Annotated in this window: 102 protein-coding genes and 1 tRNA gene (2 of these 103 running past the window's edge); 75 read left to right on the top strand and 28 right to left on the bottom strand. The window is 53.6% G+C overall.

From position 1 onward, the window contains the following. The 7 genes from ACRQU7_RS11775 to ACRQU7_RS11745 form a co-directional block, all read left to right on the top strand. Window positions 1-481, top strand: partial view of a zinc-dependent alcohol dehydrogenase gene (locus tag ACRQU7_RS11775; protein WP_444641045.1) — the 3' end only. 530 nt of this gene lie to the left of the window's left edge; 481 of the gene's 1011 nt are visible here — the last part of the coding sequence; the start codon falls outside the window, past its left edge; its stop codon occupies window positions 479-481. Between the two features lie 258 nt (window positions 482-739). Next, a complete protein-coding gene (locus ACRQU7_RS11770) occupies window positions 740-1108 on the top strand; it encodes an ArsR/SmtB family transcription factor (protein WP_444641043.1) in 369 nt (122 codons plus the stop codon). Between the two features lie 114 nt (window positions 1109-1222). After that, a complete protein-coding gene (locus tag ACRQU7_RS11765) occupies window positions 1223-2551 on the top strand; it encodes a DUF4491 family protein (RefSeq protein ID WP_444641041.1) in 1329 nt (442 codons plus the stop codon). Between the two features lie 129 nt (window positions 2552-2680). Further along, window positions 2681-3400: a sulfite exporter TauE/SafE family protein gene (locus ACRQU7_RS11760; protein WP_444641039.1), complete on the top strand. Its 720-nt coding sequence runs from the start codon at window positions 2681-2683 to the stop codon at window positions 3398-3400. Between the two features lie 286 nt (window positions 3401-3686). Next, a complete protein-coding gene (locus ACRQU7_RS11755) occupies window positions 3687-4256 on the top strand; it encodes a TetR/AcrR family transcriptional regulator (RefSeq protein ID WP_444641038.1) in 570 nt (189 codons plus the stop codon). Between the two features lie 75 nt (window positions 4257-4331). Continuing rightward, the gene (lon, locus tag ACRQU7_RS11750; protein WP_444641036.1) at window positions 4332-6695 is read left to right on the top strand and encodes an endopeptidase La; all 2364 of its coding nucleotides are present in this window, start codon (window positions 4332-4334) and stop codon (window positions 6693-6695) included. A gap of 175 nt (window positions 6696-6870) precedes the next feature. Then, window positions 6871-7683, top strand: a complete 813-nt coding sequence (locus ACRQU7_RS11745) for an alpha/beta fold hydrolase (RefSeq protein WP_038324726.1) — start codon at window positions 6871-6873, stop codon at window positions 7681-7683. A gap of 253 nt (window positions 7684-7936) precedes the next feature. Here ACRQU7_RS11745 and nifU read toward each other — a convergent pair whose 3' ends face one another. The 3 genes from nifU to rnhA form a co-directional block, all read right to left on the bottom strand. Then, window positions 7937-8371 (bottom strand): Fe-S cluster assembly scaffold protein NifU, encoded by a 435-nt coding sequence (gene nifU, locus ACRQU7_RS11740; RefSeq protein WP_038324724.1) that lies wholly within the window; start codon window positions 8369-8371, stop codon window positions 7937-7939. A 42-nt stretch (window positions 8372-8413) separates the two neighbouring features. After that, the gene (nifS, locus tag ACRQU7_RS11735; protein WP_141825436.1) at window positions 8414-9616 is read right to left on the bottom strand and encodes a cysteine desulfurase NifS; all 1203 of its coding nucleotides are present in this window, start codon (window positions 9614-9616) and stop codon (window positions 8414-8416) included. Window positions 9617-9713: 97 nt separating this feature from the next. Then, window positions 9714-10151, bottom strand: a complete 438-nt coding sequence (rnhA, locus tag ACRQU7_RS11730; RefSeq protein WP_444641033.1) for a ribonuclease HI — start codon at window positions 10149-10151, stop codon at window positions 9714-9716. Between the two features lie 386 nt (window positions 10152-10537). Between rnhA and ACRQU7_RS11725 the strand changes: the two genes are divergently transcribed. The 13 genes from ACRQU7_RS11725 to ACRQU7_RS11665 all read left to right on the top strand — a co-directional run bounded on the left by ACRQU7_RS11725 (window position 10538) and on the right by ACRQU7_RS11665 (window position 28107). After that, window positions 10538-12586, top strand: a complete 2049-nt coding sequence (locus tag ACRQU7_RS11725) for an RNase J family beta-CASP ribonuclease (RefSeq protein WP_444641031.1) — start codon at window positions 10538-10540, stop codon at window positions 12584-12586. Window positions 12587-12612: 26 nt separating this feature from the next. Beyond that, complete coding sequence (locus tag ACRQU7_RS11720) at window positions 12613-14580, top strand: DHH family phosphoesterase (protein WP_141825434.1); 1968 nt, start codon at window positions 12613-12615, stop codon at window positions 14578-14580. Window positions 14581-14610: 30 nt separating this feature from the next. Next, window positions 14611-15060, top strand: a complete 450-nt coding sequence (gene rplI / locus ACRQU7_RS11715; RefSeq protein WP_038324720.1) for a 50S ribosomal protein L9 — start codon at window positions 14611-14613, stop codon at window positions 15058-15060. A 43-nt stretch (window positions 15061-15103) separates the two neighbouring features. Next, window positions 15104-16471, top strand: a complete 1368-nt coding sequence (dnaB, locus tag ACRQU7_RS11710) for a replicative DNA helicase (protein ID WP_444641029.1) — start codon at window positions 15104-15106, stop codon at window positions 16469-16471. Beyond that, the gene (tilS, locus tag ACRQU7_RS11705) at window positions 16461-17843 is read left to right on the top strand and encodes a tRNA lysidine(34) synthetase TilS (protein WP_444641027.1); all 1383 of its coding nucleotides are present in this window, start codon (window positions 16461-16463) and stop codon (window positions 17841-17843) included. The genes dnaB and tilS overlap by 11 nt, the downstream gene beginning before the upstream one ends. Next, complete coding sequence (hpt, locus tag ACRQU7_RS11700; RefSeq protein WP_042081954.1) at window positions 17840-18415, top strand: hypoxanthine phosphoribosyltransferase; 576 nt, start codon at window positions 17840-17842, stop codon at window positions 18413-18415. Before tilS ends, hpt begins: the two co-directional genes overlap by 4 nt. Window positions 18416-18422: 7 nt before the next feature. Next, window positions 18423-20321: an ATP-dependent zinc metalloprotease FtsH gene (gene ftsH, locus ACRQU7_RS11695; protein WP_444641025.1), complete on the top strand. Its 1899-nt coding sequence runs from the start codon at window positions 18423-18425 to the stop codon at window positions 20319-20321. A 156-nt stretch (window positions 20322-20477) separates the two neighbouring features. Beyond that, window positions 20478-22457, top strand: coding sequence for a DNA gyrase/topoisomerase IV subunit B (locus tag ACRQU7_RS11690; RefSeq protein WP_444641023.1), 1980 nt, complete (start codon window positions 20478-20480; stop codon window positions 22455-22457). A 49-nt stretch (window positions 22458-22506) separates the two neighbouring features. Beyond that, on the top strand, window positions 22507-24735 hold the full coding sequence (locus tag ACRQU7_RS11685) for a DNA gyrase subunit A (protein ID WP_444641021.1): 2229 nt from the start codon (window positions 22507-22509) through the stop codon (window positions 24733-24735). A gap of 219 nt (window positions 24736-24954) precedes the next feature. Beyond that, a complete protein-coding gene (gene secG / locus ACRQU7_RS11680) occupies window positions 24955-25203 on the top strand; it encodes a preprotein translocase subunit SecG (RefSeq protein WP_038324716.1) in 249 nt (82 codons plus the stop codon). Window positions 25204-25322: 119 nt separating this feature from the next. After that, the gene (gene rnr, locus ACRQU7_RS11675; RefSeq protein ID WP_444641019.1) at window positions 25323-27446 is read left to right on the top strand and encodes a ribonuclease R; all 2124 of its coding nucleotides are present in this window, start codon (window positions 25323-25325) and stop codon (window positions 27444-27446) included. Window positions 27447-27568: 122 nt separating this feature from the next. Then, window positions 27569-27841 (top strand): DUF2508 family protein, encoded by a 273-nt coding sequence (locus ACRQU7_RS11670; protein WP_141825426.1) that lies wholly within the window; start codon window positions 27569-27571, stop codon window positions 27839-27841. A gap of 2 nt (window positions 27842-27843) precedes the next feature. Continuing rightward, the gene (locus tag ACRQU7_RS11665; protein ID WP_038324712.1) at window positions 27844-28107 is read left to right on the top strand and encodes a pro-sigmaK processing inhibitor BofA family protein; all 264 of its coding nucleotides are present in this window, start codon (window positions 27844-27846) and stop codon (window positions 28105-28107) included. Between the two features lie 76 nt (window positions 28108-28183). Here ACRQU7_RS11665 and ACRQU7_RS11660 read toward each other — a convergent pair whose 3' ends face one another. Further along, complete coding sequence (locus tag ACRQU7_RS11660; protein ID WP_038324710.1) at window positions 28184-28783, bottom strand: DUF4364 family protein; 600 nt, start codon at window positions 28781-28783, stop codon at window positions 28184-28186. A gap of 157 nt (window positions 28784-28940) precedes the next feature. Then, a complete protein-coding gene (locus ACRQU7_RS11655) occupies window positions 28941-29300 on the bottom strand; it encodes a helix-turn-helix domain-containing protein (RefSeq protein ID WP_279231011.1) in 360 nt (119 codons plus the stop codon). Between the two features lie 284 nt (window positions 29301-29584). Between ACRQU7_RS11655 and ACRQU7_RS11650 the strand changes: the two genes are divergently transcribed. The 17 genes from ACRQU7_RS11650 to ACRQU7_RS11570 all read left to right on the top strand — a co-directional run bounded on the left by ACRQU7_RS11650 (window position 29585) and on the right by ACRQU7_RS11570 (window position 44534). Beyond that, window positions 29585-29659 (top strand) — tRNA-Thr (locus ACRQU7_RS11650). 333 nt (window positions 29660-29992) lie between these two features. Beyond that, window positions 29993-31243 carry a [Fe-Fe] hydrogenase large subunit C-terminal domain-containing protein gene (locus ACRQU7_RS11645; protein WP_444641016.1) on the top strand — a complete coding sequence of 417 codons (1251 nt, stop codon included), beginning with the start codon at window positions 29993-29995 and terminating at the stop codon, window positions 31241-31243. A gap of 192 nt (window positions 31244-31435) precedes the next feature. Further along, window positions 31436-32023, top strand: a complete 588-nt coding sequence (locus tag ACRQU7_RS11640) for a hydrolase (protein ID WP_444641014.1) — start codon at window positions 31436-31438, stop codon at window positions 32021-32023. A gap of 164 nt (window positions 32024-32187) precedes the next feature. Next, a complete protein-coding gene (locus ACRQU7_RS11635) occupies window positions 32188-32556 on the top strand; it encodes a GntR family transcriptional regulator (protein WP_038324705.1) in 369 nt (122 codons plus the stop codon). Then, on the top strand, window positions 32556-33254 hold the full coding sequence (locus tag ACRQU7_RS11630; RefSeq protein WP_038324704.1) for an ABC transporter ATP-binding protein: 699 nt from the start codon (window positions 32556-32558) through the stop codon (window positions 33252-33254). The genes ACRQU7_RS11635 and ACRQU7_RS11630 overlap by 1 nt, the downstream gene beginning before the upstream one ends. Continuing rightward, entirely contained in the window at window positions 33248-34048 is an 801-nt protein-coding gene (locus ACRQU7_RS11625) for a hypothetical protein (RefSeq protein ID WP_444641012.1), read from the top strand. Before ACRQU7_RS11630 ends, ACRQU7_RS11625 begins: the two co-directional genes overlap by 7 nt. A 328-nt stretch (window positions 34049-34376) precedes the next feature. Beyond that, entirely contained in the window at window positions 34377-34631 is a 255-nt protein-coding gene (locus ACRQU7_RS11620; protein WP_347562401.1) for a (2Fe-2S) ferredoxin domain-containing protein, read from the top strand. A gap of 28 nt (window positions 34632-34659) precedes the next feature. Further along, window positions 34660-36372, top strand: a complete 1713-nt coding sequence (locus tag ACRQU7_RS11615) for a [Fe-Fe] hydrogenase large subunit C-terminal domain-containing protein (protein WP_038324702.1) — start codon at window positions 34660-34662, stop codon at window positions 36370-36372. Continuing rightward, window positions 36369-37547 carry a SpoIIE family protein phosphatase gene (locus tag ACRQU7_RS11610; protein ID WP_444641009.1) on the top strand — a complete coding sequence of 393 codons (1179 nt, stop codon included), beginning with the start codon at window positions 36369-36371 and terminating at the stop codon, window positions 37545-37547. Before ACRQU7_RS11615 ends, ACRQU7_RS11610 begins: the two co-directional genes overlap by 4 nt. A gap of 13 nt (window positions 37548-37560) precedes the next feature. Next, the gene (locus tag ACRQU7_RS11605) at window positions 37561-39012 is read left to right on the top strand and encodes a 4Fe-4S dicluster domain-containing protein (protein WP_444641007.1); all 1452 of its coding nucleotides are present in this window, start codon (window positions 37561-37563) and stop codon (window positions 39010-39012) included. Window positions 39013-39034: 22 nt separating this feature from the next. Then, window positions 39035-39943, top strand: coding sequence for an ABC transporter ATP-binding protein (locus ACRQU7_RS11600; protein WP_444641005.1), 909 nt, complete (start codon window positions 39035-39037; stop codon window positions 39941-39943). After that, window positions 39940-40737 (top strand): ABC transporter permease subunit, encoded by a 798-nt coding sequence (locus tag ACRQU7_RS11595; RefSeq protein ID WP_444641003.1) that lies wholly within the window; start codon window positions 39940-39942, stop codon window positions 40735-40737. The genes ACRQU7_RS11600 and ACRQU7_RS11595 overlap by 4 nt, the downstream gene beginning before the upstream one ends. Window positions 40738-40820: 83 nt before the next feature. After that, window positions 40821-41660, top strand: a complete 840-nt coding sequence (locus tag ACRQU7_RS11590; protein WP_038324695.1) for a PHP domain-containing protein — start codon at window positions 40821-40823, stop codon at window positions 41658-41660. Between the two features lie 21 nt (window positions 41661-41681). After that, window positions 41682-41939 (top strand): TIGR03905 family TSCPD domain-containing protein, encoded by a 258-nt coding sequence (locus ACRQU7_RS11585; protein ID WP_243122633.1) that lies wholly within the window; start codon window positions 41682-41684, stop codon window positions 41937-41939. Between the two features lie 352 nt (window positions 41940-42291). Then, complete coding sequence (locus tag ACRQU7_RS11580) at window positions 42292-42786, top strand: UvrB/UvrC motif-containing protein (RefSeq protein ID WP_444641000.1); 495 nt, start codon at window positions 42292-42294, stop codon at window positions 42784-42786. Beyond that, entirely contained in the window at window positions 42779-43801 is a 1023-nt protein-coding gene (locus tag ACRQU7_RS11575) for an ATP--guanido phosphotransferase (protein ID WP_444640998.1), read from the top strand. The genes ACRQU7_RS11580 and ACRQU7_RS11575 overlap by 8 nt, the downstream gene beginning before the upstream one ends. A 70-nt stretch (window positions 43802-43871) precedes the next feature. After that, complete coding sequence (locus ACRQU7_RS11570) at window positions 43872-44534, top strand: hypothetical protein (RefSeq protein ID WP_444640996.1); 663 nt, start codon at window positions 43872-43874, stop codon at window positions 44532-44534. Window positions 44535-44648: 114 nt separating this feature from the next. Here ACRQU7_RS11570 and ACRQU7_RS11565 read toward each other — a convergent pair whose 3' ends face one another. Next, window positions 44649-46412: a methyl-accepting chemotaxis protein gene (locus ACRQU7_RS11565; protein WP_444640994.1), complete on the bottom strand. Its 1764-nt coding sequence runs from the start codon at window positions 46410-46412 to the stop codon at window positions 44649-44651. A 439-nt stretch (window positions 46413-46851) separates the two neighbouring features. Between ACRQU7_RS11565 and ACRQU7_RS11560 the strand changes: the two genes are divergently transcribed. Further along, window positions 46852-47217, top strand: coding sequence for a helix-turn-helix domain-containing protein (locus ACRQU7_RS11560; RefSeq protein ID WP_141825412.1), 366 nt, complete (start codon window positions 46852-46854; stop codon window positions 47215-47217). Between the two features lie 42 nt (window positions 47218-47259). On the opposite strand, the gene ACRQU7_RS11555 is transcribed toward ACRQU7_RS11560, so the two are convergent. Then, window positions 47260-48189 carry a S1 RNA-binding domain-containing protein gene (locus tag ACRQU7_RS11555; RefSeq protein ID WP_141825411.1) on the bottom strand — a complete coding sequence of 310 codons (930 nt, stop codon included), beginning with the start codon at window positions 48187-48189 and terminating at the stop codon, window positions 47260-47262. Window positions 48190-48351: 162 nt separating this feature from the next. Here ACRQU7_RS11555 and ACRQU7_RS11550 point away from each other — a divergent pair, with 162 nt between their 5' ends. Further along, window positions 48352-49227, top strand: a complete 876-nt coding sequence (locus ACRQU7_RS11550; protein ID WP_444640991.1) for a peptidylprolyl isomerase — start codon at window positions 48352-48354, stop codon at window positions 49225-49227. 190 nt (window positions 49228-49417) lie between these two features. After that, on the top strand, window positions 49418-51031 hold the full coding sequence (locus tag ACRQU7_RS11545) for a CTP synthase (protein WP_141825410.1): 1614 nt from the start codon (window positions 49418-49420) through the stop codon (window positions 51029-51031). A gap of 288 nt (window positions 51032-51319) precedes the next feature. On the opposite strand, the gene ACRQU7_RS11540 is transcribed toward ACRQU7_RS11545, so the two are convergent. The 5 genes from ACRQU7_RS11540 to ACRQU7_RS11520 all read right to left on the bottom strand — a co-directional run bounded on the left by ACRQU7_RS11540 (window position 51320) and on the right by ACRQU7_RS11520 (window position 57926). Continuing rightward, window positions 51320-53281: a DUF2207 family protein gene (locus ACRQU7_RS11540; protein ID WP_444640988.1), complete on the bottom strand. Its 1962-nt coding sequence runs from the start codon at window positions 53279-53281 to the stop codon at window positions 51320-51322. 28 nt (window positions 53282-53309) lie between these two features. Beyond that, window positions 53310-53867 (bottom strand): LemA family protein, encoded by a 558-nt coding sequence (locus ACRQU7_RS11535; protein ID WP_038324681.1) that lies wholly within the window; start codon window positions 53865-53867, stop codon window positions 53310-53312. Between the two features lie 195 nt (window positions 53868-54062). Continuing rightward, on the bottom strand, window positions 54063-54704 hold the full coding sequence (locus ACRQU7_RS11530; protein WP_038324679.1) for a redox-sensing transcriptional repressor Rex: 642 nt from the start codon (window positions 54702-54704) through the stop codon (window positions 54063-54065). A 27-nt stretch (window positions 54705-54731) separates the two neighbouring features. Further along, window positions 54732-55940, bottom strand: coding sequence for an NADP-dependent isocitrate dehydrogenase (locus ACRQU7_RS11525; RefSeq protein ID WP_444640986.1), 1209 nt, complete (start codon window positions 55938-55940; stop codon window positions 54732-54734). A 51-nt stretch (window positions 55941-55991) separates the two neighbouring features. Further along, window positions 55992-57926 (bottom strand): aconitate hydratase, encoded by a 1935-nt coding sequence (locus ACRQU7_RS11520; protein ID WP_444640984.1) that lies wholly within the window; start codon window positions 57924-57926, stop codon window positions 55992-55994. Between the two features lie 244 nt (window positions 57927-58170). On the opposite strand from ACRQU7_RS11520, the gene ACRQU7_RS11515 reads away from it, so the two are divergent. From ACRQU7_RS11515 to ACRQU7_RS11495, 5 genes are all read left to right on the top strand, one after another. Next, entirely contained in the window at window positions 58171-59007 is an 837-nt protein-coding gene (locus ACRQU7_RS11515) for an ATP-dependent Clp protease proteolytic subunit (RefSeq protein ID WP_081928292.1), read from the top strand. 131 nt (window positions 59008-59138) lie between these two features. Then, window positions 59139-61637, top strand: coding sequence for a DNA translocase FtsK 4TM domain-containing protein (locus ACRQU7_RS11510; protein WP_444640981.1), 2499 nt, complete (start codon window positions 59139-59141; stop codon window positions 61635-61637). Between the two features lie 5 nt (window positions 61638-61642). Then, entirely contained in the window at window positions 61643-63517 is a 1875-nt protein-coding gene (locus ACRQU7_RS11505) for a YgiQ family radical SAM protein (RefSeq protein ID WP_444640979.1), read from the top strand. Then, window positions 63484-64407, top strand: coding sequence for a ComEC/Rec2 family competence protein (locus ACRQU7_RS11500; RefSeq protein WP_444640977.1), 924 nt, complete (start codon window positions 63484-63486; stop codon window positions 64405-64407). The genes ACRQU7_RS11505 and ACRQU7_RS11500 overlap by 34 nt, the downstream gene beginning before the upstream one ends. A 24-nt stretch (window positions 64408-64431) precedes the next feature. Continuing rightward, complete coding sequence (locus ACRQU7_RS11495) at window positions 64432-64653, top strand: DUF3006 domain-containing protein (protein ID WP_038324672.1); 222 nt, start codon at window positions 64432-64434, stop codon at window positions 64651-64653. Window positions 64654-64720: 67 nt separating this feature from the next. Here the strand turns inward: ACRQU7_RS11495 and ACRQU7_RS11490 are convergent, their stop codons facing one another. From ACRQU7_RS11490 to ACRQU7_RS11480, 3 genes are all read right to left on the bottom strand, one after another. Next, window positions 64721-65869 carry an FtsW/RodA/SpoVE family cell cycle protein gene (locus tag ACRQU7_RS11490; RefSeq protein ID WP_444640975.1) on the bottom strand — a complete coding sequence of 383 codons (1149 nt, stop codon included), beginning with the start codon at window positions 65867-65869 and terminating at the stop codon, window positions 64721-64723. 128 nt (window positions 65870-65997) lie between these two features. Next, entirely contained in the window at window positions 65998-68031 is a 2034-nt protein-coding gene (locus ACRQU7_RS11485; RefSeq protein ID WP_444640973.1) for a histidine kinase dimerization/phospho-acceptor domain-containing protein, read from the bottom strand. Continuing rightward, window positions 68006-68707: a response regulator transcription factor gene (locus ACRQU7_RS11480; RefSeq protein WP_444640971.1), complete on the bottom strand. Its 702-nt coding sequence runs from the start codon at window positions 68705-68707 to the stop codon at window positions 68006-68008. Before ACRQU7_RS11480 ends, ACRQU7_RS11485 begins: the two co-directional genes overlap by 26 nt. Window positions 68708-68972: 265 nt before the next feature. Between ACRQU7_RS11480 and ACRQU7_RS11475 the strand changes: the two genes are divergently transcribed. Genes ACRQU7_RS11475 through upp form a run of 5 tightly spaced genes read left to right on the top strand, consistent with a single transcriptional unit; the run spans window position 68973 to window position 72907 of the window. Then, complete coding sequence (locus ACRQU7_RS11475; protein WP_141825400.1) at window positions 68973-70640, top strand: formate--tetrahydrofolate ligase; 1668 nt, start codon at window positions 68973-68975, stop codon at window positions 70638-70640. Window positions 70641-70659: 19 nt separating this feature from the next. Then, the gene (gene tsaE, locus ACRQU7_RS11470) at window positions 70660-71085 is read left to right on the top strand and encodes a tRNA (adenosine(37)-N6)-threonylcarbamoyltransferase complex ATPase subunit type 1 TsaE (protein WP_038324666.1); all 426 of its coding nucleotides are present in this window, start codon (window positions 70660-70662) and stop codon (window positions 71083-71085) included. Continuing rightward, window positions 71082-71792 carry a tRNA (adenosine(37)-N6)-threonylcarbamoyltransferase complex dimerization subunit type 1 TsaB gene (gene tsaB, locus ACRQU7_RS11465; protein ID WP_444640968.1) on the top strand — a complete coding sequence of 237 codons (711 nt, stop codon included), beginning with the start codon at window positions 71082-71084 and terminating at the stop codon, window positions 71790-71792. The genes tsaE and tsaB overlap by 4 nt, the downstream gene beginning before the upstream one ends. Then, entirely contained in the window at window positions 71789-72232 is a 444-nt protein-coding gene (gene rpiB, locus ACRQU7_RS11460; RefSeq protein WP_038324662.1) for a ribose 5-phosphate isomerase B, read from the top strand. Before tsaB ends, rpiB begins: the two co-directional genes overlap by 4 nt. Before the next feature lie 42 nt (window positions 72233-72274). Continuing rightward, complete coding sequence (upp, locus tag ACRQU7_RS11455) at window positions 72275-72907, top strand: uracil phosphoribosyltransferase (protein WP_038324660.1); 633 nt, start codon at window positions 72275-72277, stop codon at window positions 72905-72907. A gap of 86 nt (window positions 72908-72993) precedes the next feature. On the opposite strand, the gene ACRQU7_RS11450 is transcribed toward upp, so the two are convergent. Together ACRQU7_RS11450 and ACRQU7_RS11445 are read right to left on the bottom strand one after the other, a co-directional pair. After that, a complete protein-coding gene (locus tag ACRQU7_RS11450; protein ID WP_444640965.1) occupies window positions 72994-73929 on the bottom strand; it encodes a hypothetical protein in 936 nt (311 codons plus the stop codon). Between the two features lie 16 nt (window positions 73930-73945). After that, the gene (locus tag ACRQU7_RS11445) at window positions 73946-75145 is read right to left on the bottom strand and encodes a tRNA(Met) cytidine acetate ligase (protein WP_444640963.1); all 1200 of its coding nucleotides are present in this window, start codon (window positions 75143-75145) and stop codon (window positions 73946-73948) included. A gap of 129 nt (window positions 75146-75274) precedes the next feature. Between ACRQU7_RS11445 and ACRQU7_RS11440 the strand changes: the two genes are divergently transcribed. Then, complete coding sequence (locus ACRQU7_RS11440) at window positions 75275-76528, top strand: acetate/propionate family kinase (RefSeq protein ID WP_444640961.1); 1254 nt, start codon at window positions 75275-75277, stop codon at window positions 76526-76528. A 52-nt stretch (window positions 76529-76580) separates the two neighbouring features. On the opposite strand, the gene ACRQU7_RS11435 is transcribed toward ACRQU7_RS11440, so the two are convergent. From ACRQU7_RS11435 to ACRQU7_RS11385, 11 genes are all read right to left on the bottom strand, one after another. Next, window positions 76581-77195, bottom strand: a complete 615-nt coding sequence (locus ACRQU7_RS11435; RefSeq protein ID WP_038324656.1) for a V-type ATP synthase subunit D — start codon at window positions 77193-77195, stop codon at window positions 76581-76583. A gap of 22 nt (window positions 77196-77217) precedes the next feature. After that, on the bottom strand, window positions 77218-78633 hold the full coding sequence (locus tag ACRQU7_RS11430; RefSeq protein WP_444640958.1) for a V-type ATP synthase subunit B: 1416 nt from the start codon (window positions 78631-78633) through the stop codon (window positions 77218-77220). 45 nt (window positions 78634-78678) lie between these two features. Then, on the bottom strand, window positions 78679-80439 hold the full coding sequence (locus ACRQU7_RS11425) for a V-type ATP synthase subunit A (RefSeq protein ID WP_444640956.1): 1761 nt from the start codon (window positions 80437-80439) through the stop codon (window positions 78679-78681). A gap of 35 nt (window positions 80440-80474) precedes the next feature. Continuing rightward, complete coding sequence (locus tag ACRQU7_RS11420; RefSeq protein WP_038324651.1) at window positions 80475-81071, bottom strand: V-type ATP synthase subunit E family protein; 597 nt, start codon at window positions 81069-81071, stop codon at window positions 80475-80477. Between the two features lie 33 nt (window positions 81072-81104). Beyond that, the gene (locus ACRQU7_RS11415) at window positions 81105-81413 is read right to left on the bottom strand and encodes a V-type ATP synthase subunit F (RefSeq protein WP_038324649.1); all 309 of its coding nucleotides are present in this window, start codon (window positions 81411-81413) and stop codon (window positions 81105-81107) included. Between the two features lie 27 nt (window positions 81414-81440). Beyond that, window positions 81441-81884, bottom strand: a complete 444-nt coding sequence (locus ACRQU7_RS11410; RefSeq protein ID WP_038324648.1) for an ATP synthase subunit C — start codon at window positions 81882-81884, stop codon at window positions 81441-81443. 50 nt (window positions 81885-81934) lie between these two features. Continuing rightward, complete coding sequence (locus ACRQU7_RS11405) at window positions 81935-83836, bottom strand: V-type ATP synthase subunit I (RefSeq protein WP_444645588.1); 1902 nt, start codon at window positions 83834-83836, stop codon at window positions 81935-81937. A gap of 45 nt (window positions 83837-83881) precedes the next feature. After that, window positions 83882-84943, bottom strand: coding sequence for a V0D/AC39 family V-type ATPase subunit (locus ACRQU7_RS11400; RefSeq protein ID WP_444640953.1), 1062 nt, complete (start codon window positions 84941-84943; stop codon window positions 83882-83884). A gap of 6 nt (window positions 84944-84949) precedes the next feature. Then, window positions 84950-85261, bottom strand: coding sequence for a hypothetical protein (locus ACRQU7_RS11395; protein ID WP_444640951.1), 312 nt, complete (start codon window positions 85259-85261; stop codon window positions 84950-84952). 208 nt (window positions 85262-85469) lie between these two features. Further along, window positions 85470-86828 carry a PFL family protein gene (locus tag ACRQU7_RS11390; protein ID WP_038324644.1) on the bottom strand — a complete coding sequence of 453 codons (1359 nt, stop codon included), beginning with the start codon at window positions 86826-86828 and terminating at the stop codon, window positions 85470-85472. A 39-nt stretch (window positions 86829-86867) separates the two neighbouring features. Then, complete coding sequence (locus ACRQU7_RS11385) at window positions 86868-87137, bottom strand: ACT domain-containing protein (RefSeq protein ID WP_444640949.1); 270 nt, start codon at window positions 87135-87137, stop codon at window positions 86868-86870. A gap of 338 nt (window positions 87138-87475) precedes the next feature. Here ACRQU7_RS11385 and ACRQU7_RS11380 point away from each other — a divergent pair, with 338 nt between their 5' ends. The 24 genes from ACRQU7_RS11380 to ACRQU7_RS11265 all read left to right on the top strand — a co-directional run. Then, entirely contained in the window at window positions 87476-88288 is an 813-nt protein-coding gene (locus ACRQU7_RS11380; RefSeq protein WP_444640947.1) for a histidinol-phosphatase HisJ family protein, read from the top strand. Window positions 88289-88317: 29 nt separating this feature from the next. Continuing rightward, window positions 88318-88803, top strand: coding sequence for an Lrp/AsnC family transcriptional regulator (locus ACRQU7_RS11375; protein WP_038324641.1), 486 nt, complete (start codon window positions 88318-88320; stop codon window positions 88801-88803). Next, window positions 88796-89965 carry a pyridoxal phosphate-dependent aminotransferase gene (locus ACRQU7_RS11370; protein WP_444640944.1) on the top strand — a complete coding sequence of 390 codons (1170 nt, stop codon included), beginning with the start codon at window positions 88796-88798 and terminating at the stop codon, window positions 89963-89965. Before ACRQU7_RS11375 ends, ACRQU7_RS11370 begins: the two co-directional genes overlap by 8 nt. Before the next feature lie 23 nt (window positions 89966-89988). After that, complete coding sequence (gene ispE, locus ACRQU7_RS11365; RefSeq protein WP_444640942.1) at window positions 89989-90855, top strand: 4-(cytidine 5'-diphospho)-2-C-methyl-D-erythritol kinase; 867 nt, start codon at window positions 89989-89991, stop codon at window positions 90853-90855. Window positions 90856-90911: 56 nt separating this feature from the next. Beyond that, window positions 90912-91793: a fumarylacetoacetate hydrolase family protein gene (locus tag ACRQU7_RS11360; protein ID WP_444640940.1), complete on the top strand. Its 882-nt coding sequence runs from the start codon at window positions 90912-90914 to the stop codon at window positions 91791-91793. A 128-nt stretch (window positions 91794-91921) separates the two neighbouring features. After that, the gene (locus ACRQU7_RS11355; protein WP_444640938.1) at window positions 91922-92431 is read left to right on the top strand and encodes a GAF domain-containing protein; all 510 of its coding nucleotides are present in this window, start codon (window positions 91922-91924) and stop codon (window positions 92429-92431) included. Between the two features lie 25 nt (window positions 92432-92456). Continuing rightward, entirely contained in the window at window positions 92457-92798 is a 342-nt protein-coding gene (locus tag ACRQU7_RS11350) for an ArsC/Spx/MgsR family protein (RefSeq protein WP_038324635.1), read from the top strand. A 103-nt stretch (window positions 92799-92901) separates the two neighbouring features. After that, window positions 92902-93504 carry a stage II sporulation protein R gene (spoIIR, locus tag ACRQU7_RS11345; RefSeq protein WP_444640936.1) on the top strand — a complete coding sequence of 201 codons (603 nt, stop codon included), beginning with the start codon at window positions 92902-92904 and terminating at the stop codon, window positions 93502-93504. 175 nt (window positions 93505-93679) lie between these two features. Continuing rightward, on the top strand, window positions 93680-97030 hold the full coding sequence (locus tag ACRQU7_RS11340; RefSeq protein ID WP_444640934.1) for a PD-(D/E)XK nuclease family protein: 3351 nt from the start codon (window positions 93680-93682) through the stop codon (window positions 97028-97030). After that, entirely contained in the window at window positions 97027-100560 is a 3534-nt protein-coding gene (addA, locus tag ACRQU7_RS11335; protein ID WP_444640932.1) for a helicase-exonuclease AddAB subunit AddA, read from the top strand. Before ACRQU7_RS11340 ends, addA begins: the two co-directional genes overlap by 4 nt. 185 nt (window positions 100561-100745) lie before the next feature. After that, window positions 100746-101285 (top strand): translation initiation factor IF-3, encoded by a 540-nt coding sequence (gene infC, locus ACRQU7_RS11330; protein WP_038324629.1) that lies wholly within the window; start codon window positions 100746-100748, stop codon window positions 101283-101285. 22 nt (window positions 101286-101307) lie between these two features. Continuing rightward, window positions 101308-101505, top strand: a complete 198-nt coding sequence (rpmI, locus tag ACRQU7_RS11325; RefSeq protein ID WP_038324618.1) for a 50S ribosomal protein L35 — start codon at window positions 101308-101310, stop codon at window positions 101503-101505. 47 nt (window positions 101506-101552) lie between these two features. Beyond that, on the top strand, window positions 101553-101906 hold the full coding sequence (gene rplT, locus ACRQU7_RS11320; RefSeq protein ID WP_038324616.1) for a 50S ribosomal protein L20: 354 nt from the start codon (window positions 101553-101555) through the stop codon (window positions 101904-101906). Between the two features lie 57 nt (window positions 101907-101963). Continuing rightward, window positions 101964-102773 carry a TrmH family RNA methyltransferase gene (locus tag ACRQU7_RS11315; RefSeq protein WP_038324614.1) on the top strand — a complete coding sequence of 270 codons (810 nt, stop codon included), beginning with the start codon at window positions 101964-101966 and terminating at the stop codon, window positions 102771-102773. Between the two features lie 2 nt (window positions 102774-102775). Next, window positions 102776-103930, top strand: coding sequence for a DNA-processing protein DprA (dprA, locus tag ACRQU7_RS11310; protein WP_444640929.1), 1155 nt, complete (start codon window positions 102776-102778; stop codon window positions 103928-103930). Between the two features lie 138 nt (window positions 103931-104068). Further along, window positions 104069-106150: a type I DNA topoisomerase gene (gene topA / locus ACRQU7_RS11305; protein ID WP_038324611.1), complete on the top strand. Its 2082-nt coding sequence runs from the start codon at window positions 104069-104071 to the stop codon at window positions 106148-106150. Further along, on the top strand, window positions 106147-107463 hold the full coding sequence (trmFO, locus tag ACRQU7_RS11300) for a methylenetetrahydrofolate--tRNA-(uracil(54)-C(5))-methyltransferase (FADH(2)-oxidizing) TrmFO (protein ID WP_444640927.1): 1317 nt from the start codon (window positions 106147-106149) through the stop codon (window positions 107461-107463). The genes topA and trmFO overlap by 4 nt, the downstream gene beginning before the upstream one ends. Before the next feature lie 24 nt (window positions 107464-107487). Beyond that, on the top strand, window positions 107488-108522 hold the full coding sequence (gene plsX / locus ACRQU7_RS11295; RefSeq protein ID WP_141825374.1) for a phosphate acyltransferase PlsX: 1035 nt from the start codon (window positions 107488-107490) through the stop codon (window positions 108520-108522). 31 nt (window positions 108523-108553) lie between these two features. Continuing rightward, a complete protein-coding gene (rnc, locus tag ACRQU7_RS11290; protein WP_038324627.1) occupies window positions 108554-109228 on the top strand; it encodes a ribonuclease III in 675 nt (224 codons plus the stop codon). Further along, on the top strand, window positions 109225-110223 hold the full coding sequence (locus ACRQU7_RS11285) for an elongator complex protein 3 (protein ID WP_444640924.1): 999 nt from the start codon (window positions 109225-109227) through the stop codon (window positions 110221-110223). Before rnc ends, ACRQU7_RS11285 begins: the two co-directional genes overlap by 4 nt. A gap of 13 nt (window positions 110224-110236) precedes the next feature. Further along, on the top strand, window positions 110237-113815 hold the full coding sequence (smc, locus tag ACRQU7_RS11280; protein WP_444640922.1) for a chromosome segregation protein SMC: 3579 nt from the start codon (window positions 110237-110239) through the stop codon (window positions 113813-113815). 16 nt (window positions 113816-113831) lie between these two features. Then, window positions 113832-114752, top strand: a complete 921-nt coding sequence (gene ftsY / locus ACRQU7_RS11275; RefSeq protein WP_444640920.1) for a signal recognition particle-docking protein FtsY — start codon at window positions 113832-113834, stop codon at window positions 114750-114752. Next, window positions 114749-115333 (top strand): RdgB/HAM1 family non-canonical purine NTP pyrophosphatase, encoded by a 585-nt coding sequence (rdgB, locus tag ACRQU7_RS11270; RefSeq protein WP_444640918.1) that lies wholly within the window; start codon window positions 114749-114751, stop codon window positions 115331-115333. The genes ftsY and rdgB overlap by 4 nt, the downstream gene beginning before the upstream one ends. Next, window positions 115330-115343 carry the beginning of a YhbY family RNA-binding protein gene (locus tag ACRQU7_RS11265; RefSeq protein ID WP_038324602.1) on the top strand. It continues 292 nt past the right edge of the window, so only the first 14 of its 306 coding nucleotides appear in the window; it begins with the start codon at window positions 115330-115332; its stop codon lies beyond the right edge, outside the window. The genes rdgB and ACRQU7_RS11265 overlap by 4 nt, the downstream gene beginning before the upstream one ends.

The following is a 115343-nucleotide window of genomic DNA, read 5'->3' as shown; positions in this document are numbered from 1 at the left end:
CCAGGTCATGATATGCGATCGCTCGGACTTTCGGTTGGAAAAGGCCAAGTCACTCGGTTTTGAAGTCTGCAATAACAGTAAGGAAGATTTGAAAGCCAAAGCGATCGAAATCTTTGGAAACGCACGTTCTCTCAATGGACCGACCGCCGACGTGGATATTTATATAGATGCTGCAGGGGCTCAGTCTGTTTTGGAGCTTTATCAGGGAATGGGCAAGATCGAGAGCCGCATGGTAACGGTAGCGGTCCTCGCGGGCAAAAGACCGGTGGATATTCTCTCTCTGACCTTTTCCCAGCACGCCCTCATCGGCAGCGGCGGATATATGCCCGAGGATGTGCGGGATGTGATGAAGATCATGGAAAGCGGGAAATGGGATATCGATTCCATCATCACGCACGAGTTTCCATGGGAAAAGCTCCCGGAAGCGATCAAAACAGCGATCGATGTCGATCACTCGCTCAATGTGGTTATCCACTATTAAGAAACGTCAGTATGAGCAGTTTGGGTTCGGTACGGCCGAGTCCAGAGTTGGAATCACGTGAATATCTGCTTTTCAATGCCGATATTCAACAAATGATTTAGAAAGGACCGGTCTTGCTGAAAATCGGGTGTAGTGGAGTCCTATTTTGCTGGTAGATAAATTTGGATAGAATAAGCTCTCTTTTGTTGACAGGGGATTGAAAGTCCCATATAATATAAACATATAAACAAACGATTAATTGTAAAAGGGGGGAGCAAAATGGTATCGGGACGGGACGAAGACGCACTGTGCAGTTGTACCGTCATTCATGAGGACATCGTGCGGAAGGTAAAGGGCGAGCTGGCGGAAGACACCCAGCTTGTCAAAATCGCAGAGCTCTTTAAGGCTATGAGCGACCCGACACGCCTCAAAATTATCAATGCCTTGATTCTTTCCGAGATGTGCGTGTGCGATCTCGCCTGTCTGCTGAAAATGACCCAGCCCGCCATCTCGCATCATCTGAAAACGCTCCGGCAGACTCAGCTGATCAAATACCGGAGGGACGGGAAGATTGTCTATTACTCGCTGGACGACGCTCACATTGCTCCCCTATTTCAACAGGGGTATGAACACATCTCCGAAAAGTAAAGAAAGATGCATTCCGGGTTGCTGCCCGACCATAAGGTCGCCATGCTCGACGCCATGTGTATGCTGCTGGTCAAAAGAGAGAATTGACAGAACCAACAAAAAGGAGGCGGTGATGTGAAAAAAAGGCTGCTCCTGATTTTTTTCACCATTTTGCTTCTGCTTGCCACGGGGGCGACACTGCGAAGCACATCCTCGGTGGACGCGGTGTCCGGTGCGACCAAGATCAAAAAGCTTCGGGACGCGACCATGACCAATACGGTGTTCCCCGGACTGGAATCCGGGCTGAAAGGGCAGGAACTAAAAATCGCGGACCCCTCCTTCCCGTCGGACCTGGACCCCGCCCACGGGAACGGACGATATACCCTTGCCTATGGCGTAGGGGAAACGCTTTTTTCTTTTGACGGCGAGTCTGTCCAGCCGTGGTTGGCACGGTCATGGAAAAACCTCGACACACTTACCTGGGAAATCGTTCTGGAACCCGGCGTGAAGTTCCAGAACGGCAAAAGCATGACTGCCCGGAGCGTCAAGGAATCGCTGGAACGCGCGGTCCGCCTGGACGCGGAGGCGGCGGAGTTGCTGCTCCTTGCTTCTATTCAGGCAGAGGAGCTGACATTAACGATCCATACCTCGGCGCCCAGTCCGAGTCTCATACATAATCTTGCGGACCCGGCCTTCACGATCGTCGATGCCGCGTCGGATCAGAAGAAAGATTTCTCTTACTTTCCCGTTTGCACCGGACCGTTCATCCCCACCACCTTCGTCGGACAGGTGGAGGTCATCCTGCGCCGGTTCGACGGCTACCACGGCGGACAGCCGAAGCTCGGCGGCGCGGACATCCGCTTTGTTCCCGACACGGATAAACTTGCGCAGAACCTGAAGAATCAAATCCTTTTCCTGCCAGAAGATATGCCCCCTCGGGCTCCCTTTGGAGGACCTGCTTGTCCGGTCGAACGCGGCGGCGGTCTGGCACAAATAGGAGGCCGGTTTGGAAAAAACAGCCGCCGTATTTTATCGCAGGTGAATCTGGGAAGCTTTGACTCGGATAATCAGGTCGTGTGTACGCCAAACCTGAAAAGGCGCTTTGAGTCGGGGGAAAGCCTGGGTTATCGCTGTCGGCAGAGACAGCTTCATATAGAAAAAACACGGAGTGAAAATATGTATTTTGATGGATTATGGATCGGCATCGGTGCATTGCTGATTATTGGATTATTGCATCCGGTTGTCATAAAGGTGGAATATTATTTTGGCACAAAGGCTTGGCCGGCTTTTTTTGTTTTTGGTCTGGCCTGTGTCGGATTTTCATTATTCTTGGGTTCGACGCTTTTATCCGCTCTTTTGTCAATATTGGGATTTGCGCTGTTTTGGAGTATTCATGAGCTGTTCCTACAGGAAAAGAGAGTAGAAAAAGGCTGGTTTCCGAAGAAGCCAAAAGGGAAAAGATAGGATTTCGAAGTTAATTTCAAAGGATATAAGAGCAGCGATATTGATTCGTACTATTTATAATCTTTGCTTAGATAAAGATGCAATACCAGCGAAAATTGACTTCACCAGATAACGAATGGGGGATATTTTATGTGGAGCTATTTGATTCTGATTCTCTCCAGTTTTATCGCTGCATTCGTTTCAGGCGCAGCCGGTTTCGGCGGTGCCCTTTTACTGCTGCCAGTGGTGACCGCCTGTGTTGGCGCGGAAGTCGCCGTACCGGTGCTGACGATTGCCCAGCTTATTGGAAATCTCGCACGCATGGTATTCGGAATAAAACAGATAGACTGGAAATCGGTTGGATTGTTTTGCGCTACGGCGCTTCCGCTGACCGCACTGGGTGCGTTTGGCTTTTCTGTATTGCCAAAAGATATCGTTACTCGCTGTATTGGCGGAGCTTTGATTATCCTTGTGCTGATTAAGATGATTAAAAAATTGGAGTTCAAAAATGGGAAAAGGGCCATGATCATCGGCGGTGCAGCCACTGGACTTCTATCCGGTCTTGCCGGAAGCGGCGGGCCTGTCGGAGCCGCGGCATTTCTGACTCTGGGATTACCGCCCGTCGCCTACATAGCCAGCGAGGCCACGACCGCCACAGCGATGCACATCCTAAAAACCGTCATATACAGCAAACTGGTTGGACTTGACTTGTTGGCATTGCTCACGGGGCTTGCGATGGGAGCGGCAATGATAGCCGGAACCTTTGCGGCAAACCGTATCATTAAGAAAATAGAAAAAGGAAAATTTCAAATATATGTTGCAGCTTTACTATGCGTAGTCGGCATATATATGCTGATTTTCGGAGAATAATGCTTCACTTGAAGAAATAAACCAAAGCTCAAAAAAGATGTCATAAATATCTCCCAAAGAGGAACAGTACTGACAGCGTTGCTCGGGTGCGGCCTAAATGGAATGCGGTCTTTTCTGATGCAATCTTATGCCTTTTTGGGGCCCGCTCAGGCCACCCGTTTTACGGATATTCATGACTCTTCACAAATATTTAACAGTTTAAAGACTGTCAGCACTTGACAATAAATGAATGATCGTTTATTATAATAGTAATCCTTCCGCTTTATCAAAAATTTTGGTGGTGCGTATGAGAAAAAAAGATGATGAAAAACAGAGATGTATTAAAACCGCAGTTGTTGAATTAATTTTAAAAGAAGGATTTCAGGGTGCGTCCATCTCTAAAATTGCCCATGCCGCGGGAGTCTCCCCGGCAACAGTGTATATTTATTATGAAAACAAGGACGCAATGCTGCGCGATATTTATCAGGAATATGCCGAAGATACCTTTCAATATCTGCTGGAATGCTTAAACCCGAATATGGAGGGCGAACAGATTATTGAAGAATTAATCCGCAGCTATTATTCCTATATTGTTGAGAATCAGGAGATTTTTCACTTCATCGAGCAGTTCAGCACCTGTCCCGCTCTTCAATCCGGATGTGGGTTTATAAAGGGACCGGGAAACCTGAACCAACTGCTGACGGATTTGAAGAGGAGACAAATTCTCAATAATTACAGCAACGATAACCTGTATGCTATCCTGTTCTCTCCGGTGAAAACCATCGCCGTGAAGCGCTGTGACTCCGAGGAGGCCGCAAAAGACCGCTTGAACGAGCTGATCGCGATTATTCAGAAAGCATTAATCAGAGAATATTAAAATTCAAAATCCACACTATTTTGTTTACAGAAATTATAAACGAACATTCATTTATAAAAAGAAAGGATACTGTATATGTTGATAATACCAATTGAAGATCTCGTTTTACTGCCCGGTATGGTTTATCCGCTGGCATTCAGCCGGTTAAGCGAAGAGGAACTGTCCGTTCTGCAAAATAAAGATCAGGAAATCGCAGCGTTGCCGTTAAAGCGTCGGGTGGACAGAAAGGAACTGGAGACGGAGGATTTCTATAAAATAGGGATTGCGCTGCAGGTACTGGATATCGTGTCCGGCGAAAAGGGCCATCTTGTTAAGGTAAAGGCAATGAGCCGTGTGGAAGTCTCCGATCTTGTGATTCGGGAAGACGTCATCACAGGCAATACCATTGATATTCCGGAGGTCATTGACCTCAATGAAAACAGCCAGAAAGAAATGGCGAGCTATATTCAGAACATCGCTCACCAGATCGGAGCGAATTTCAAGAATTCCGGCGGCGTTATGAAAGCCATCGATGAAATCAGGGACTTGAATGTGCTGATTGGATACATATGCCAGTTCCTGCCGTTTTCCAGACAGGAAAAGTATACCCTGATGGAAACTTCTTCCCTGAAAGACCGCGGCTTGACGTTTATCGATTATTTCCTCCATTACAAAGAGGAAATTAAGCTTCAGATTGAGATGACGGAGCGCTTCTCCGAAAAGGCAAACAAAAACTACCGCGAGGCGGTCCTGCGGGAGCAGCTTCAGGCTATCCAGGAGGAGCTGAACGAAGGAAAGCCGGAATCCGCTAAAAAGGGGAAGGACTACAGAACCCGCATTGAGGACGCGCATATGCCGGAAGAAATACGGCTGGCCGCGCTGGAAGAGCTGAGCAAGCTGGAAAGCCAGAACCCCGCGAGCGCAGATTACAACGTCCTTCAGAACTATCTTGATCTGCTGGTAGAGCTGCCGTGGGAGACGAAGGAAGAAAAGCCCGTGGATATCCGGGAAGCCCGCCGCATTCTGGACGAGCAGCACTACGGCCTTGAAAAGGTGAAGGACCGCATCATTCAGCAGTTGGCGGTGCTGCATCTGAAAAAGGATAAGCAGGGTTCCATCCTGCTTCTGGTCGGACCTCCCGGCACCGGGAAAACCAGTCTGGGACGGAGCATTGCCGAAGCGCTGGGCAGAAAATATGTCCGGTTGAGCCTCGGCGGAATCCGCGACGAAGCGGAAATCCGCGGACATCGCAGAACCTATATCGGCGCAATGCCGGGACGGATTATCCAGAGCATGAAGAAAGCCGGCACAATGAACCCGGTTATGGTGCTGGATGAAGTCGACAAGCTGATGACAGGCTATAACGGAGACCCGGCAAGCGCATTGCTGGAGGTTCTCGACCCGGAGCAGAACAATACCTTTACGGATCATTACCTTGACCTTCCCTACAACCTGTCCAACGTCTTTTTCATCGCGACGGCAAACTCGCTGGAGACCATCCCCGGACCTCTGCTGGACCGTATGGAGGTCATTCAGCTTTCCAGCTACACCTCAAGTGAGAAATTCCATATCGGGAAGAACCATCTCGTTCGTGAAGCGCTGGAAGAGCACGGTCTGACCCAAGACGACGTGCAGATCAGCGACGAAGCCCTTCGGAAGATCATAGCCGATTACACCATGGAGGCCGGCGTCAGAGGGCTGAAGAAAAGGCTGGATTCCATTGCGAGAAAAGCGGCGGAGAAAATCGTTCTTGGGGATGTCGAAAAGCCCTATGCCGTTTCCGCGGACGATCTGGAGGAGATTCTGGGCAGCAAAATGTCGAGACACGACGTTGCTCAGGAAATGAATCCTCCCGGAGTGGTTACCGGTCTGGCATGGACGCCGGTGGGCGGGGAAATCCTGTTCATTGAAGCGACCGAAATGCCCGGCAACGACCAGATCATCCTGACCGGCCAGCTGGGGGACGTTATGAAGGAGTCCGCGAGAATCTCGCTCAGCCTGCTGAAATCCCGTCTGCCGGTCAATGCGATCAAGTTCAAGGAAAAGGATATCCATATCCATGTGCCGTCCGGCGCCGTGCCGAAGGATGGACCCTCGGCGGGTATTACGCTCTTCACGGCCCTTGCCTCCCTGATTACCGGCATAAAAGTCGATTCCAGACTGGCTATGACGGGTGAAATCACTTTGAGGGGCACGGTGCTTCCGATCGGCGGGCTGAAAGAAAAGCTTCTGGCCGCGGAACGCGCCGGAATCAGAAAAGCGCTGATTCCCAAGGACAATGTGGCGGATTTAAAGGATATTCCCGACGAAGTCAAGGAAAAAATTCAGATCGTCGCGGTAGAAACCATAGAGGACGTCCTGCGGGAAGCGCTGGACATTGCTCTGCCAAAGCCGGAATACGTGATGCCGGACCCCCGGTTCTTCACCAGGCTCAAGGAGCAGCGCAGCGAAATCCACTGATACAGCATACGACATTACATGATATAGACTGACCGGTTAATCGACAGATGCGCTTTTAACCGCGCAGGCAATAGGAGCCCCCGGCTTTTTACAGGCCGGGGGTTCTTTTGGCTTGACTGCAAACATAAATATTTCTGTAGGCAATCGGGATCAGTATGGGATTGAAGGTGATTGTGTGGGGTATTACGTATCGGTAGAACAGAACGTCAATATTTACGTTGAAGATTTAAACCCGACCGGGAATAAAACCATTCTGTTTGTTCACGGCTGGCCCGGAAATCATAATCTGTTTGAATACCAGTTGAACCAGCTTCCCAAGCTGGGGTATCGCTGCGTGGCTATTGACTGCCGGGGCTTCGGGATGTCCGACAAGCCCTGGAGTGGGTACGATTATAACCGGCTGGCCGACGACGTGCGCGCCGTGATCGATGCTTTTCAGCTGAAGGACATTACGCTGGGAGGGCATTCCACGGGCGGAGCAATCTGTATCCGCTATATGGCGAGGCACAGCGGGCACGGCGTGTCGAAGCTGGCTCTTTTTGCCGCGGCCGCGCCCAGCCTCATTCAGCGGCCCTATTTTCCGAATGGGCTGAAGGAGCAGGCCGTGCTGGATATCATTCAGGGTACTTACACGGACCGTCCTAAGATGCTGCGGGATTTCGGGAATATGATTTTCTTCCACCGCGTCAGCATTCCGCTGTCCGACTGGATTTTCCAGCTGGGGCTGCAGGCCGCGAGCTGGTCGACCGCTGCCGTCGCAAACACGTGGATCAAAGAGGTTTTGTTCGACGACATGGCGAAAATCAATGTTCCGACCCTGATTTTACACGGCCTGAACGACCGGGTCTGTCTGTACCCGCTGGCCGTCGCGCAGAACCAGGGGATCCGGAATTCAAAGCTGGTTCCTTTTAACCAGTGCGGTCATTTCCTTTTCTACGATCAGATGGAGCAGTTCAATAAAGAATTGATCGCCTTTACAAAGGATTAATCGAGCCTTTACGGTATTCAATATACTATAGCAATTCCATTTCAGTTTGCGAGACAAAACACATTCCTCCCCGCCGCAGGCGGGGAGGAACGCAACCTTGTCGCAGAATTAACTGGAAATGCTGTAAGGATTGATCTTTTCCGAAATTGATGAGCAAAGAGCCGGAAAGAACGCTGGTTAGACGTTCTTTCCGGCTCTTTGTGTAATTTTATTTTCGGCATTCTGTAATAAACTCTTTTTGCAGGGCAGCTTCCTAGTGCAGGTCGCAGGCGCAGGACTCACATTCCGGAATCTCGCCGACCAGCGGGCCGGGGTCGATCCCTTTCTTTTTGTAATAGTCCGAAACAGCGGCTTTAATTGCCTGCTCGGCCAGTACGGAACAGTGCACCTTGACCGGCGGAAGGCCGTCCAGCGCTTCCATGACCGCTTTGTTTGTCAGCTTTAAGGCATCCTCGATCTTTTTTCCCTTAATCAGCTCGGTCGCCATCGAGCTGGTCGCAATCGCGGCGCCGCATCCGAAGGTCTTGAACTTTACGTCCGAAATGACGTCGCCGTCAACCTTGATATACATCCTCATAATATCCCCGCATTTGGGGTTACCGACCTCGCCGACGCCGCTTGCGTCCGGAATTTCACCGACGTTGCGCGGATTCGCAAAATGGTCCATCACTTTTTCGCTGTATGCCATATTCATTACCTCTCTTAGTAATTATAAATAGGAACCTGTTCCTTAAAAAATGTTCTGAGAATAGGACTTCTGTCCGGAGACGATTTCTTCCCAAAGCGGGGACATGGAACGGAGATACTCAATGATTTTCGGAAGCACCTCCAGAATATAGTCGGCATCTTCCTCCGTGTTCTGTTCGCTGAAGGTGATTCTCAGAGAACCGTGGGCAATCTCATGGGGAAGGCCGATCGCCAGCAGCACGTGGCTTGGGTCGAGGGAACCGGAGGTGCAGGCCGAACCGGAGGAGGCGCAGATTCCGTTCAGGTCAAGCCTTAACAGAAGCGATTCGCCTTCTATGCCCTCAAAGCACATGTTGATATTGCCCGGCAGACGTTTTACCCGGTCGCCGTTGATGTGGGAGCGGTCGATTTTCAGCAGCTCGTCGATCAGCCTGTCCCGCATCTTTGTGAGACGTTCGGCACGCTCATCGATGTTTGCGCAGGCTTCTTTCAGCGCAACGCTCAGACCTACGATTCCGGCGACATTTTCCGTCCCGGCTCTGCGGCCGCGTTCCTGTGCGCCGCCGTCGATCAGGTTCGGCATTTTGATGCCGTTGCGGATATACAGCGCGCCGACGCCCTTCGGCGCGTGGAATTTATGGCCGGAAAGAGACAGCAGGTCGATATTCTGCTTCTTAACGTCGATGTGGAGGTTGCCCACGGCCTGTACCGCGTCGGTGTGAAAAATCACGCCGTGCTTTTTGCAGATGGCCCCGATCTCGGTGATCGGCTGGATGGTGCCGATTTCGTTGTTCGCGTACATAATGGAAACAATCGCGGTATCGTCACGGATGGCCGCTTCCAGCTCTTCCGGCCTGACAAGGCCGTCGCTGTGAACGTCCAGATAGGTGACCTCAAAACCCTCTTTCTCAAGCGCTTCGCAGGAGTGGAGGATCGCGTGATGCTCAAACTTGGAAGTGATAATATGTTTTTTTCCTTTTTTCGCCTGTTCGTGGGCAACGCCCTTCAGCGCCCAGTTGTCGCCTTCGCTGCCGCCGGACGTGAAAAAGATTTCATTCGGCAATGCGCCCAGGCATTGGGCAACGGTTTCCCGCGCCTGCTCAAGCGGCTTTTTGGCCGTCCGTCCCACAGAATATAAACTGGAGGGGTTTCCGTAATATTGGGTATAGAAAGGCTCCATCGCTTCCAGGACGGATTTGGAAACGGGAGTGGTCGCGGCGTTGTCCGCGTAAACAAAACGTGCCATCTTATCACCTTTACTTAATATATTATTGAATTGATAGGAATATGTCCTGCACATAATATACACCAAATTGGTATATGTTTCAATAGTCTAACGATGATTATTTGAATTTTTCTGCCCCGGCTACGGCAAGCCGGTCGCAGCGTTCGTTTTCCGGATGGCCGGCATGTCCCTTGATCCACTGGACGGTCACACTGTGCCTTTCAAGAAGCGCCAGCAGCGTTTCCCACAGGTCCGAATTGAGAGCGGGCTTTTTGTCGGCCTTGCGCCAGCCGTTTTTCTTCCAGCTTTTTGCCCAGCCTTTGCTGATCGCGTCGCAGACGTACTTGGAATCGCTGCACAGGATCACTTCGCAGGGTTCCTTTAACAGGCGAAGCGCCTCAATCACCCCGGTCAGCTCCATCCGGTTGTTGGTCGTGTCGGCCGCGCCGCCGCTGATTTCCTTTTCGACACCGTTGTACCGGAGTACGGCTCCCCAGCCGCCCGGACCCGGATTTCCGCTGCAGGCGCCGTCGGTATAGATTTCAACCTGTTTCATTTGAACCATCCTTTAGTATAACCGAATATTTTTTCCATTATATCATATCGACTTTATACAAACAATGTCAACTTTGGTTTAGGATGTTCTTTTTTGGCCATAATATAAATTATCTGCACGAAGACGCAATCGCTTGACAGTCATAACGAATCAAGGTACAATAATAACGATATTTGTGTCCGGATTTATTTTTTAATATTGCATTATATTTAGACATTAAATATATTTGAAACCGCATTTTCTGCGGTTGACTCTGCTGTCTTTTGCAGCTGCCCGCGCAGTGCGAAGGAAGCAAAAAATCGAACAGGGAAAAACCATGCCCGCTCAGGCACCGTTTGCCGGCGGACTTATTTGGTTGCACCCTAATTAACAATGGAGGTTATTTCGTGTCAGAAAAAAATCAAACAAATTCCGCGGAGCAAAAGGAGAGCGCAGAGCAGCGCACCGGCGCTTCGGGCGAGGGCCGCTCTTCTCTTTATCAAAAGGTGGTACCGCCGCAGAAACCGGCACGCAGGCCGGAACCGGCGGCGAAGAAGAGACCGCAGAAGCCTGCGGACCAGGTCATCGGCGGGGAGGCCGTTCCGTTAAAAGAACCTGCCGCCCAGTCTGCCGCTCAGCCCGCAAAGCCCAGGCGGAGACGCCAGCCGCAGAAGCAGACCCAGCAGAGCCCGTCAAAGGCCCCGCAGGTACTGGCGCAGCTTACCAAGCAGAAATCGGCGCAGCAAAAAAAGACAAGCCAGCGCCAGCAGAGCAAACGCGGCAGGCAGGGCCCGCAAAAGCCGTCGATCAAAGCGTATTTTCTCGGCGGATTAAACGAGATCGGAAAGAATTTTACACTGTTTGAATGTGAAGACGATATGATGATCGTCGACTGCGGCATGGCTTTCCCGGACGGGGATATGCTCGGTGTCGATCTGGTTTTGCCTGATTTCACTTTTGTGGAACGCAATGCCGATAAAATCCGCGGGATCGTGCTGACCCACGGCCACGAAGACCATATCGGCGCGATGCCCTATCTGCTGAAAAAGGTAAATCTGCCCGTTTACGGCACTCCGCTGACCCTCGGCCTTGTGGAAGGCAAGCTCAAGGAGCACGGGCTGTCCAATAAGGCGAAGCTGAACGTCGTCCATCCGGGCGGCCAGATCAAGCTCGGCTGCATGACGGTCGAACTGATCCATGTCAACCACTCCATACCGGATTCGGTCGCGCTGGCGATCCATTCTCCGGCGGGCACGATCGTCCACACCGGAGACTTTAAAATCGACTGTACGCCCGCACAGGGGGACATGATCGACCTTGGCCGTTTGGCCCAGCTCGGGCAGGAGGGCGTTCTGGCTCTGTTCGCGGATTCCACAAACGCCGAAAGACCCGGCTATACCATGTCGGAGAGCAAGGTGAACGATTCCTTTGAGCGTCTGTTTAAACAGGCGGAAAACAATCGGATCATCATTGCCACCTTCGCTTCCAATATCAGCCGCGTACAGCAGATCATCAACTGCGCGGTCAAGTACGGGCGCAAGGTTGCCCTTTCCGGCCGCAGCATGCTCAACGTGATGGGCATCGGCGTGGAGATGGGGTATCTGGAGGTTCCCGACGGGGTGCTGATCGACCTTGACCTGATTAACCGGTATCCGAAGGATAAAATCGTTCTGGTTACCACGGGCAGCCAGGGCGAGCCGATGAGCGCGCTGACCCGCATGGCTTTTGCCGACCACCGCAAGGTGGAGGTGGGCCCCGGGGACTTTATCATCATTTCCGCGCGGCCGATTCCCGGCAACGAAAAGACGGTCGGCACGGTGATCGACGAACTGATGAAGCGCGGCTGCCAGGTGGTCTATGAATCCATGTACGAGGTGCATGTTTCCGGCCACGCCTGCCAGGAAGAGCTGAAACTGATGCAGGCGATCACCAAACCGAAATTTTTCATTCCCGTTCACGGCGAGCAGAAGCACCTGCGCAAGCACGCGGGTCTGGCCTACGCCATGGGCAAGAGTGCCGCAGATGTGTTTATCGGCGATATCGGCGACGTTCTGGAACTGAATCAGAATTATATGAAAAAGCTTTCCTCCGTTCCGGCCGGCAGGGTGCTGGTGGACGGTCTTGGCGTCGGGGACGTGGGCAGCATCGTGCTGCGCGACCGCAAGCATCTGGCCGAAGACGGTCTGATCGTGGTGGTCTGCACCATTTCTCAGGGCGACGGACATATTGTTTCCGGGCCGGACGTTGTTTCCCGCGGATTTGTCTACGTGCGCGAATCCGAACCGCTGATTGACGAGGCGAGGGTACTGGTCAATTCCGTACTCGAGAACTGCCTTGAAAATAAGATTCACGACTGGGGTACGCTCAAGACCAAAATCAAGGATGAGCTTTCCCGCATGCTTTATGACCGTACGAAACGCAGTCCGATGATCCTTCCGATTATTATGGAAGTTTAGGCTGAAACGCCAAAGGGGTAATCATTTTGAAGAGAAAAGTATGGGTGTCTTCGCCGGTATTCTTTGTCATCACAGCGGTTATGCTCATTATGGCCAGCGTCAGCTATTTTTACAGCCATATTCTGTTTGCCGTCGAAATGACATTTGCCATCGGCTCCGTCATTGCCGTCATCCTTTCCACGGAACGTTTCAAGGCGCACGTAGCCACCGCGGTGAAAAGCGCTCAGAAAATTCTGTCCGGGGAGGAATACCGCGCGCTGCAGGAATTCACGATGCCGGTTGCGGTGATTGGCGAAGAAGGGGACATCATCTGGGTCAATAACGCCTTTGCGGAAAAAGTCAGCGTCAAGCGCGAAAGCCGCGGAGAAAATATTTTAAAATTCATTTACCCGAAAACGATTCGCCAGATCATCGCCGAAAGCGGAACGGATATTACCGTAGAGAACAGACATTACACCGTCTTTGCCACAAAAACGGAATACGGCAGCGTGGCCTATTTTGTGGACGACACTTATTATAAGGAAATCAACCGTGAATATATCGAACGGCGCCCGGTTGTCGCGCTGGCAAGCTTCGACAACCGGGAGGAGCTCGCCCGCGATTCCAGCGGTAGCGAGGATTCCCGCATCGCGTCGGAGGTGGAGGGCGCGCTGATTACCTGGGCGCAGAGCATGGGCGGCTTTCTCAAGCGGCTGAGCGGCGGGCGCTATCTGATTCTGACCGACGAAGCCCACACCCGGGACGCCATGGAGAAACGCTTTCAGATTCTTGACACCATCCGCGGAATCAAAGCGGGGGAAAGGCGCAGCGCTACGGTTTCCATCGGTGTGGGGCGCGGCGCGGAATCCCTGTCGGAGTGTGAGGAGTGGGCGCGCAAGGCGCTCGACATGGCGCTTGGCCGCGGCGGAGATCAGGTGGCCGTCAAACAAAAGGACGATACATACGAGTTCTTCGGCGGCCTTTCCAAAGGGGTGGAAAAACGCGACAAGGTGCGTACCCGTGTCATTGCCGCAACTCTTTCCGACCATATTAAAAACAGCGACAACGTTCTGGTTATGGGGCATAAGTTTTCCGATCTGGACAGCGTAGGCGCGGCTGTGGGCATGTGGAGCGCGGTGACGAAGGCACTGAAAAAGCCCGCTTTTGTCGTGATCAACCGTTCGCAGAGCCTTGCGTCCCCGCTCATTACGTCCATGGAGGCCTCGGGCGCGGGCAACGGAAAAGTCTTTATTTCTCCCATGGAAGCACTGTCCATGGCGACGCCGAAATCGCTGCTGATCGTTGTGGATACTCACTCCCCGGAATTCGTGGAAAGCGCGGAGCTTTTAAACGCGGTTTCCCGTGTGGTCATTATCGACCACCACCGCATGATGGTCAAGCATATAGAAAACGCACTCGTTTTCTATCACGAGCCTTACGCAAGCTCCGCTTCCGAAATGGTGGCCGAGCTTGTCCAGTATATCGGTGAAACCGCGCTCACTCAGACCGAGGCCGAGGCGCTGCTTTCGGGCATTATGCTCGACACCAAGAATTTCGTGCTCAAAACCGGTGTCCGTACTTTTGAGGCGGCGGCCTATCTCCGCCGGCGCGGCGCGGATACCGTGGAAGTAAAACGCATGTTTTCCGATACGATCGACACCTATAAGGCAAAGTATCAGATCGTTTCCGGCGCGGAGATTTTCGGCGACTGCGCAATCGCTTCCGCCGACCACGAATTTCCGGATATCCGCATCACCTCGGCGCAGGCGGCGGACGAGCTTCTGTCCATTCAGGGCGTGAACGCCTCGTTCGTGCTGTTCCCGACCGGAAATAATGTGGTGAATGTTTCCGCCCGCTCGCTGGGCGAAATCAACGTACAGCTGATTATGGAGGCTCTGGGCGGCGGCGGCCACCTGACGATGGCGGGCGCGCAGCTCACCGGCGTTACGGTCCGGCAGGCACGCGAAAAGCTGATTGCCGTTTTACAGGACACCATGGCAAAGGCAATGCAATAAATCAATTTCAGATAATGGAGGTAATCATCAATGAAGGTAGTTCTGCTTGAAGACCTGAAAGGCACCGGCAAAAAAGGGGATTTGGTCAATGTCAGCGACGGCTACGCCCGCAACTTTCTGTTTCCCCGCAAGCTGGCAAAAGAGGCGAACGCCCAGGCGATGAACGAACTGAAAAATGCCGCGGAAGCGAAGGCCTTTAAAATTCAGTCGGAAATAGACGCCGCGAAACAGACCGCGGAGAAAATCAATGAAAAGAGCGTAAAGCTTTACGCAAAAGCGGGGCAGGGCGGTAAAATTTTCGGTTCCGTCACCGCGAAGGAAATTGCGGAAGAGCTTAAAAAGGCCTATAAGGTCGATATTGACAAGCGTAAGATTGCTCTGGACGCCGACATTAAAGCGTTCGGCACCTATGAGTGTGAAATTAAGCTTTACAACGGGATTACCGCAAAGGTTTTCGCTGTCGTCGGCGAAAAGGAGTAATGATCCGTTAAGAATGAGATAGAGCCGGAGAGGGGGAAAGAAGATGGATGAGATGGTAACGGGCGGCTACAGCGCGCTGAATCTGCCGTTCAGTCCCGAAGCGGAGCAGTCCGTTCTGGGCGCCATCCTTCTGGATTCCTCCTGCCTGGACCGTGTCGCGGAGATCCTTCCGCGCCCGGAATATTTTTATCAGACAAACAACGGCCTGATTTATTCCACCATGCTGGAGATGTTTACCGTCGCCCAGCCGGTGGATTTCGTCACCCTTCTGGAACGGCTGAAGGGCGCGCCGGGCTTTGACGAGGCAAGCGGAAAGACCTATCTGCTTCAGCTTGCGCAGCTCGTTCCCTCCATTTCCAATGTGGAATCCTATGCCCGCATCGTGCGGGACAAATACGATGTGCGCACCCTTATCACCACGTCTCGCGATATCATTGAGGAGGCTTCTTCCGGCGCGGCCGACGCGGCCACTCTGCTTGATTCCGCGGAGCAGCGCATCTTTGATATCCGGCGTGGCAAAAATATGCAGGGGCTGCAGCGTCTGGACGAAATCATCGTGCAGACCTTCGACCGGCTCGACCTGCTGAATTCCCCGGACGCCGATCTGTATAAAGGTGTGCCGACCGGCATTAAGGAGCTGGACGACACCATCACCGGCCTGAACCGCACCGACTTTATTCTGCTTGGCGCGCGTCCCGGCATGGGAAAGACCAGCTTCGCGCTGAATATCGCGCGGCACGCGGCGGTAAAGGCGAACAAGCGGGTCGCGTTCTTCTCGCTGGAAATGAGCAAGGAACAGCTGGCGTCGCGCCTGCTGTCCACCGAGGCTCTGGTCGGGGGCACCAAGCTGCGCACCGGGAAATTAAGCGAGGATGAATGGATCCGCATTATTGAAGCGGGCGACGTCCTTTCCAAGACCCAGTTTTATATCGACGACAATCCGTCCATTACGGTGGGCGAAATGAAGGCCAAGATCAGACGGCTCAGAGATGTTGATCTGGTGGTGGTCGACTACCTGCAACTGATGACCGCCTCCGGTAAAACCGACAACCGTGTTCAGGAAATTTCGGCGATTACCCGTAATATGAAGATCATGGCGAAGGAGCTGAACGTGCCGGTGCTGATGCTTTCACAGCTGGCCCGTGACAGCGAGAAGCGCACCAATCACCGCCCGGTTCTGTCCGACCTGCGTGATTCCGGTTCCATTGAGCAGGACGCGGATATCGTTCTGTTCCTGTACCGCGAGGACTACTATCAGGACGCGGAAACACCGAATGAAAACGCCGACCGGAACAGCGGGGAATGCATTGTCGCCAAAAACCGTCACGGTGAAACAAAGACGGTCCCTCTGCACTGGCAGGGTGAGTTCATGCGCTTTACGGCGCAGGAGGTTGTCCGCAGTGAACAGTGACATTTTAAATATTGAAAATAAGATTCAAGGAGTAATCGTCAGGTGGAACATGCTGCCCCCGGGCTGCACCGTTGTGGTCGGCCTTTCCGGCGGCGCGGATTCCCTGACGCTTGCTCATTTTCTTTTAAAATATGGGAAACCCCGTCATATTCGTCTGATCGCGGCGCATATTAACCATGGGCTGCGCGGAGAGGAAGCCGACGGCGACGAACGCGTTGTTTCCCGGTGGTGCGGGGAAAATGGGGTCGAGCTGAAGCTTCTGCACGCCGATGTGCGCGCTCTGGCCGCGGAGAAATCCGAAGGCCTTGAGGAGTGCGGGCGCAACGTGCGCTACGGATTTTTCAAAGAGCTTGCCGGGGAAAACGGGAAAATCGCCACGGCCCACACGCTGTCCGACAGCACCGAAACCGTTTTGATGAACCTGACAAAGGGCGCGGGGACGCGCGGCCTGCGCGGGATCCCGCCGGTGCGGGGAAATATCGTCCGCCCGCTGATCGGCATTACGCGCGCCGAGGTGGAAGCCTACTGTGCGCATTACGGCCTGCATTACGTGACGGACAGCACGAATTTTGAAGCGGAGTATGAGCGCAACAAAATCAGGCTCGGCGTCATCCCCGTTCTGCGCGAAATCAATCCCGCCTTTGAGTCGGCGGTTTTCGGAATGACCGGCCGCCTGAGCGAGGACGACGAATATTTGAACAAGCTTGCGCACGAACGGCTGGAAGCGGCCGCCTGCCCCGGCGGATACCGTCTGGAAACGCTGCGTGAGCTGCCCGGTCCACTGCTTTCGCGGGCAATCGCCATGGGTGTGGAAAGGGTGCGCAGGGTAAGGCTGGAAAGCCGCCATATTGAGGCCGTCGCCGGAATTGTGCGTGAAGGAACCGGCTCCGCGACCGTTGCCGGAAGAATACAATGTACCGCACAGGGCAATACTCTTTCTATTGCCGCCGGAAGCGACCCGGCTTCTTTTGGGGAGTGGAGCGTACCTTTTATCGCCCCAAAAACCGTTTTGCCGGACGGAAGAACGCTTACGGTCGTAAAACTGACCGAAAAAGAATTAGAAAAATGCCACAAATTTAATAAATTGTTATTTAATAATCTAATTAACTATGATACAATATCTAGTACTACCTCCGTTAGGAACAGACGGAACGGCGATACTTTCCGTCCTGCCGGACGCGGTGTCACAAAGAGCCTCAAAAAGCTTTTCAACGAAGGGGCAGTCGCGCCGTCTCAGCGCGGTAAAATTGCAATACTTGAAAGCGGCGGGGAAATTATCTGGATAGAGGGTTTTGGTGTTTCACAGCGAGCCTGTGTCACCGGGGACACTCACAATATAGCGGAAATAATAATTAAGGAGTTCGAAACATGAGAAATGATATTCAGTCCGTACTGTTCAGCGAGGAGAGGCTTGCTGACATCGTACAGACAATGGGCAAACGGATCAGCGAGGACTACAGGGATAAAAACCTTTTGATGGTCAGTGTACTGAAAGGCTCCGTGGTTTTTATGGCCGATCTGATGCGTGCAATCACCATTCCCTGCAGCATTGATTTTATGTCCGTTTCCAGCTATGGCTCCGGAACAAAGACTTCCGGTGTGGTGAAAATCGTTAAGGACCTGGACATTAACTTGGAAGGTTACGATCTTTTGGTCGTTGAAGATATTCTTGACAGCGGGCTGACCTTAAGCTACATACTCGAGTTGCTTCAATCCCGCTCCCCGAAGAGCATTAAGGTTTGCACTCTGTTTGATAAACCGGACAGACGGACCGCCCACATAAAAGCTGATTACGCCGGAACGGTCGTTCCGGATGAATTCATAGTCGGCTACGGCCTTGACTTTGATGAAAAATACAGGAACCTTCCGTTTGTGGGAATTCTAAAACCGGAGGTTTACGAGGAAGCTGACCGAAAGGCGTCAGGCGACTCAAGTAAGGAGTGAACTTCATTTGGATAACAAAAAAACACTTAAAAATATCGGCCTGTTTATTGGAGTGCCTATTTTGCTGTTTATCCTGATTGCCATGATTTACGGCAACAGGCCGCAAAAGACCTACAATTATTCCGATATCCTGCATTACTTCCAGAACCAGCAGGTTCCGGAGTTTTCCATGGACATGGGCAGCGGCGAAATGATCATCAAGCTGAAGGATAAGACGCAGATATCCTACGTGGCCCCGAATGCGGAGCTGCTGTACGACGATATCCGCGATGATATCAAACAGTACGACGAGGATCATCCGAACGCCCTGATGGTCTATAACCTGAAGCATCCGGCGGAAACCTCGTGGATCGCCAGCATGCTTCCCATGCTCGTCACCCTCGGCATCATGGTCCTGTTCTGGTGGTTTATGATGAAGCGCCTGAACACCAGTATGGGCGACGCGGGCAAGCAGATGAATTTCGGCAAGGCCAAGATCAAGCAGATGGCGGACGAAAAGCGCAAGACGACCTTTGCCGACGTGGCGGGTGCCGACGAGGAAAAGGAAGAGCTGCGCGAGATTGTCGAATTCCTGAAGAATCCGAAAAAATACAACGAGCTTGGCGCGCGTATCCCGAAAGGCGTGCTGCTCGTGGGCCCTCCGGGCACCGGTAAAACCTTACTGGCGCGCGCTGTGGCCGGAGAAGCCGGCGTGCCCTTCTTCTCCATTTCCGGCTCCGACTTCGTTGAAATGTTCGTCGGTGTCGGCGCCTCCCGTGTGCGCGACCTGTTTGAACAGGCGAAAAAGAATTCTCCCTGCATCATCTTCATCGATGAAATCGATGCGGTCGGCCGTCAGCGCGGCGCCGGTCTCGGCGGCGGGCACGACGAGCGGGAACAGACCCTGAACCAGTTGCTGGTGGAAATGGACGGCTTCGGCGCGAACGAGGGCGTTATCATGATCGCCGCCACCAACCGTCCCGACATCCTCGACCCCGCTCTGATGCGTCCGGGCCGTTTTGACCGTCAGGTCATGGTTGGCTATCCGGATATCAAGGGCCGCGAGGAAATTCTGAAGGTCCACGCGCGCGGCAAGCCGATTGCGCCGGACGTCAATCTGAAAACAATTGCGAAATCCACCGCTGGTTTCACCGGCGCGGATCTCGAAAACCTTTTGAACGAAGCGGCGCTTCTGGCCGCAAGAAAGAGCCTGAAAGCCATTACCATGGAGGAAATCGAGGAGGCCACCATCAAGGTGGTGGTCGGTACCGAGAAAAAGAGCCATGTGATGACGGAAAAGGAAAAGACCCTCACCGCGTATCACGAAGGCGGCCATGCGGTTTCCACCTATTTCTGCCCCACACAGGACCCCGTTCACCAGATTTCCATCATCCCGCGCGGCATGGCGGGCGGCTATACCATGCATCTTCCGACCGAGGACCGTTCCTACAAATCCCGCAAGGAGATGCAGGAGGACCTGGTGGTGCTGCTGGGCGGGCGTGTTGCAGAAGCGCTTACGCTTGACGACATTTCCACGGGCGCTTCCAACGACATTGAGCGCGCCACAAAGCTTGCGCGCAGCATGGTCACAAAATACGGCATGACCGACGCTCTTGGCCCGATCACCTACGGGCAGGATCAAGGCGAGCCGTTCCTTGGCCGCGACATGGGCCACATCCGGAACTATTCCGAAGAGACGGCGTCCATGATCGACAAGGAAGTCAAAACCCTGATGACGACCGCTTACAACCGAACGGAAAGCATTTTGAGAGAACACATGGATAAGCTGCACGAAGTAGCAAAATTCCTTTACCAGAACGAAAAAATGTCCGGCGAACAGTTCAAAGAAATGATGGAAGCGAAGGGACCCGAACCTCCGGAGGAGTTTTCCGATGGGGGCCAGCTATCTGGCGCTACAGCAGAATAAAAAATTCAGGGGGGAATGTTGCCACATTTCCCCTTTTGCTGTCTGTAATATTTGTGTATAATAAGAATTGATACGATTGTGCGGAAAGCGCAAATTGCCGTGTTCTGCGGAAGGAACTTCAAAAACAGTGAATAGATTTAGGAGCGATATGTTGGTATGACTAAGAAAACGGAATATGGAAACGAGAGTATTTCCTCGCTGAAAGGCGCGGACCGTGTGCGTCGGCGCCCTGCTGTCATCTTTGGATCGGACGGCATAGAGGGCTGCGAGCATTCCATCTTTGAAATACTGTCGAATTCCATCGATGAGGCGCGCGAAGGCTACGGAAAGCAGATCACCATCACGCGTTTCAGCGACAACTCGGTCCAGGTAGAGGACCACGGCCGCGGCTGCCCGGTCGATTATAATCAGAAGGAGCAGCGCTTTAACTGGGAGCTTGCGTTCTGCGAGCTTTACGCCGGCGGAAAATACAACAACGATTCGGACGAGAGCTACGAGTATTCCCTCGGCCTGAACGGCCTTGGGCTCTGTTCCACGCAGTACGCTTCGGAATATATGGATGTGGAGGTCCGCCGCGACGGGTTCCGTTATACCCTGCATTTTGAGCACGGGGAAAATATCGGCGGACTGAAAAAAGAACCGTACAATAAAAAGGATACCGGTTCCATCATCCGGTGGAAGCCGGACCTTCAGGTATTCACCGACATCAGCGTGCCGGTGGAGTATTATCTGGACGTGCTTCGCCGTCAGGCTATCGTTAACGACGGCATCAGCTTTTTGTTCCGCAACCAGACCGGTTCCGGCTTTGAAGAGACCCAAATGCTGTATCAGCAGGGAATCGTGGACCACGTCAAGGAAATAGCGGGGGAGGACGCGCTTACTCCCGTCCAGTTCTGGCAGGCGGAGCGCAAGGTGCGCGACCGCGCGGACAAGCCCATGTACAAGACGAAAATCAATGTGGCGGTGGCGTTTTCCAACCGTAATAAACTGATCGAATATTACCACAATTCCAGCTGGCTGGAGCATGGCGGCGCGCCGGACAAGGCGGTGCGCAACGCGTTTGTCTATCAGATCGATGCTTATTTGAAGCAGACGGGAAAGTACAACAAAAACGAAAGCAAAATCACTTTCGCCGACGTCGAGGATTGCCTTGTACTGATTATTTCCTCGTTCTCCAACCGGACTTCCTATGAAAATCAGACCAAAAAGGCCATTACCAATAAAGGCATCCAGGAAGCGATGACGGAGATGCTCCGCCATCAGCTCGAGGTATATTTTATCGAAAATCCCGTCGATGCGGATAAAATCTCCGCTCAGGTGCTCATCAACAAGCGCAGCCGCGAGGACGCGGAGAAAACCCGCCTGAATATCAAGAAAAAGCTCACCAGCAATATGGACATTACGAACCGCGTCGCCAAGTTCGTGGATTGCCGCACCCGCGACGTGAACGAGCGGGAAATCTTTATTGTGGAGGGAGATTCCGCCCTCGGCGCGTGCAAACAGGCGCGCGACCCGAACTTTCAGGCCATTATGCCGATCCGCGGCAAAATCCTGAACTGCCTGAAAGCCGACTATGACAAGATTTTCAAGAACGATATTATCACCGACCTGATCAAGGTGCTGGGCTGCGGCGTCGAGGTAAAGTCGAAGGCAAACAAGGATTTGTCCTCTTTCGAACTGTCCCTTCTTCGCTGGAATAAAATCATCCTCTGCACCGATGCCGACGTGGACGGCTTTCAGATCCGGACCCTGCTTCTGACCATGCTGTACCGCCTGACCCCTACGCTGATCGAAGAGGGGAAGGTCTTTATCGCCGAATCCCCGCTTTTTGAGATTGCGGCGAAGGACAATACTTATTTTGCCTATACCGAACGGGAAAAGGACGAAGTGCTGAAAAAGCTGAGCGGAAAAAAGTTTACGATTCAGCGGTCCAAGGGATTGGGCGAAAATGAGCCGGACATGATGAACCTGACCACGATGAACCCGGCGACGCGCCGCCTGATCAAGGTGATGCCCACGGACGCGGCCGGAACCAGTGCAATGTTTGATCTTCTGCTCGGCGACAATCTGAGCGGCCGGAAGGATTATATCGCGGAAAACGGATACAGTTATATTGATTCAGCGGATGTAAGCTAGCTGAAAAATGAATACGGATAAATTTTAATGAATGTGGGTGTAAACCAGAATGCCAAAAAAGAGAGCGGAGCAGTCGGCGCCGCCGCGCGGGCACGGCGTCATTGAGGGCGCGGGCGCGGTTGTGGAACAGCAGATCACCGATACGCTTGAAAAAAATTACATGCCTTACGCCATGAGCGTGATTATGTCCCGGGCGATCCCCGAGATCGACGGCTTTAAGCCGTCCCACCGCAAGCTTTTATATACCATGTATAAAATGGGGCTTCTCGGCTCCACGCGCACCAAAAGCGCGAACATCGTGGGCCAGACCATGAAGCTGAATCCCCACGGCGACGCCGCCATTTACGACACCATGGTGCGTCTGAGCCGCGGCTACGAGGCGCTTCTGCATCCCTATGTGGATTCCAAGGGCAACTTCGGAAAGTTCTATTCCCGCGATATGGCCTGGGCGGCTTCCCGTTATACGGAAGCGCGTCTGGACGACATCTGTCAGGAGCTTTTCCGGGATATCGACAAGGATACCGTCGATTTTGTAGACAATTACGATAATACTTTAAAGGAGCCGACCCTGCTGCCGGCTACGTTCCCGTCCGTGCTGGTCAACGCGAACACGGGCATCGCGGTTGGAATGGCAAGCTCCATCTGTCCCTTCAATCTGAGCGAGGTGTGCCAGACCGCCGCCGCTCTGATGCGTGACCCGGGGCACGACGTTGCCACCACCTTGCTGGCGCCTGATTTCCCGGGCGGCGGCCAGCTGGTTTACGACCGGGCCGCGATGGAGGAAATCTACCGTACCGGGCGCGGCGGCGTGCGCATCCGCTCGCGCTATGCCTATGATAAGAGCGCGAACTGCATTGACGTTACCCAGATCCCTCCGACCACGACGGTGGAAGCCATTGTCGAGAAGGTCGTCGATCTGGTCAAGCAGGGCAAGCTCAAGGATATTTCCGATATCCGCGATGAAACGGGACTGGACGGCTTAAAGATCACCATCGATCTGAAGCGCGGCGTGGAGCCGGACAAGCTCATGCAGCGCCTGTTTAAGATGACTCCGCTGGAAGACAGCTTTTCCTGTAATTTCAACGTCCTGGTCGGGCGTATTCCGCGCGTGCTGGGCGTTCGGGAGCTGCTGGAAGAATGGACCGCGTTCCGCGTCGAATGCGTCCGCCGCCGCACCTTCTACGATCTTGCGAAAAAGAAGGACAAGCTGCATCTGCTCAAGGGCCTTCAGGCCATTTTGCTCGATATCGACAAGGCTGTCGCCATTGTCCGCCGCACGGAGGAAGAGAGCGAGGTCGTGCCGAACCTGATGATCGGCTTTGGCATCGACGAGACGCAGGCGGAATTCGTCGCGGAAATCAAGCTGCGCCATCTGAACCGCGAGTATATTCTGAAGCGCACAGAGGAAATCGGCCAGTTGGAAAAAGAGATTGCCGAGCTGCAGTCCGTACTGGACAGCAAATCCAAGATAAAAAGCATCATTATTTCGGAGCTGGACGCCGTGGCGAAAAAATACGGCCAGCCCCGCAAAACCATGATGATTTATCAGAACGAGATCGAGGAGTATTCGGCGGAGGAGGAAGTGGCGGATTACCCGGTGAATCTGTTCTTTACACGGGACGGCTACTTTAAGAAAATCACCCCGCTTTCCCTGCGCATGAGCGGGGAGCAGAAGCTCAAGGAGGACGACGAGGTCGTACAGCATATCGAGGACAGCAACACCGCCGACCTGCTGTTTTTCACCGACCGTTGTCAGGTCTATAAAGCGAAGGCCAACGATTTCGGCGACACCAAGGCGAGCGTCCTTGGAGAGTATATCCCGGCGAAGCTAGGGATGGACGAGGGCGAGAACGTGCTCTATATGGCGGTTACCCACGATTATGACGGCTATATGCTTTTCTTTTTCGAAAACGGCAAAGCCGCAAAGGTCGACATGTCCGCCTATGCCACAAAAACAAACCGCCGCAAGCTTTTAAACGCCTACTGCGACAAATCCCCGGCCGTGCGGATTGCGTATGTAAAAGAGGACTGTGACTTTATGCTGACGTCGCTTCAGGGCCGGATCCTTCTGGTTCATACCGGCGCGGTTCCCAGCAAGTCCACGCGCAGCACGCAGGGCGTCGCCGTCATGACGCTCCGCAAGGGCAGCAGGCTGCTTCGCGCGGAACCATACAGCGAGGGAATGCTGGTCAACCCGAACCGATACCGCAAAAACATTCCGGCTTCCGGGTCTCTTCCCACTGCGGAGGAAACTGCAGGGGAGCAGCTAAAGCTATGAAATAATAAAAAACGCCGCTGAAAAGCCAATAGCAGTCCAGCGGCGGGTCAGGTCAAAGCGGCAAACGCAGACGCTTTGATGAGTCCGTAGTTAGATTGCCCTTTTGCCTTTTCCATATGCATAAAACTTGAGAATGCACATAAAATATGCTTGCAAAAACGCACTTTTTATGTTAGTATAATTTAAGTTGTTTTATGCGAGAATATTCGGAGGTGCGCTATGTCAGTTGTCGAGGTTATTTTCGGGATTATATTATTAATATTTTCAGTTGCTATAACGATTGTCGTCCTTCTTCAGGAAGGTCATCAGCAGGAACTCGGGGCGATTACAGGCGGTGCCGATACTTTTCTTTCAAAGAATAAGGCCCGTTCGGTAGATTCGTTTCTTGCGCGGTGGACAAAAGTGATTGCAATTGGATTCTTTGTACTGGTGATCGGTATTAACGCGTACATGTACTTTGGAAAGTAACTTGAATGCTAAAGCCCCGCTTGTGTAAAGCGGGGCTTTTCTTATCGGCACATCTCCTCGTTTTACGCAGGCTGTGTAAAAATGGGAATTATAAAATGAATGATAAATTCGGAGGAACCATGTTAGAGGAAATCAAGAAGAAAATTATTAAATACCTGCAAGCTTATCCGCAGAGCGTCACTTCCCGCGGACTGATCAAAAAGCTTGGAATAAAGGATAACAAAAACTTTTACCGTGCTTTAAACCAGCTGAGGGACGAGGGCGCCGTGGAAGTCAACAAAAAACACCGCGTCCGTCTGCCGGAGGAAAGGAAAACCGTCAAGGCGACTATCGTGTCCCTTTCCAAGGGCTTTGCTTTTGCGCGCCCGTCGGACGGCGGAGAGGATCTGTTTATTCATGCCGACAATCTGAAAAAGGCCTTTATCGGCGACACGGTTCTCCTGAAGCATGTGAAGCAGAGCGCCAAGGGGCTGAGCGCCCATGTGGACGAGATTTCGGAAAAAAGCAGCCGGATTATTACCGGTACGCTCAGCCGGGGCCAGGGACTGTGCGAAATTGTCCCGGACGGCGCGATCCGCTACCATATCCCGGTGGAAAAAAGTTCCGCAAAGAACGTGAGGGACGGGGACAAGATTCAGGCGGAAATATTCCGTGCGCCCCGCACCTCCCTGCTTTCCGCGCGGATTGTCAAGGTCTATGGGAAGTCGAGTAGCGCGAAAATCTGCGCGGACGCCATCATCGACCAAAACGGAATCCGGACCGTATTCCCGGACGAAGTCCTGTCCGAAGCGCGGAAAATCGCCGCGGGTACGGTTACGGAACAGGATCTGGAGGGCAGGCTTGACCTGCGCGATACCAGCATCTGTACCATTGACGGAGCGGATGCGAAAGACCTGGACGACGCTATTTCCGTCAGCCGGACAAAAACGGGCTACAAGCTCGGCGTCCATATCGCGGATGTCAGCCATTATGTAAAAGAGGGCAGCGCCATTGACGCGGAAGCGCTGGAGCGGGGGACCTCCGTCTATTTCGCCGACCGCGTCATTCCCATGCTTCCCAAGGAGCTTTCCAACGGGGTCTGCTCGCTGAACGCCGGGGAGGACAAGCTGACCTTTTCCGCCATCATCCAGCTGGACGGGCAGGGGGAAATCCTTTCCTACCAGTTCAGGAAAAGTGTCATCCGTTCCAAGGTTCGCGGCGTTTATTCGGAAGTGAACGAGCTGTTCGACAAAACAGCCGGCGCCGATCTGCGGAAAAAATACGCTCCGGTCATCCGTTCGCTCAACGCGGCGAAGGAGCTTGCCGATCTTTTAAAGGCGCGTTCCATTCAGAATGGAACAGTGGATCTGGACAGCACGGAATCCAAATTCACGCTGAACGGGGAAGGGGTCTGCGTCAATGTGGAGCCCCGGCAGACGGGTGTTTCCGAGCAGATGATCGAGCAGCTGATGATTACGGCCAATCAGGCCGCCGCCAAGCTGGCCAAAGCGAATGCCATCCCGTTTGTCTACCGCGTGCATGAGCAGCCCAGCCCGGAGCGTGTGGAGAATCTGGCGCAGCTTGTGGGAGCGCTGGGATTGAACGCGCGCAGCCTGAAGCACGAGGGGGACGTTACCACCGCCGACTTTGCCGATATCATGCATCAGGCGGAGGGCACGCCCGCTCAGAAGGTCATTTCCCATCAGCTTCTGCGGACGATGGCAAAGGCGCGCTACGATACGAACCCGATCGGGCATTTCGGCCTTGCGCTTGCGGACTACTGCCACTTTACCTCTCCCATCCGCCGCTATCCGGATACGGCGATTCACCGCATCCTTTCCGTCATGCTGGAAACGAAGGACAAGGGAGAGCTGAACAGAAGGTTCCTGACGTTTGCGAACGCCGCCGCCTCCGCTTCCTCTTCCTCGGAAGTCCGCGCCATGCAGGCCGAGCGCAGTGCGGAGGACTGTTATATGGCAGAATATATGACGCAGCATATCGGCGAATGTTATACCGGGATCATCAGCGGGGTGACCCAGCGCGGCGTTTTTGTGGAGCTGCCGAATTCCGTCGAGGGCTTTGTGCCGGTCGACAGCTTTGAAGGAGCGCGTTTCCGCTTCGACGGTGTCATCACGCAGGTTGACGAGAATACCGGCCGCAAGCTGACCATTGGGCAGGAGCTTGCCGTCCAGGCGGTCGCCGCGGATGTGACGAGCGGCAGAATCGACTTTATTCCGGATACTTCTGTAAACGTGGAACCTTAATTGCGTTTATTTCCATAAAAAGTCCCTCTTCATTGGCAAAATATTGAAGCATTGGTATAAATTTTGGCATATTTGACCATCATACTAACATAAATATAAAACCGAAAGGCGGAGCTGTTAGTATGGAATCTGTTTTAAAACTGGTGCAGCGCACGGATTGCGCAGCTGTTCAGGAAAATGATGATAAAAAACAAATTCTGGAAGAAATCAAGGAAGTCTGTCGTCTGATCGCCTGCAACGACTGCTGGTTTGAACTGGAATGTGACGAAAATTTGATAGACGCCTGTATTTATCAGCGCGAAGAGCTCCATTCCCGTTACAAATATCTGCTGAACCTGGCAAAACAGCGGGGAATCAGCTGTACTCCTTTCAAATGCAAGGAAATGGGGGTGTGATTTTGCCCAATCTGATTCTTACGCTTTCCCTGTGCGGGGTATTTGCGCTTCTCGTGGTGATTCAGGTGATCGTCAAGGCAAAAAAGCCCGTGCAGCGTGCGGCGGGCGGTGTCATTATGGGCCTTTGCGCGCTTGCCGCGGTGAATCTGACCGGATTTTTTACCGGGGTCAGTCTGCCGCTCAGTCCGCTCACCATAGGGATTTCCGGCGCCGCCGGTATTCCGGGGGTGACCCTGCTGCTGCTTTTGAATCTGATTATAAAATGAGACAAAGAAAGAGAGTTCTCACTCGCGTGAAAGCTCCCTTTCTTTGTCAGGCGGGTTTTGCCCGTCTTTTTTTGTTTTATTTGAGCGCCGCCGTGTGGTCCTTCAAAATATCGGCGGCCATTTCGCTGTTTCCGGTCACCAGCGCCAGCAGCATCCGATAGACGTTTTCCGGCGACTGGTGAAAGTTGTGCTTCACCATGTTGGCCTGATACAGATCCGGTACATGCAGGGTAAAATTCATTAAATCCATATCGCCGCCGGAAATATGGCAGACGACGTTGTAGCCGCGTTCGGTTTTTGTAATCTCCACCTTATTTTCCCGTTCACGCTTTGTTCTGGCCAGCAGGTTGATCGCGGCCGCGACCGCTTTGTCCCGTACAACGTGGGGGAGCGCTCTGTCCAGCTGTTTGGCGATCATCCGGGCGGTGCTGCTTGCCGAGCAGAGTTCGTCCTTCTCTCCGCTGACAATGATATTCCCTTTTTCGATCAGCTCCGCCAGCGCGTCGGTGACTTCAAAATAGTTTGCCAGTCCGTTGTCCTGAATAATATTTACAATATCGCTTTTTGAAAGCGGTGCATCCAGGCTTGACAGCAGATAGCAGATTAATATGCGTATTTGGTTTTTGCTTCGGAGTCCACCCGGTTCGATCCCTCCGGTAAAAGCGTCAAAATCCATAAACAGCACCTCCGGTAAATATTTTATTCTACGCAAAAAAGCCAAAGCAAACGTACTCCTCAATCGCCGGAGCAGGCTTGGCTTTGACTCGGAACGTGTACTGCTGTTATTTTAACATACAACCGGATTTCTTTCAATCCGGATTGCGGGGCTTCCGTTACTTTTTTATATTTTCCTTCAGGTATCTCAATATTTTTTCCTGTTCCTGCACAGTACAGGAACGGAACACACCGACCAGGATTTTTTCATTGCTGGAAAGTTCGTAAATATGGCTTGTATTTTTTTTACTGTAAATAAAGTTGGATTTTGCCCCGCTGTCCGCTACTGTTTCCGGTGTTCCTTCATCGGCCAGCAAATCATTTATGGCTATATTGAAGACCTTGGCAAGGGTCATCAGTACAGTTATATCGGGTGTTGTTTTGCCAATTTCATAGTACGAATAGGTTGAGCGGTCAATGTTTAATATTTTTGCGATCTGCACCTGTGTGTAGCCGCTTTTTATACGCAGCTCGCGCAGCCTTTCGTTTATATGGATTTTTTCAATAATAGGTCACACCACCTTTATAAGAAGTGCCAAAGGGCTTGCATTAATCAAGATTATATAATATATAATGCCGTCACGATAATAACGTGATGTTTATTCACCTAAAAATAATCCTTAAACAATAAATTTATTTGATTAGCTCTTGACGTGTGCATTCTGATTTTGTATAATATCTTAGTTGGCTGTTCAGACAGGCACTTTTAGCAAGAGCAGTCCCCGGTTTGGAGAATGAAAGGACTTACGCCTTTTTCCATTACGCTACTGTGGCTCAATGGTAGAGCAGCTCATTCGTAATGAGCAGGTTGTCAGTTCGATTCTGACCAGTAGCTCCACCAGCCTGAAGCTGGACACAAATTGCGCACTTCACTTTGTGAGGTGCGTTTTGTTTTTTGCCCGAGCCAAAGGGCGCGTCTGCCTGTTTTGATTGATTTTCTATCCTTTTCTTTTATTTTATATCATATCTCCGGCCTATTATTTCATTTATTTCATTACATCGAAAATATTTGCAGTTCTGTATCGGAAAGAGGACGGAACTGCATAAATCTTCCCTATCTCTTTAAAAAAAATCCGCTATGTGTTATGATTTTGCCATAAGAAAATTACAGAATCTACCAGATGATTGAAAATGTATCTTACGGATACAATAACAGGACAGGAGGGAAAGCATGACTACATTCAATGAATTATACGAAAGACTTGTAAAAGCTTCGGTGGAAAACAGGGAACCGCAGGAGCTTGAAAAAATTCGGGAGCAGGAATTCGACCCGCATCATCTTGACTGTCTGCTGAATCCGGAAAAGTACGCACCGGTGCTCCGCATCGGTGAATGCGAATGCTCCAGTAGCGAGCAGGCGCCCTGCGAGGGGAAATGCCTTTTTGACGCCCTTTACAGGGATGAAAAGGGAAATGTTCAAATTAATAAAGACCTGTGCGTCGGCTGCTCCGAGTGCATTGATAGCTGCCAGACCAAAAAGCTGACGGCCAGCCGCGACATTCTGCCCGCGCTTGCCGCCGTACATGAAGCGAAGGCCCCTGTTTACGCAATGATTGCCCCCGCCTTTATCAGCCAGTTCAGCAAAGACGTGACTCCCGGAAAGCTGCGCACCGCCTTTAAAATGCTCGGGTTTGCCGGTATGGTCGAGGTTGCCCTTTTTGCGGACATCCTTACCCTGAAAGAGGCACTGGAATTTAATAAAAATATTGTTAAGGAAACCGACTTCCAGCTTACCAGCTGCTGCTGCCCCATGTGGATCGCCATGATCCGCAAGGTGTACCACGAGTTGATGCCCCATGTGCCCGGCGCGGTTTCTCCCATGGTCGCCTGCGGGCGTGCTATTAAAGCCATTCATCCGGATGCGCTTACCGTCTTTATCGGGCCCTGCATCGCCAAGAAGGCCGAAGCGCGCGAACCGGATATTTCGGATTCCACGGACTTTGTCCTGACCTTTCAGGAAATACAGGATGTTTTTGAATTCGCAAAGCTGGACCTTGCTGCGCTGCCGGAGGATGAACGCGACCACTCGTCGCGTGCGGGAAGAATTTACGCCAGAAGCGGCGGCGTCAGCGAGGCGGTCCAGAGGACGTCCAAACGCTTGAGCCCCGACCGGAAAATCACCGTCCGCGCCCGTCAGGCCGACGGTGTCCCCGCCTGCAAGGCGATGATCAACGACCTGCTGGCAGGAAAAATAGACGCGAACTTTCTGGAGGGCATGGGCTGTGTCGGCGGCTGTGTCGGCGGGCCGAAGGCTTTGATCCCCCGCGAGGAGGGCCGCGAAAACGTGAACCAGTACGGTCAGGAAGCCGTCTATCAGACCCCGATAGACAACCCTTATGTAATCGAACTGCTGCACCGGCTTGGCTTTGACACGGTGGAGAGCCTGATCGAACACAGCGATATCTTTACCCGCAAATTCTGAGAAGTTTGATTTTTAATTTGGTACAGCAATTCCATTTCAGTTTGCGAGACAAAACACGTTTCTCCCCTGCCGAAGGCGAGGGAGAAACGCAAAATTGTTGCAGAATCAACTGGAAATGCTGTAACAAGGTCTAGGAATGCCCCTGTATCTATGATATAATAAAGTAATATCATAGGGATGGGGGCATTTGTTATGGGATACAAAGAGGACTTTGAAAAAATATACATATCCAAAATTACGAGGGCAGGGAGCGCGGAGCTGCTGGAATGGCTGAAAACCACCGACTTTTTTACCGCGCCCGCAAGCACAAAATTTCACTGCGCCTGTCTGGGAGGGCTTGTTCAGCACAGTGTCAGCGTATACCGTGTGATGATGGACAGACACTTCGACGCGGAGACGGACAGTGAAGAAAGCTTTGCCATCTGTGGGCTTCTGCACGACGTCTGCAAAGCCCAGTTTTATAAAGAGAGCACCCGCAATGTGAAAAACGAAGAGACCGGCGCGTGGGAAAAGCGACCGTACTATACGATTGAGGACAGCTATCCGTACGGCCACGGTGAAAAATCGGTCTTCCTGATCGAGCGGTTTATGCGCCTGAAAACCAGTGAAGCGATCGCTATCCGGTGGCACATGGGCGGCTTCGACGAATCCGTCCGGGGCGGAAGCTTTTCCATCGGCCTGGCGTGGCAGAAATATCCCATCGCCGTAAAGCTGCACCTTTCGGATCTGGAAAGTACCTATCTTTGCGAAAAAGGAACGTCTTCCATACACGGGAAATAAATTCAGATCCTATATTTCGTTGCAGCCCGTTGGCTACTTGTGCGCCGGAAGGAAGCTTCCGGCGTTTTTCTTTTGTTTTTTTTGAAAAGCTATTGACAAATTGAAAATATGATGTATTATTGTATTAAGCCATTAGTACAATAATACAGAACGGAGGTGGATCCATGGCCTGGAATTTGAAATCCGATAGACCGATTTATGCACAGCTGATCGAACAGATAGAGCTTTTGATCGTATCGGGCGTTTATCCTGCCGGTTCAAAGCTGCCGTCGGTCCGCGACATGGCCGGAGAGGCTTCTGTCAACCCGAATACCATGCAGCGCGCGCTGGCGCAGCTTGAGAATGACGGCTTATTATATTCACAGCGTACCAGCGGCAGATTTGTAACAGAGGATGTGGAGCGCATTATGCAGACGAAAAACAGTCTGGCTCAGGGACTGATTGAAGAATTTATAGAAAACATGGGCAATCTGGGCTATGACAGGCAGCAGACGATCTCTCTGCTTGAGAGGATATCGAAGGAGGAAAAATAATGGAGAACATTTTGGAATGCCAAAATCTGGTGAAATTCTTTCCCGGGTGTCTGGCACTGAACTCGATCAATCTGGCCGTGCCCAAAGGCAGGATTGTCGGCCTGCTCGGTCCGAACGGCAGCGGCAAAAGCACCATGATCAAGCTGGCCAACGGCCTGATTACACCGACCAGCGGCAAAATTCTGATCGACGGGATGGAACCGGGCATAGAAACAAAGAAGATCGTTTCTTATCTTCCGGAGCGGACCTACCTGAACGACTGGATGAATGTCAACAATATGATCAATTTTTTTGCTGATTTTTATGAGGATTTCAATAAGCAGAAGGCATATGACATGCTTCGCCGTCTCGGCGTGGACCCCGCTCAAAGGCTGAAAACCATGAGCAAGGGCACAAAGGAGAAGGTACAGCTGATTCTGGTCATGAGCCGCGAGGCAAAGCTTTATCTGCTGGATGAGCCGATCGGCGGCGTGGACCCTGCGGCAAGGGATTACATTCTCGACACGATCATCAGCAATTACAGCGACGAAGCCACCATCGTGATCTCTACCCACCTGATTGCGGACGTTGAAAAGGTACTGGATGAGGTCATCTTTATCAATCAGGGCAACATCGTGCTGACTTCCACGGTCGACGACATCCGTGAAAAAGAGAATAAGAGCGTGGATGCGCTGTTCAGGGAGGTATTTAAATGCTGAGGAAACTTTTGAAATATGAAATACAGGCGACGGCCAAAATCTTTATGCCGATGTATGCGCTTCTGATCGTTTTCGCGCTGCTGAATAAGTTCTTCATTGCGGTGAACGCCGACTATCTGAGAGTCCCCCAGGTCATTTCCGCAACGGTTTTCGGCGTCATTATTATCGGCATCTGCGTCATGACGCTGGTGGTCACCATTCAGCGCTACAACAAGAATCTGCTGTCCGACGAGGGCTACCTGTCCTTTACGCTGCCGGTGAAGATCCACAGCCATATCGACTGCAAGATGCTCGTCTCTCTGATGTGGGCGGTTCTGAGCGTCCTCGTATCGCTGGCGTCCGTTTTTGTGCTGGCGGTAAATGATAAGACCATTCTGTCCCTCCAGCAGTTTTTCGCGGCCTGTATGGATATCTTAAACAAAGTGGGACCCGGGGCTTATATGATCCTTCTGGAAAGCCTGTTGCTGGTGGTTGCCGGCGTCCTTTGCCAGGTCCTTACGATCTATGCCTCCATCACGGTGGGCAACATGAGCTCCAAACATAAGATTCTGCTTAGCATCGGTGCTTATCTGGGCTTCGGCGTGATCGAGCAGATTGTTACTTCTATTCTGCTGACGTCCTTCGGCGGAAACTTTACCCGCTATTTCAGCTGGCTCAATACGGCGGCCAATTCCGACCAGGTTCTGGCGGCCCAGTATTTGCTGCTGGTATTGCTCGTGTATATGCTTGTGTTCGGAGTGGCGTATTATTTTCTGACCAACTGGATGCTCAAAAAGAAACTGAATCTGGAGTAAGCTGAACGCAAATACAGCTTTTGGGCGCGCCGTGCGGCGCGCCCGCTTTTTTATGGGAAGGACTGTAAATGCGCCAACCGTATTGAAATTAGCCTTAAAAAACTTTATAATAAAAATAGCCTGCAATACCTTTCCTTGTAAGACCCTTTGTCCGAAATTGGCTGTGAAAGCAGCCGAAGCGAACTACAGCAATTCCATTTCAGCTTGTGAGACAAAACCGGTTTCTCCCCCCGCCGAAGGCGGGGGGAGAAACCGAAACTTGTTGCAGAATCAACTGGAAATGCCGTAAATTACATGTTAAAAAATTAACAAATGATGAGTGAGAGGGATGGCGACTTTGGAAATCACGATCTGTATAGGAAGTTCCTGTCATCTGAAGGGTTCGCGCGACGTCATCAAAATTTTTGAAAGGCTGATATCGTTTCACCGTCTGGAGGACAAAGTTACGCTCAAGGGTTCGTTCTGTATGGGGGAATGCTCCAAGAACGGCGTTTGCATCTGTGTGGACGGGGAGCGCTTCAATGTTACTCCCTCCGAAGCAGAAACATTTTTTAACTACGAAATTGTGCCGAGAATCAAGTAACTGAGTAAAGCGGAAGTGGGGACATAAAATGGGCATTATCGGTTTAAAGGCGGCAAACTGTAAAAACTGTTATAAGTGCGTAAAGGTTTGCCCGGTTAAATCCATTAAAGTGGAACATGCACAGGCGCAGATTATTGAGCGCAACTGTGTTTTATGCGGAACCTGCCTGGAGCAGTGCCCGCAGAATGCAAAGACGCTGAACAGCGATGCTGCGGCTGTCAGGGAAATGATCGGGAAGGGCGTCCGGACTATTCTTTCCGTGGCCCCGTCCTACGTGGGCTCCTTTGATTTCGATGATGTGCAAAAGTTTGCGGGGGCCGTGAAAGCTCTGGGCTTTTACGGCGTAGCCGAAACAAGCATGGGAGCTGCCTATGTGACGGCGGAATACCACCGGCTGATGCAGGAAAACCGCATGGAAAATATGATTACCACCTGCTGCCCTTCGGCAAACAGGCTGATCGAGCATTATTATCCGTCTCTGGTCGACCAGATGGCGCCCGTGGTTTCTCCGATGATCGCGCACGCCAGGCTGCTGAAAAAGACTTTTGGATACGGTACCCGCGTCGTATTCGTAGGCCCGTGCATCGCAAAGATCGGTGAGGCCGCCGATATCCGCCACAACAATGACGTGGACGCCGTGATTACCTTTGACGATCTGGCCAGATGGATGGAGGAAGAACATATTTCTATTCAGGAAGCGCAGCCGGCATCCTTTCTCAACCCAAGCTCGCGAATCCTGCGGATGTATCCGGTAACGGACGGAATCATCGCTTCCCTTCGCTCCATGGGCGATACGGGCGACTGGAAGATGCTCAGCGTAAGCGGCTCCGCGGAATGTATTGACCTCTGCAAAGCGCTGGAACGCGGCGATCTGCGGCATTGCTTTATAGAGATCAACATGTGCAGGGACGGCTGCATCAACGGTCCTATTTCCAACAGGGACGCGGCTTCGCGTTTCTCCTCCTCCATGAAGGTCAGAAAATACGCGGATGAGGACGCCGGTGAATATCCCAATCTGCCGGAGCAGATTCCCATGGGAATGCAGTTTGTGGACTGCTCCGTGCGGGAAGATATTCCCGATGAAGCGACGATCCGCATGATTCTGGCGAAAATCGGCAAGGAGTCGCCGGAGGATGAGCTCAACTGCGGTTCCTGCGGCTATCCGACCTGCCGGGACAAGGCGGTCGCCGTTTACCAGAACAAGGCCGAGCTGACCATGTGTATGCCGTACATGAAGGAACGCGCCGAATCGCTTTCCAACTGTGTGCTGACCGAAACGCCCAACATCACCATCATTGTTGACAAGGACCTGAATATCATTGAATTCAACACCGCCGCGGAGAAGGCGTTTCAGATTTCCCGCCACGAGGCACTGCAGAAATGCATTTATGAGATTATGGATTCCTCCGATTTTCAATATGTTTTTGATGCAAGACAGTCCATCCCGGACAAAAAGGTGCATTTCCGGGATTATGGAATTACCACGATGCAGACCATCGTGTATATCGCGAAGCAAAACATCGCCATGGGGATTTACAAGGATATCACCCGTGAGGAAGCGGAGCTGGAAAGCAAGTATAAGCTTCGCAGTGAGACCATGGAGATGGCCCAGAAGGTTATTGACAAACAAATGATTGCTGCGCAACAGATTGCGAGCCTGCTCGGGGAAACGACGGCGGAGACAAAGGTCACGCTGACCAAACTGAAAAATATGATTGTGTTTGACGGTGATGAACAATGAAAATGCATGTTGACACCGCATATCGAAGTCTGAATAAATACGGCGAAGAGCTGTGCGGGGATAAGGTGATCGTCTCGCGTACAAAGGACGCCACCATCGCGGTTCTGGCCGACGGGCTGGGCAGCGGGGTAAAAGCCAATATCCTTTCCACTCTGACCAGCAGCATTATTTCCACCATGCTGGAGGAGGGAGCGACCTTGGTGGAGGCGGTCGAGACGATCGCCAAAACGCTGCCGGTCTGCAATATCCGCAAGCTGGCCTACTCTACCTTCAGCGTCATCCGGGTATCCGACGACGGCGATGTCTCTTTGGTGGAGTTTGACAATCCCCCCTGCATCTTTGTACGAAACGGCAGGATCATCGATCTGGAGGACTGCTCGGAAATCAAAGAGTGCGCCGGAAAAACCGTAACGGAAAGCCATTTTTCCGTCTGTCCCGGGGATGTGATCGCGCTTGTCAGCGACGGCATTGTCTACGCCGGCGTGGGCCAGGCGCTCAATTTCGGCTGGAACTGGGAAAATGTCTCCGCGTGGCTTGCCAAGACGACCCTGAAGGAAACGTCCGCGCCGCGGCTTGCGGTTTCGCTGTCGCAGGCCGTCAACGAGCTTTATCTGGGAAAGCCGGGGGACGATTCCACCGATTTGATTTTAAAAGTCACCCCGCGCTGTATGGTCAGCCTTCTTTCCGGGCCGCCGGTCCGCAAGGAGGACGACGCCAGAATCGTCCATGATTTTATGACCTCTCCGGGAAAGAGGGTGGTCTGCGGGGGAACCAGCGCCAATATCGTATCCAGAGTGTTGAACCGGAAGATCGAGACCACGATTCATTACACGGACCCTGATATTCCGCCCACCGGAAAAATAGAGGGGATCGACCTTGTGACCGAGGGCGTCCTGACTCTCAGCCGGACGGTGGAAATCCTGAAGGACTACCTTTCCCACCAGACCGACTCCTACTATTTTCATGTTCTGGACCAGCCGAACGGCGCGGCAATGCTCGCCAGGCTTCTTCTGGAGGACTGTACCGACCTGAAGGTTTATATCGGCAGGGCGATCAATCCCGCCCACCAGAACCCCGGTCTCCCGGCCGACCTGAGCATTAAGATCAAGCTGATCGAGGAGCTCTGCACCCTTGTGCAGCAGCTCGGCAAAAAAGTCGAAAAATATTACTATTAGATGAGGATTATTCATGCAATATAATAATGACGCCAAGCAATTGAAATACGAAGTACTGACTAAGGCCGCCAAATACGCATACGAAGGCACGCTGAAGGAACACCTTGACACCATCCCTTATGAAATCATTCCGGGGCCTCTGCCCGAATTCCGCTGCTGCGTTTACCGTGAGCGCGAAATTATCCGGGAACGCCTGATTTCCGCGCGCGGGGAAAACCTGCCCGGACAGGATGACGGCAATATTGTCGCGGTGCTTACGGCGGCCTGCGAGGGCTGTCCGATCAACCGTTTTAACGTCACGGACAACTGTCAGCACTGCCTTGCGAAAAAATGCCACGCGGCCTGCCCGTTCGGCGCCATTTCCATTACTCCCAAGGGCGCATACATCGATCCCGCCAAATGCAAGGAATGCGGGCGCTGTGCGGCGGCCTGCCCGTACAATGCGATTTCCGACACCATGCGCCCCTGCATCCGTGCCTGTCCCGTAAAAGCGATTACAAAAGACGAATACAAGCGGGCCGCCATCGACTATTCCCGCTGTATCAACTGCGGGGCCTGCACGAAAAACTGCCCGTTCGGCGCAATCACGGACCGTTCCGCCATAGTCAACGTGATTGAGGACATCAAATCCGGCAAACCTGTCTACGCGGTTTTCGCTCCGGCCATTGAAGGGCATTTCGGTGCCGCCAACGTCGGCATGTTGAAATCCGCGATCAAAAAACTGGGTTTTACGGGCGTCGCAGAGGTGTCCCTCGGTGCGGACGCGACGACCTTCCATGAGGCGCAGGAGCTCCGGGAAGCGCTGGAAAGCAAACAGAAAATGACTACCTCCTGCTGCCCGGCCTTTGTGGAGATGATTGAAAAGCATTTCCCGAAGCTGGTTCCGCTTATTTCGCACACCGCTTCTCCTATGACGCTGACCGTCCGATACATAAAGGCGGAGCATCCCGACAGCAGGGTCGTCTTTATCGGTCCCTGTATTGCCAAGAAAATTGAAATCCGGAAGGTTCAGGATACCGCCGACTATGTCATGACCTTTGAAGAGCTCCAGGCCATGTTCAGCGCAAGGGAGATCAACGTCCTTGACGAAGCGGAAAACGAGCAGGACGGAAGCCGCGCGGGCAAGGGCTTTGCGCAGAGCGGCGGCGTTTCCGGCGCGGTGAAGCAGGCGCTGGAGGAACAGAATTTTGATCTGCCGTTCACCTGTGTAAAATGCAACGGCGCGGCCGAGTGCAAAAAAACTCTGACGCTCCTGAACGCCGGTCGCCTGGAAGAGAATTTTGTGGAAGGCATGGCGTGCGAGGGCGGCTGTATCGCCGGTCCCGGCGGTGTGGAGGAGCTGCAGAAGCTTCTGAAAAACCGCAGCAGGCTGATGGCGTCCGCGGATCACCGCGGCATCCTTGAAAACATTCAGAACATACACGATTTTTCAAAGATTAAAATGACTACGGATCCCCAAGAATAAAGGGGAAAAGGAGGGATTGCTTTTGTACGCAGTCAGCGCAAAAGGTCTTACGAAATCCTATGATGGAAAAACCAATGCCCTGAACGACCTGAATCTGGACATTCCGCAGGGCAGCGTCTACGGCTTTCTGGGCCCGAACGGGGCCGGAAAGACGACGTCCGTCAAACTGTTTACGGGGCTCTTGAAACCGACGCAGGGAGAGTGTACGGTGCTTGACCTGAATCCCGTGAAGGCCCCCGGCGACGTCCACCGGCTTTGCGGGGTCATGACGGAATCCGCCAGAATGTATGGCCAGCTGACGGGCACGCAGAACCTCCTCTTTTTTGCCCAGACGGCGGGCCTGAGCCGCGACGAGGGCAATGAGCGGGCGGCTCAGCTTTTAAAAGAGCTTGATCTGTGGGACGCGCGCGAAAAAAAGCTGAGCGAATATTCCACCGGCATGGCGCAGCGCCTCTCTCTGGCCCGCGCGCTGATCAACCGTCCCCAGGTGCTTTTTCTGGACGAGCCTACCAGCGGGCTTGATCCGGAATCCGCCCAGGCGGTCAATTCCATGATAACGGACCTGGCGGGCAGTGCCGGCACGACGGTGTTCCTGTGCACCCATCAGCTGCGCTACGCGCAGGATATCTGCGACAGCTATGGAATCGTCGATAAAGGCAGGCTGATCGCCGGGGGAAGCCTCGAAGCCCTTTGCAGCGAGATCGGCTGCCGCATCAAGGCCGCTTTCCGTCTTCCAGAGGGGGATTCCCTGGACGGCTTTGACGCCGCCGACGGATGGTGGCAGACGGAGCTTGAGCGGGAAGATCAGATGCCGAAGCTGCTGAAAACCGTCGTTGAATCCGGGCATGATGTTTTTGAAGCACGTTTGGTAAAGCCGACGCTGGAAGACATCTATTTTGAATATCTGAAGCATCAGGAGGAAGCACAATGAAATTGCTGTCGTCGGCCGAACAGGCGGTTGTGAATAAGGATTTCGGTGAAATCTGGAACACCAAAATGGCGCGCAACACCATTATTCTTGTGCCGCTGGTGATGGTTCTGTTCCTGCCCGTCATGTACCTCCTTATGATTCTTTTTGTTCCGACAGGGGAGATGAACGGCGTTGACCAGATGCTGCAGCTCCTTCCGCGGGAACTGTCGTATTTTTCCGTCAAGCAGGGCATGTTCTACATTATGACGAATGTGGTCTGTCCCATGTTCTTTCTGATGATCCCCCTGATGGTTTCCAGCGTTTCGGCGGCAAGCAGCTTTGTCGGTGAGAAAGAACGCGGTACGATCCAGACGCTGCTTCTGACCCCTTTGAGCGTAAAATCCATTTTCAAAGCCAAGGTGCTCAGCTGTGTTTTTTTATCCGCGATCGCAACGGGCATCTCCTTTGTGGTGTTTGCCTGCGTTATCACGGCGGGGGACCTTCTTCTCGGCATGCCGTTTTTCCTGAACTGGAACTGGCTCGTACTCGTGCTTTTTCTGGCGCCCGGGGTCACGGTTTTCGGGGTGGTCTTTATGGTGCTGGTTTCCGGCAGGAGCAAAAGCTACATGGAGTCCTTCCAGACGTCGGGATACATCGTTCTGCCGCTTGTCCTTCTTTTTGTGGGGCAGTTCACCGGTCTGTTTCAGCTGAACGCGCTGATCCTGCTGATCATTGCGGTGGTTTTACTGGTAGTTGACTGTCTGCTCTGGTTTGTCGCGGCGCGTTCTTTCACGCCGGAAAAGCTTTTAAAATGAGCCGCCTATTTGCCTTCGACGTCGGAAAGTATTATAATAGGATTGTAATAGTATGGAAATGACGAAGACTGGAAGGTGATTAAGTGGCTGCAGATTTACATTGTCATACAAAAATGTCCGATGGTTCGGTCAGTATTGACGAGGTTGTTCTACTTGCCAAGACGCATGGAATCCCCACGATTGCCGTCACTGATCATGACACATTTGCGGGATCGACCAGAGCAAGAATTTTTGGGGACAGACATGGGATTAAAGTGATTTCGGGGGTCGAGTTTTCAACGACGGACCCTGCTACCGGAAGAAAGGCGCATATACTGTGCTACCTTTGCGACAATACCGACCGGCTGGAGGGCCTGTGCAAGCGCACCGGGGACAGCCGCCGCCGCGCTTCCTGCATCATGCTTCAGAAGGTAATGAAGCTTTATCCGATTACTGCGGAAATGGTTCTGCGCCGGGCGCAGGGGAGTACCAATATCTTTAAGCAGCATATTATGCACGCGCTGATAGACGCGGGTTATTCCAATCATTTTTTCGGTGAAACCTATCACAAGCTGTTTAATTCCAAGACGGGGCTTGCTTATTTTCCCGTCCATTATCCCGATGTCCACGACGTGATCGGGCAGATTCATGACGCCGGGGGTGTCGCGGTTCTGGCGCATCCCGGTGAGTACGACAGCTATGACCTGCTGGAACAGCTTGCAAAAGATCATGAAATTGAAGGCGTGGAGGTCTGGCATCCGCGCAACAGGCCGGGCGACGAGGAACGCTTTACCGCCATTGCGCAGGAGCATGGCCTGGTGATGACGGGCGGCACTGATTTTCACGGCATGTATACTACCGTCGCAATGCCGATCGGGACCTGTGTAACGCCGGACAATCAGCTGGAAGCGCTGAAAAAGGCCAAAATACATTTGAAAAAATAGAGCAGCGGAGGAAACGACTTGGTGTATCAGTACAAAACGAAGGGGACATGTTCCTCTGAAATCGACTTGGAGCTGGAGGATGACACCGTCAAATCGGTTAAGATCATCGGGGGCTGCAACGGGAACGGCAAGGGAATCTGCGCGCTTGTAGAGGGAATGAAGGCCGATGAAGCCATCCGGCGCCTGAAGGGAATTAAGTGCGGGTTCAGGTCCACCTCCTGCCCGGATCAACTGGCGATTGCATTGTCACAGGCAAAAGAGCAGCAGAAGCATAAATAAAGAATGAAGGGCTGCGATTTTACTCGCAGCCCTTTTTGTGCGTTTAGCAGCCGCCACATCCATTGTTGCAATTGCCGCAACCACCGCAATCGTTATCACCGCCGCAGCATACTAAAAGGATAATGACAAGGATGATAATCCAACAGCAGCTGCCACCACCACCAAAGAAATTGTTGTTACACATAATTGTTTGCCTCCTTTCGGTTTACAGTATATAATATTGCATAGGAACAAAACGTGTTACAAATTTTTCTTTTGGGGCCTCACCCCAAAATTAGGCTTTTCTATCTTCTATTCATGATGAATTAATAGTAATATTATATTATGTTTAATAATCTTACGGGGTGATTCTATGCTGTGCGATTCCTGCGGAAAAAATCCTGTTACCACTCATATCAAAACCATCATCAACGGGGAACTGACGGAATATTCCCTCTGCGCCGAATGTGCGCAGAGATTGGGGTATGGAAATCTTCTGACCGGGCTGGGCTGCGATTATGGCAGCCTGCTGGGCGGCTTCTTCGGCGGAGCCGAATTGGACGACCCGGTCCGCTGCAAGTGCTGCGGGGCGACCTTTGACGATATCATGCGCAGCGGGCAGGTCGGCTGTGCACAATGCTATCATACCTTTTACGACCGCCTGATTCCTCTGATTCAGCGTATCCACGGCAATACCAGACACCGCGGAAAGGTTCGGGGCGGCGGCGCTCTTCAGAGCAGGCCGCAGGAGCAGCTCAGCCTGATGCGCCGGGAGCTGCGGGAGGCCATCGACGCCGAAAACTTTGAACATGCCGCCAGCCTGCGCGACCGGATCAAAGAACTGGAAGGAGGGAAGGCCCGTGAATAGCCCGAATCCCGGCTGCGAAGAGGACGTTGTGATCCGCACGCAAATTCATCTTATCCGCAATCTGACGGACGTCCCTTTCTGCGCGAAAATGAGCCGCGCCGACCGGCAGAAGCTTTCCGAAAGAGTGGCGGAGGCTTTCAGCGGCAATGAGGCCCTGTCCCACCTTTTTCAATTCACGGACATGGAGAGCCTGTCCAGGGTGGAGGCGGTTTCTCTGGTGGAACGCCATCTCGTCAGCGCGGATTTCATATCGGACCGCCGCGGAAGAGGTTTCTTTGTAAACGCGGATGAAACGGTCAGCATCATGGTCAATGAAGAGGACCACATTCATCTTCAGTCCTCGGAAGCGGGGCTGAATCCGCAAAAAGCGTTCGCCGCGGCGGATAGCCTGGACGACATTCTGGATAAATGCCTCGGTTTCGCTTTTGATGAAAATCTGGGATATCTGACACAGAATCCCGTCAACCTCGGGACGGGGATGCGCGCGTCTCTGACGCTGCATCTTCCCGCGCTGCGGGAAGGCGGGGGGATTTCCCGGATTTCCTCAAATCTCAGTAAGCTTGGTCTTGCGCTGCGCGGTACTTTTGGGTCCGGGGTGGAGCCGAAGGGCGCTGTGTACCAGTTGTCCAACCACGTTACCTTCGGGCTGTCGGAGCAGGAAGCGATTGCGAATCTTCAAAGCATTGCCATGCAGCTGATCGAACAGGAACGTGCCGCCAGAAAGGAACTGGCGGAAAGCCTTGAAATTCAGGATACCGTCAGCCGTTCCCTTGCCATTTTGCAAAGTGCGAAGATGATGGCGAACGAGGAATTCATGCAGCTGATCTCCAACGTCCGGTTCGGTGTGGCCGCGGGCTTGATTGACCCGATCGATTACGGAAAAATCAACCGTCTGATGGTTCTGGTCCAGCCCGCTACGCTGACGTTTTACAGCGGAAAAAAGCTCACTCCTGCGGAGCGGCGCAGCCTGCGGGCTGAAAAAATCAGGGATTTCCTGCAAAAGCCGAGTCCCTGAGGGTCGTGATAAATTCAGGCAATCGGAAATTTTACTGCTGAAAAGATTTTCTAAAAAGGTGGGAATATCTATGGCCGAATTAAAAAATGACAATACGGATCTGGCGGCGGCGCTCTTTTTTGAACTGGGGGAAACCGTGCCGCACCGCCGGGCGCTGGAAGAAGAGGCCGTTGCTCTGAAGGAGAAGATTCAGGATCGGGAAAAAATACTGCTGAAGGTGATTGAACTGTGCGGCGAGCCGCATACCCCGGAGCAGCTCTATCTGGTCGAGAAGGCCTACAGCTGGCTGGGGAAAAAATATTATGAGGAAACGATCCGCTGTGCCGGCGAGTACCTGCACACCTCCGGCTGGGGGAGCCTTCCGAACCATATCCGGGAGGAAGACGGCATCACCATCAACTACGCCGCCGCGCAGCGCGCCTCCGTGCTGAGGGACCTTGCGAAGGCTCAGGAGGGCCTGGGGCGCCTTGAAGCCGCACTCTTTAATTTTACCGAGGCGTACCGTTTAGAGCCTTACAGCGCAATGAACGCGATTAAAACGGCTGATCTGGTGGCAAAGCTGCACGGCAGGGAAGAAGCGCTGGAATTCTTAAAGCAGCAAAGGCAGAGCCAGTATTACGATCCGGTGAAATATACGGATTCTCTCGGCCGCGCCCGTAAAAACGATCTCTTCAAGCAGCTGCTGGATGCCCATATCTTAAAACTACAGGAAAATAAGCCGTCCGTACAATAGCGGGCGGCTGTCATTCAAGGCGGAGCATGCGGTGCGCAGCTCCGCTTTCCATAAAAAAGTCAAAGAATACGTACGTATTCTTTGACTTAAATAATCGTGATTTGATTTTTCCTGTTAATACTTGTCGCCTGCCGCCATCGGCAGCTCGAACCCAGTGGCTTCCCTTGGGTATGCTGCCGTTTCCAACGGTGCGGAAGGCTGGCCGCTCAGTCTGAATTTTTCGACCAGATCTCTCAGAAGCTGTGCCTGGCTGGAAAGCTCCTCGCTTGCGGCGGCGCTTTCTTCGGCGGTTGCGGAATTTGTCTGAACAACGCTGGAGATTTGCTCCACGCCCAGCGTGACCTGGGAAATGGCGTCGGACTGCCGGTTGGTCGCCACCGAAATTTTTTCAACCGTTTTGGTGACTTCCTCCGCTCTGGCGACGACGCGGTGGAGCGACTGAGCGGTCGCGTCCGCGATTTTCGTCCCGTTTTCTACCTGCCTTACGGAGTTTTCAATCAGAGCGGTCGTATTTTTCGCGGCTTCGGCGCTTTTGCTTGCAAGATTCCTTACTTCGTCCGCAACTACGGCGAACCCTTTTCCGGCCGCTCCGGCCCTGGCGGCTTCCACGGCTGCGTTCAGCGCGAGGATATTTGTCTGAAATGCGATATCCTCAATGGTCTTAATGATTTTTCCGATTTCTCCGGAAGATTCGTTAATCAGGGTCATGGCTTTGACCATGTCGTCCATGTGCTGATTGCTTGTCTCGATTTCCTTGCTGACTTCGGCCACGGATCTGCTCGCGCTGGCGGTATGCTCCGCGTTGTCTTTCACGTGGGTGGATATTTCGGAAATGCTGGCGGAAAGCTCTTCCACGGAGCTCGCCTGCTCCGTAGCGCCCTGCGCCAGTTCCTGCGCGCCGCTGGAAACCTGAGAGGAACCGCTGGCGACCTGCTCCGCCGCCTGATCGATCTGGCCGAAGGTGTGGTTCAGAGTGGCGATAATTCCTAAAATAGAGCTCTTGAGCTGGGCATAGTCGCCGATGTATTCCAGATCGGTGCCCACGGTAAGGTTGCCGCGTTCGATTTCACTGACTATATTTCCGATATCCGATATGTAAGCCCGGATGGAAGCCGTGGATTGTGCGAAGGCTTCTCCCAGCCGGCCGATTTCATTTTGGGAGTTTCCATCAATTTGTACGCTTAAATCGCCCTGTGCGATCTTCTGCGCGGCTTCCGACATCTCAGCCACAGGCTTGCTGATGCTGCGGGAAATCCGAATGGCGATGATAATGGAAATCAGGAAGCTGAGGCAAATGACCCCGACAATGGCAAAGTCCGCAAGCTGGGCCTGTCTGGACAGGTCGCCTGCCAGTTTGTTCCCGGTTGTCGTCTTTTCCGTAAGCAGCGCCTCGGTGGAGGCTCGGATGCTGTCGGAAAGAGGGCTGCCCTCGCGGTCCAGCAGCTCGGAGGCTTCCGTGTCCCGGTTTTGTTTGGCCAGTTCAACCACCTGACCGCTGACCTGTTCAAATTTTGTCAGATTTTCCTGAATATGATTATAATAGTCCAGTTCCTTTTCCGTGACCATGCCCTTTCTCATATTTTTCAGGTAAGTATCCAGTTTTTTGCCTGACTGGTCAAGTTCATTCTCGCTTTCCTGTATTTTCTGCGATTCCGTACTGTAAATGATGTCGCTGAGGATGGCACGGCTTTCATTGAATTGCGTATTGAAAAGCCCGATCTCTCCCTGAGAGAAGCCGTAATCCGTCAGCGCATTGCTGTAAGTGGCGTTTAGAAGCGCCGTTACGGTTACGCCTACGATTCCGCTGATGCTGGAAATGATGGCTACGGCAATAAATGTAATCATCAGTTTTTTAGCGATTTTCATATTCCTGAACATTTTCTCATCCCTTTAACTTTTTGGGTCATTTTCGCTGATCGGGGTATTCTAATATTTGTCATGTGCCCTGGATCAGGACAATGCCGGTGCCGCATCTGTCCGCTCCATGCCCAATACTCTGTGCAGATACTGAACGATTTTGTTTACACCTCTTCTTTTACAGGATTTCTTACAGTAGTTCCCTTTCAGTTCGCGAGACAAAACACGTTCTTCCCCCGCCGAAGGGAGGGAAGAACGCAGCCTTGTTGCAGAATCAACCGGAAATGCCGTGAGTTAATATTTCATAAAAGTCAATATAATCAAATAATTGCCTTTTTCAGTATACGCGAAAAAAAACGATTTTTCAATACTTATAGTCACTTTTTGTAGAATATCTTTAGACATCAATTGGGTGCTTGCGAAAAATGTGACTAGTAAGGATGAGGGGACAGAGGTAAACATGGATAAGGCAAAAATGGAAATCATGCAGAAAACTGCAGAGCAAATCAAACATCTGCGCAAGGTAGCGGGCTTCAGCCAGAAATCGCTCGCAAATTCCGCCGGACTGGACCCGGCTTTTTTAGGTCATATCGAGCGGTGCCTGAAGTGTCCGACGATCGACACGCTCAATAAAATCGCAATGGCGCTGAATATTTCCCTGTCCGAGCTGTTTGATTTCGGCTATCCGAAGAAATGTGAAAAGAAAGAGGCGGCCGTCAAAAGAATCACGGCGGTTGCAGAGAGGCTCACCCCGGAAGAAGCCGAACAGCTGGCGGACCTGGTGGCCGGAATCGTCGCGTTCAAAAGGGAAGGGCCCCGCTCATAAAAATCAGGCCGCGGGCCCTTACCGGACCCGCGGCCTGACATCTTATTCCGGTGTAAAATTGGTTGCAATTTCCTTTTCGCTGTCAGGGGGCGAATAGACAAACCGGTCGATCCTGTTTCCGGTGAAGAAATATTTCGGCGCGGAAGGACGGTAGGAGTAGTCGAACGTATCGATAATCACAAGCTTTACCTTCATCCGTGAAGGAATGATGCTTTTTATGTAAACGCTCGCCTGCTGACCGGGTACCACATCCTCCTTGGCTTCCGCCAGCCCGGCAAGGTTGGGGGAAAGCTCGACGAAAATGCCGTAGGACTCTACGGAACGCACAATCCCGGCCACTGTTTCCCCGGCTTTGAACATGGCTACGTTTTCCGCCCAGGTTCCCAGAAGCTCTTTGTGGCTCAGGGTAATGCGTCCGTTTTCCACGGACTTTATTACAACACGGATATCCATGCCGACCGTAAACCGTTCGCGTGGGTGGTCAATTCTGGAAACGGAGATGGCGTCGATCGGCAGCAGCGCGATAATCCCGCAGCCGATGTCGGCAAAGGCCCCGAAGCTTTCCAGGTGGGTCACGCGCGCGTTGATGACGTCGCCCGGAGTAAGCTTTTTCACATACTCGGCCATGCACTTTTCCTGTGCGGCCCGCCGCGACAGCAGGGCGGTCATATGTCCGTCCGTATCCTTCTGGAAACCCGTCACGGTAAAACATACCGGCCGGTTGACTCTGGAAATGATGGCAATGTCACGTACCGTACCTTCGCGAATACCTAAAGCACCCTCGTCGTGCGGAATCACACCCTTCATGCATCCTAAATCGACCAGTAAATTATGCGAGCTGTCACAAATCAGCGCGCGTCCTTCCAAAATTTTTCCATCCCGGCAGGCGTCGTTCAGCGCGGAGATGTTCAGGGTCGCCGCGCGGTTTTCGGGTGTATCGATGATCCAACCCTCAGGATAGTAATCAAACATTTTCCTACCTCCTTTATGTCTTCGCTTATCTATATGCTTAAAATGAATAGGTAATACTAAGCTGATTAATTATTAAATTGTTAATTTATCCCTCTCTGGCTTGAATATTATTGCTTTCTATAATAAAATATAATTTATGTATTACGAAAAGGAGCTATTTTTATGATACAATACACCAGAAAAATGCTTGGATTTGTTTCTGTTTTCGCCTTGCTTCTGAGCCTGACCGCCTGTTCCGGCGGCAGCGCCGCAAGCTCTGCAGCATCGTCCTCTCCGGCCTCCTCCGCACCGGCGAGCTCGGCCGCTCCCAGCCGGGTAAAGCCGGACGACGGCAAAAAAATAGGCTATCAGCTTGAAAAGCCCGCCGCCGGTGAAGACATTGCCGTACTGACCACCAGTATGGGCGTGATCAAGCTGCGTCTTTTTGCGCAGGCCGCTCCGAAAGCCGTTGAGAATTTTAAAGGTCTGATTCAGAAGGGCTATTACAATGGCTTGACCTTCCACCGCGTGATTAACGACTTCATGATTCAGTCCGGAGACCCCAAGGGTGACGGCACCGGCGGGGAAAGCATCTGGGATAAGGACTTTGAAGATGAGTTCAACGCGAACCTGGTCAACGTCCGCGGCTCCGTTTCCATGGCGAACGCGGGTGAAAACACCAACGGAAGCCAGTTCTTCATCAACCAGAGGGGAACCTCCGAAAAGGTGAACTGGGAGGACTATCAGCAGGCGTACAATGTCTATAAGCAGTATCCGGATGCCTTTATCCAGCAGTACGGCACCTATTTCCTCAACATGGACAAGGTCACCGACGCCTATAAAAAGCTGTATGACGATAACGGCGGCAATCCCAATCTGGACGGCGCGTACAATATTGTGGAACGGGGACACACCGTTTTTGCGCAGGTAATCGAGGGAATGGATGTCGTCGACAAAATTGCCGCGGTTCCCGTTTCCGAAAACGATCAGGGGGAGAAGAGCAAGCCCGCTACCCCGGTCACCATCCAAAAAGCGGAGATAGAAAAATACCAGCCGTAATACAGGCCGTTATGCAGGGTGCACAGGTCGGTGGGGCACTCGGGCCGATTATTGGCGGATTGTTTCAAATCTTGTAAGAACAGCATTTATTATCGCCTATTGCATTGACAAGCCAATACAACAGGCGATATAATTAATCTAATTTGGTTTTTGCAGCGGCAGTAAATTCAAGTGCTTATGGAGGGTAACTATGTCAGCAAAATATATTTTTGTAACAGGCGGGGTTGTATCCGGATTGGGAAAAGGAATCACAGCGGCTTCTTTGGGGCGTTTACTGAAGGCAAGGGGACTGAGAATTACCATACAGAAATTCGACCCCTATCTGAATGTTGATCCGGGCACCATGAACCCGTTTCAGCACGGAGAGGTTTTCGTAACCAATGACGGAGCGGAAACGGATCTGGATCTTGGCCATTACGAACGCTTTATCGACGAAAGCCTGACCCAGAACAGCAATATTACTTCGGGCAGAATTTACTGGAATGTCCTGCAGAACGAGCGCAACGGCGATTACGACGGGGGTACGGTCCAGGTGATCCCCCACATTACCAACGAAATCAAATCCCGTATCTACGACGGGAAGGACAATATTGACGTAGCGATCATTGAAGTGGGCGGCACGGTCGGCGATATTGAGAGCCAGCCTTTTCTGGAGGCCATCCGTCAGTTTGCGACGGAGGTCGGCAGAAACAACTGCCTGTTTATCCATGTTACCCTGGTTCCTTATCTGATCTGTTCCCATGAACATAAGTCTAAGCCTACCCAGCATAGCGTCAAGGAACTCCTCTCTATCGGCATTCAGCCGGACATTATTGTTCTCCGTTCCGAAAGGCCGGTCGGCGACGATATTAAAAAGAAGATCGCGCTTTTCTGCAACGTCAATGAAAATTGCGTGATCCAGAACCTGGACCTTCCGCTTCTGTATCAGGTCCCTCTTGCGTTGAAGGACGAGCGTTTGGACGATATTGTCTGCAAACGCTTTGGGCTGGACACGCCCGGCGCCGACCTGAGCGACTGGATCGCCATGGTCAACACGGCCATGTCCATGACGGAAAGCGTCACCATCGGGCTTGTAGGCAAATATGTGGAGCTGCACGACGCGTATCTGAGCGTTGCTGAAGCCCTGACCCACGGCGGAATCGGCAATAACGTCAAAGTGAATATCAAGTGGATTGATTCCGAGACGATCACCCCGGACAACGTCGCGGAAATCCTCACCAGTATGGACGGCGTGATCGTGCCCGGCGGATTCGGCGAGAGGGGCATCGAGGGTATGATTACGGCGATTCACTATGCCAGAGTCAACGGGATTCCGTGCCTTGGCATCTGCCTCGGCATGCAGCTTGCGATTGTGGAGTACGCCCGCGATGTGCTGGGCCTTGCGGACGCGAACTCGGCGGAATTCGATCCGCAGAGCAGCAACCATGTCATTGACCTGATGCCGGAGCAGAAGGACGTTGTCCAGCTGGGCGGCACCATGCGCCTTGGACAGTATCCGTGCAAGCTGACCGCGGGTACAAAGGCGGCTGCGCTTTATGGCAACGAGCCGCTCATTTCCGAGCGCCACCGTCACCGCTTTGAGGTGAACAACGATTACCGCGAGCGGTTTGAACAAGCGGGCGTGGTCTTCTGCGGAAAATCGCCTGACGACCATATCGTGGAAATGATGGAAGTTCCGGAGCATCCGTGGTTTCTGGGCTCCCAGTTCCATCCGGAATTTAAATCCCGTCCGAACCGCCCGCACCCGCTTTTCAAGGGCTTGGTCGGCGCGGCAAAGGAGTACAAGGCAGGCCAAAAGAAATAAGCCGCCGTATCCGAAATCCGAATTTTCAATGCTGTCTTCCATTTTCGATGGGAGGCGGCATTTTTTGCGGCCGTAATCCCATTTGGGATTTGTTTTACAGCATTTTCAGCCGATTCTGCCACATGGTTGTCTTCCTCCCCCACCGAAGGCAGGGGAGGAACGTGTTTTGTCTCGCAAACCGGAATGAAATTGCTGTAGGGAGTGCTTTGCCGGCCATTTGACTGGAAATAAAAAGAGAACCGCCGGAAACCAAACGGTTTCCAACGGTTCTTTTGTGCTGTTATCCGGTTATCTGGCGCCGCCGCCACCGCCGCCGCCAAAGCCGCCGCCGCCTCCTCCGAAGCCGCCGCCGCCAAAACCACCGCCGCCAAAACCACCGCCGCCAAAGCCGCCCGAGCCTCCGGATTGGGGCGGGTGCGCAAGGCGCGTGGCGGAAGTGCTGATGTTGCTGATCGTGTTTCCCAGCGAGGCGCCGAAATCGCTGCCGATGTGGCTGAATCCGCCCATGCCGATGGAACGGCCGAACATGTAGTACATATAGCTGCCTCCGTAATTCGTGTAGAGGTAGCCGTCGTCATTCAGCTGCGGATAGACCATTCTGAGTTGATCGCAGACCTTTTTGGAAATGCCCATCATGGTTGCGTAAACAAGGTATTCCTCCCAAAGCGTAAGCTCCGGGACGCCGTATTCCTTCATGCGCGAAAATTCGAGCATGTATTTTTTCAGCCCCTGCCATACGGCGTAATCGTATTCTCCCCTTTTGCTCAGCCTTGTTTTGCCGCTTGAGGCAATGATCAGCAGGACTCCAAAAATGATGAATCCCACGGGAATGTAGACCAGCCAGCCGCCTGAAAGCAAAAGGATCGCGATGGCTCCCACAATACCGAGAATTCCCAGAACGGAGCTGACCGTCAGAAAGGAGGGCCGGCGCTCATAATACCCGCGCGAGGCGATTTCCCTCTTTGTCTGCGACAGAAAGAGTTCCATTTTGCTGTCGATCGATTTGTTGTGATCCTTGGCGTAATTTTCAAACTGCTTCATGGTAAACCGGCCGTCAAACGACAACGCGACGGCGGAAATCATATCGTAAAATGTCTGCTCACTTTGCGTAAGCGGCATCTGTTTTGTATTTTCCGCTATGCTTACCACAAAATCCTTTTTCTCGTTGGAGTCAAACTGAACGTACCCCTTGCGCGCCAGACTCATCAGCGTAGCGCTGAAAACACGCCCTTCTTCTTTGCTGGTGACCCCGCCGCTGTAATAATAGAACAGGTTTGCCGCGCCGCCGGGGGAACTGTCCTCCGGTATCTCACGGGTGTATTCGGGAGCCTCCACCTGATACGGTCTGGCTTTCTTTTTCAGCCATATCAGAATGAAAATTCCCGCTATCACCAGAACAACTCCGGCCACGGCATCCACTACGCCGACTGTGTAGTTCAGCTTCTGCTGCTTCTCCCAGTCCTGCGCCCATTTGTTTTCTTCCTTTTCAATATCGCTCAGTACATTGACCGTACTGATTTTTGTTGAATCCGGAAACAGGGAAACGGGCATGCAAACGCGTGTTTCCACCAGCGTTTCCGGCGGAACCTCGTTTGCGGTAAAGGAAATCCGGGAAGGGGAATCGATGGTCAGCTGACTCTGTGCCGTACAGTGCAGCCATCCCTTTACTTCCTTATCCTTCGCGCCGGACGGAATCAAAATCGTACCGTGCAGCTGAGTGATCGGGATACTGAATTTGTTTCCGACAAAGGCGTTGTACAATACGGAAGTATCTCCGTATACGCTGACAAGGTTCTTGACGGTGTACTGCACCTTGAAGTTGCGCACGCCGCTGTCGATTGACGGCAAAAACCAGCCGATTTCAATATCCTTCGCCGTGCTGTAAATGTAACAGACGTTATCTTCGGAAAAATAGCCGCTTGTCGGATCGATATCGTCACGGAAGCTGTACTGAACGTTTTCATCCATGTCGTACACGGATAAATTCTCGATTCCTGCGCTCTGGCTTCCGTTTACCGGGAAGGTTTTATACAGGTTGCTGTAGGGCTTGCTGCGGTCTTCCAGATTGATGCGCCAGGTTTCCGTCACCTGCATATCGCCGTTACTGTTCAGCTGAGAAACGATATCCAGATTTTCCAAAGTCTGCTTTGCGCCGTGCTTGTAGCCGCCGGCGCCGATGCCGATGATAAAAAGAATCAATAGTATAGCGGCGACGGCCGCAGCCATCCCGCCAAAAAGCTTTTTGGCCAATCTGTATGCTCCCTTCGTTCGCTGAAAATCAGAATTTTACCTGTGGTACGGCTTTATCGGCTTCCTCGATCTCAAAGTATTTTTTCTGTCCGAAATGGAAGAGGGAAGCAATGATATTGGACGGGAAATGCATGACGTATTCGTTGTATTTCATTGCGGTGTCGTTATAAAACTGGCGGGCGAAAGCAATTTTGCTTTCAATGTCCTTCAGCTGACCCTGCAGGTCCAGAAAATTCTGGTTTGCCTTCAGGTCCGGATATTGCTCCGCCGTGGCAAACAGGTTCACCATCGCGCGGGACAGCTTGGCGTTGTTCTCCATCGCCTCTTCGGGGGTTTTGGAGCTCATGGCCGCGCTGCGCCATTTTGTGACCTCTTCCAGGGTTGATTTTTCATGGGAAGCGTATCCCTTGACGGTTTCCACCAGATTGGGGATGAGGTCAAAGCGCTTTTTCAGCTGAACGTCCACCTGTGCCCATCCGTTGTCCACTCTTACGGAAAAAGAGACAAGCTTGTTGTACATGCCTGTGACCCAGAAAACAAGAATCAGAATAACTGCGGCAATAATGCCAAAGGTGATCCAATCCATGATGTGTACCTCCTAATCATCTCTGCGATTTTTGAAAACATCTCAAAACATCGGTTAAATTGCTACAAAGTGATCATACCATATTTTCCATAAAAAGAAAAGCGGGGGAAAACAATCCTTATTGTACCCCGAAAACAGATTTTATTTGCCGTGCAAAAAGGGGAAAGGACTTTCGGTTCCTTTCCCCTGAACGGTTTATTTCTGGCTCGGGTTTGAAATTCGGTAGCAAAGCGTCATCAGACTGTCATTCAGATGAACGTTTTCCACAATCGTATCTTCGTACTTCATTGCAATATCATAATGGCTGAAGTTCCAGTAATTGCGCACACCCAGAGTATACAGGCGTTCAATCACGGCATGAACGCCGTCGCGGGGGATGCAGAGCACAGCCATGGTCGGCTGTTCCTTCCGGCAAAAATCTTCCAGCTCTACCGTGTCGAGTACGATCTGACCGTTGATTCTTGTCCCGGTTTTACTGGGGGAACTGTCAAAAATACCGACCAGTCTGAATCCTTCATCATCAAACGACATGTGAGAGGCAATTGCTCTTCCCAAATTTCCGGCTCCGACCAGAATCGCTTTATACTCATTGGAAAGGCCCAGAATATTTCCGATTTCATCACAGAGCTGGTCGACAATATAGCCGTAACCCTGCTGACCGAACCCGCCGAAGCAGTTCAGGTCCTGACGAATTTGCGAGGCGGTCAGGCCCAGCTTCACGGACAGCTCGGTGGAAGAGATTCTGGTGACCCCTTTTTGTTTCAGATGGATTAAAAAACGATAGTAGCGGGGCAATCTTCTGATTACCGACATTGAAATATTTTCGCGTCTTGGCATACGCTTTCCCTCCGTAAATAGTCCGGTTTATAAAAGCCGAACCAGACTTTTATTGACTTCCCTCAAAAAGGTTTCGGTGTCAACTGTAGTTTTGTTTGGCAGCGTGGAAAGAGCGGCAAGGTCGCCGGTCATAATGCCGCTTTCAATTGTTTCAATAGACGCCTTTTCCAGTTTGGCCGCAAAATCCGTCAGCGCAGGAAGATGATCGAGCTCTCCGCGTTTTTTCAGCGCGCCGGTCCAGGCAAACAGGGTAGCCATGGAATTGGTGGACGTCTTTTCGCCCTTCAGATGTTTGTAGTAATGGCGCTGCACGGTGCCGTGGGCCGCCTCGTATTCATAGATTCCCTCGGGCGAAACAAGGACGCTCGTCATCATGGCAAGGCTGCCGAAGGCAGTTGCGACCATATCGCTCATGACGTCGCCGTCGTAATTTTTGCAGGCCCAGATGTATCCGCCTTCTGAACGGATCACACGGGCTACCGCGTCGTCAATTAAGGTGTAAAAATAGGTGATACCGGCTTTTTCAAATTTTTCTTTGTAATCGGATTCGTAAATTTCCTGAAAAATATCCTTGAAACGATGATCGTATTTTTTTGAAATCGTGTCCTTGGTTGAAAACCACACATCCTGCCCGACGTCGAGCGCATAGCTGAAGCAGGACCGGGCAAAGCTTTCAATGCTTTTGTCAATGTTGTGCTGGCCCTGAATAATGCCGGATGTCTTGAAATCATGAATCAGCGCGCGTTCTTCGGTGCCGTCCGCTTTTGTAACGACAAGCTCGGCTTTCGCGCCGGCGGGAACGGTCATTTCCGTATTGCGGTAGATGTCGCCGTAGGCGTGGCGCGCAATGGTGATCGGCTTTTTCCAGGTGGGAATAAAGGGCGTAATGCCCTTTACAAGGATGGGGGAACGAAAAACGGTGCCGTCCAGAATTGCACGGATGGTGCCGTTCGGGGATTTCCACATTTCTTTTAATCCATACTCGCGCACTCTGTCCGCGTTCGCGGTGATCGTCGCGCATTTTACGGCAACGCCGTATTTTTTTGTGGCGTAAGCGGAATCAAACGTGACCTTGTCGTCGGTTGCGTCGCGGTTTTCCAGCCCAAGATCGTAATATTCCGTTTTCAGGTCGATATAGGGGTTCAGCAGGATCTCTTTTATCATTTTCCAGATGATTCTGGTCATTTCGTCGCCGTCCATTTCCACCAGCGGCGTCGTCATTTGAATCTTATTCATTCGTAGCCCTCCGTTATCTGTAAGCGTTCTGCAAGTACGTTGTATTTTGTATCAGCTGTTCTGTTCTTTGATGTAGCTCAGCAGGCCGCCCGCAAGAACGATCTTTCTCTGACGGTCGCTCAAAATGGCGTCTGCTTCAAAGGAGGTGCCCTTTGTCAGGTTTTTTACAAGAACGGTTCCGCCATTTTCAACGGTGGCGCGGATATCCGGCAGCTCCAGTTCGTCCATCTGGTCGATTCCGTTGTAATCCTTCTCGTTTTTGAATACGAGCGGAAGGATGCCTCCGTTCGCCAGATTGGCGCAGTGGATCCGTGCAAAGCTCTTTGCGATCACCGCTTTGATTCCAAGATACAGCGGGACCAGAACGGCGTGTTCACGGGACGAACCCTGCCCATAGTTGGAACCGCCTACAATGATGCCTTTGCCGTATTGGCGGCAGCGCTCCGGGAATTCCTTGTCGCAGACGGTGAAACAGAAGTTGGAAAGGTGGGGAATGTTGGAACGGTACGGAAGAATTTTTGCCCCCGCCGGCATAATGTGGTCGGTCGTAATGTTGTCGCCGACCTTCAGCAGGGCTTTTGCGGCAATGTCCCGGGGAAGGGCGGTGGTGGTGGGGACTTCCTTGATATTCGGCCCGCGCAGGACTTCCACGTTTTCCGCTTCCTCCTCACTGGCGGGGGGGATGATCATATTGTCGTTGATCAGGAATTTTTCTGGCTGCTCTATGGGAGCCTCCTCGCCCAGCGTCCGGGGATCGGTCAGAACGCCGTTGATGGCGGAAGCCGCGGCGGTTTCCGGGCTGACAAGGTAGATTTGGGCGTCGGCCGTGCCGGAACGTCCCTCAAAGTTGCGGTTGAAGGTCCTCAGCGAAATGCCGCCGGAGTTCGGGGATTGTCCCATTCCGATGCAGGGGCCGCAGGCGCATTCCAGAATCCGCGCTCCGGCGGAAATCAGATCGGCAAGCGCGCCGCTCTGCGCAAGCATATTGTAAACCTGCTTGGAGCCGGGGGCAATCGAAAGGCTCACATCGGGGTGGACCGTCTTTCCTTTCAGTATGGAAGCGATCCGCATCATGTCGCGATAAGAGGAATTGGTACAGGACCCGATACAGACCTGATCCACTTTGATGGGGCCGATCTCGTCCACGGTTTTTACCGCGTCCGGACTGTGGGGACAGGCCGCCATCGGTTTCAGTTCGGACAGGTTGATTCCGATGGTTTCATCGTATTTTGCGTCGGCGTCGGGCTTCAGTTCCACCCAGTCCTTTTCACGGCCCTGTGCTTTCAAAAACGCAAGGGTTACTTCGTCGGAAGGGAAGATGGAGGTGGTTGCGCCCAGCTCAGCACCCATGTTGGTGATGGTCGCGCGCTCCGGCACGCTCAGCGCCGCGATTCCTTCGCCGCCGTATTCCACGATCTTGCCCACGCCGCCCTTTACGGACAGAATGCGCAGGACCTCTAAGATAATATCTTTGGCGGAAACCCATGGAGAAAGCTTTCCGGTCAGATTGATACGCAGCATTTTCGGCATGGGGATGTAATATTCGCCGCTGCCCATGGCAACCGCAACGTCAAGCCCGCCGGCGCCCATGGCGAGCATGCCGATTCCGCCGCCGGTGGGAGTGTGGCTGTCCGAGCCGATCAGCGTTTTTCCGGGAACGCCGAAGCGCTCCAGATGGACCTGGTGGCAGATCCCGTTGCCGGGTCTTGAAAAATAAATTCCGTGTTTCCTGGTGACCGTCTGAATGTACCGGTGGTCGTCCGCGTTTTCAAAACCGGTCTGCAGGGTATTGTGGTCGATATAAGCGACAGAGCGCTCTGTTTTTACGCGCGGGACGCCCATAGCCTCGAATTCCAGGTAGGCCATGGTTCCGGTGGCATCCTGCGTCAGCGTCTGGTCTATTTTTAAACCGATATCGCTGCCTGGCGTCATTTCGCCGCTTAGAAGATGGGTTTTTATGATTTTTTGTGCCAAAGTCAAACTCATTATCAAGCTTCCTTCCAATTCGAATTCCCAACATAGTTAAATATATAACCATTATCCAATAAAAAAGCAAAATTGTCAATCTATCCAATCACTTTCTGCCAAAGCGTTCTATTTTGACGCTTTATTTTCTTGATGAATATCACAACAGATGATATAATCATAATATTGATATTTCAAACTTGTACATTTCCGTGTATGAGAACACCCTTCTTACGGCACAATAAAGCGGTAGGAGGGATTATCAATGAGCCATAAAGACCAAAAAGCAAAAGGCCAGAAAGAAGACCAGGATTATATAAAGCGGGCCAATGATGACGATAAAGCCGAGAAAAACGAAAAGCAGACCGACCAGATCATCGACACCGGTTCGGTGATCACCGGCAACGGCAAACATCTGATTCACTGCCTGACGATCATTGGTCAGATCGAAGGACATTATATTCTGCCTTCGCAAAACAAGACGACCAAGTACGAGCATGTGATTCCGCAGCTTGTCGCGATTGAGGAAGAGCCCACCATAGACGGGCTTCTGATCATCTTGAACACCGTCGGCGGCGACGTGGAAGCCGGACTTGCCCTTGCGGAGCTGGTTGCGGGTATGAAAAAGCCGACCGTGTCGCTCGTGCTGGGCGGCGGCCATTCCATCGGCGTACCGCTGGCGGTTGCCGCCAAGCATTCTTTCATCGCCCCGAGCGCGACGATGACCATTCATCCGGTGCGTATGAACGGCATGCTGCTCGGCGTTCCGCAGACCCTTGAGTATTTCCAGCGGATGCAGGAGCGCATTACGCGGTTCGTCACGCAGAATTCTCACATTTCCCCCGAACGGTTCCACGAGCTTTCCATGAACACGCAGGAGCTGGTTATGGACGTGGGGTCGGTCCTGGACGGAAACGACGCCGTCAGTGAGGGCCTGATCGATTCGCTCGGAAGCCTTTCCGACGCCATCGACTGCCTCTACGATATGATAGACAAAAAGAAAGCGCAGCAAAAAAAGTCCGGCGCAAGAACCGCCAGGGCGGGGGCAAAAAAGCCGGAGCCCAAAACGGCAAAGACCGCTGCCAAAAGCCGCAGCGTATAAAACATCTGATGGAGAATGAAAAGGGAAGCTTTCAGGAACGCGTTTCCCGAATCATTCTTCATCGTAAGTTACATATAACGAATGACCGGAACACGGAACAAATTAAAATAAAAATATAAGGTGATTATAAGGTGGCAACTCAAAGAACAAATACGAATAAGAAAGCGGCGCCCCGCACACGGAGCAAGCCGAAGGCACAGCACCTTGCCGGCGGAAGAAAAACAAGGGCGGAAAAGGATGCCGAGTATATCAGGCAGCGCAATCAGATCAACGCGATTGTGGTGTTTGCCATGTCCATTCTGATGGTCTGCCTTGTGCTGATCGGGGGCGACCACATCTGGCTGTGGTGCCACAACGCGCTTCTGGGCCTTTTTGGAAGCTGCGCGATCATCTGGCCGATTCTTCTCTGCTACATATCGCTCGTAACGGCTTTTGAGCGCCAGAAAAACCGGCTGGGAAGTAAAGTTATTTTTATGATCGTCATTATTGCGCTGTTTTGCGCTGCTGTCTATATTTTTACCGATCAGAACAATACGCCCATTACCTCGTACTGGGACAGGCTCAAGGATCTTTATACCCTGGGTATCCAAAGGTCCGGTGCCGGGCTGTTCAGCGGCCTGATCGGAATCCCGTTCGTCGCGGCGCTCGGTTCGACCGGGGCAAAGATCGTTATTATTCTGTCTCTTTTCGTAGCGGTTATGATTTTGACCGGGACCAGCCTTGTCCAATTGTTCCGGGCGGTGACAAAACCGGCCGACATGATGGCTGCCAGTTTCAGCAGCGCACAGGAACAGCGGGCGGTGGAACGCGCCCGTCAGGCCAATTCCAACATCGATATTGCGCTTGACCGCGAGGATATGGCGAAGCGTGCCGTTCAGTCCAAGGATAAACAGCAGAAAAACAAGAAGCTCGAACAGCTGGAAAAGGTGTTCGGGGTCAAAGAGCCTGTAGTGGAAAAGATAGAGCAGCCCGCGGCTCCGGTTCCGCCGTCCGCGGATAAAACCGGCTCCGCAGCGGCCGCCGCCGCTTATGCCGCCCGTCAGGCCGTTTCGCCGCAGCCGGAAACGCAAAAAACACCCGAACCAACCGGCGTGCAGATGACCATGTTTACCGACGAGCCGCCGCAGGACGGCACCTACCACTTCCCGCCGGTCACCATGCTGGAAACCACAAAGGAACTGAGCGAGCAGGATGTGACCGAGGAACTGAAGCTGAACGGGCAGATGCTGGTGCAGACGCTGAAGAGCTTCGGGGTCCAGACAAAAATCGTGGATATCAGCCGCGGCCCCGCCGTCACCCGTTACGAGCTGCAGCCCGCCGCGGGTGTGAAAATCAGTAAAATCACGAATCTGTCCGACGATATCGCCATGAACCTCGCCGCGTCCGGCGTGCGTATCGAAGCGCCGATTCCGGGCAAGGCCGCCGTCGGGATAGAGGTCCCGAACAAGAAGGTCAGCGTTGTCAGAATGCGCGAGCTGATTGAGTCCAACAGCTTCGGCGCGGCGAAAAGCCGCCTGACCGTCGTGCTCGGGCGCGACATCGCCGGCGCGGTCGCAACGGCGGATCTGGGCAAGATGCCCCATCTTCTGATTGCGGGCGCCACGGGTTCCGGAAAATCCGTGTGCATCAACTCGTTTATCGTCAGCCTTCTGTATAAATCCACTCCGGAAGAAGTCAAATTTCTGATGATAGACCCGAAGGTGGTGGAACTGGGCATTTACAACGGGATTCCGCAGCTTCTGGTTCCGGTCGTCACCGATCCCCGCAAGGCAGCGGGCGCTTTGGGATGGGCCGTTACGGAAATGCTCAAGCGGTACAAGACCTTCGCCGCGAACAATGTGCGTGACCTTGGCGGATACAACGCACTGGCGGAAAGCAACGGCTTTCAGGATGAAAACGGGCAGCCCATGCCGCACCTGCCACAGATCGTCATCATCATCGACGAGCTTGCCGACCTGATGATGGCCGCCCCCAACGAGGTGGAGGATTCCATCTGCCGTCTGGCGCAGATGGCGCGTGCCGCGGGCATGCATCTGCTGATTGCCACACAGCGTCCCTCCGTCGACGTCATCACCGGAATTATCAAGGCGAATATCCCAAGCCGTATTGCGTTCTCCGTTTCCTCCCAGGTGGATTCCAGAACCATTCTGGACATGGGCGGCGCGGAAAAGCTTTTGGGGCGCGGGGATATGCTGTTTTCGCCCGTCGGCTCGCAGAAGCCCACCAGAATCCAGGGCTGCTTTGTCAGCGACAGCGAAATTGAATCCGTCGTGAATTTCGTAAAGAAGTCGCAGGAAGCGGGATATGATAAAAATATTGCCGAAGAGATCGAGAAAAACGCCGTAGCCGAAAAGGACAGCGGAGGCGACAGCGGCGTGAACGGCGATACCGACCCCATGATGCCGGAAGCGGTCAAATGCGTTGTGGAAGCGGGACAGGCTTCGACTTCTCTGCTCCAGCGACGTCTGCGCCTCGGGTATGCCCGTGCCGGCCGTCTGGTCGACGAGATGGAGCAGATGGGCATTGTAGGCCCGCACGAAGGCTCCAAGCCGCGTCAGGTGCTCATTACATACCAGCAGTGGCTGGAAATGACCATGCAGCAGGCAGATCAAAAAGAAAGTGAAGAATAAGCGGAATGCCTTTTTTACCCATTACAAAAGAAGAAATAAATGCTCTTGGCTGGGACGCGCCGGATTTCGTCGTTGTAACCGGCGACGCCTACGTTGACCATCCCACCTTCGGCACCGCGATCGTCTCGCGTGTGCTGGAGCAGTTTGGCTACCGGGTGGCCATTCTGGCGCAGCCGGACTGGCGCACCGACCGGGACTTTACCCGCTTCGGCAAGCCGAAATACGGCTTTCTGGTCAACTCGGGAAACATTGATTCCATGGTCGCCCATTACACCGTGGCGCGCCGCAGGCGCAAAGAAGACGCCTATTCGCCGGGGAACAGAACCGGTCTCCGGCCCGACCGCGCCGTTATTGTCTACACGAAGAAAATCAGGGAGATCTATCCGGATTCGCCGATCGTTATCGGCGGGCTGGAAGCCTCCCTCCGCCGTTTCGCGCATTACGATTACTGGGACGACAAAATCCGCCCGTCGATTCTTTTGGACTCCGGGGCGGATTTGCTGACCTACGGCATGGGCGAAAGCCAGACAGTCGAAATTGCCCGCCGCCTGTTTTCCGGCGAGCCGATCAGTACGATCACCGATATCCGCGGCACCTGCTATGCGGTTCCCACAAAGGAATACCGGCCCGTTCCGGCGGTCGACTGTCCCAGCTTTGAGCAGGTCTGTCAGAATAAAAGAGAGTACGCCGTTTCCTGCCGCAAACAGCAGGATGAGCAGGACGCCGTGCGGGGACGCAGAGTCATTCAGCGCCACGGCGGCAAAATACTGGTTCAAAACCCGCCGATGCCGCCTTTAAAGCAAAAAGAGCTCGACGCCGTTTATGAGCTGCCGTATATGCGCACCTATCACCCGTGCTACGAGAGCATGGGCGGGGTTCCGGCCATTCAGGAGGTGGAGTTCTCCATTACGCACAACCGCGGCTGTTTTGGCGCCTGCAATTTCTGTTCGATCGCGTTCCATCAGGGCCGTTCCATCACCACCCGCAGCGAGGAGTCCATCCTGCGCGAAGCGAAAAAACTGACGGAAAGCCCGAATTTTAAAGGATATATCCACGATGTCGGCGGTCCGACCGCCAATTTCCGTCACCCTTCCTGCGACAAGCAGGAAAAGCTGGGGCTCTGCGCGGGCGGCAAAAAATGCCTTGCACCGAAGCCATGTCCTCTGCTCAAGGTGGACCACAGCGAATACCTCGATATTCTGCGCAGGCTGCGCGCCCTGCCGAAGGTCAAACGCGTGTTTATCCGTTCCGGCATCCGCTTTGATTATTTGATTGAAGACAAGGACGACGCCTTTTTTAAGGAACTGGTCAAATACCATGTCAGCGGACAGCTGAAGGTTGCGCCGGAGCACTGTACTCCGGAGGTCCTTGACTGTATGGGCAAGCCGCATATTGAATCTTTTTTGAAATTTGAAAAAAAGTATTATCAATTCTGTAAGGAGGAGGGCAAGGAGCAGTATCTTGTTCCATACCTGATGTCCTCCCACCCAGGCAGCACTCTGAAAGACGCGGTTTCGCTCGCCCTGTTTCTAAAGCGCGAGCACCTTCGTCCGGAGCAGGTGCAGGATTTTTATCCCACGCCCGGCACCATTTCCACCTGCATGTTTTATACCGGGCTCGATCCTTATACGACGAAAGAAGTCTATATTCCCCGCACCGACCGGGAAAAGGCGATGCAGCGGGCGCTTCTGCAGTATTTTAATCCAAAGAACAGGGACCTGGTGATTGCGGCGCTGAAAGCCGCGGGCCGCAGCGACCTGATCGGTACGGGCGGCGTGTGTCTTGTCCCTCCCAGCCCTGCCATGCAGCGTGCAGCCCAAGTTCAAAAAAGAGAGAAGCAGGGCAGATGGAGCAGCAAAAAAGCAGTAAAAAGGCGCTGAAAATCACCATTTCACTGTTTCTGGCGATGGGGCTCGTTGTTTCATTGCTGCCGTTTGGGGCAGCAGTCTCCTGGCACCGGATTTTTTCCTTTTTCGGACTGAGCGATTTTTCCGCGGCGGCGGATTCCAGCCCGATGTCCCTCCATGTGCTGGAGGTCGGAAAAGCCGACAGCATCTTGATTGAGTGCGAGGGGAAAGCGATGCTCGTGGACGGCGGGACTGTCGATTGCGGGGAACCGGTGGCGGAATATCTTGACCGCCGGGGCGTGAAGGAACTGGAGTATATGGTCAACACGCACCCCGATGAGGACCATATCGGCGGTCTTGCGTACCTGATCGGGCGTTATCCCGTCAAAAAATATTTTGCGCCCGATATCCCGAAGGACCTGATTCCCTCCAGCGAGGAATATCTTGCCGCGCAGAAAGCGCTGAACGACAAACAGATTGCCACGGTTGTTCCCCGGCCCGGAGAGACTTTCTCTCTCGGCGGTATGAAAATAGAGGTTCTTGCCCCTGTTCGGCAGGGCGGAAGCACCAATAACAATTCCATCGTCCTGAAGCTGACCTATGGAAAAACGCGGTTTCTGCTGATGGGAGACGCGGAAAAAGAAGAGGAATCCGATTTGATCGCAGGCGGGGAAGACCTTTCCGCCGATGTTCTGAAGGTCGGCCACCACGGCAGCAGTACCTCCACAACGGACGCTCTGCTGAACGCCGTAAAGCCGAAATGGGCGGCGATTTCCGTTGCCGACGATTCCAACGGGCTTCCGAAACGGGAAGTACTGAAAAGACTGTTGTCCGCCGGCGCGTCGGTTTACCGGACCGATGTCAGCGGAACGCTTATTTTTATGAGCGACGGGCAAAATATAAAGCTTGCAGCCGAGCGCTGATGATAATAAAGAGGGGATAGAAAAATGAAAATGCTGGTCATAGACCGTTTTGAGGGAACCTACGCAATCTGTGAGGACAAGGATCAGAAATTCTTCGCCATTGAAACCTCCGAGCTCCCGCAGGGCGCGCGGGAAGGCGACGTGCTGAACGTGGACGACGCCGAGGGGACGCTCAGCGTCAATGCGGAAGCGACGGCGCAAAGGCGATCCAAAACAAAAAAACTGCAGGATAAACTTTTTCAATAAAAAATACGGGATATGATAAAAAACACCGTCTGGACAACAGCCAGACGGTGTTTTTTATCATGACGCTCTATCGCCGGAGCGTGACTTTGTCCGTGTTCATTCTGTGCATATGCACGTTCTGCGCTAACCCGAACCCCAGATACAGACAGGCCGCGGACGAACCGCCCGCGCTGAAAAATGGGAGCGTAACGCCCATGACCGGCAAAAGGTTCAGGCACATGCCTAAATTGAACAGTGCCTGCGCCGCGATCATGCCGAAGAAGCCGAAGCAGATGCTGCTGCCCAGACAGTCGGGGGATTTTCTCGCGATCCGGAGCGTCCGCAGCAGGAGCAGCAGAAGAAGAACCATAATCAGCATACAGCCGAAAAAGCCGAGCTGCTCGCCCGCGACCGAGAAAATAAAATCGCTCTGCTGTACGGGTACTAGGCCTTTGCTGACACGGGAATTGCTGTTGAACAGCCCGCGTCCCCACAGCTGTCCGCTGCCGATGGACAGCCTGCCCTGAATCTGCTGCAGGCCCTTGTCCAGCGGGTCCGTTTCCGGATGGCGGAAAATGGTAAAGCGGTCTTTCTGATAATCCTGTAGAAGATACTCCCATGCGATCGGAAAAGCGACCGCGATTGCCGCAAAAACCGCTCCAAAGTATCTGAACTGGACCCCGGCTCCAAACGCCATGGCAAGAAACATGCAGAAGAAGATGACTGCGGTGCCGTCGTCTCCCTGAAAATGGACCAGTACGATCGGAATCATCGCATGGAGAGCCAGCAGGATGACCTGCGGAAAGGATTTCAGCAGATCGCGTTCTTTCAGTTCCGATACATGTTTGGAAAATGTAATGATAAAACCGATTTTGACCAGTTCACTGGGCTGAAAGGTGGTTCCCGGCAGTTGAATCCACGCTTTTGCGTTAATGCCGCCGCTGCTTTTCACCGCAATACCGAAAATCTGCGTATAAATAATTAAAAAAAGGCAAAATCCCGCCACAATATACCAATAGCTCGCGATTTCCCGGTAATCGATCAGCGTGAACAGGATCGCGCCCACATAGCCGATCACAATGGCGACCAGCTGTACAGTAAAATAGGACTTGCCCGAATCGCTGTTGGGCACGGTTTTGAGCAGCAGGAGGCTGTACGCCGATATCAGAATCATGACGGTCCAATACAGCTTGTCCGCCCGTTTTAAATAGTTGAGAAAAGATTTCAAACCTCGCATGACTTCACCTCTAATTTACTTATTATATGATGGAAACGCGAAAACTGCAAGCGAATAATAAAGGAAAACCGGCGCGGGCGAGAAGCACGCATCGGTTTTCCTTTTTATGTTCACAGCAGTCGCACTCTTCACTGCTCTTCCGGCCGCTGGACAAGCGGAAAGACGGCTCTGGCCGAAAAGAGGTCGGCGTCGACACTGATTCCGAACCTGCCCCCGCAGGCCTCCGTAAAACTGCGCGCAATGGAAAGCCCTAGTCCGCTGCCGCTTGTCGTGCGCGAGCTGTCGCCCCTTACAAAGCGTTCGGTCATATCCCGGTCGCCGTCCAGCTCAAAGCGGGAGGTGTTCTTTACCGAGGCGGAGGCTTCTTCCCCGGTTTGTTCCAGCGTGATAAATACACGGGAGCCGTCCAGCGAATACTGCAGCGCGTTGCCGATGAGATTCTGGAACACCCGGTATAAGAGCTTTCCGTCCGCCCGGATCATGGCGGGGGTATCCGGAACGTCGATTTTTAATAGCAGGCCGGAGGCTTCCACCTGTTCGTTCATATCCGCCAGCGTCTGCAGGATCAGCTTGCCGTAATCCAGAATTTCCGGATTCATCTCAATGTTTCCGCTGGTCGCCTTGCTCACCTGAAAGATGTCCTGCACCATGTTTTTCAGCCGGTCGGATTTTTGGGCAAGGACTTCGATATAATCCTTCACATGGTCGGGAAGACTCTCTTCCTGCTTTAACAGGTCGATATAGCTGATAATGGAGGTGAGCGGCGTTTTCAGGTCGTGGCTCACATTGGTGATCAGCTCTATTTTCATCCGTTCGCTTCTGAGGCGCTCCTCCACCGCTTCACCGATGCCGGACTGGATCTCATTCAATTCCAGCGAAGCGTTTTTCAGGTCCGCTTCCGCGGGCAGTTCGACCACCGCCGAAGGATCGCCGGTTTTTACAAGGGAAATATGGCGTATCAGAAGCCCGATATCGTAGACGGTGTTCTGAAATCTGCGCACATACCGGTAAATCAGATAAATCATCCCGGCAAGCACCAGCAGCAGAAAGACCATGACGAAGAATGAACTGGGATGAATGACGGCCGTTACGGTCAAACCAAACAGCACCAGCAGGATTTCAGCCGCCAGCAGAGCCCAGAACCGTTGGACCATCTGTCGCTGGAAGGGCTTTGAAAACTCAAACCTTCTGTAATTGCTTAAAATGGAGTTAAAAATATTGTGCCGATAGAAGGGTCGGTTGTAACGCATATCGTTCACAACCAGATAATAGAAGAACAGCGAAATCGCCGCACAGATTCCCCATAGAATTCGGTCGCTGTTCCAGGTTGCGGTCATAAAAGGAAAGTCCAGATAGACCAGTACGACGACGCACAGCGCTTTGAATTCCCACCAGAACCAGCCGGTAAAGCGGGCCAGCGCCAGATCGGCCAGCTTTTTGTCTTTCCTCAGCAGAACATATACGGCAAAGGCAATCAGGCCGAGCACCAGAAAGGCCCCGGCGGCATACAAAGCGGTTTTTCTGTTTCGTTGGTTATCGGGAATATAGGACAGCACGCTGCTGCCGCTGACGGGCTCGATGAGCTCACTGCGGACAAACATGGTTACGCGGTAATTCTCAATGTCGGAATCGTTCAGGTTCGTGTTGCTGGTGTAACCCGGAACATACCACATGGATTTGTTAGGCCGGTAAACTCCGTCCCCGTAAATATCCAGATTTTTTCCGTCCTTGGTAATCGTCACCTTTTCGCCGTCGAAGTGCAGCTTGAAGTTATACCCGTCCGGCAGCGGTGCGGTATCCAGATCCAGATTCGGGTACCCGTTGGTATGCATTGCTGGTTTGTCCTTTGTTCCCGCCGAGTAGAGGATGTTTTTGCCTGCATCCTGATTTAAAAGCGTCCAGATTTTGGAGTTATCCTCTTCCCCTGCTTTTAACGTGGCCAGAATATTCTGCAGCCGGAATCCGATCCCGCTGCTGAATAGGAACGTGTTCTGGTAATCCGGCTCAAAAGCGTCTTTCACTTCGCGGAGGAAGGAATCTCCGGGGCTGATGATCTGTGCGGAAAAAACGCCTGTGATCAGGGTTACCGTAATCGTCACCATACTGAAGAAAAAACAGAGCCAGCTGAATACCGGCTTAAACTTTTTCGATTTTGTAGCCAATGCCCCACACCACCTTTAAATATTCGGGTTCCTTTGGGTTGAGTTCGATTTTTTCCCGGATGCGGCGGATATGTACCATCACGGTATTTTCCACACAATAGGCGGGCTCGTTCCATACGCGGCGGTAGATTTCCTCCGCGGGAAAGGTCCTGCCCAGATTGCGCATCAGCAGGTCGACGATTTTAGTTTCCGTCGCCGTCAGGCGGACAGGCTCGCCGTCCGCCTTCAGGATGCGCGCGTCCGTGCTGTAGCTCAGTCTGCCGTTGACGATTTCGTTTGCGTTCGTATTCGCGTTGATGTCGCCCAGACTGATGTAGCGCCTGAGCTGGGAACGGACGCGCGCGACAAGCTCCATGGGATTGAACGGCTTTGTCACGTAATCGTCCGCACCCATGCTGAGCCCGAGAATTTTATCGGTGTCCTCGCTTTTTGCCGAAAGCACGATGATCGGGATATTGCGCTTTTCACGGATTTTCATGACCGCGGAAAGCCCGTTCAGCCTCGGCATCATCACATCGATCAAAATCAAATGAATTTCGTTGTTCATCGCGGCGTCGACGGCCTCCAGCCCGTCATAGGCACACAGGGCCGAATAGCCCTCTTTTTCCAGCAAAATAGCGATTGCGCGGACGATTTCACGGTCATCGTCGACAATCAGAATCTGTTTTTTATCCATTTGATTTCCTCCCCCAAAAACCTTAACAATAGCTTACCGCATATTTCTTAAAAAAAACTGAATGGATTTCTTACAAAAAACTGAAGATTTTAATTCCCCCGGGTGCACCCGGTTCTTGATCTGTGGAGCTGCTTTTTATTATAACATATCCTGGCAACGATGCTTCCGCCGCCTGTTTCATCAGGAAATATTATTCTTTCCTGTTCATTTTTACAAAAGAATATGATATAATTTTGTCATAATTATGTGTTAGGAGAATGCATGAATGCTCACGGACATCGAAATTGCGCAGCAGGCAAAGCTCGTACCGATTGCGAGAATTGCCGCTGACCTCGGGATTTACGAGGAAGAACTTGAGCCATACGGCCGGTTTAAAGCAAAGCTGAACGACTCTCTCTACAACAGACTTGCCTCCCGTAAGGACGGCAAACTCATTCTGGTTACGGCAATCAACCCCACCCCCGCGGGGGAAGGGAAGACCACCACGACGGCGGGCCTTGGCGAGGCAATGAAGCAGATCGGAAAAAATGCCGTCATTGCCCTTCGCGAACCGAGCCTCGGCCCGGTATTCGGCATCAAAGGCGGCGCCGCGGGCGGCGGATACGCGCAGGTGGTGCCGATGGAGGACATCAACCTGCATTTCACGGGCGATTTTCACGCCATTACTTCCGCAAACAATTTGCTTTGCGCCATGTTGGACAACCATATCCATCAGGGGAACGCGCTGGGGATTGACCAGCGAAGGATTTTGATCAAACGCTGTCTCGACATGAACGACCGCGCCCTGCGCAGCATCGTGGTCGGCCTGGGCGGAAAAATCAACGGGATTCCCCGCGAAGACAGCTTCTGCATTACCGTTGCGTCGGAAATTATGGCCATTTTCTGCCTGGCGTCCGACATTACGGATTTGAAGGAACGGCTGGGAAGGATTCTGGTCGCATACACCTTTGCGGGCGCGCCCGTCTATGCTTCGGACCTCAAGGCGCAGGGCGCCATGGCCGCGCTTCTGAAAGACGCGATCAATCCGAACCTGGTGCAGACGCTGGAGGGCACGCCCGTCATCATGCACGGCGGGCCGTTTGCCAACATCGCTCACGGCTGCAATTCCGTCAGGGCCACGCGCCTTGCTTTGAAGCTTGCCGATTACTGCATTACCGAGGCCGGCTTCGGCTCCGACCTTGGCGCGGAAAAGTTTCTGGACATCAAGTGCCGTCTTGCGGGGCTGAAGCCCAGCGCCGTTGTCCTTGTGGCGACCGCTCGCGCGCTGAAATACAACGGCGGCGTGCCGAAGGACCGTACTGCGGCGGAGAATCTGGAAGCTCTGGAAAAGGGTATCGTCAATCTGGGCGCGCATATCGCCAATATGAAGAAGTACGGGGTGCCTGTGGTCGTCGCCATCAACCGCTTCGGAAGCGATTCCGACGCTGAGCTGGCGTATATCGAAAAATACTGCCGCGACAACGGCGCGGATTTCGCGCTTTCGGAGGTCTTTGCCAAAGGCGGCGCGGGTGGCGTGGAGCTGGCGCAAAAGGTCTGTGAGGCGGCGGAAAAGCCGTCGGATTTCCATCCGATTTATTCCGTGGATTCCACGGTCAAACAGAAGATTGAATGCATTGCCAAAGAAATTTACGGGGCGGACGGCGTGGACTACACCGCTCAGGCGGAAAAGGCCATTGTCGATATCTCCGCGCTCGGCGGGGACAGGCTGCCCGTCTGTGTTGCGAAAACCCAATATTCCCTTTCCGACAACGCCGCGCTTCTGGGACGGCCGAAGGGCTTCCGTATTACCATCCGCGACCTGCGGCTTTCCAACGGCGCGGGGTTTGTGGTTGCGTACGCTGGGGATATTATGACCATGCCCGGGCTGCCGAGGGTACCGTCCGCGGAAAAGATCGACGTGGACGCGAACGGGAAAATTTCAGGATTATTTTAGAGATGTAAGGGGACCGGATATGCAGGAAATTATCACTTCTTCGCCTGCCGAGACGGAAGCGCTCGGGGTGAAAATTGCGGAAAAGCTGACCGGCGGCGAGGTGCTGGCGCTTTTCGGCGGGATGGGGATGGGGAAGACCGCCTTCACGCGCGGCCTTGCCCGCGGGCTTGGAATTCAGGACGGCGTTTCCAGCCCGACCTTTGCGCTCGTTCACGAATATCACGGCAGGCTGGATGTCTACCATTTTGATATGTTCCGCGTAACCGGGTGGGACGACCTTTACTCCACCGGATTTTTTGATTATCTCGACAGCGGCGGCGTGCTCGTCATCGAGTGGAGCGAAAACATCGAGGCCGCTCTTCCGCAGGATGCGATACGGATTGAAATTTGCCGGGGCGCGCGGGAAAACGAACGAATTTTTCAGATGGAAGGGATAAAACCATGAGGATACTGGCAATCGATTCTTCCGCGACCGCGGCTTCGGCGGCTCTGCTTGACGACGACAGACTGCTGGGGGAATTTTACATCAATACCCGCCTGACCCACAGCCAGACGCTGATGCCCATGATCGACCATCTTCTGCAGTGTACGCGTACAGAACTGGGAAACGTCGACCTGTTTGCGGTTTCCGCGGGTCCCGGTTCTTTTACGGGCGTTCGTATCGGCGTGGCGAGTATCAAAGGCCTGGCCATGGCGCAGAATAAACCCTGTGCGGCAGTTTCGGCCCTGGAGGCTATGGCGCAGAACCTGGCGCACCTGGACTGCACGGTCTGCGCGGTAATGGACGCGCGCTGCGGGCAGGTCTATAACGCGATTTTTTCCGTGCATGAAAATTCCGTGGAGAGAATCACCCCCGACCGGGCGCTTTCCATTGAGGATTTGGCACAGGAATGTGAAAATTACACGAAACCGATATTCCTTGTTGGAGACGGCGCAAAATTGTGTTATAATAATGAGCGGTTTAAAAGTCTGAACGCGGTTCTGCCGCCCGAGCACCTGCTTTATCAGCGTGCGTGGGGCGTGGCAAAGTCCGCGCAAAAAGTATATGAGCAGGGCGGGGCGGTGTCCCCGGCGGCTCTGATGCCGATCTATCTTCGCCCGCCGCAGGCGGAGCGGGAATTAAAAAAACGAATAAAAGGAGAAATCAAATGATAGCTTTAGGAGCGGATCACGGCGGATTTTTATTGAAAGAAGCCATTAAGAACTATCTTGCTGCCGAAAATATTGCCTATAAGGATTTCGGCACATTTGACGAAGCCTCTATCGACTATGCGCCGGTTGCGGCAAAGGTCGCGCACTGCGTAGCGGACGGCGAAGCGGAGCGCGGAATTCTGTGCTGCGGAACGGGAATCGGCATGAGCATCGCGGCCAACAAGGTGCAGGGCATCCGTGCGTCTGTGTGCGCCGACGCTTACTGCACGGAAATGACCCGCCGTCACAACAACTCCAACATTCTCTGCCTCGGAGGCCGGGTGATCGATGAAAAAAAGGCGGTGGAGCTCGCAAAGATCTACCTGAAAACCGAATTTGAAGGCGGCCGCCACCAGCAGCGCATTGACGAAATCTCTGCGATTGAGCGCGGCGAACTGTAATTTTTGGGTTACAAACAATACTAGACTATGGAGGCTGTCAACATGGATAAACAGGTATTTGTTATGGATCATCCGCTGATTCAGCACAAACTGACTTTTTTACGCGATAAAAATACGGGTTCCAAGGAATTCCGTGAGCTGGTCGGTGAAATCGGGATGCTGATGTGCTACGAGGCGACCCGCGATCTCCCTTTGGAGGACACGACGATCGAGACCCCCATGGGGAAAGCGAAAACAAAGGTGATCGCAGGAAGAAAGCTTGCGTTTGTTCCTATTTTAAGGGCGGGCCTGGGCATGGTGGACGGCGTACTGAAAATGGTTCCCGCCGCGAAGGTCGGCCATATCGGCCTTTACCGCGACCACGAGACGCTGCAGCCGGTGGAATACTACAGCAAGCTGCCGCAGGATATTGAAGAGCGCGACGTCATCGTGCTGGACCCGATGCTCGCCACCGGCGGCTCTGCGATCGACGCAGTCACCATCATCAAGCGCAGCAAGCCGAAGAGCATCCGTTTTATGTGCATTATTGCCGCTCCGGAAGGGGTAAAGGCGTTTACCGAAGCGCATCCCGACGTACAGCTTTTCTGTGCCGCCGTCGACGATCACCTGAACGACATCGGCTACATTGTACCGGGTCTTGGCGACGCGGGCGACCGTATTTTCGGAACACTGTAAAATAACTGCAAGAAGAGGGGGCGGCCATTGGCTGCCCCCTCTTGATTATATTGAAAAAGTTGTCGGGTATCATGTGGCTAAAAAGTCTATTTGAAATGCGCGCAGAATTTTTCGATCGCGTCTTCGTCGGTCGGGTCCTCGGGGAACGGCTGTTTGATGAGCGAAAGATTTTCCACATGACGGATTCCTTCGCCCGGCTCCAGGCCGTACAGCGGACTCAGCGATTCCATTTCGATAAAATCGCCGCACGCGTACGTCTCATAGGAGCAGCCGTAATCCGGATACGCCGCCTGAGCAGTGTGAAGGTAACGCTTTACCAGCGTATATTCTCCGCAGGTGTACGACGCCCAGCCCGGCGTATTGTTAACACCCAGCTTCAGCGCGTTGGGAATATCCGCGTCGTGCCGGATCGTAATAAACCGGTTGCCTGCCGACAAACGTTTGTCCCGGATATCGGAATACGGCCAAAGAGTGAGAAGCCGGTTGGGAAGCAGGGAGCTGCCGGTGTCCTTGTTCATCGGGATCACCTCTACGCCGCCGCCCTTCACCATGGTCAGCGCCCACAGCGCGCAGTTCCGTTTTTCCTTCGAGCAGTTTTTCGCGCTGTGCACCACCATGATATCCGTAGTGCCCTCGGTCATGATCACTTCAAAGCTCAGCTGAACTTCGTTGCGCTTCTGGCGCGGGGGCGTAAAGCTGACGCCTTCCGGCAGAATGCCGTATACGACCGGCTCGTTGTCCGGATAATACGTTTCGGGCATTTTTTCGGGACTGAGCCATACGCGGTGGCCGCCGTAATGGTAAAAAGCCGCGTCCTTGCCGTAGCGTTCCGACATGCTTTCGCTGCTGATATAATTGCGGCGTTCCAGATCGTTGTAAAGAATATTTTCTTCGCCGATAAAGCCGAAGCGTACGATGCGCGGCCCGAACTCAATGGTTACAACAACGTCGATCAGGCCGTTATCCAGCCTCAGGCATTTTCCGTAGTTCTCATATTCCGTTTCCTTAATTTCAATAGACAAGAGAAGACACATCCTTTCAGTCAAAAGACGAAATAGAAATAATACCCGTTGTCCTGTCGAGCCCGCAGGGCGCGATTTTCGGTATACACAGCGCATAAAGGTCCGTTGCTCTGTTTTCTAATTCAAGCATATTTTTCCCATTTTTGTCAAGAGAAAATATGTCCGACGAATTGGTGATGACCGGCAAGGCTGCCCGTCCTTTCATGGAATGCAGAATTTCTGTGCCGCGCTGATTAAAGCCGAGGATGCGCAGATAGGGAGGAACCCCCGCGCTCATGGAAGCGTCCAGACCCAGAAAAGCGGAAAGAATGATCCGCCGGATTCTGGCGTGCGTATATCTTTTGGACTTAATCAGACTGTATGCTTCCTCCAGGCCGCCGGCTCTGCGCACCGCGGCGTAAACCCGGTTTTCCAGCCCTTCGCTGATATCGGGAAGGGCGGCGAACCGGTCGGGACCCATCGTTCTCAGCTTTGCCAGAACGGCCCGCTCAATCAAGGCAAGATCGGCGGGTGCGTTTCCGGCTTTGATTTCCCGCCTTGCCGTTTCCGCACAGGAAAGAGGCATCAGCGGGGGAAAATCTTCCCCGGAGCGCATCATCCTCCGTATCTGTGAGGCGGAGGCCACAAATCCCTCCGAGGCCTGCGCGTCGTGCGCGGCGCCCACGCGCCTGACTGTAAACGGTTTGATGCGGGAATTCAGCCTGCGCAGCGCCTTCAGGTATTCTATGCCTAAAATATTGTTTGGCTCGCTTAAAAGTTCCGCGGTTTCTTCGTCGAACAGGGCGGCGACTGCGTTTTGCCGTGCTTTTGCAAAAGTTGCACCGCTTTTCAGCTCGGAACGGATTTTTTCCCGCAATTCTCCGGAGCCGAGCGCCCGCTCCGCTTTGTATAAATCCTCCGTGCGGCCGCATTCGCTGCCGAAGCTCAGCAGGTCGATTCCCATCGCGTCCAGCAGCGCCACACCGCCGTAAGCGAACTTTTCCGCTCCCGCAAGCGCCCAGGGGAGCGGCAGCTCCACAACCAGATCGACGCCGTTTTCCAGCGCCTGCCTTGTCCTTGCCCACTTGGAAAGGATCGCCGGTTCGCCGCGCTGCACAAAGTTGCCGCTCATGACCGCCGCAACGTGGGTTGCCCCCGCTTTGCGGGTTTCGGAAACCAGCGCGGCATGTCCGTTATGGAACGGGTTGTATTCAGAAACGATTCCGGCCACAAGCATTTTATGACAAACTCCTTGATTTTCCTTGAATTTAGCAGTTTGATGTACTATTATTATAATATACAGTATTCTCTCGGCGGATTCAATAGCCGCTCAGGTATCTGAAAAGCATTTTTAGGAGGAAAAAGCATGAAGATTTTGGTAATAAATGCAGGAAGCTCTTCACTCAAATATCAGCTGATTGATATGGAAAGCGAAGAGATGCTTGCAAAGGGGAACTGCGAACGGATCGGAATAGAGGGCGGAACGTTTACCCATAAGACTGCGGACGGCCGCAAGAAGGACTTGCAGGTCACCATGTCCGATCATAAAGAGGCATTCAAGCTTGTTACGGCAGCTTTAACGGATAAAGAGGTCGGTGTTGTCAAAAATCTGTCGGAGGTTACGGCAATCGGCCACCGCGTTGCTCAGGGCGGCGCGATTTTCAGTAAATCCCTGTTCATCAATGAAGACGTGATCGAGGGAATCAAGAGTTTGATTCCGCTAGCTCCGCTGCACAACGGGCCTGAGCTTCAGGGAATCCTCGCCTGCCGCGAGGTTTTCGGAAAAGACATACCGGAATGCGTCGTCTTTGATACTTCCTTTCATTCCACCATGCCCCCGAAAGCTTACATGTTTGCCATTCCTTACGAATATTATGAGAAATATAAAATCCGCCGTTACGGCTTCCACGGCACGTCCCACCGCTATGTCAGCAATCACTGCGCGCATCTGATGCACCAGCCGATTGAGGACATCAACATGGTTACCTGCCATATCGGCAACGGTTCCTCCATTGCGGCCATCAAGGGCGGCAATGTTGTCGATACCAGCATGGGTCTTACTCCGCTGGACGGCTTTATGATGGGTACCCGCTCCGGCTCGCTTGATCCGTCGGTCGTAACCTTCATTATGCAGAAAGAAAACCTTACCCCAGAACAGATGGACGAAATTCTGAACAAGAAATCCGGCCTGCTCGGCATCAGCGGACACAGCGATGACCGCGACGTCACCAAAGCGGAAATCGAGGGCGATCCCAGAGCTATTCTTGCCCACGAAATGCTTTCCTATCAGATTATCAAATATATCGGTTCCTATGCAGCGGCAATGAACGGCCTTGACTGCATCGTTTTCACAGCCGGTCTCGGCGAAAATCAGGCTCATCTGCGTTACGCGGTCTGCCGCGGCTTGAAGTTCTTCGGCGTGAAGATCGATCCGGTTCTGAACGACAAAATGGTTTCCGGCCGCGAAGGCAAAATTTCCACCTATGATTCCAAGGTCGCCGTTTATGTCATTCCTACCAATGAAGAGCTCGTCATTGCGCGCGACACCAAGGAGATCGTCGAGAAGCTGACCTACGCTTCCACAGAGGACAAGACGGTCGTCGACCCCGAGGATATCTGATAAAATTAAGGAATAAAATCAAAAGGATACATCCCGCGGGATGCATCCTTTTTTATTTGTTGGCTTTCTGCCTTTTAATGACCTTCAGGCGGGAAAACTCTTCTCTGTCCTTTTCTTCCAGCGCGTCGGAAATGAATTTTACGGTTTCCTCAAAGCGGGGAATCATAATATTCTTCAGCGCGTTGGCACGCTTTTGAGTCTTTTTGATTGCGTCCGCCAGCCGGTAAACGCTGTTTTCCACCTCTGCCAGCTCTGCGGTCAGCCGCTTTACTTCGTTGAATTTCATATAGGCGTTGTCAAGCATAATATTGGTGGAATTCAGCCCGAACGGAATCGGCGCACACACCGTATCAATCGAAACCATGGGAATTTCCACCCCCATGACGCTTCTGTAGGCCACGTTCAGGTTGTTGTCGAGCGGTACCGTGCGGGACAGCTCGTTGCAGATGCCCAGCGTGATGTTTGCTCTCTGCAGCGCGGCGTAAGCTTCGTCGTAGGTATCGTCAATGACGCTCTGGATTTTTGCGGCGCGCTCAATCAAAGCCATCATTTCACGGATTAAGATGTTGCGTTTACGGTCCAGAAGATCAAAGCCGGTGCGCGAAAGCGCAAGGGTCTTTTTGGTAGCGAGCAGATTCCCTTTTGTGGGGACGATCTGGTTGCTCAATGCGGCTCACCTCCTTTTGGGATTACTCCTCCGGGGTTTCCTGTTCGGTTTTCTCAGGTTCCTGGGCTTTGCTGTAGTATTTATCGAGAATCGCGTCATCCACACGGTCCAGTTCCCCGCGCGGCAGCGTGGAAAGCAGCTTCCAGCCCAGGTCAAGGCTCTGGTCGATCGTGCGGTTTTCATTGAAGCCCTGGTTGACGAACTGGGATTCGAACAGCCTGCCGAATTCAATATATTTCTTATCCACGGGCGAAAGCTCTTCTTCGCCGATAACCGACGCCAGGGAACGGGCGTCCATCACCTTCGCGTAGGACGCGAAAAGCTGGTTGGAAAGCGCGGAGTGATCCTCGCGCGTGTAGCCCGCGCCGATGCCGTCCTTCATCAGACGGGAAAGGGAGGGCAGTACGGAAACCGGGGGATAGAAGCCGGAGCTGTCGAGCGAACGGTCCAGAACGATCTGCCCCTCGGTAATATAGCCGGTCAGGTCGGGGACAGGGTGGGTCACGTCGTCGTTCGGCATGGTCAGAATCGGAATCTGCGTGACGGACCCCTTCTTGCCGCGAATCATTCCGGCCCGTTCGTAAAGGGAAGCGAGGTCGGAGTACAGGTAGCCCGGGAATCCTTTTCTGCCAGGAATTTCGCCCTTGGAGGAACTGAATTCACGCAGCGCCTCGGCATAGGAGGTCATATCCGTCATAATGACGAGAATGTGCATCCCCAGCTCAAAGGCGAGATATTCGGCGACCGTCAGCGCGCAGCGCGGGGTCAGGATTCTTTCAATGATCGGGTCGTTCGCGAGGTTCAGGAACATAACGACCTTCTGCAGTACGCCGGACTCGTCAAACGAGCGGCGGAAGTATTCGGCAACGTCGTTTTTTACACCCATGGCGGCGAAAACAATCGCGAAGTTGCTGCCGCTGTCGTCGCTGATCTTCGACTGTCTCGCGATCTGGACGGCGAGCTCGTTGTGCTTCATGCCGGAGCCGGAAAAGATCGGGAGCTTCTGGCCGCGGATCAGCGTCATCAGGGTATCTATGGTAGAAATGCCGGTGTTAATATAGTTTTTCGGATATTCTCTGGAGACCGGGTTGATCGGCGTCCCGTTGATATTGGCTTTTTTCAAGGGGAATATTTCGCCGAGCCCGTCGATCGGGCGGCCGGAACCGTTGAACACGCGGCCCAGAATTTCCGGGGAAAGCGGCATCTCCATCGGATGCCCCATCAGCCGCGTGCTGGTATTGTCAAGGGAAATGCCGCGGGTGCCTTCAAACACCTGAATCACAACGCGGCTGCCTTCCATCTGAACAATTCGTCCCCGACGCAGCGTACCGTCGTTCAGGCGGATATCGACGACCTCTTCAAACGAGGCGTTTGCGACATCGTCCAGAACGATCAGAGAGCCGTTAATTTCTTGTAAGCCGATATAATCAAGAATCATGGCGTAACCACCTTCTTAGGTAAAATTAGTAGTTTCATCCGGGCGTCAGGAAGCGAGAAGTGAGGAGAGAGTCCGGTCTATTTCGTTTATATAGTCGTCGAACATTTCCATCTTGTTGTTGGGAATGTCGTATTTCATCTTTACCAGCTTGTCAAACAGCCCGGACTGTACAATGCCGGAAATCGGCACGGATGCGGACACAAGCTGCTTTGCCTTTTTATAGAGATATAGGATTACTTTCATCATCAGCTTCTGCTTTTCAAGGGGAACAAAGGTGTCTTCCGCGTGGAAAGCGTTTTGCTGCAGGAAACCGACTCGAATAATCCTGGCGATTTCAATAATCAGCTTCTGGTCGTCGGGCAGAACGTCCGAACCGATCAGCTTGACAATTTCCATCAGCTGGTTTTCTTCCTGCAGGATTTTATTGATCTCTTTGCGGTATCTGATAAAGTCTTCGCCCACATGCTCCGCGTACCACGGATCCAGATCGGTGAAATATTCACTGTAGCTTTGGGTCCAGTTGATGGCCGGGTAATGTCTTGCGTAAGCAAGGGCTTTGTCCAGCGCCCAGAAGCAGCGGGTAAAACGTTTTGTGTTCTGTGTGACGGGCTCGGAAAAGTCGGAGCCCTGCGGGGAAACGGCGCCGATAATGGTAATGGAGCCGTCCGTGCTGTTCAAATTTTTAACCATGCCCGCGCGCTCGTAGAATTCGGAAAGGCGGCTGGGCAGATAGGCCGGGAAGCCTTCCTCGGCGGGCATTTCCTCCAACCGGCCGGATATCTCGCGGAGAGCCTCCGCCCAGCGGGAAGTGGAGTCCGCCATGATGGCAACATGATAGCCCATGTCGCGGTAGTATTCGGCAAGAGTGATTCCCGTGTAAATGGAAGCCTCGCGCGCCGCGACGGGCATGTTGCTGGTGTTCGCGATCAGTACGGTCCGGTCGGTCATCGGCCTGCCGGATTTCGGGTCGATCAGTTCCGAAAACTCATCCAGAACCTGGCTCATTTCATTGCCGCGCTCGCCGCAGCCGACGTAGATAATGATATCGGCGTCGCACCATTTGGCAAGCTGATGCTGCGTCATGGTCTTTCCGGTTCCGAAACCGCCCGGAATTGCCGCCGTGCCTCCCTTTGAAATGGGGAAGAGGGTGTCTATGACACGCTGACCGGTAATCAGCGGCACTTTTGTCTGTAAGCGCTCGGTTACCGGGCGCGGCACGCGGATCGGCCAGCGCTGGCATAGGGAAAGCCGGTGTGTTTCCCCGTGTTCATCCTGCAGCTCCACAATGGGATCGGCTACTTTGTATTTGCCGTCTGCGTTTACCTTTGTGACCATGCCGGAAAGAAGCGGCGGCACCATACACTTATGCTTGATGATGGTTGTTTCCGGGCATTCGGCGTAAACGTCGCCGCCCTTTAACCGGTCGCCCTCTTTTACGGTGACCGTAACGTCCCAAAGCCGGTCCTCATCCAGAGCGGACACATTGCTTCCGCGGGCGATAAAGGCGCCGGACTGTTCCGCAATGCTTTTCAGCGGACGTTCGATTCCATCGAAAATATTGTCGATAATTCCAGGGCCGAGCGTAACGTTCATGGGGCTGCCGGTACCGGAAACAGGTTCTCCGGGCTTCAGTCCCGTAGTTTCTTCATAGACCTGAATGGTAATAAATTTATTTGTAATGCCGATTACTTCGCCGACCAGGTGTTCATTCCCGACATATACCATTTCCATCATGGAAAAGCTGCGCGAGTCCTTTACGGTTACGACGGAACCGTTTATTCCGAATATTACATCATGATTCTCCATCTCATTCATCTCCGTTATAACAATTGGGTACAGGCTCAAACAATAGCCATCCCCGAGTTTTCTGCAAACCACTCGCGCTGGTCCTCCAACATGGAATCGAGCGTTATGTCCGCGGCAATGCCCATCCGGGAATTGTAGGCGCGGATTCCGCCGATATGAATGTCGGGGCTGATCTGAAAAGTACAGTCTTTTCCAAAAGCTTCTTTTATCAGCTCCTGATAGGTCTCGTCTTCTTTTTTAATGCAAAGGACAGTGCCGGGTGTTGTAAAGGTCCCCGAAAGCTCGGCCGCGAATTTTTTCAGCAGAGAGGAATAATCGCTTTTCTGCGTAAATTCCGTCAGCGCGTTTTTGGCGCGCTCAAAAACCTTCGCAGTGATTTTCTGGCGTTGAGCCAGAAGCTCCTTCCGGCCTTCCATTTCACGCTGGGCCATTTCACGGGAAATCCCGTTGCGCATCTCCGCCATTTCCTTTTGGATCAGCCGGTATGCTTCGGTCAGCACCTCCACCTCGGCTTCATCCAGCTCTTTTTGCTTGAATTCCGCCACTTCCCGCTCAATCTTTTTACGCTGTTCCTCCGCGTAGTGATTGATGGCAAGGTAGAATTTATTCATTTTATCATCGTTGACAGCCATGATTGAATCCCCCCGTTCCGCCGTAATTGCGGCTTAAATTTTCAGCCCGATGGCCTCGCGGACATAACGGGTAATCGAATCCTTCGTACGGCCGTTGCCGTGTCTGTCCGGAATTTCCAGAATAAGCGGGCGCTTTTGATTGAGCTTTAAATCATAAATCAGATCGGGGCAAAGGGAAAGAAGGTTCTCCGTTATCAGAATAACGGCGACATCTTCCATTGCCATGGCCTCCTTCAGTACCTTCTGCACCTCGGCGGTTTCATGAACCACCACACCGTCAATCCCGGCCAGACGCAGCCCAACCTGCGTATCCACATTGTCGCTTATCAGATAAAAGCGCATAGGCAATGCACCTCAGCTTTCGATCAGTTAAACCTTGTTCAGAATCAGAATGGAAATCAGCAGGCCGTACAGAGCGATACCTTCGCCCAAAGCCACGAAGATCAGCGCCTTACCGAATGCCTTCGGATCTTCGCTGGTCGCGCCGATAGCGGCGGGAGCCGCCGCGGCAACGGCAATACCGCCGCCGATGCCCGCAAGGCCGGTAACGAGGGCGGCCGCAATCAGGCCCATTCCCGTAGAATTGTCAACAGCTCCGGTTTCAGAGGAGGACGGTTTGGCGGGAGTATCGGAAGGAGTGGTGGCGGAAGCCACGACAGGAATCGCAAAGGTAAGAACACAAACCGCCATGAAGGCCAAAAGCTGTGTCGCTACGGTACTGCGCACTTTTTTTCCGTTCTTAACGGAACGGACGGAAAGGATCACCGAAGCAATCAAAAACAATACAGGTAAGCAAATTAATACGAAATTCATGATAGTACCTCCATCAAATATCTGATTGATATGGTTATCGTCAAAAAGCATTACTGCTCTCTGCGAACAACAACAGGATTGAACGGGCGGCCTCCGCCGTCGAAGAAACGGCTGAACATCTCATAGAATTCAAGCCTCAATACCTGAATTCCCACAAGCAGACCTTCCAGGGCCATAACGAACACGTTGCCGATTATTACGACCAGAACATATCCAATGCCGCCGGACATCTCGGCAAGCGTAAACACAACCAGCATCATACCTGCGTGAACAAGCACAAAAGCGCCTACGCGCAGAAAACTCATGGTGTTTGTCGCAAAGCTCAGCAGGAATTCAAACACCTCAAAAAAGTTCTGCATGATGAAATCGCCCCATTTTTCGGGCTTCCAGTCCGGCCTGCGCTCCACTAAACCGCCGAGCACTTCGCGGAAGAACATCACTGCAATCGGCAGGATGATGAAACAGACGACATAGGAAGGGGTGACGATCTGCCAGCCAAACAGCATCTGTCCGCCGAAACCGAACACCAGCGACGTATAGAAAATGAAACCGGCGACCCCGTTGGGGCCGAACAGAGCGTTTTCATAGTGCTTTCTCTTCAGGGAAGAGTAAATATTGATTAAGATAGCCAGCATGACCAGCACCACGCCGATTCCCACTGCAGAATAGATAATCGTGTTGGTAGTGGCGGGCTTCATCACTTCCACCGGCTTTTCGGCAAAGCCGAGCGCACGGTACACCGGGTCGAGCGCGTTCTCAAAGCCGAATACCGAACCGAAGACCAGTCCGAAAACAGCGGAAGAAAAGCCGCAGGGAATCAGGATTCTGCCAAGCTTCATCTGCTTCTTTTTCCACATGTACCAGCCGATCAGGGAAACGCAGAGCCCCTGGCCAAGGTCGCCGAACATGATGCCGAACAGCAGGAAATAGGTAATGGCGACAAACGGGGTAGGGTCGACTTCATCGTAACACGGAAGCCCGTACATATCGACAAAAAATTCAAAGGGGCGAAACACCTTCTTGTTTTTTAACTCTACGGGCGGGGAGTGAATCAGTTCTTCCTCGGCTCCCTCAAAGGTGTAATTCAGGGAATCCACCTTGTCGAGCTCTTTTTTGAAACGGTTTTCCTGATTTGCCGGAATCCAGCCGGTCAGAATAAAATTATCGTTGTAGCGGGCGGCATAGCGCCGGATCCCGAAATAGACGGATTGCTCGGTCAGCCAGGAATAAACCTTCCGGCACATCGTCTTTTCCTTTTTCCAAAGCGCTTCAAACTGTTCGTCGATACGCTTGAGCCGCTCTGTTTCCGCATCGCGTTTTTGGCGAAGCGTTTCCACACCCGATTCCGGGCTGCCGGTCAGTTCCGTCAGGCGCGTCCTTTCGAAATAGAGACTGGAAAAGATCCGGTCGACCTCGCTGACCATATCAATGGGCGAAAAATAAACCCCCCAGTAATGAGTCGCATCGCTCGTAGACGGGAAAAAGATAACATATGGATTTTGTTTGTAAGAATTCAGTTTTTCATAGCTTTCTTTTGGAAGAGAGCCAAACCGAACCTTAATGTACTTGCAGGCGTGAATCTGATCCAGATCCAGCTCAAGGCCCACAAAATGACTGATTTTTTCTATTTCGCCGCTATATTCCTGAATCTTGAGCTGTGCGTCCGAACGTTCCTTCTGCAGACGGCTGAAAGAAGACGATATATAGTCAACATAATCGTTCATCTCTTCGCGGCTCATCTTGATTCTGGAAACTTCGGCGGCGCTCAAAAGGGTAAGTTTCTTTTTGGAACCCACCATAGCGTCGGTAAGCTGCTGCAGGGGCTCGGAGTAAGGGTTTTCTTCATTCAACGGGGAAAAATCGGAAGTATCGGAGTAAAATGACAGAGCGTTGTCCGGGTGAAATGCACACGATTTTCCGCACAGCGCGGTAGCTTGATCCAAATCGTCCATTCTTCCTATTATACTGATCACTTTCACTTTTAAAACGGCCAAATATCAATCACTCCTTTCATTGAAATGATAGACTACAAGCAATTTTACAATCTCTTCAGGAGGTAATTTGTATCTGATTCCCTCGACAATCGTAATGATGTCCCTTACTTCCGTTTCCATAATAAAGGTATACGAAATCATCACAACCGACGGATGGGTGGAAAAATGAATATCGTGCCGACAGGTCATATACTTTACCCGGCTGGAGATTTCACCGGCATAGCTGTGTTCAATTTTCAGAAAATGCTTGCCAACGGTGGTCTGTTCCATCAGCTTGGTCACAGCGTCGGCATTCTCCGCTTCAATCATTTCGTTCAGGATTCGTTTGTTTATGTTTCCGAACGGCAGGAGAGAACTCCGGATAAAATCCGGACCCGCATTGTATGAAGTTTTTAGACGGATCATGCGGGCATAATTAATCAGGTCAATATAAGAGTTGAAAATGTCACGGAGCTGTCTTGCGGTTTCCCCATGGGTATAGCGGTCGATTACCTCAAAAACACTGTTGTATAGATAGGTGTACAGCGTATTTTCAATTCCGGTATAATTGATCGGAATTCCTTTAATTGGCTTGAAACCTTCCAGAAGCTTTTGGTATGGCGTGTGGCTGAGCGCACTGAGCAGGTCGTCGTAGCTTTTGATCTGGCTGAGCGACGTCAGGTTAATGTGCGTGTGCCGGGTCAGATACATTGGCAAAGAGAACAGGTAATCCTCCGGCGTGCCGGCTTCCAGTAAAAGGATGCTGTGAAGAATCTGCTCGATTTCGCTGCGCATGATCGGATACTGGGCAAAATGATCGCCGACGGATATTTCATATCTGCACAAAGAAGCATAATCCTCAAAAAGCTTCTGTTTCAGCTTGGCCTCAAGCTGACCGCGGTGGACGCTGTTTTGGTCAATTCCCGCGAGCGCCTTGCTGTAAACCGTCCGCGTTTTCAGGTAGCTGGCGACTTCCCCCACGCTCTGGCATGCCAGCAATTCCCTGTAATTCTGTTTTGTAAGGCGCCTTCCGTACATGGCGCGCGCTTTTGACAAAATCGCATTGGAAGAAAAAGTGGAAAGCATTTTTTATCACTCTCCTAATACGCGCGCAACGATTGCATTTACCCAAGTGTCGCCGTTTTTGGCGTAAAGGTCGTCAAGCTTTGAAGAAAGCTCGACGATTTTCTTCTTTTTTTCATTCCATTCGGTCTCGGCAGCCGCGCGTTCGCTCGGTTCGTTCAGTGCAATCCGTTTTCTGGCCCTTTCCAGATAATCGTTTCGAATCTGTTCCCGTTTTCCCGCGACTTCCTTTTCGGAGCTGACTTTTTCCCTCTGGGCCGCGTCCGTGATCTCCCTGGCCTGACGGTCCATTTCGACAATCTGTTTAATCAAATCCTGCATTTGACCGCGCCTCCTCGTGGCGAAATAAACAATTTATTTCAAAATATTTGTAAACATATTACATACTCGGCGATTATCTATTATAGTCCTGTTGTGCGGCTTTTACAATGTGCAATAATACGCAAGGAGCGGCTTTGTTTTTTATAAAATTATACATTGTGTTTAAATTAGCAGAAAAACGAAGAACCTTATAAAATGGTATTTCGATCTAATTTTTAAGGCTCTGCATCGGTGCGGGAATCCTTCCGCCGCGCTCTATAAATTTCAAAGGGGAGTACCGGTTGACTTCCATCACGGGGCCGCCGCCCAGAAGACCGCCGAAATTCAGCTCTTCTCCGGCCTTTTTCCCGATAGCCGGAATGATGCGCACGGCGGTGGTCTTAGAGTTGACCATGCCGATCGCGGCTTCGTCCGCAATAATGGCGGAGAGAATTTCCGCGGGCGTGTCGCCCGGGACCGCGATCATGTCCAGACCTACGGAGCACACGGCGGTCATCGCTTCCAGCTTGACGATGCTCAGCGCGCCGCACCGCGCGGCGTGGATCATGCCCGCGTCCTCCGTCACCGGGATAAACGCGCCGGACAGCCCGCCTACATGGGAGGACGCCATCACGCCGCCCTTTTTGACGGCGTCGTTCAGAAGGGCGAGGGCGGCGGTCGTGCCGTGCGCGCCGCAGCACTCAAGGCCCATTTCTTCCAGAATATACGCCACGGAATCGCCCACGGCCGGAGTCGGCGCAAGGGAAAGGTCGACGATGCCGAACGGAACGTACAGCCTGCGGGAAGCTTCCTGCGCCACCAGCTGGCCCATGCGTGTGATTTTAAACGCCGTTTTCTTAATGATATCCGCTACCGCCGTAATGTCGCAGTCGCCGGCCTTTGCCAGCGCCGCGCGGACGACGCCGGGGCCGGAAACGCCCACGTTGATCACGCAGTCCGGTTCGCCCGCCCCGTGGAAAGCACCCGCCATAAACGGGTTGTCCTCCGGCGCGTTGCAGAAAACGACCAGCTTGGCCGCGCCGATGCAGTCCCGGTCGGCGGTGGCCTCCGCCAGCTCGCGGATGATTTTGCCCATTTTGGCTACGGCGTCCATGTTGATGCCCGCCTTGGTCGTTCCGATATTGACGGAGGAGCAGACGAATTCCGTCTCGCTCAGCGCTTCCGGAATGCTCTTGATCAGGGCGTAGTCGCCGGGCGCGAATCCCTTGTGAACCAGCGCGGAATAACCGCCGATGAAGTTGACGCCGGTCGATTTGGCGGCGCGGTCAAGGGCTTTGGCAAAATGCACAGGGTTGTTGCCGGGGCACGCGGCCGCGACCATCGCGATGGGGGTAACGGCAATTCTTTTGTGAATGATCGGGATGCCGTATTCTTTGCTGATATCTTCGCCGGTTTTTACCAGATTACCCGCGTAACGGCAAATTTTATCGTAGATTTTATCGCAGGATTTATCAATGTCCGAATCGACGCAGTCCAAAAGGGAAATCCCCATTGTAATGGTGCGCACGTCCAGATTTTCATTGTCAATCATGTTGATGGTTTCCAGTATGTCGTGGGAGTTGACCATTGCTTGTCCTCAGACCCTTCTTTTATATAATGTAGGCTTTTATATCCGGTGCATGGAGTTGAAGATATCCTCGTGCATGACGTGGATGGTCAGGTTCATATCGCTGCCGATTGCCGTGAGCTTGTCCGAAAGTTCGCTAAAAGGGACGGTGGATTTTGAAATATCGACCATCATGATCATGGCGAACAGGTCCTGCAAAATGGATTGTGTCACTTCGACCACGTTGACGCCGTTGTCGGCGCAGATCGTAGAAACCCGGGCAAGGATGCCTACCATATCTTTGCCGATGACCGTAATTACCGCACGCATAGTTATTACCTCCAGATGAATATTGTTTACAGCATTTCCAGTCGATTCTGGAACAAGTTTGCGTTTCTCCCCCGCCTCTGGCGGGGGAGAAACGCGTTTTGTCTCGCGAACTGAAACGGAATTGCTGCAGGAAAACTTACACTTCATTATGAACGACATTTGAATTCTTGTCAATAGAAGCCGTGGGGCGCCTGAAGTAGTCAATCTGTTCAAACATAGGCCCTTTTACCGGGTGCAAAAATATTGATGATTGACCTATAAATATACAGCGTTTTATGATACTATGTTATATTAATAAGGTAATTTGAAGCAATTCGTTTTTTACCGGGAGGAAATTTATGAAATATCATTATATATCGGACAGCCATGTCCATTCCGACTGTTCCCGCGATGCCAACGACCCGACCATGATGATGTGCGAAAGCGCGGTGCGGCTCGGGCTTTATTCCATCACCATGACGGACCATTGCGAATGCAACGTCTACCGGGAGGAAGAGTACGACAGAAGCATCCGGCAGTCCTACTTTGAAGCGCGAAAGGCGGGCGCCGTTTTTCACAGCCGACTGCATGTCTATGCCGGAGTGGAGCTCGGACAGCCTGTACAGGACACTGCCGCCGCGGACGATGTTCTCGGCTCCTGCGATTTCGATTTTGTGCTTGCTTCCGTGCACAGCATTAAAAACAGTGTGGATTTTTACGATTTGGATTACAGTTACGCGGACGTCGACGATGCCCTGGAAAGATACTTCGACGAGATTCTGGAAGTAATCGAATGGGGAAAATTCGATTCGCTTGCCCACTTGACCTATCCCTGGCGGTATATTGTCGGCGAACACAACATCAGAATCGACAATCAAAAATTTGAAGGAAGAATAGACGAGGTGCTGAGAGCGCTGATCCTGAAGCACAGGGCGCTGGAAATCAACACTTCGGGCCTGCGCCAGAAAATCGGCACGACCCTGCCGGATCTGCCGGTGCTGGCCCGTTACCGCGAGCTGGGCGGCAAGCTGATCACCGTCGGCTCGGACGCACACCGCTGGGCCGACGTGGGGGGCGGGGTGGAAAAGGGGCTCAGCCTTTTGCTTGCCGCGGGCTTCCATCATTTTACCGTCTATCAACATCATATACCTAAATTTTTACCGATATCTTAAATTCATGAAAAATTTTGGGAGGAATTATTATGGACCGTTTACTGAATCTTTTGGATGAAAATGCACGCCTGAGCACCGAACAGCTGGCCGTTATGCTGAACAAGACCCCGGACGAGGTCGCCGACGCGATCGCCGATTACGAAAAGCAAGGGGTTATCAGGGGTTATAAAGCGCTTATCAACTGGGAAAAAATCGATGAGAATAAAGCAAGCGCGCTGATCGAGCTGCGCGTATCGCCGAAACGCGACCGCGGCTTTGATGAAATTGCCAACCGCATCATGCAGTTTGACGAGGTGGAAAGCGTTTACCTGATGTCCGGCGGCTATGACCTGGCGGTCAAGGTGCACGGCAAAAGCATGCAGGAAATCGCCATGTTCGTTATGCGCCGCCTGTCCACGCTCGACTCCGTCCTTTCCACAGCCACCCACTTTATCCTGACCCGCTACAAAGACGGCGGCGTCATCCTCAACTCCGAGGATGAGAAGGACGAGAGAAGGAGTGTTCTGTGTGATTGATTACCAGTCCGTGCTCAATAAGGAAATCAGACAGCTGAAGCCGTCCGGAATCCGCCGCTTTTTCGATATTGCAAACGAAATGGAGAACGTGATCTCCCTGTCCATCGGCGAACCCGACTTTTCCACGCCCTGGCATGTCCGCCAGGAGGGAATCAAATCGCTGGAGGACGGCAAGACGTGGTATTCGCCGAACCGCGGATTTATAGAGCTGAGGGAAGAAATCTGCCGGTGGCTGAAGCGCCGCTACCATATTGAATATGAGGCAAAGACGGATGTCGTCGTGACGGTGGGCGGCAGCGAGGCGATCGATCTGTGTATCCGCTGCCTGATTAACCCCGGCGAGGAAGTGCTGATCCCCGAACCGAGCTTTGTGTGCTACCGTCCGCTGACGGAAATGGCGGGCGGCGTGCCGGTCACGATCGAAACGAAGCAGGAGGATCAATTCCGTCTGACCGCGAAAGCGCTGCGGGAGAAGATCACGCCGAAAACGAAGCTGCTGATTCTTCCGTTCCCCAACAACCCGACCGGTGCGGTCATGCGCCGCAAGAATCTGGAGGAGATCGCCGAGGTCGTCCGGGAAAACGACCTGCTGGTGCTGTCGGACGAAATCTACAGCGAGCTCACCTATGGCGATACCCGCCACGTCTCTTTCGCCGCGATCGAGGGGATGAAGGAACGCACCGTTGTCGTGAACGGTTTTTCCAAAGCGTTTGCCATGACCGGCTGGCGCCTCGGCTATGCCGTAGGGCCGAAGGAAATCGTCGGGCAGATGACGAAGCTTCATCAGTACGGCATCATGAGCGCACCTACCATGGCGCAGTACGCCGCGATCGAAGCCCTGAAAAACGGCGACGGCGACATTGATGAAATGCGGGAACAGTACGATATGCGCCGCCGGCTGATTGTAGACGGTTTCAATTCCATGGGGCTGACCTGCTTTGAACCGGAAGGGGCTTTCTATGTGTTCCCCTGCATTAAGAAAACGGGAATGACCTCCCAGGCTTTCTGTGAAAAGCTGATTTACACGGAGCATGTCGCGGTCGTTCCGGGCGACGCTTTCGGCAGCTGCGGGGAAGGGTATGTCCGTGTGTCCTATTCGTACTCCATTAAACATATTACGGAAGCAATGTCGCGGATCGGCCATTTCCTGAAGAGCTTATAAGGTCGGAAGAGGAGAACACAAGGATGCCTTTCACAGTCAAAGCAAACGCGAAAATCAACCTTACGCTGGATATTACCGGGAAACGGGAGGACGGCTATCATTTTCTGCGCATGGTGATGCAGTCCGTCACCCTTTGCGATACCCTTACGCTCCGTACGGAAGGAAAGGGCATCCGCCTTTTCTGTGACCGGAGCGAAATTCCCTGTAATGAACTTAATACCGTTTATAAAGCCGCGTCGGCCTTTTTTGCTCATACCGGCATCAACCCGAATCTGACGGTACATATCGATAAGGCGATCCCGTCCCAGGCCGGACTGGGCGGCGGAAGCGCCGACGCCGCCGCCGTGCTGCTTGCGCTGAACCAAATATACGGCGTCGGTTTACCGGAGCAAACCCTCTGTGAAATCGGGCTGAAAATCGGCGCGGACGTTCCGTTCTGCGTTGTCGGCGGGACCGCGCTTGCCGAAGGGATCGGGGAAAAGCTGACGGCTTTGCCCGCCCTGCCCCCGTGCCGTATTGTGATCTGTAAGCCGCCGGTGGGGGTCGACACCAAAAGGGCCTACGCGCTTGCGGACGCCGCTTCGAAAAAAGAGAGCGGTTTTTCCACCGCCATGCTCGATGCGGTCCGAAAGGGAGACCTCGGCGCGATCGCACGGAATCTTGGCAATGAGTTTGAACAGGTGATGCACCTTGCCGAGGCGGCGCATATCAAAAACGCGATGCTTCGGCACGGCGCGCTCGGTGCGTGCATGACCGGAAGCGGCTCGGCCGTCTTCGGTATTTTTGAAGAGGATGGAAAGGCCGTGTCCTGCCAATCGGCGCTGAAGGGCGTTTATCCCGAAGCCTTTGTCTGTGAGCCGGCTTCGTCCGGCTGTCTGCTTCAGGGGTAATTGCCCTGGCTTTTCGAATTTTCGCCTTACAAAACCGTCTACAAAAAGGGGTACTTATGAAATTACTGACTTATTTATACGGCGGTAAAGAAAACGTGGGTGTGCTGTCAAAGGACGGGACAGGCGTTTTTCCCTTCGCCGGCTTCGGTTTGCCGTATGAAGATATGAATTCGTTTATCCGGGACGCGGGGATGGACAGGCTGAGTGAAATCCAACGCGCGCTGGATTCGAAAGAGGACGGAGCCGTCCCTTTTCAGGATATTCAGGTGCTGGCTCCCATTCCGGTTCCGGCACAGGATATTATCTGTCTGGGCGTCAATTTCCTCGCCCACGCGGAGGAATCCGCCCGCTATAAAAAGGAGACGTTCGAGCGGGATCAGGCCGCCGTCTATTTTTCCAAAAGGGTGGACAGGGCCGTCCCGAACGGCGGCTTGATCGACGGCCATTTCGACATTGTGGATTCTCTGGACTATGAGGCCGAGCTTGCCGTTGTCATCGGCAGGGACGCCAGGGATGTTCCGGAAAAAGACGTTTTTTCCTATGTCCTCGGCTACACGGTCATGAATGATGTCAGCGCCAGAAATATTCAGACCCGCCACAAACAGTGGTACTTTGGAAAGAGTCTGGACGGCTTTACGCCGATGGGACCCTGGATCGTCACGGAAGGGGAGTTTACCCGGCCTCCGGTTCTGTCCATCCAGTCGCGGGTGAACGGAGAAATCAGGCAGAACAGCACCACCGGGCTGTTTATCACTTCGATTGAGTCCGCCGTCAGCGAGCTGTCCCGCGGAATGACGCTGAAAGCGGGTACCATTCTCTCCATGGGGACCCCTGCCGGGGTCGGCATGGGCTTTTGCCCGCCGAGATTTTTAAAATCGGGCGATGTGGTCGAATGTGAAGTCGAGAAAATCGGTACGCTGAGAAATACCGTTCAATAAACAGAAAGCCGTGTTCCCGATCAATGGAATGCGGCTTTCTATCGTATTTTCAGTCTGAACGGCGGAGCCGTTTTGTTCCGGCATTGCAAATTTGAAAGGAATCACTGTAAAAAACGGGAGGGCTTACTATGGAGCAGACAGCGTCTCTTTATCCAAAAGATCAAAAAGAAATGTACGCGCTTTTAAAGGCGCAGATGAAGGCGGTTCTGGAGGGGGAGCGTCACGTCATCCCCAATCTGGCGAACGCTTCCGCCCTGCTGGACGGCGCGCTGCAGAATATCAACTGGGTGGGCTTTTACCTGAAGCATCGGGAAGAACTGCTGCTCGGGCCGTTTCAGGGAAAGCTTGCCTGTATGCATATCGCGTTTGGGAAGGGTGTCTGCGGCACCGCGTACAGCCGCGGGGAAACCGTGCTGGTGAAGGATGTCCATCAGTTCCCGGGGCACATTGCCTGTGATTGCGATTCCAATTCCGAAATTGTCGTTCCGCTGTTCCGTCATCGGCAGGTCGTCGGCGTGCTGGACATTGACAGTCCGCTGCTTGCCCGCTTCGACGAAACGGACGCCTGCGAACTCGAAGCGATCGCCCGAATCATCGAAAATTCGTGCGACTGGTCCGAACTGCCCGGTTTGCAGTGAACACAGGAGCGGAAAGGAGGAAAAATTGAATATTCAGATATTCGGAAAACCGAAATGCTTTGATACCAAAAAGGCGGAACGCTATTTTAAGGAACGCAAAATAAAATACCAGAGCATCGACGTCGCGAAATACGGCATGAGCAAGGGAGAGTTCAACAGCGTCAAGTCGGCTGTCGGCGGCCTTGAAAAGCTGATTGACGGGGATTCAAAGGAGGACGATGCTGTGCTCCTTCGCTATCTCGCGGGGGAACAGGCCAAAGAGGAAAAACTTCTCGCAAATCCGCGGCTGCTGAAAACGCCCATCGTCCGCAACGGAAAACAGGCGACCGTGGGTTATCAGCCCGAGGTATGGAAAACGTGGGAGTGATTTTGTCCCATCATGTATACAATTTAAGGCCACAACGAATAAAAACGGTTTTTTGTGTCAATAATTCCCTTGCAACATAAATACAGAAAGGGACTTACTTAACATGAAACTGTTTGAAAAATCGCTTTTACTGGCACTGATATTAACCGTGCTGTTTTCCTTCACCGGCTTTGCCGCCGGCTGTGAAGATATACCGAACCATGTGCTTCGCCTGCACGTCCTCGCAAATTCCGACTCCGAATCGGATCAGGCGCTGAAACTGAAGGTGCGCGACCGGATTCTTACCGAGAGCAAGGGCCTGATGGACAACGTCAAAAATAAAGCCGAGGCACAGGAAGCCGTTCGCTCCGCCATTCCGCAGCTGAAAGCGGCGGCGGCGGACGAAGTCAAAAAGCAGGGCTTTGATTATCCCGTCAATGTCGAAATGGTCCACATGTATTTTACTACCAGAGAGTACCAGACGGTGACTCTCCCGGCGGGGGACTATGATTCCCTGCGCGTGACCATCGGGAAGGCCGCGGGCCGCAACTGGTGGTGCGTGATTTTCCCGCCGATGTGCCTGCCCGCCGCCGAGGAACCCAAGGAGCTGGGCGACGTGCTCAACGCGAACCAGCTTGGGATCGTAGAGGGCAAAGGCGAATTTGAAATAAAATTCAAATCGGTGGAGCTTTATGAACAGCTGAAAAATTACCTGGAAAAGAAATAGAATATTTTCCTGCAGCATTTCCGGTTCTTGTGCAAATGTGTTTGGATTCCTCCCCCGCCACAGGCGGGGGAGGAATCCGTCTTGTTCGCAAATGAAAATGGAATTGCTGTAAGCGCAGCATCCATGCTATAATGTTCAGTATGAAATCAGGATACTGAATGTTTGGGGGCATACGATGCTGCGTTTTATTTTGGGCCGCGCGGGCAGTGGGAAAACGGAACTGCTGCGGACAGAACTGAAAAATATGGCTCAGGCCGCACAGAAAAAAATCATGCTGATCGTACCGGAGCAGTCGTCGTTTGAAAACGAGCGCGCTATGCTCCGGCTGCTCGGCGCGAAGGATGTGCAGCGCGTTTCGGTCACGAGCTTTTCCCGCCTGGCGGATCTGGTGTTCCGCCGGTACGGCGGCGGCGCGGGGCGCCGGCTGGACGACGGGGGCCGCAGCATCTTTATGAGCCTTGCGCTGGAGCAGGTGAAGGACCAGCTCAGCTTTTACCGCAAGAACGCGGAAAGCACCGAGCTTGTCGGCCTGATGATCTCCGCTTCCACGGAATTTAAAATGTGCGACGTAACCCCGCTCGATATCGAACATGCGGCGGGGGAAATGCCCGGGGGGACCCTGCGGCAGAAAATGACGGAGCTGTCCCTGATCCTTTCCGCCTATGACGCACTGGTCGCGCAAAGCTTTGTCGATCCGCTGGACGACCTGACAAGGCTGAAAAACACCCTGCAGGAGCATTGTTTCTTTTCGGAATATACCGTGGCGCTCGATTCGTTCCAGAGCTTTACGGTGCAGGAATACAATATCATCAACCTGATCCTTTCTCAGGCGGACGACCTGTACGTTACGCTCTGTACCGATCAGCTGGACGACCCGGAGCACGGCATGGGCCTGTTTTCCCTTGTCCGCCGCACCGGGAAAAACCTGATGCGGCTTGCGCGCCGGAACGACGTGAAAATCGCGCCGCCGGTCGTTTTGCCGGGCGGGGCGCGTTTTCAAAGCAGGCCGCTGGCTGCGGTGGAGGCCGGGGCCTTCCGCTGCGGGCGCACGACACAGGGCTGCGAAAATAACGGGGACGTCGTGCTGTATGAAGCAAACAACGCGTACGGCGAGTCCGCCTTTGTCGCCGCCGCCATCCGCCGTCTGGTGATGGAAAGGGGCTTTCGCTACCGCGATTTTGCGATTATCACCCGTTCGACCGACCGTTACCGCGGGGTTCTCGATCTGGCTCTTGAGCGATGGGAAATCCCGTATTTTATGGACAAGCCGCAGGCAATCGACGCCGAACCGCTGATGCGCCTGGTGCTTTCCGCGTTCAAAACCGTACAGTCCGGCTTTTCCTCGGACTCCATTTTTTCATACCTGAAAACCGGCCTCACGGCGCTCGGCACCGAGGAAATCTCCCAGCTGGAAAACTATGTTTTTGTGTGGGGCAAGGAAGGGAAGCAGTGGAAGGAGGACTGGACGGAGCATCCCAAAGGGTTCGCGGAAGAAATGACGGACGGCGACCTGAAAAAGCTCTCAGAGATCAATGAAAGCCGGAAAGCGGTGATGAAGCCGTTGCTTCGGTTCGCGTCCAGACTCCGCGATACCGACGGGGAGGGGATGGCCGCGGCGGTGTACGAACTGCTTCAGGACATCGGCGCCGCCGGGCATCTGAAAAACCTCGCGCAGCATCTCTCCGACTGCGGGGAGCCGGAGCTTGCCGACCGCCAGCTGCGGCTCTGGGACCTTCTGATGGAGATTCTGGACCAGACGGCGCTGGTGCTGCAAAAGAATCCCGTCACCTCCGCGCGCTACGCGGAGCTTCTGCGTCTGGTCATTCTGGCGAACCGTATGGCAAGCATCCCACAGGGGCTGGACGAAGTGACCGTCGGCGCCGCCGACCGAACCAGAACCGGTGCGCCGAAGGTGGTTTTCCTGATGGGGACCGTGCAGGGCGAATTTCCTTTATCGCCCGGCGGCGACTGCGTTTTCAGTGACAGCGAGCGGCGGGAGCTCATCCGTCTGGGGCTTCCCTTGAACGACACTCTTGAGGGCACCGCGGTGCAGGAGCGCTTTCTTGCCTACGCGGCCATGAGCGCCGCCTCCGAAAGACTGTACATAACGTATCCGCTTACCGGCCCGGCAGGGGAGGCGAACACGCCTTCCTCCATCCTGGGCGAAGTATGCGCCATTTTAAAAAATACGGCGGTCATCAACGAGCTTCTTCTGCCGCAGACCTATTTCGCGAACGCGAAGGAGCCCGCCTTTGAGCTGATGGCCCAGCAGTGGAACCACAATACCGTGCTGTCCGCCACGCTGAAAGACCTGTTCGGAAAGCGCGGGTGTGAACATCGCCGGTCCGCAATCGACCGCGCCGCGCAGAACCGGCCCGCCGTCTTCGCTTCCCCTGAAAAAGCGAAGGCGCTGTTCGGAGAAAATCTGCATGTTTCCGCAACGCAGATCGAAAAATTTTATCTGTGCCGTTTCCAGTACTTCTGCCGTTTCGGCCTGAATGCAAAGGAGCGCCGGGCGGCGGAGCTGGACGCGCTGGAGTATGGCAGTCTGATGCATTTTTTACTGGAGAAGCTGTTCCGCGACACCGGTAGCGAAGCCATTCTCCGCATGAGCCCGGAGGAACTCAAACAGGAAATCCTCCGTCTCTTAAATGTGTACGTCGATACCAAAATGAGCGGTGTTCAGAATAAGTCGCCGCGTTTTGTATACCTGTTTCTGCGTCTGGCCGATTCGGCGCAGGTGATCGCGTCCCATATCGCGCAGGAGCTTGCCCAGAGCGAATTTAAGCCCGTCGACTTCGAGCTTTCCATCGGAAAAGACGGGATCCCCCCCCTGCGTATCCCGCTGCCGGACGGGGGACAGGTGGAAATCGACGGCAAAATCGACCGGGTCGATCTTTTCGACCGGGACGGGGTAGGCTATGTACGCGTGATCGACTATAAGACCGGCCATAAGGAATTCAAATTATCGGATATCCTCTACGGCGTCAACATGCAGATGCTGATCTATCTGGCGGCGCTGATGGAGAATGGCGGGGACCGCTACGGGGAAGTCCGGCCCGCCGGCGTGCTGTATATGCCCGCGAACCGCCCCGCCGTTTCCGCTTCCCGCAATATGGAAGCCGAAAAGATCGGGCAGGAAGCGGCGAAAAAGCTGCGGATGGACGGGCTCGTGCTGGACGACGCCGAAATCGTCGCGGCCATGGAGCACGGCGGGCAGGGAAATTATATCCCGGTCGCGCTCAAAGACGGCGTGCCAGGCAAACGCGACCACGTGGTTTCTCCGGGAGAACTGACCGATGTGATGAAACACATTAAGGAGCTGGTCGGTGCAATGGCCCGGGAGCTTCACGGCGGCGACGTTTCGGCGGTGCCGCTTTCCGGTACCTACGACGCCTGCGCGTGGTGTCCCTATTCGTCCGTCTGCGGTCATGAAAGGGACGACCCCACACGCGAAATGCAGCAGTGGGACAGGGATGAAGTCATCAAAGAGCTTACGCAGGCAAAAGGAGGGAACGAGCAATGAGCGCACGCACATGGACGCAAAGCCAGCAGGACGCGATTGAGGCGCGGGGCGGCACACTGCTGGTATCCGCCGCGGCGGGCTCCGGGAAAACGGCGGTTCTGGTGCAGCGTGTGATTGAGCGCATGACCGACCCGCAAAATCCCACCGACGCCGACCGCCTGCTCGTCGTTACCTTCACCAAGGCCGCGGCGGCGGAAATGAGCGGCCGTATCGCTACGGAAATCGCAAAACTGCTGGAAGCCGACCCTATGAACGTGCGGCTTCAGCGCCAGCAGATTCTGCTGACCCGTGCGCACATCAGCACCATCCACAGCTTTTGCAGCGAACTGATCCGGGAAAACTTTTATAAGCTGGGGATTTCCCCGGATTTCCGCATCCTGGACGACAGTGAGATGAAACTGCTGCGCGACGATGCGGTTTCCGCCGTTCTGGAAGCGTTTTACGCACAGAACGACCCGGATTTTCATGCTCTTGTCGATGCGTTTTCCTCCGGACGGGACGACGCGCGCATGATCAAGACCGTCAATACCCTTTACGATTTTGTCCGGTCTCATCCGTTTCCGAGCCGCTGGCTGCGGGAAAAGGCCGCCATGTATGAGGGGGAGATTTCCGTTTCCCGGACCGTGTGGGGACGGACTGTTTTAAAGTACGCCGCGGACGCGGTGGACTACTGTATTTCCCTGACGCGCAATTCCCTCGTGCTGATGCAGGAGGACGAAAAAATTGCCGGCGCGTATGGCGACGGCTTTCACTCCGATCTGGCTGGGCTTCTGGCGCTGAAAGACGCGGCGGACGCGGGCGGCTGGGACGCCGTTTCTTTCCGGTGCGCTAATTTTGGTTTTCAAAGGCTGAAGCCTTTGCGGGGCTACGGCGACGACCCGCTGAAAAACAAGCTTTCGGCAAGCCGAAAGGAAGTGCAGGAAACCGTCAAAAAGCTGGCGGAGCTGTTCGGCGCCGACGAGCGGGAATGCGGGGAAGAGATCGCCCGCATCGCCCCGCTGGTAAAGAAGCTGTTCGAGGTCACGGAAAAGTTCGGCGAAGAGCTGGACCGGCTGAAACGGGAACGCCGCGCGGCGGATTTCAGCGACCTGGAGCATTACGCCTTAAAGCTGCTTGTTCGGGAAACGGACGGCGGCTTTGCACCGACGGAGGAAGCTTTGGAAATATCCGCCCGGTTTGACGAGGTGATGGTCGACGAATATCAGGACACCAACGAAGCGCAGGATATGATTTTCCGCGCGGTTTCGCAGAAGGAAAGCAACCTGTTTATGGTAGGCGACGTCAAACAGAGCATTTACCGTTTCCGTCAGGCGATGCCTCAGATTTTTCTGCGCCGCCGCGCGCAGTACCCCGATTACGACAGAACAAAGGATGCATATCCTGCCTGTGTGGTGCTGGACAAAAATTTCCGCAGCCGCCGCGGGGTGACCGAAACGGTGAATTTCGTGTTCCGCCAGCTGATGAGCGAGCAGACGGGCGAGCTGGATTACACGAAAGCGGAGGAGCTTGCCGCCGGGGCGGATTACCCGCCCTGCGGCGAACCCGCGGCGCAGCTGGACATTATCGACCTTTCGGCGTCCGAGGACGACGAGGAAATGATCGCGGCGGAAAGCCGCCATATCGCGGAGCTGATCTATCGGATGACCGGGGACGGCACCGCCGTGACGGACCATGGCCGACAGCGGCCCGTCGTCTACCGGGATATCTGCATTTTGCTGCGCAGCGCAAACCGGTACGCGCACGAATACGCGCGGGAGCTGTCCGCGCTCGGGATTCCGGCATGGGCCGACACGGCGGGCGGCTTCTTCGCGGCGGCGGAAGTGGGGGTGGCGGTTTCGCTTCTGCGCGTGATCGATAATCCGATGCAGGATATTCCGCTGCTTTCGGTGCTGATGAGTCCCATTTACGGCTTTACGGCGGACGATATGGCCGATATCCGCATCCCGTCGCGCAGCGCTCCGCTGTATCCCGCGCTCGTTTCCGCCGCTCAAGGCGGCAATCCGCGCGCGGCGGATTTTCTGCGCGATATGGACGCCTACCGCACGCTGGCGGCTACCATGCCGTCGGATCGGCTGATTCAGGCGGTCTACGACAAAACGGGCTATCTGAATCTGGTTCAGGCAATGCCCAACGGGGAGCTGCGGCTTGCGAACCTCCGTCTGCTGCTCGAATACGCGAAAAAATATGAAGCCTCCGGCTATAACGGGCTTTCCGGTTTTATCCGGTTTATCGACAGGCTTCAAAAAAATAGCGCCGACCTCGCGCCCGCCTCCACCATCAGCGAGGCGGCCAATGTTGTAAAAATCATGAGTATCCACCGCAGCAAGGGGCTGGAGTTCCCGGTCTGCATTCTTGCCGGGTGCTCCCGGCGCTTCAATAAGGAGCGGGGGGACGTGCTTTTGCACCCGTCGCTCGGCCTTGGGGTAAAGCTCAGGGATGACGCCGGTCTCTGCCGCTACACGACCATGCCGCGCGAAGCGGTCGCGCTGGAGCTGGACCGCAATGAAATGAGCGAGGAGCTGCGCGTGCTGTACGTCGCCATGACGAGGGCGAAGGAAAAGCTCATCATGGTGACGACGGTCAAGGACGCGGGGAAGACGCTCGGAAAGCTCGCCGCCCGGCTGACGGAGGAAAACAGGATTCAGCCCTATGTGGTGCGCAGCGTTTCCAGTATTTCCGACTGGCTGCTGCTCTGTGCCCTGCGCCACCCGGACGGTACGCGCCTGCGCGACCTTGCCTGCGCCCTGCCGGGGATCACCGTCGGATCGGAAGAGCCGTGGACCGTGAATCTGATCTATCTGCCGAAAGAAGATGCTGCCGTACGGCAGCCGGAGGAGGTTTTGCCGGCGCGGCCGGACCGGGCGCTGGAGGAAGAAATTTCCGCGGCGATGGACTATGTCTATCCGTACGCTGCTTTAAAAGGGATACAGGCCAAGGTGGCGGCTTCCGACCTTGCCGCGCGTGAATTTTCCGCGCAGTATGCCGCCGTGTCCCGCCCCGCGTTTTTAGGCAAAACGGGGCTGACTCCCGCCGAGCGCGGGACGGCGCTGCATACCTATATGCAGTTCGCGGATTACGAAAAAGCGCGCGAAGCCCCCGAAAGCGAGCTGGAGCGCCTTGTCGCTCAGGGCTTCCTGACGGCCGAGCAGGGGAACGCTGTCGATCTCGCCCACGTGCGGACTTTCTTTCAAAGCGCGCTTGCTAAAAGGATTTTCGCTTCGGAAAACGTCCTGAGGGAATATCGCTTTACCGTGGAAATTACCGCGGGCGACGTTCGTCCGGGGCTGCCGGACGAACTGAAGGGCCAGCCAGTGGTGCTGCAGGGCGTGGTCGACTGTGCGTTTGAGGAAAACGGCAAGCTGGTGATCGTGGACTATAAAACCGATCGGACGAATCATCCCTCGGAGCTGTGGGAACGCTATCATGCGCAGCTTGCGCTTTACCGTCTGGCAATGGAACAGTGTACGGGGAAAAAGGTTGCCGGGTGCCTGCTTTATTCCTTCAGCCTGAATTGTGAAATCTCCAATTAACGCTTGACAAATGAAAAAATCACTGGTAAAATAATTCAGTAAAACAAAGCGGGGCATCTTGTGCCCACACCTGTGGGGTTTCGTCCGCCATGGGTCAATACGGAAAACGGCTTTTGAAAGCTGTTGTTTTGTGTATTGTTGTGCGGGCGGATATTCTGCCCGCGCTTTTTATTGAAACTGATAACGTGTTTTGGAGGTGCTTAACAATTAGCAACAAGGAACTGCAGATTAATGAGGAGATTCGTGACAGGGAAGTGCGTGTCGTCGGTTCGGACGGTTCTCAGCTTGGCATTATGAGTTCGGCCCAGGCTTTGGAAAAAGCGTTTGAACAGAATCTTGATCTTGTCAAAATCGCGCCGCAGGCAACGCCCCCGGTGTGTAAGATCATTGATTACGGCAAATTCAGATTTGAGCAGGCAAAGCGCGACAAGGAAGCAAAGAAAAATCAGCGCATTGTCGACATCAAGGAAATCCGTTTGTCTTTAAACATTGACACTCACGACTTTAACACAAAAGTCGGTCACGCAACCCGCTTCTTAAAGGATGGCGACAAGGTCAAGGCTTCCATCCGCTTCCGCGGACGGGAAATGGGACATCCGGAGCAGGGTTACAGCATTATGCGGAATTTTGCTGAGGCACTCAGCGAAATCGCCAATGTGGAAAAACCGGCAAAGTTAGAGGGACGTAATATGCTCATGTTCCTTGCATCCAAACCCGCTAAGTAATCATCATAAGGAGGACAATACCATGCCTAAAATTAAGACACATACCGGCGCAAAAAAGCGCTTCAAGCTTTCCAAGAACGGAAAAGTAATCCGCGGTCATGCCAATAAATCCCATATCCTGAACAAAAAGACCACCAAGCGCAAGAGAGGCCTCAGAAAGACCACGATTGCCGACAAGACAAATGTGGCCCAGGTAAAGAGATTAATTCCTTACAAATAAGAGTTAGTCCTGTTGATTAAAATAACCATTTCAATGGAGGTAATAGAATGGCACGTGTAAAAGGTGCGTTGATGACACGCAAGAGAAGAAAAAAGACTTTGAAACTTGCGAAGGGCTACTGGGGTTCCAAGAGCAGACATTTTAAAATGGCCAAACAGGCCGTCATGAAATCCGGTAACTACGCATTTATCGGACGTAAAGCAAGAAAGAGAGATTTCCGCCGCCTGTGGATTACCCGTATTTCCGCCGCATGCCGCGCGAACGACGTCAGTTATTCCGTGTTTATGAACGGGCTGAAAAAAGCGGGGATTACGCTGAACCGTAAAATGCTTGCAGAAATCGCTGTTGCCGACGAAGCCGCATTTAAGAGCTTGATTGAAAAAGCAAAGGCAGCGCTTTAAAAAGCTGTAATTGCGCCCGGAAAAAAACCGGGCGCAAATTTTATATGGAGAGAAAACATGCCGGATCTGATTACAAGCCGTCAAAATGAAATCATCAAGCACGCCGCACGCCTTTCCTCTGCCGCCGGGTTCCGCAGGGAACAGGGCCTTTTTCTGGTTGAGGGCGCGCGGCTCTGCCGCGACGCGGCGCAGAGCGGGGTCGGCATCAGGACTCTGTTTTACACGGCGCAGGCGGGCGAAAAATACGCGGACTATCTCAGTGAAATTCAACCGGCGGCGGAAGAAACCTATCTGGTGGAGCCACATGTCGCGGCGCTTTTGTCGGACACAAAGTCCCCGCAGGGCGTTTTTTGCGTCTGCAGAATGCGCGCCGGGACGGAGGAACTGGAGGCAATGGAGCCGGGGCTGCATTACCTGGGGCTTGAGAATATCCAGGACCCGGCCAACCTGGGCGCAGTGCTCCGTACGGCGGAGGCGCTGGGAGTCGGCGGCGTCCTTTTGGGCGGCAGCTGCTGCGACGTCTATTCGCCGAAGGTACTGCGCGCCAGTATGGGCGCGGTTTTCCGCCTTCCGTTCTATGTGCGGGCCGAGCTTGCTTCCGCTATCGGTTTTCTGAACAGCCGCGGGTTCGTTACCCTCGCCGCGGTTCCGGACTCCTCCGCTCAGAAGGTGACGGAGGTCGGTTTCCGAAAGCCGACGGTGCTTTTCGTGGGCAATGAAGGAAACGGACTTACTGCCGCGGCGATCGCCGCCTGTTCGGGGTCGGTGACCATCCCCATGCTGGGCAGAGCGGAATCTCTCAACGCGTCGGCTTCCGCCGCGATTCTGATGTGGGAAATGATGCGCGAAAAATCGGGAGGCGTTTAAGAATGTCTGTTGACCAAAGGGCATACTGGGTGTGGCTGCAGCACGCGCTCGGCGCGGGTAGCTCCAAGCAGAACCGCATTCTTTCGGGTTACCGTTCTCTGAACGACTTTTATGCCGCGGGTATGGAAAGCTGGCTGCTCGAGGGTTACTTTACGCAGAGCGAGCTGGGAAAGCTTTCCTCGTACTCCGTTCGGGACGCCGAAGCCCTGCTGGAGTACTGTGAGAAAATCGGGCAGCAGGTTCTTACGCCCGGATGCGCCGGTTACCCCGAACCGCTCGGTGAGATTCATAACACGCCCTGCGCGCTGTATGTCAAGGGGACCCTGCCGGACTTCTCCGCGGTTCCCAGCATCGCCGTTGTGGGCACCCGCAAAGCGACCGCGACCGGCGTCGCGACCGCGCGCAGCTTCGCTTTTGAGCTTGCCAAACAGGGAGCGGTCGTTGTCAGCGGCGGTGCGCTGGGCATCGATACGGCGGCCCACAAGGGTGCTTTGCAGGCCGGCGGGAAAACCGTCTGCGTCCTTGGCTGTGGCATCGATTATAATTACCTGATGGGAAACGCGTCTCTGCGCGAGGCCATCGCGCTTTCCGGCGCGGTCATTTCGGAGTATCCCCCGAACACGCAGGCTGTCAATTCCAATTTTCCGATCCGCAACCGTATTATTTCCGGCCTGACGCTGGGAACCCTTGTGGTGGAGGCCGCCGGAAAAAGCGGCTCGCTGATTACCGCGCAGTACGCGCTGGAACAGGGAAGGGACGTTTTCGCCGTGCCCGCCGGGATTTACAGCCCTGTTTCCCAGGGGGTGAACGGGCTGATTAAAAGCGGGGCGAAGCCCGTGTCCAACGCGGGCGAGATTCTGGAAGAGTACCTTTACCGTTTCCCCGGCCAGATCGATTTCAGGGATGAGGAAACGAATGTGATTTTTTCTCCGGAACCGAAGCCGGTACGCCCGGAGGCGGTACCGTTGGATGAAAAAGAATTTTCAGAGGACGCCGTGCTTTTGTATTCCAGCCTGGCGGACTCGCCGAAGCATCTTTCCGAACTGGAGCGTCTGACGGGCATTTCCGCCCCGCGGCTTCTGACCGCAGTGACGGAACTGGAGCTTGCCGAAAAGATTCGTTCCCATTCCGGGCGCCGCTACAGCCTGCCGGTCTAAATATTGTTAAAAATTGCCGAATACTCGGCAAATTTTAAAAATGTTTAATATTTTATGGTAAAACGTTATAATATTGAATAAATTCCAAATTCCAGCAAACAAAAAGAAAATAAAAACAGGACAGATGAGGTGGTTTTCATGTCAAAGCTAGTGATCGTTGAATCACCGGCCAAGGCCAAGACAATTAAGAAATTTTTAGGCTCGGGTTACGACGTGATCGCGTCCATGGGACATGTACGCGATTTATCGGAAAACCGTTTGAGCGTTGACGTAAAAAACGATTTTAAACCGAAGTATGAAATTATCAAGGGAAAGGAGAAGCTGGTTCAGGAGCTGAAGGACAAAGCGGAAAAAAGCGAAGGCGTCCTGCTCGCGACCGACCCCGACCGCGAAGGAGAGGCGATATCCTGGCATCTGGCGTACATCCTCGGTCTTGATACCGAAAAGGACAACCGTATCACCTTTAATGAAATTACGAAAACGGGCGTTACCAAAGGAATGGAGAACCCCCGCAGTATCGATATCGACCTTGTCAACGCACAGCAGGCCCGCCGTATCCTGGACCGCCTTGTGGGCTATAAGCTGAGCCCGTTCCTGTCGCAGAAAATCCGCAGGGGCCTTTCCGCCGGGCGCGTTCAGTCCGTCGCGGTGCGCATTATCGTGGACCGCGAGGAGGAAATCCGCGCTTTCGTACCCGAAGAGTACTGGACGATCGACGCAAAATTCGTCCCGCACGGTGCCCGCCGGGTCTTCGGCGCAACCTTTTACGGCGACATCAATGGAAAAATCAAAATTTCAGATAAGGAACAGACCGACAAGATCCTTGCGGAGCTGGAGAACGCGGAATACCGCATTGTCAAGCTGAAAAAAGGCACGCGCAAAAAATCGCCCGCGCCGCCGTTTATTACCTCCACCCTTCAGCAGGAGGCTTCCCGCAGGCTGGGCTTTCAGGCCCGCCGTACCATGAAGGCCGCGCAGGAGCTGTATGAAGGTATTGAAATCAACGAAATGGGCGCCGTCGGTCTGATTACTTACATGAGAACGGATTCGCTCCGTATTTCCGAAGACGCGATCAAGGATGCGGGCGACTATATTCTGGAGCGCTGGGGCAAAAAATATCTGCCCGACACGCCGCGCCATTTTAAAACAAAAGCCGGCGCGCAGGACGGCCACGAGGCCATCCGTCCGTCCATGCCGGGGCTTTCTCCGGACAAGGTGAAGGACAGCCTGACGAGCGACCAGTATAAGCTGTATAAGCTGATCTGGGAACGTTTCATCGCCTGCCAGATGGCCAACTGCCTGCAGAGTACCACGCAGGCCGATATTCAGGCAAAGGACTATATTTTCAAGGCCTCCGGCTACACCGTCACCTTTGACGGCTTTACCGTACTCTACGAAGAGGGCAGGGATGAGGAAGCGGAACGGGAAGGCTCTCTGCCGGTGCTGGAAAAGGATATGCTGCTCAAGCTGAAAGAAATCGCGGGCAACCAGCATTTTACACAGCCGCCCCCGCGCTATACGGAGGCTTCCCTCATCAAGGCGCTGGAGGAAAACGGAATCGGACGTCCGTCCACCTATGCCGCGACCATATCGACGATCACGGGCCGCGAATATGTGGCGCGCGAGGCCAAAGCCCTGAAACCGACGGAGCTGGGAGAGGTCGCGACCAAGCTGATGCGGGAGAAGTTCCCGAAAATCGTCAATATCAAATTTACCGCGCAGGTGGAAAACGATCTGGACAGCGTCCAGAGCGGAAAGACCGACTGGATTCAGACGCTCCATGATTTTTACGGGGATTTCGACAAGACGCTCAAGCAGGCCAAAGAGGATATGCAGGGCGTAAAGATACAGCTCAAAGAGGACGAAACCGATATTATCTGCGAAAAATGCGGCCGCAGAATGGTCATTAAGACCGGCCGCTACGGTAAATTTATCGCCTGCCCGGGATATCCCGAGTGCAAGAATATCAAGAAGCTGGTACAGGAAACCGGAGCGGAATGCCCCAAGTGCGGCGGCAAGGTCATTGTGAAAAAATCCAAAAAGGGCCGGATTTTTTACGGATGCTCCGAGTACCCCAAGTGCGACTTCATCTCCTGGGACGAACCGAGTACGGAAAAATGCCCGCGCTGCGGCAAGACCCTGCTGAAAAAGAAGGGGAAGCATCCGAAATACTACTGCATTACGCCCGACTGCGGCTACGAGAAAACGGAGGAAGAATGAGTATCAGGGTCATCGGCGCGGGTCTGGCCGGCTGTGAGGCCGCGTGGCAGATCGCCCGGACGGGAACCGAGGTCGAGCTTTACGAAATGAAGCCGTCCCGGTATTCCCCGGCGCACCACAGCCCGGATTTTGCCGAGCTGATCTGTTCCAACTCCCTGAAAGCGGAGCGCGTGGAAAGCGCCGCCGGACTTTTGAAAGAGGAAATGAGGCGGCTTCATTCCCTGCTGATGCAGTGCGCGGACGGCTGCCGGGTACCGGCGGGCGGTGCGCTCGCGGTTGACCGGGATCGGTTCTCACAGGCCGTCACGCAAAAAATATCCGCTCACCCGTTGATTCATATCCACCGTGAGGAAATCACCGAAATACCGCGGGACGGAATCGCCGTGATCGCGACAGGCCCCCTTACCGCGGACGCGCTTGCCGCGGAAATCGCCGCTCTCTGCGGCGGAAGCCTCAGTTTCTTTGACGCCGCCGCGCCGATCGTGTCCGCGGAAAGCCTGAACAGGGACAGAATCTTTGCCGCGTCCCGGTATGATAAGGGAGGGGACGACGCATACCTGAACTGTCCGATGGACAAAGAGGAGTACGAGCGCTTTTACGGCGCTCTGGTTTCTGCCGAGCGCGCGCCCGTACACGATTTCGACGTCGCGGACCCGAAGGTGTACGAGGGCTGTATGCCGGTGGAGGTAATGGCGCAGCGCGGGGCGGAAACCCTGCGCTTCGGCCCGCTCAAGCCGGTCGGCCTGCGCGATCCGCATACGGGCCACCGCCCGTGGGCGGTCGTACAGCTGAGGCGGGAGGACAGTCAGGGAACGCTGTACAATCTGGTGGGCTTTCAGACCAATCTGAAGTTCGGGGAACAGAAGCGCGTGTTCGGGATGATCCCGGGCCTTGAAAACGCTGAATATTTCCGTTACGGCGTCATGCACCGCAATACCTTCCTGAATTCGCCCAGGGTGCTTTCCGCCGACTACAGCCTGCGCGAACGGCCCGGCCTCTTTTTCGCCGGTCAGATTACCGGCGTGGAGGGATACATGGAATCCGCTTCCTCCGGCATCATGGCGGGAATCAACGCCGTGCGCCGCCTGAACGGGCAGGATACGCTGGTTCTGCCGGACACGACCATGATCGGCGCGCTGAGCCGCTATGCGGCGTACGGCAGTGAAACCGATTTTCAGCCCATGGGGGCCAACTTCGGCGTGATCCCGCCGCTCGAGCCGCATATCCGCGACAAAAGGGAGCGATACGCCGCCTTTTCAGCCCGTTCCCTGCAGGAATTGAAAAAGATCATGGCGGAAAATCAACTGGAATGAATGTCAAAAACAGAGGTGTTTCAAATGAAAATAATCGTTGATGCATTCGGAGGCGACAACGCCCCCCTCGAAATTCTGAAAGGCTGCGCACAGGCCGTCGCGGAGCTGGACGTCGATATTCTGCTGACCGGGCGGGAGGAGGAAATCCGCCGGGTGGCGAAGGAGAATGAGATTTCCCTGAACCGCATGCAGATTATCGACGTGCCGGATGTGATTACTATGGAAGAGCACGCCGGGGAAATCATGAAATCGAAATCCAATTCCTCGATGGCGGAAGCCCTGCGCCGTCTGGCCGCGGGGGAAGGCGACGCCTGTATTTCCGCGGGCAACAGCGGAGCATTGGTAGTCGGCGCGACCCTGATCGTCAAAAGGATCAAGGGAATCAAGCGCGTCGCCTTTGCGCCGGTCATGCCGAAAAGGGAAGGCTGCTTTATGTTGATCGACTCCGGCGCGAACGTGGACTGCAAGGCGGACATGCTCCGCCAGTTCGGCGTGATGGGCTCCGTTTACATGCAGAAGGTCATGAATATCGATCACCCGCGGGTCGCTCTTGCCAACATCGGCACGGAGGACCATAAGGGCGGCGACCTTCAGCACGAAGCGTTTGCCATGCTGAAAAGTTCCGGTCTGAACTTTGTCGGCAATGTTGAAGCGCGCGATATCCCGCTGGATGCCGGCGACGTGATTGTTGCGGACGGCTTTACCGGAAATTCGATTTTAAAAACATACGAGGGTGTAGCGATCCTGCTGATGGGTAAGCTAAAGGAGATCTTCACAAAAAATTCTCTGAATAAGCTTGCGGCGGCGATTGTTTTAAAGGATATCAAAACGCTCCGAAAGACAATGGATTACAACGAATACGGCGGCGCTCCGCTGATGGGCTGCGCCAAACCGGTGTTCAAGGCGCACGGCAGCGCAAAGGCAAAAACCTTCTATAACGCGCTCCGCCTGCTGAAATCCTATGTTTCCGGCGGCGTTGTCGACGAAATCGCAAACTCGATCGAGAACTATAAAAAGAATACCGCAAAAGAATCCGGCGATGAAGACGCAGCGGAATAAGGTGAGATTCGTTTTAACGGAGCGTGAGTTTATGAAAGAACTGGAAGACAAACTGGAGTATCATTTTAAAAATAAGCAGTATCTGAAAACGGCGCTGACCCATTCGTCCTATGCCAACGAAACACGGGTGCCGGGCGGCAGCAACGAGCGGCTGGAGTTCCTCGGGGACTCGATCCTGGGGCTGGTGGTGGCGGATTATCTGTTTAAGCAATTCCCCGATCTGCCGGAAGGCGATCTTACGAAAAAGCGGGCCGCGCTTGTCTGTGAAAAGGCCTGCTGCGGATTTTCCACCCAGCTGGAGGTCGGGAAGTTCCTGCTGTTAAGCCATGGGGAACAGAATTCAGGAGGCCGCACGCGTTCCTCCATCCTGGCCGACGCGTTCGAGTCCATTATTGCCGCGATCTATCTGGACGGCGGCATGGAGGAGGCCCGCAAATTTATCCTTCGCTTTGTCCTGCCCCTGCTGCAGACGGCAAGGCCGAAAGCCTTCAAGGATTATAAGACCGCCCTGCAGGAGATCATCCAGCAGAATCCGGAGGAACATCTGGAATATGTGCTGACGGGCGAAAGCGGACCCGACCACGACAAGCATTTTACCGTGGAGGTCCACTTGAACAGCAACGTGATCGGCAAGGGCGGCGGGCGCAGCAAAAAAGAGGCCGAGCAGCAGGCTGCCCGTGAAGCAATGGAGCTGATGGGTTATTGAAACACGCCAACGTAGCGATTTTCGTGCCCCACAACGGCTGCCCGCACCAGTGCAGCTTCTGCAACCAGCGCGCCATTACCGGCCGGCTGGCGCAGCCTTCTCCGCTGGAGGTGCAGAACGCGGCCGAGATCGCGAAAAACAGCCTGAGAGGGAATACGAAAAATGCCGAGATTGCCTTTTTCGGCGGCAGCTTTACCGCGATTGAGCCGGGCTATATGGTTTCCCTTCTGGAAGCGGCGAAGCCTTTTGTAAAAGACGGCACCTTTGCGGGAATCCGCATTTCCACAAGGCCGGACTGTATTGACGAAGAGATTTTGAAGCTGCTGAAAAAATACGGCGTTACCTCGATTGAGCTTGGGGCGCAGAGCATGGACGACCGTGTCCTTCGGCTGAACCGGCGGGGACATACCGCGGAGCAGGTCGCGGCGGCGTCGGAACTGATAAAATCCCACGGCTTTACGCTTGGGCTGCAGATGATGACCGGGCTTTACGGCGATACCGCCGAAGGCAGCGTGCTGACCGCGAAAAAGCTGGCCGCGCTCCACCCGGAAAACATGCGGATTTATCCGACCGTCATTATGCGGGGGACGGAACTGGGCGACCGATATCTCAGCGGAGAGTACCAAACGCTGAATCTGGAAGAAACCGTGCAGCTCTGCGCCGGACTGCTGGATTTCTTCGAGGATCAGGGCATCAGGGTCATCCGTCTGGGACTGCACAGCTCGCCGGAGCTGGAGCGGGACATGCTTGCCGGCCCGTGGCATCCGGCTTTCCGGGAGCTTTGCGAAAGCGCGCGCCTGCTTCGCCGAATTTCCGCGTACTTACGGCAAAATCCGCAGTTAAAAGACAGTATTATGATTAAGGTGAACCCGAAAACGGCATCAAAGGCTGCGGGGCAGAAAAAGTGCAATTTGGCCGCTCTTGCGCAGCTGGGTTACTGTGCAAAAATCGTACAGGACTCGGGCGTGGAGGAAAATTGCTTTACGATAGAATAATTGAGGTGAGAATATGCTGTTGAAGTCACTGGAAATTCAGGGGTTCAAGACATTTCCTGATAAGACAACTCTCAGCTTTGACCATGGCATCACGGCGGTCGTGGGCCCGAACGGAAGCGGAAAAAGCAATATCAGCGACGCTGTCCGCTGGGTTCTGGGCGAACAGTCCACCCGGGTGCTCCGCTGCACGAAAATGGAGGACGTTATTTTCAGCGGTACTCCCGTGCGCAAGGCACAGGGGTTTGCCGAGGTGACCCTGAACATTGACAATGCCCTTCGCCAGCTTCCGTTTGACGCCGACAACGTGGCGGTCACCCGCCGGTATTACCGCTCCGGGGACAGCGAATATTTGATCAATAAGGCCGCGGTGCGGCTGAAGGATATCAACGAGCTTTTTATGGACACCGGCCTTGGCCGCGACGGATACTCCATTATCGGACAGGGCAAGATCGACAGTATCGTGGCCGCCCGTTCGGAGGACCGCCGCGAAATTTTTGAAGAGGCCGCGGGAATTTCCCGCTTCCGTTACCGCAAGGAGGAATCCGAGCGCAGGCTGAATCAGGCCGAGGACAACCTCCTCCGCCTGAGGGATATTCTGACAGAGCTGCAGGACAGGGTCGGCCCGTTAAAGGAGCAATCCGAAAAGGCGCAGCAGTACCTTGCCTATGCCGCTGAAAAGCGTACGCTGGAAATCGGGCTCTGGCTCAATACGCTGGAAAAATCGGGCCGGGTCCTGCGCGAGCACGACGATAAAATTCTGATTGCCCGTGACCAGCATGAAACGGTGGAGCGGGAGCTTCAGGAAATAGACGAAAAGATCGAGCAGAATTTCAGGGAAGCCGGCGCCTGTACCGCAAAGGTGGATGAAATCCGCCAGGAGGCGGCAAGGCAGGAGGAAAACGCCGTCAAAAAAGACGGCGAAGCGTCGGTCCTGCAAAACGATATTCAGCACAACGAGGAAAATATCGGGCGTATCCGAAAGGAAATCGAGCAGAGCGCCGTTTCCAGTCAGGATATGGAAAAGGAAATCGACCAGAAAAAGGCTCAGATTCAGCAGAAAACAGAGTACATAAACGAGAAAAATCAACTGACTCAAACCTATACCGAACAATTGGAAGAACTCCGCCGGAGCATGAGCGAAACCACTGGGAAAATCGACGGATACACGCGGGAAATTGCGGAATGCGCCAATCAGGCGACGGAAGCAAAGGTCGCGGAGATGACGGCGGTTTCCTCCATCACCGAAATACAGCTTCGGCTTACCGATATTGCCCAGACCGTCCGCTCCAAAAACGCGCAGATGGAGCAGCTCCGGAAAGAGTCCGGCGATTACGCGCAAATGCTTTCCGATACCGACGAACGGATCGGCGCGCTGACCAACACGGCGAAGGGCTACGAGCTGCGGCTGAACACGCGCCGCCAGCGGATGGAAACAGTCAAGCAGCAGAGTGAAACGCTCCGTCTGGACGCACAGGAGCACGCGCGCAAAGCACACCTTCTGGAAGAGTTGGAGCGCAATCTGGAAGGCTTCTCCCACAGTGTCAAAATTGTGATGAAGGAAGCCGGGCGGGGGACCGTCAGCGGAATCCATGGGCCCGTTTCCCGACTGATCAAAGTGCCTTCCCAATACGCCGTCGCCATTGAAACGGCATTGGGCGCGGCCATGCAGAACATTGTCGTCGGCAATGAACAGGACGCCAAAAACGCGATCCGGTTGCTCAAACAGCGCGATTCCGGCCGGGCGACCTTTCTTCCCCTTACCACGATACGGGGAAATGTTCTGCAGGAAAACGGCCTTGACGACTGCCCCGGCTTCGTCGGCGTCGCGGGCCGCCTGTGCAGCTGTGATGAGAAATATAACGGGATACTGAATTCTCTTTTGGGGCGCATTGCCGTGGCGGAGGACCTGGACAGCGCCGTCGCGATCGCCAAGCGCTACAACTACCGGTTCCGTATTGTTACGCTGGACGGGCAGGTCGTCAACGCGGGCGGTTCGCTCACGGGCGGTTCTCTCGCCAGAAACTCCGGACTGCTCAGCCGCGCGTCGGAAATTGAGCGCATCCGGGCACAAGCCGCCGAGCTCCAGAAGAAAGCGGAAGCCGCCGCCGCGGCGCTGAAAACCGCTTCGGAAGAGGTTTCTTCCTGTGAAGCGGAGCTTGCCGCAGCCAAGGCGGAGCTTTCCTCCGCACAGGAGGAGCGCGTGAAAATCGATTCCGAGCACAGGCGCGCGCTTGCCGATCTGGCCACCGCCTCCCGCGACTGTGACGCTTTGAACGAGGAAAACAAAACGGCCGGCGCAAGGCTCAGCCTTCAAAGAGAAGCACAGCAGGCCGCGCAGGCCCGCTCAAAGGAGATTTCGGAAAAGCAGGCCGCTTTGCAGGCGGAGCTCAGTCAGATCAGCGGCAGCCGAACCGAGCTGAACCAGGCCAGCGACGAACTGGCCGCGCAGCTGCAGGAAATCCGCATGGCCTGTCTCTCGGCGCAGAAGGACATCGAGTCTCTGCGGGCGGGGATCGAGGACATTGAACGCAGAAAGCAGGACCACGAGGGCCGTACGGAAGCGCTGAACAAAGAGATCAATGCTGTTCAAACCGCCAGCGCAGCGCTGACCGTCCGTGTGGAGGAACTGAAAGAGCAGGCCGCCGCCCTTCGGGAAACCACGAAAAAATGCGGCGTGCAAATCGAAGAGCTGAACGCCAAACGGATGGAATATGAACGCCTCTCCGCGGAAATGCGCGCCAAGGAGCATGAAAAATCGGCGGAAAAAGAAAAAATAGGCCATGAGCTTGCCCGTCTGGAGGAACGCAAGGCCAACCTTCAGAAAGAGTATGATGAAATAATCAGCCGCTTATGGGAAGAATACGAACTGACACGCCGGGAAGCGGAAGAAACGGGCGCGAAAATAGAAAATCCGGCGCAGGCGCAGAAACGCCTGAACGAGCTGAAAAATAAGATCAAGGCGCTCGGCTCCGTCAATGTGGCCGCGGTCGAGGAATACAAGGAAGTTTCCGAACGCTACGAGTTTATGAAGGCCCAGATCGAAGACGTCGAAAAAAGCCGCGACGAGCTCAAAAAGCTGATCGGCGAGCTGACGCATCAGATGCGCGGCCTGTTTGTGGAACGCTTCGGGCAGATCAACGAAAATTTCAAGCAGACGTTCCGGGAACTGTTCGCGGGCGGTACCGCCGAGCTGGCGCTGAGCGCGCCGGACGATATTTTACATTCGGGCATCGATATCTCCGTACAGCCGCCGGGCAAAATCATCACGCATCTGGAGTCGCTCTCCGGCGGGGAAAAGGCGCTGGTGGCGATCGCCCTGTATTTTGCGATTATGAAGGTCAACCCGCCGCCGTTCTGTGTGCTCGACGAAATCGAAGCCGCGCTGGACGACGTGAACGTCGACCGGTTTGCCGCGTATCTGCGCCGCATGAATAAAAACACGCAGTTTATTGTGATCACGCACCGCCGCGGCAGCATGGAGGAATCGGATGTGCTTTACGGCGTCACCATGCAGGACGAGGGCATTTCCAAGCTGCTGGAGCTGCATGTGTCCGAAATTGAGGCCAAGCTTGGCATGAAGGAACAACATTGATGAAGGAGACAATCAAATGGGCTTATTCTCAAAGATAAAAGAGGGATTAAAAAAGACAAGGGATAAAATGAGCTCCTCCGTGGAGTCCATGCTCCGCTCCTTTACCTCCATCGACGAGGAGCTTTTTGAGGAGCTGGAAGAACTGCTCGTCATGGGCGACGTCGGCGTGCCCACCGCGGAGCATATTTGCGATACGCTCCGCAAAAAGGTTAAGGAAAAGGGCGTTACCGACCCTGAAGATATCTACGGGATGCTGCGCGAAACCGTTGCGGAAATGCTCCGCGGCGGCGAAAAACTGCAGATTTCCACCAAACCGTCCGTGATTCTGGTCATCGGCGTCAACGGCGTCGGCAAAACGACCACCATCGGGAAAATTGCGTCACGGTTAAAGGGCGAGGGGAAAAAGGTCGTTCTCGGCGCGGCGGATACCTTCCGTGCCGCCGCCGTGGAGCAGTTGGAGGTCTGGGCGCAGCGCTCCGGCGCCGAGCTGGTGAAGCAGCCGGAGGGCAGCGACCCCGCCTCCGTGGTATACGACGCGGTTGCCGCCGCCAAGGCCAGAGGAGCGGACGTGGTGATCTGCGACACGGCCGGACGGCTTCACAATAAAAAGAACCTGATGGACGAGCTTTCCAAAATCGGCCGCGTAATCGACCGGGAACTGCCGGACGCGGACAAAGAGGTGCTGCTGGTGCTCGACGCCACTACCGGCCAGAACGCCGTGAACCAGGCGCGTGAATTCCAGAACGCGGCCGGAATCACCGGCATCGTGCTGACCAAGCTGGACGGCACCGCGCGCGGCGGCGTAGTGCTCGCTATCCGCGAAAATCTGGGAATCCCGGTCAAATTCATCGGGGTGGGGGAGAAGGTCGACGACCTTCAGCCGTTCGATGCCGACGAATTTGCCGAGGCTTTATTTGCAAGGGAGAATCAGGAATGAAATTTGTCATGGCTACCCATAATCAAAAGAAGCTTCAGGAGCTTGAGCGCATTTTGATGCCGCTCCATATCTCCGTTTCGGCGCCCGATCTGCCGGAGGTAGAGGAAACGGGCACCACCTTTGCGGAAAACGCGTTTCTCAAAGCGGATTCTGCCTGCCGGGAAACGGGGCTGCCAGCCGTTGCGGACGATTCCGGCCTGATGGTGGACGCTCTGGGCGGAGCGCCGGGCGTGTATTCGGCCCGGTACGCAGGGGAAGACGCAACCGATCTTGACCGGATCCATAAGCTGCTGGACGCGATTAAGGAGGTTCCGCAGGAAAAGCGTACGGCGAAATTCGTCAGCGCCATCTGCTGTGTTTTCCCGGACGGAACCCGGATCACCGCACAGGGCGAATGCGCGGGAACCATTGCGTTCGCTCCCGAAGGGGAGGGCGGCTTCGGTTACGACCCGGTTTTTCTTGTCAACGGAAAATCCTTCGCCCAGCTGACCGCAGAGGAAAAGGATGAAATCAGCCACCGCGGCCGGGCGCTCAGGGCCTTCGTAGAAAAATTACGGAACAGGAAGGAAAAGAACGGATGATAACCAGTAA

The organism is Caproiciproducens puteiluti, from assembly GCF_052442865.1.
Classification (GTDB): Bacteria; Bacillota; Clostridia; order Oscillospirales; family Acutalibacteraceae; genus Caproiciproducens.
This window is presented reverse-complemented; position numbering and strand designations above follow the sequence as displayed.

What these genes read in the sequence shown, in the direction of transcription:
- ACRQU7_RS11570 (WP_444640996.1), top strand. Translation starts at nt 43,872, where the DNA reads ATGGCCGAATTAAAAAATGACAATACGGATCTGGCGGCGGCGCTCTTT.
- ACRQU7_RS11395 (WP_444640951.1), bottom strand. Translation starts at nt 85,261, where the DNA reads ATGCAGGATTTGATTAAACAGATTGTCGAAATGGACCGTCAGGCCAGG.
- ACRQU7_RS11315 (WP_038324614.1), top strand. Translation starts at nt 101,964, where the DNA reads ATGCCGGATCTGATTACAAGCCGTCAAAATGAAATCATCAAGCACGCC.
- rnc (WP_038324627.1), top strand. Translation starts at nt 108,554, where the DNA reads ATGAAAGAACTGGAAGACAAACTGGAGTATCATTTTAAAAATAAGCAG.
- rdgB (WP_444640918.1), top strand. Translation starts at nt 114,749, where the DNA reads ATGAAATTTGTCATGGCTACCCATAATCAAAAGAAGCTTCAGGAGCTT.
- ACRQU7_RS11640 (WP_444641014.1), top strand. Translation starts at nt 31,436, where the DNA reads ATGGGATACAAAGAGGACTTTGAAAAAATATACATATCCAAAATTACG.
- ACRQU7_RS11520 (WP_444640984.1), bottom strand. Translation starts at nt 57,926, where the DNA reads ATGAGTTTGACTTTGGCACAAAAAATCATAAAAACCCATCTTCTAAGC.
- ACRQU7_RS11390 (WP_038324644.1), bottom strand. Translation starts at nt 86,828, where the DNA reads ATGGTCAACTCCCACGACATACTGGAAACCATCAACATGATTGACAAT.
- topA (WP_038324611.1), top strand. Translation starts at nt 104,069, where the DNA reads ATGTCAAAGCTAGTGATCGTTGAATCACCGGCCAAGGCCAAGACAATT.
- rnr (WP_444641019.1), top strand. Translation starts at nt 25,323, where the DNA reads ATGTTAGAGGAAATCAAGAAGAAAATTATTAAATACCTGCAAGCTTAT.
- ACRQU7_RS11430 (WP_444640958.1), bottom strand. Translation starts at nt 78,633, where the DNA reads ATGATTCTTGATTATATCGGCTTACAAGAAATTAACGGCTCTCTGATC.
- ACRQU7_RS11760 (WP_444641039.1), top strand. Translation starts at nt 2,681, where the DNA reads ATGTGGAGCTATTTGATTCTGATTCTCTCCAGTTTTATCGCTGCATTC.
- ACRQU7_RS11355 (WP_444640938.1), top strand. Translation starts at nt 91,922, where the DNA reads ATGGAGCAGACAGCGTCTCTTTATCCAAAAGATCAAAAAGAAATGTAC.
- ACRQU7_RS11625 (WP_444641012.1), top strand. Translation starts at nt 33,248, where the DNA reads ATGCTGAGGAAACTTTTGAAATATGAAATACAGGCGACGGCCAAAATC.
- ACRQU7_RS11565 (WP_444640994.1), bottom strand. Translation starts at nt 46,412, where the DNA reads ATGTTCAGGAATATGAAAATCGCTAAAAAACTGATGATTACATTTATT.
- secG (WP_038324716.1), top strand. Translation starts at nt 24,955, where the DNA reads ATGTCAGTTGTCGAGGTTATTTTCGGGATTATATTATTAATATTTTCA.
- ACRQU7_RS11630 (WP_038324704.1), top strand. Translation starts at nt 32,556, where the DNA reads ATGGAGAACATTTTGGAATGCCAAAATCTGGTGAAATTCTTTCCCGGG.
- smc (WP_444640922.1), top strand. Translation starts at nt 110,237, where the DNA reads ATGCTGTTGAAGTCACTGGAAATTCAGGGGTTCAAGACATTTCCTGAT.
- ACRQU7_RS11340 (WP_444640934.1), top strand. Translation starts at nt 93,680, where the DNA reads ATGCTGCGTTTTATTTTGGGCCGCGCGGGCAGTGGGAAAACGGAACTG.
- addA (WP_444640932.1), top strand. Translation starts at nt 97,027, where the DNA reads ATGAGCGCACGCACATGGACGCAAAGCCAGCAGGACGCGATTGAGGCG.
- nifU (WP_038324724.1), bottom strand. Translation starts at nt 8,371, where the DNA reads ATGGCATACAGCGAAAAAGTGATGGACCATTTTGCGAATCCGCGCAAC.
- ACRQU7_RS11560 (WP_141825412.1), top strand. Translation starts at nt 46,852, where the DNA reads ATGGATAAGGCAAAAATGGAAATCATGCAGAAAACTGCAGAGCAAATC.
- ACRQU7_RS11530 (WP_038324679.1), bottom strand. Translation starts at nt 54,704, where the DNA reads ATGCCAAGACGCGAAAATATTTCAATGTCGGTAATCAGAAGATTGCCC.
- upp (WP_038324660.1), top strand. Translation starts at nt 72,275, where the DNA reads ATGGATAAACAGGTATTTGTTATGGATCATCCGCTGATTCAGCACAAA.
- ACRQU7_RS11545 (WP_141825410.1), top strand. Translation starts at nt 49,418, where the DNA reads ATGTCAGCAAAATATATTTTTGTAACAGGCGGGGTTGTATCCGGATTG.
- ACRQU7_RS11475 (WP_141825400.1), top strand. Translation starts at nt 68,973, where the DNA reads ATGCTCACGGACATCGAAATTGCGCAGCAGGCAAAGCTCGTACCGATT.
- ACRQU7_RS11620 (WP_347562401.1), top strand. Translation starts at nt 34,377, where the DNA reads ATGGCGACTTTGGAAATCACGATCTGTATAGGAAGTTCCTGTCATCTG.
- ACRQU7_RS11690 (WP_444641023.1), top strand. Translation starts at nt 20,478, where the DNA reads ATGACTAAGAAAACGGAATATGGAAACGAGAGTATTTCCTCGCTGAAA.
- ACRQU7_RS11660 (WP_038324710.1), bottom strand. Translation starts at nt 28,783, where the DNA reads ATGGATTTTGACGCTTTTACCGGAGGGATCGAACCGGGTGGACTCCGA.
- ACRQU7_RS11550 (WP_444640991.1), top strand. Translation starts at nt 48,352, where the DNA reads ATGATACAATACACCAGAAAAATGCTTGGATTTGTTTCTGTTTTCGCC.
- ACRQU7_RS11375 (WP_038324641.1), top strand. Translation starts at nt 88,318, where the DNA reads ATGGACCGTTTACTGAATCTTTTGGATGAAAATGCACGCCTGAGCACC.
- ACRQU7_RS11505 (WP_444640979.1), top strand. Translation starts at nt 61,643, where the DNA reads ATGCCTTTTTTACCCATTACAAAAGAAGAAATAAATGCTCTTGGCTGG.
- dnaB (WP_444641029.1), top strand. Translation starts at nt 15,104, where the DNA reads ATGGATGAGATGGTAACGGGCGGCTACAGCGCGCTGAATCTGCCGTTC.
- ACRQU7_RS11480 (WP_444640971.1), bottom strand. Translation starts at nt 68,707, where the DNA reads ATGGATAAAAAACAGATTCTGATTGTCGACGATGACCGTGAAATCGTC.
- spoIIR (WP_444640936.1), top strand. Translation starts at nt 92,902, where the DNA reads ATGAAACTGTTTGAAAAATCGCTTTTACTGGCACTGATATTAACCGTG.
- tsaB (WP_444640968.1), top strand. Translation starts at nt 71,082, where the DNA reads ATGAGGATACTGGCAATCGATTCTTCCGCGACCGCGGCTTCGGCGGCT.
- ACRQU7_RS11645 (WP_444641016.1), top strand. Translation starts at nt 29,993, where the DNA reads ATGACTACATTCAATGAATTATACGAAAGACTTGTAAAAGCTTCGGTG.
- ACRQU7_RS11405 (WP_444645588.1), bottom strand. Translation starts at nt 83,836, where the DNA reads ATGGACGATTTGGATCAAGCTACCGCGCTGTGCGGAAAATCGTGTGCA.
- ACRQU7_RS11610 (WP_444641009.1), top strand. Translation starts at nt 36,369, where the DNA reads ATGAAAATGCATGTTGACACCGCATATCGAAGTCTGAATAAATACGGC.
- ACRQU7_RS11495 (WP_038324672.1), top strand. Translation starts at nt 64,432, where the DNA reads ATGAAAATGCTGGTCATAGACCGTTTTGAGGGAACCTACGCAATCTGT.
- rnhA (WP_444641033.1), bottom strand. Translation starts at nt 10,151, where the DNA reads ATGAAACAGGTTGAAATCTATACCGACGGCGCCTGCAGCGGAAATCCG.
- tsaE (WP_038324666.1), top strand. Translation starts at nt 70,660, where the DNA reads ATGCAGGAAATTATCACTTCTTCGCCTGCCGAGACGGAAGCGCTCGGG.
- ACRQU7_RS11360 (WP_444640940.1), top strand. Translation starts at nt 90,912, where the DNA reads ATGAAATTACTGACTTATTTATACGGCGGTAAAGAAAACGTGGGTGTG.
- rplT (WP_038324616.1), top strand. Translation starts at nt 101,553, where the DNA reads ATGGCACGTGTAAAAGGTGCGTTGATGACACGCAAGAGAAGAAAAAAG.
- ACRQU7_RS11490 (WP_444640975.1), bottom strand. Translation starts at nt 65,869, where the DNA reads ATGCGAGGTTTGAAATCTTTTCTCAACTATTTAAAACGGGCGGACAAG.
- lon (WP_444641036.1), top strand. Translation starts at nt 4,332, where the DNA reads ATGTTGATAATACCAATTGAAGATCTCGTTTTACTGCCCGGTATGGTT.
- ACRQU7_RS11595 (WP_444641003.1), top strand. Translation starts at nt 39,940, where the DNA reads ATGAAATTGCTGTCGTCGGCCGAACAGGCGGTTGTGAATAAGGATTTC.
- ACRQU7_RS11535 (WP_038324681.1), bottom strand. Translation starts at nt 53,867, where the DNA reads ATGGATTGGATCACCTTTGGCATTATTGCCGCAGTTATTCTGATTCTT.
- ACRQU7_RS11605 (WP_444641007.1), top strand. Translation starts at nt 37,561, where the DNA reads ATGCAATATAATAATGACGCCAAGCAATTGAAATACGAAGTACTGACT.
- trmFO (WP_444640927.1), top strand. Translation starts at nt 106,147, where the DNA reads ATGAGTATCAGGGTCATCGGCGCGGGTCTGGCCGGCTGTGAGGCCGCG.
- ACRQU7_RS11525 (WP_444640986.1), bottom strand. Translation starts at nt 55,940, where the DNA reads ATGAATAAGATTCAAATGACGACGCCGCTGGTGGAAATGGACGGCGAC.
- ACRQU7_RS11635 (WP_038324705.1), top strand. Translation starts at nt 32,188, where the DNA reads ATGGCCTGGAATTTGAAATCCGATAGACCGATTTATGCACAGCTGATC.
- ftsY (WP_444640920.1), top strand. Translation starts at nt 113,832, where the DNA reads ATGGGCTTATTCTCAAAGATAAAAGAGGGATTAAAAAAGACAAGGGAT.
- hpt (WP_042081954.1), top strand. Translation starts at nt 17,840, where the DNA reads ATGAGAAATGATATTCAGTCCGTACTGTTCAGCGAGGAGAGGCTTGCT.
- ACRQU7_RS11380 (WP_444640947.1), top strand. Translation starts at nt 87,476, where the DNA reads ATGAAATATCATTATATATCGGACAGCCATGTCCATTCCGACTGTTCC.
- rpiB (WP_038324662.1), top strand. Translation starts at nt 71,789, where the DNA reads ATGATAGCTTTAGGAGCGGATCACGGCGGATTTTTATTGAAAGAAGCC.
- ACRQU7_RS11445 (WP_444640963.1), bottom strand. Translation starts at nt 75,145, where the DNA reads ATGCTTGTGGCCGGAATCGTTTCTGAATACAACCCGTTCCATAACGGA.
- ispE (WP_444640942.1), top strand. Translation starts at nt 89,989, where the DNA reads ATGCCTTTCACAGTCAAAGCAAACGCGAAAATCAACCTTACGCTGGAT.
- ACRQU7_RS11515 (WP_081928292.1), top strand. Translation starts at nt 58,171, where the DNA reads ATGAGCCATAAAGACCAAAAAGCAAAAGGCCAGAAAGAAGACCAGGAT.
- ACRQU7_RS11615 (WP_038324702.1), top strand. Translation starts at nt 34,660, where the DNA reads ATGGGCATTATCGGTTTAAAGGCGGCAAACTGTAAAAACTGTTATAAG.
- ACRQU7_RS11400 (WP_444640953.1), bottom strand. Translation starts at nt 84,943, where the DNA reads ATGCTTTCCACTTTTTCTTCCAATGCGATTTTGTCAAAAGCGCGCGCC.
- ACRQU7_RS11410 (WP_038324648.1), bottom strand. Translation starts at nt 81,884, where the DNA reads ATGAATTTCGTATTAATTTGCTTACCTGTATTGTTTTTGATTGCTTCG.
- ACRQU7_RS11555 (WP_141825411.1), bottom strand. Translation starts at nt 48,189, where the DNA reads ATGTTTGATTACTATCCTGAGGGTTGGATCATCGATACACCCGAAAAC.
- ACRQU7_RS11685 (WP_444641021.1), top strand. Translation starts at nt 22,507, where the DNA reads ATGCCAAAAAAGAGAGCGGAGCAGTCGGCGCCGCCGCGCGGGCACGGC.
- ACRQU7_RS11385 (WP_444640949.1), bottom strand. Translation starts at nt 87,137, where the DNA reads ATGCGTGCGGTAATTACGGTCATCGGCAAAGATATGGTAGGCATCCTT.
- ACRQU7_RS11580 (WP_444641000.1), top strand. Translation starts at nt 42,292, where the DNA reads ATGCTGTGCGATTCCTGCGGAAAAAATCCTGTTACCACTCATATCAAA.
- ACRQU7_RS11425 (WP_444640956.1), bottom strand. Translation starts at nt 80,439, where the DNA reads ATGGAGAATCATGATGTAATATTCGGAATAAACGGTTCCGTCGTAACC.
- ACRQU7_RS11440 (WP_444640961.1), top strand. Translation starts at nt 75,275, where the DNA reads ATGAAGATTTTGGTAATAAATGCAGGAAGCTCTTCACTCAAATATCAG.
- ACRQU7_RS11415 (WP_038324649.1), bottom strand. Translation starts at nt 81,413, where the DNA reads ATGCGCTTTTATCTGATAAGCGACAATGTGGATACGCAGGTTGGGCTG.
- plsX (WP_141825374.1), top strand. Translation starts at nt 107,488, where the DNA reads ATGAAAATAATCGTTGATGCATTCGGAGGCGACAACGCCCCCCTCGAA.
- ACRQU7_RS11420 (WP_038324651.1), bottom strand. Translation starts at nt 81,071, where the DNA reads ATGGCTGTCAACGATGATAAAATGAATAAATTCTACCTTGCCATCAAT.
- ACRQU7_RS11755 (WP_444641038.1), top strand. Translation starts at nt 3,687, where the DNA reads ATGAGAAAAAAAGATGATGAAAAACAGAGATGTATTAAAACCGCAGTT.
- nifS (WP_141825436.1), bottom strand. Translation starts at nt 9,616, where the DNA reads ATGGCACGTTTTGTTTACGCGGACAACGCCGCGACCACTCCCGTTTCC.
- ACRQU7_RS11500 (WP_444640977.1), top strand. Translation starts at nt 63,484, where the DNA reads ATGGAGCAGCAAAAAAGCAGTAAAAAGGCGCTGAAAATCACCATTTCA.
- dprA (WP_444640929.1), top strand. Translation starts at nt 102,776, where the DNA reads ATGTCTGTTGACCAAAGGGCATACTGGGTGTGGCTGCAGCACGCGCTC.
- ACRQU7_RS11770 (WP_444641043.1), top strand. Translation starts at nt 740, where the DNA reads ATGGTATCGGGACGGGACGAAGACGCACTGTGCAGTTGTACCGTCATT.
- rplI (WP_038324720.1), top strand. Translation starts at nt 14,611, where the DNA reads ATGAAGGTAGTTCTGCTTGAAGACCTGAAAGGCACCGGCAAAAAAGGG.
- ACRQU7_RS11670 (WP_141825426.1), top strand. Translation starts at nt 27,569, where the DNA reads ATGGAATCTGTTTTAAAACTGGTGCAGCGCACGGATTGCGCAGCTGTT.
- rpmI (WP_038324618.1), top strand. Translation starts at nt 101,308, where the DNA reads ATGCCTAAAATTAAGACACATACCGGCGCAAAAAAGCGCTTCAAGCTT.